This is a genomic window from Streptomyces sp. NPDC013157 (assembly GCF_042899865.1).
Taxonomy (GTDB): domain Bacteria; phylum Actinomycetota; class Actinomycetes; order Streptomycetales; family Streptomycetaceae; genus Streptomyces.
The window spans coordinates 57,672-170,960 of record NZ_JBIBAK010000005.1 but is presented as its reverse complement, the minus strand read 5'-3'; the positions used below and the strand labels follow the sequence as shown (position 1 = coordinate 170,960).

General features: G+C 72.1%; 97 protein-coding genes (2 of these 97 running past the window's edge). 62 read left to right on the top strand and 35 right to left on the bottom strand.

Going from position 1 to position 113,289, the window contains the following annotated elements; all coding sequences use genetic code 11:
* Both ACFY6U_RS17150 and ACFY6U_RS17145 read left to right on the top strand, forming a co-directional pair.
* A protein-coding gene (locus tag ACFY6U_RS17150; protein WP_390038926.1) for a class I SAM-dependent methyltransferase crosses the window boundary here: on the top strand, positions 1-586 show its 3' portion. 134 nt of this gene lie to the left of the window's left edge; only the last 586 of its 720 coding nucleotides appear in the window; the start codon falls outside the window, past its left edge; it ends in the stop codon at positions 584-586.
* 67 nt (positions 587-653) lie between these two features.
* Positions 654-1,490, top strand: a complete 837-nt coding sequence (locus ACFY6U_RS17145) for an alpha/beta fold hydrolase (protein WP_390038924.1) — start codon at positions 654-656, stop codon at positions 1,488-1,490.
* On the opposite strand, the gene ACFY6U_RS17140 is transcribed toward ACFY6U_RS17145, so the two are convergent.
* The gene (locus ACFY6U_RS17140) at positions 1,427-3,199 is read right to left on the bottom strand and encodes a sulfatase (protein WP_390038922.1); all 1,773 of its coding nucleotides are present in this window, start codon (positions 3,197-3,199) and stop codon (positions 1,427-1,429) included. The two genes, ACFY6U_RS17145 and ACFY6U_RS17140, sit on opposite strands and share 64 nt — an antisense overlap.
* Before the next feature lie 111 nt (positions 3,200-3,310).
* A complete protein-coding gene (locus ACFY6U_RS17135; RefSeq protein WP_390038920.1) occupies positions 3,311-4,921 on the bottom strand; it encodes an acyl-CoA synthetase in 1,611 nt (536 codons plus the stop codon).
* Positions 4,922-5,129: 208 nt separating this feature from the next.
* Here ACFY6U_RS17135 and ACFY6U_RS17130 point away from each other — a divergent pair, with 208 nt between their 5' ends.
* From ACFY6U_RS17130 to ACFY6U_RS17095, 8 genes are all read left to right on the top strand, one after another.
* Positions 5,130-5,930, top strand: a complete 801-nt coding sequence (locus ACFY6U_RS17130; RefSeq protein WP_390038918.1) for a crotonase/enoyl-CoA hydratase family protein — start codon at positions 5,130-5,132, stop codon at positions 5,928-5,930.
* A gap of 114 nt (positions 5,931-6,044) precedes the next feature.
* On the top strand, positions 6,045-6,986 hold the full coding sequence (locus ACFY6U_RS17125; RefSeq protein ID WP_390038916.1) for a Zn-ribbon domain-containing OB-fold protein: 942 nt from the start codon (positions 6,045-6,047) through the stop codon (positions 6,984-6,986).
* Positions 6,986-8,032: a thiolase domain-containing protein gene (locus ACFY6U_RS17120; protein WP_390038914.1), complete on the top strand. Its 1,047-nt coding sequence runs from the start codon at positions 6,986-6,988 to the stop codon at positions 8,030-8,032. The genes ACFY6U_RS17125 and ACFY6U_RS17120 overlap by 1 nt, the downstream gene beginning before the upstream one ends.
* A complete protein-coding gene (locus tag ACFY6U_RS17115; RefSeq protein ID WP_351494958.1) occupies positions 8,029-9,195 on the top strand; it encodes a thiolase domain-containing protein in 1,167 nt (388 codons plus the stop codon). The genes ACFY6U_RS17120 and ACFY6U_RS17115 overlap by 4 nt, the downstream gene beginning before the upstream one ends.
* An 83-nt stretch (positions 9,196-9,278) precedes the next feature.
* A complete protein-coding gene (locus ACFY6U_RS17110) occupies positions 9,279-9,521 on the top strand; it encodes a DUF397 domain-containing protein (RefSeq protein ID WP_351494960.1) in 243 nt (80 codons plus the stop codon).
* Between the two features lie 156 nt (positions 9,522-9,677).
* A complete protein-coding gene (locus ACFY6U_RS17105) occupies positions 9,678-10,580 on the top strand; it encodes a universal stress protein (protein WP_390038911.1) in 903 nt (300 codons plus the stop codon).
* Between the two features lie 131 nt (positions 10,581-10,711).
* The gene (locus ACFY6U_RS17100; protein WP_390038909.1) at positions 10,712-13,375 is read left to right on the top strand and encodes an ATP-binding protein; all 2,664 of its coding nucleotides are present in this window, start codon (positions 10,712-10,714) and stop codon (positions 13,373-13,375) included.
* Between the two features lie 328 nt (positions 13,376-13,703).
* Entirely contained in the window at positions 13,704-14,201 is a 498-nt protein-coding gene (locus tag ACFY6U_RS17095) for a hypothetical protein (protein ID WP_093507815.1), read from the top strand.
* Positions 14,202-14,207: 6 nt separating this feature from the next.
* Here ACFY6U_RS17095 and ACFY6U_RS17090 read toward each other — a convergent pair whose 3' ends face one another.
* Together ACFY6U_RS17090 and ACFY6U_RS17085 are read right to left on the bottom strand one after the other, a co-directional pair.
* Entirely contained in the window at positions 14,208-16,232 is a 2,025-nt protein-coding gene (locus ACFY6U_RS17090) for an N-acetylmuramoyl-L-alanine amidase (protein WP_390038907.1), read from the bottom strand.
* Between the two features lie 277 nt (positions 16,233-16,509).
* On the bottom strand, positions 16,510-17,649 hold the full coding sequence (locus tag ACFY6U_RS17085; RefSeq protein ID WP_390038905.1) for an aminoglycoside phosphotransferase family protein: 1,140 nt from the start codon (positions 17,647-17,649) through the stop codon (positions 16,510-16,512).
* A 266-nt stretch (positions 17,650-17,915) separates the two neighbouring features.
* Here ACFY6U_RS17085 and ACFY6U_RS17080 point away from each other — a divergent pair, with 266 nt between their 5' ends.
* Positions 17,916-19,412 carry a hypothetical protein gene (locus tag ACFY6U_RS17080; protein ID WP_351494970.1) on the top strand — a complete coding sequence of 499 codons (1,497 nt, stop codon included), beginning with the start codon at positions 17,916-17,918 and terminating at the stop codon, positions 19,410-19,412.
* A 73-nt stretch (positions 19,413-19,485) separates the two neighbouring features.
* Here the strand turns inward: ACFY6U_RS17080 and ACFY6U_RS17075 are convergent, their stop codons facing one another.
* A complete protein-coding gene (locus tag ACFY6U_RS17075) occupies positions 19,486-20,907 on the bottom strand; it encodes a PP2C family protein-serine/threonine phosphatase (protein WP_390038903.1) in 1,422 nt (473 codons plus the stop codon).
* Positions 20,908-21,255: 348 nt separating this feature from the next.
* On the opposite strand from ACFY6U_RS17075, the gene ACFY6U_RS17070 reads away from it, so the two are divergent.
* Both ACFY6U_RS17070 and ACFY6U_RS17065 read left to right on the top strand, forming a co-directional pair.
* Positions 21,256-21,669, top strand: a complete 414-nt coding sequence (locus tag ACFY6U_RS17070; protein ID WP_351494974.1) for an SsgA family sporulation/cell division regulator — start codon at positions 21,256-21,258, stop codon at positions 21,667-21,669.
* A gap of 140 nt (positions 21,670-21,809) precedes the next feature.
* Positions 21,810-23,843, top strand: coding sequence for a phosphocholine-specific phospholipase C (locus tag ACFY6U_RS17065; RefSeq protein WP_390038901.1), 2,034 nt, complete (start codon positions 21,810-21,812; stop codon positions 23,841-23,843).
* Here ACFY6U_RS17065 and ACFY6U_RS17060 read toward each other — a convergent pair.
* Together ACFY6U_RS17060 and ACFY6U_RS17055 are read right to left on the bottom strand one after the other, a co-directional pair.
* The gene (locus ACFY6U_RS17060) at positions 23,833-24,858 is read right to left on the bottom strand and encodes a Gfo/Idh/MocA family protein (RefSeq protein ID WP_390038899.1); all 1,026 of its coding nucleotides are present in this window, start codon (positions 24,856-24,858) and stop codon (positions 23,833-23,835) included. The genes ACFY6U_RS17065 and ACFY6U_RS17060 overlap by 11 nt on opposite strands.
* 66 nt (positions 24,859-24,924) lie before the next feature.
* The gene (locus tag ACFY6U_RS17055; protein ID WP_390038897.1) at positions 24,925-26,019 is read right to left on the bottom strand and encodes a chemotaxis protein; all 1,095 of its coding nucleotides are present in this window, start codon (positions 26,017-26,019) and stop codon (positions 24,925-24,927) included.
* 169 nt (positions 26,020-26,188) lie between these two features.
* Between ACFY6U_RS17055 and ACFY6U_RS17050 the strand changes: the two genes are divergently transcribed.
* Positions 26,189-26,968, top strand: a complete 780-nt coding sequence (locus ACFY6U_RS17050) for an alpha/beta fold hydrolase (RefSeq protein ID WP_390038895.1) — start codon at positions 26,189-26,191, stop codon at positions 26,966-26,968.
* Between the two features lie 323 nt (positions 26,969-27,291).
* Positions 27,292-29,130 (top strand): asparagine synthase (glutamine-hydrolyzing), encoded by a 1,839-nt coding sequence (asnB, locus tag ACFY6U_RS17045; RefSeq protein WP_390038893.1) that lies wholly within the window; start codon positions 27,292-27,294, stop codon positions 29,128-29,130.
* A 94-nt stretch (positions 29,131-29,224) separates the two neighbouring features.
* Here asnB and ACFY6U_RS17040 read toward each other — a convergent pair whose 3' ends face one another.
* Positions 29,225-30,844: an alpha/beta hydrolase gene (locus tag ACFY6U_RS17040; protein ID WP_390038891.1), complete on the bottom strand. Its 1,620-nt coding sequence runs from the start codon at positions 30,842-30,844 to the stop codon at positions 29,225-29,227.
* A 281-nt stretch (positions 30,845-31,125) separates the two neighbouring features.
* Between ACFY6U_RS17040 and ACFY6U_RS17035 the strand changes: the two genes are divergently transcribed.
* From ACFY6U_RS17035 to ACFY6U_RS17025, 3 genes are all read left to right on the top strand, one after another.
* Entirely contained in the window at positions 31,126-31,791 is a 666-nt protein-coding gene (locus ACFY6U_RS17035) for a chaplin family protein (RefSeq protein ID WP_390038889.1), read from the top strand.
* A gap of 245 nt (positions 31,792-32,036) precedes the next feature.
* Positions 32,037-32,891, top strand: coding sequence for a GNAT family N-acetyltransferase (locus ACFY6U_RS17030; RefSeq protein WP_390038887.1), 855 nt, complete (start codon positions 32,037-32,039; stop codon positions 32,889-32,891).
* Positions 32,892-32,984: 93 nt separating this feature from the next.
* Positions 32,985-33,761, top strand: coding sequence for a GNAT family N-acetyltransferase (locus tag ACFY6U_RS17025; RefSeq protein ID WP_390038885.1), 777 nt, complete (start codon positions 32,985-32,987; stop codon positions 33,759-33,761).
* A 160-nt stretch (positions 33,762-33,921) separates the two neighbouring features.
* On the opposite strand, the gene ACFY6U_RS17020 is transcribed toward ACFY6U_RS17025, so the two are convergent.
* Positions 33,922-34,185: a GlsB/YeaQ/YmgE family stress response membrane protein gene (locus ACFY6U_RS17020; protein ID WP_351502889.1), complete on the bottom strand. Its 264-nt coding sequence runs from the start codon at positions 34,183-34,185 to the stop codon at positions 33,922-33,924.
* Between the two features lie 217 nt (positions 34,186-34,402).
* Here ACFY6U_RS17020 and ACFY6U_RS17015 point away from each other — a divergent pair, with 217 nt between their 5' ends.
* Entirely contained in the window at positions 34,403-35,836 is a 1,434-nt protein-coding gene (locus tag ACFY6U_RS17015; protein ID WP_390038883.1) for a hydrolase, read from the top strand.
* Here ACFY6U_RS17015 and ACFY6U_RS17010 read toward each other — a convergent pair.
* Positions 35,823-38,570: a sugar-binding domain-containing protein gene (locus ACFY6U_RS17010; RefSeq protein WP_390038881.1), complete on the bottom strand. Its 2,748-nt coding sequence runs from the start codon at positions 38,568-38,570 to the stop codon at positions 35,823-35,825. The two genes, ACFY6U_RS17015 and ACFY6U_RS17010, sit on opposite strands and share 14 nt — an antisense overlap.
* A 112-nt stretch (positions 38,571-38,682) precedes the next feature.
* Positions 38,683-39,870, bottom strand: a complete 1,188-nt coding sequence (locus tag ACFY6U_RS17005) for an ROK family protein (RefSeq protein ID WP_390038879.1) — start codon at positions 39,868-39,870, stop codon at positions 38,683-38,685.
* A 139-nt stretch (positions 39,871-40,009) separates the two neighbouring features.
* On the opposite strand from ACFY6U_RS17005, the gene ACFY6U_RS17000 reads away from it, so the two are divergent.
* The 3 genes from ACFY6U_RS17000 to ACFY6U_RS16990 all read left to right on the top strand — a co-directional run bounded on the left by ACFY6U_RS17000 (position 40,010) and on the right by ACFY6U_RS16990 (position 42,903).
* The gene (locus tag ACFY6U_RS17000; protein ID WP_390038877.1) at positions 40,010-41,479 is read left to right on the top strand and encodes an APC family permease; all 1,470 of its coding nucleotides are present in this window, start codon (positions 40,010-40,012) and stop codon (positions 41,477-41,479) included.
* Positions 41,480-41,539: 60 nt separating this feature from the next.
* A complete protein-coding gene (locus ACFY6U_RS16995; protein ID WP_390038875.1) occupies positions 41,540-42,052 on the top strand; it encodes a GNAT family N-acetyltransferase in 513 nt (170 codons plus the stop codon).
* Positions 42,053-42,135: 83 nt separating this feature from the next.
* Positions 42,136-42,903 carry an ArsR/SmtB family transcription factor gene (locus ACFY6U_RS16990; RefSeq protein WP_390038873.1) on the top strand — a complete coding sequence of 256 codons (768 nt, stop codon included), beginning with the start codon at positions 42,136-42,138 and terminating at the stop codon, positions 42,901-42,903.
* 76 nt (positions 42,904-42,979) lie between these two features.
* Here the strand turns inward: ACFY6U_RS16990 and ACFY6U_RS16985 are convergent, their stop codons facing one another.
* Positions 42,980-43,420 (bottom strand): SPW repeat protein, encoded by a 441-nt coding sequence (locus tag ACFY6U_RS16985; protein ID WP_390038871.1) that lies wholly within the window; start codon positions 43,418-43,420, stop codon positions 42,980-42,982.
* A gap of 104 nt (positions 43,421-43,524) precedes the next feature.
* Positions 43,525-44,898: a cryptochrome/photolyase family protein gene (locus ACFY6U_RS16980; protein ID WP_390038869.1), complete on the bottom strand. Its 1,374-nt coding sequence runs from the start codon at positions 44,896-44,898 to the stop codon at positions 43,525-43,527.
* Between the two features lie 171 nt (positions 44,899-45,069).
* On the opposite strand from ACFY6U_RS16980, the gene ACFY6U_RS16975 reads away from it, so the two are divergent.
* Positions 45,070-45,273: a hypothetical protein gene (locus tag ACFY6U_RS16975; RefSeq protein WP_390038867.1), complete on the top strand. Its 204-nt coding sequence runs from the start codon at positions 45,070-45,072 to the stop codon at positions 45,271-45,273.
* Here ACFY6U_RS16975 and ACFY6U_RS16970 read toward each other — a convergent pair.
* The gene (locus ACFY6U_RS16970) at positions 45,259-47,700 is read right to left on the bottom strand and encodes a SpoIIE family protein phosphatase (RefSeq protein ID WP_390038865.1); all 2,442 of its coding nucleotides are present in this window, start codon (positions 47,698-47,700) and stop codon (positions 45,259-45,261) included. The genes ACFY6U_RS16975 and ACFY6U_RS16970 overlap by 15 nt on opposite strands.
* A gap of 245 nt (positions 47,701-47,945) precedes the next feature.
* Between ACFY6U_RS16970 and ACFY6U_RS16965 the strand changes: the two genes are divergently transcribed.
* The 4 genes from ACFY6U_RS16965 to ACFY6U_RS16950 all read left to right on the top strand — a co-directional run bounded on the left by ACFY6U_RS16965 (position 47,946) and on the right by ACFY6U_RS16950 (position 52,003).
* A complete protein-coding gene (locus tag ACFY6U_RS16965) occupies positions 47,946-49,034 on the top strand; it encodes an S-(hydroxymethyl)mycothiol dehydrogenase (RefSeq protein ID WP_390038863.1) in 1,089 nt (362 codons plus the stop codon).
* Positions 49,035-49,294: 260 nt separating this feature from the next.
* Complete coding sequence (locus tag ACFY6U_RS16960) at positions 49,295-49,657, top strand: bifunctional 3-phenylpropionate/cinnamic acid dioxygenase ferredoxin subunit (RefSeq protein WP_390038861.1); 363 nt, start codon at positions 49,295-49,297, stop codon at positions 49,655-49,657.
* Positions 49,654-50,817, top strand: a complete 1,164-nt coding sequence (locus ACFY6U_RS16955) for an NAD(P)/FAD-dependent oxidoreductase (RefSeq protein ID WP_390038859.1) — start codon at positions 49,654-49,656, stop codon at positions 50,815-50,817. The genes ACFY6U_RS16960 and ACFY6U_RS16955 overlap by 4 nt, the downstream gene beginning before the upstream one ends.
* Positions 50,818-50,869: 52 nt before the next feature.
* Complete coding sequence (locus tag ACFY6U_RS16950; protein ID WP_390038857.1) at positions 50,870-52,003, top strand: aromatic ring-hydroxylating dioxygenase subunit alpha; 1,134 nt, start codon at positions 50,870-50,872, stop codon at positions 52,001-52,003.
* A 60-nt stretch (positions 52,004-52,063) separates the two neighbouring features.
* Here the strand turns inward: ACFY6U_RS16950 and ACFY6U_RS16945 are convergent, their stop codons facing one another.
* The gene (locus tag ACFY6U_RS16945; RefSeq protein WP_390038855.1) at positions 52,064-52,861 is read right to left on the bottom strand and encodes an IclR family transcriptional regulator; all 798 of its coding nucleotides are present in this window, start codon (positions 52,859-52,861) and stop codon (positions 52,064-52,066) included.
* 149 nt (positions 52,862-53,010) lie between these two features.
* Here ACFY6U_RS16945 and betA point away from each other — a divergent pair, with 149 nt between their 5' ends.
* The 11 genes from betA to ACFY6U_RS16890 all read left to right on the top strand — a co-directional run bounded on the left by betA (position 53,011) and on the right by ACFY6U_RS16890 (position 70,423).
* Positions 53,011-54,681, top strand: coding sequence for a choline dehydrogenase (gene betA, locus ACFY6U_RS16940; protein ID WP_390038853.1), 1,671 nt, complete (start codon positions 53,011-53,013; stop codon positions 54,679-54,681).
* 6 nt (positions 54,682-54,687) lie between these two features.
* Complete coding sequence (locus ACFY6U_RS16935; RefSeq protein ID WP_390038851.1) at positions 54,688-55,524, top strand: 5,10-methylenetetrahydrofolate reductase; 837 nt, start codon at positions 54,688-54,690, stop codon at positions 55,522-55,524.
* A gap of 142 nt (positions 55,525-55,666) precedes the next feature.
* Entirely contained in the window at positions 55,667-57,136 is a 1,470-nt protein-coding gene (locus tag ACFY6U_RS16930; RefSeq protein ID WP_390038849.1) for an aldehyde dehydrogenase family protein, read from the top strand.
* Between the two features lie 21 nt (positions 57,137-57,157).
* Positions 57,158-58,249, top strand: a complete 1,092-nt coding sequence (locus ACFY6U_RS16925; protein ID WP_390038848.1) for a glycine betaine/L-proline ABC transporter ATP-binding protein — start codon at positions 57,158-57,160, stop codon at positions 58,247-58,249.
* The gene (locus ACFY6U_RS16920) at positions 58,249-60,222 is read left to right on the top strand and encodes an ABC transporter permease (RefSeq protein WP_390038846.1); all 1,974 of its coding nucleotides are present in this window, start codon (positions 58,249-58,251) and stop codon (positions 60,220-60,222) included. Before ACFY6U_RS16925 ends, ACFY6U_RS16920 begins: the two co-directional genes overlap by 1 nt.
* Before the next feature lie 13 nt (positions 60,223-60,235).
* Positions 60,236-61,201, top strand: a complete 966-nt coding sequence (locus ACFY6U_RS16915) for an ABC transporter substrate-binding protein (RefSeq protein WP_390038844.1) — start codon at positions 60,236-60,238, stop codon at positions 61,199-61,201.
* 257 nt (positions 61,202-61,458) lie between these two features.
* A complete protein-coding gene (locus tag ACFY6U_RS16910) occupies positions 61,459-63,897 on the top strand; it encodes an FAD-dependent oxidoreductase (protein ID WP_390038842.1) in 2,439 nt (812 codons plus the stop codon).
* A gap of 140 nt (positions 63,898-64,037) precedes the next feature.
* Entirely contained in the window at positions 64,038-65,321 is a 1,284-nt protein-coding gene (glyA, locus tag ACFY6U_RS16905; RefSeq protein ID WP_390038840.1) for a serine hydroxymethyltransferase, read from the top strand.
* 32 nt (positions 65,322-65,353) lie between these two features.
* Complete coding sequence (locus ACFY6U_RS16900) at positions 65,354-66,583, top strand: sarcosine oxidase subunit beta family protein (protein ID WP_390038838.1); 1,230 nt, start codon at positions 65,354-65,356, stop codon at positions 66,581-66,583.
* Between the two features lie 11 nt (positions 66,584-66,594).
* Entirely contained in the window at positions 66,595-69,822 is a 3,228-nt protein-coding gene (locus ACFY6U_RS16895) for a sarcosine oxidase subunit delta family protein (protein ID WP_390038836.1), read from the top strand.
* Positions 69,815-70,423 (top strand): sarcosine oxidase subunit gamma, encoded by a 609-nt coding sequence (locus ACFY6U_RS16890; RefSeq protein WP_390038834.1) that lies wholly within the window; start codon positions 69,815-69,817, stop codon positions 70,421-70,423. Before ACFY6U_RS16895 ends, ACFY6U_RS16890 begins: the two co-directional genes overlap by 8 nt.
* A 57-nt stretch (positions 70,424-70,480) precedes the next feature.
* Here the strand turns inward: ACFY6U_RS16890 and purU are convergent, their stop codons facing one another.
* A complete protein-coding gene (gene purU, locus ACFY6U_RS16885) occupies positions 70,481-71,353 on the bottom strand; it encodes a formyltetrahydrofolate deformylase (RefSeq protein ID WP_390038832.1) in 873 nt (290 codons plus the stop codon).
* Positions 71,354-71,494: 141 nt separating this feature from the next.
* The gene (locus tag ACFY6U_RS16880) at positions 71,495-72,547 is read right to left on the bottom strand and encodes an acyl-CoA dehydrogenase family protein (RefSeq protein WP_390038830.1); all 1,053 of its coding nucleotides are present in this window, start codon (positions 72,545-72,547) and stop codon (positions 71,495-71,497) included.
* A gap of 99 nt (positions 72,548-72,646) precedes the next feature.
* Between ACFY6U_RS16880 and ACFY6U_RS16875 the strand changes: the two genes are divergently transcribed.
* From ACFY6U_RS16875 to ACFY6U_RS16855, 5 genes are all read left to right on the top strand, one after another.
* Positions 72,647-72,997, top strand: a complete 351-nt coding sequence (locus ACFY6U_RS16875) for a YciI family protein (protein WP_390038828.1) — start codon at positions 72,647-72,649, stop codon at positions 72,995-72,997.
* Complete coding sequence (locus tag ACFY6U_RS16870) at positions 72,997-74,190, top strand: RNA polymerase sigma factor (protein WP_390038826.1); 1,194 nt, start codon at positions 72,997-72,999, stop codon at positions 74,188-74,190. The genes ACFY6U_RS16875 and ACFY6U_RS16870 overlap by 1 nt, the downstream gene beginning before the upstream one ends.
* Before the next feature lie 6 nt (positions 74,191-74,196).
* Positions 74,197-75,651, top strand: coding sequence for an aldehyde dehydrogenase family protein (locus ACFY6U_RS16865; protein ID WP_390038824.1), 1,455 nt, complete (start codon positions 74,197-74,199; stop codon positions 75,649-75,651).
* A gap of 197 nt (positions 75,652-75,848) precedes the next feature.
* Positions 75,849-76,559 (top strand): chitinase, encoded by a 711-nt coding sequence (locus ACFY6U_RS16860; RefSeq protein ID WP_390038822.1) that lies wholly within the window; start codon positions 75,849-75,851, stop codon positions 76,557-76,559.
* Between the two features lie 34 nt (positions 76,560-76,593).
* The gene (locus ACFY6U_RS16855; protein ID WP_390038821.1) at positions 76,594-77,499 is read left to right on the top strand and encodes an oxidoreductase; all 906 of its coding nucleotides are present in this window, start codon (positions 76,594-76,596) and stop codon (positions 77,497-77,499) included.
* Between the two features lie 9 nt (positions 77,500-77,508).
* Here the strand turns inward: ACFY6U_RS16855 and ACFY6U_RS16850 are convergent, their stop codons facing one another.
* A complete protein-coding gene (locus tag ACFY6U_RS16850) occupies positions 77,509-77,967 on the bottom strand; it encodes a pyridoxamine 5'-phosphate oxidase family protein (RefSeq protein WP_390038819.1) in 459 nt (152 codons plus the stop codon).
* Positions 77,968-78,164: 197 nt separating this feature from the next.
* On the opposite strand from ACFY6U_RS16850, the gene ACFY6U_RS16845 reads away from it, so the two are divergent.
* From ACFY6U_RS16845 to ACFY6U_RS16830, 4 genes are all read left to right on the top strand, one after another.
* Positions 78,165-78,548: a BlaI/MecI/CopY family transcriptional regulator gene (locus ACFY6U_RS16845; protein ID WP_351499325.1), complete on the top strand. Its 384-nt coding sequence runs from the start codon at positions 78,165-78,167 to the stop codon at positions 78,546-78,548.
* A complete protein-coding gene (locus ACFY6U_RS16840) occupies positions 78,545-79,471 on the top strand; it encodes a M48 family metalloprotease (protein ID WP_390038817.1) in 927 nt (308 codons plus the stop codon). Before ACFY6U_RS16845 ends, ACFY6U_RS16840 begins: the two co-directional genes overlap by 4 nt.
* A 216-nt stretch (positions 79,472-79,687) precedes the next feature.
* Positions 79,688-80,080 carry a VOC family protein gene (locus ACFY6U_RS16835; protein WP_390038815.1) on the top strand — a complete coding sequence of 131 codons (393 nt, stop codon included), beginning with the start codon at positions 79,688-79,690 and terminating at the stop codon, positions 80,078-80,080.
* 38 nt (positions 80,081-80,118) lie between these two features.
* The gene (locus tag ACFY6U_RS16830; RefSeq protein WP_390038813.1) at positions 80,119-81,189 is read left to right on the top strand and encodes an adenosine deaminase; all 1,071 of its coding nucleotides are present in this window, start codon (positions 80,119-80,121) and stop codon (positions 81,187-81,189) included.
* Here the strand turns inward: ACFY6U_RS16830 and ACFY6U_RS16825 are convergent.
* The 3 genes from ACFY6U_RS16825 to ACFY6U_RS16815 all read right to left on the bottom strand — a co-directional run bounded on the left by ACFY6U_RS16825 (position 81,171) and on the right by ACFY6U_RS16815 (position 84,177).
* Positions 81,171-81,686, bottom strand: a complete 516-nt coding sequence (locus tag ACFY6U_RS16825; RefSeq protein ID WP_390038811.1) for a DinB family protein — start codon at positions 81,684-81,686, stop codon at positions 81,171-81,173. The two genes, ACFY6U_RS16830 and ACFY6U_RS16825, sit on opposite strands and share 19 nt — an antisense overlap.
* A 27-nt stretch (positions 81,687-81,713) precedes the next feature.
* Positions 81,714-83,201 carry a carotenoid oxygenase family protein gene (locus tag ACFY6U_RS16820; protein WP_390038809.1) on the bottom strand — a complete coding sequence of 496 codons (1,488 nt, stop codon included), beginning with the start codon at positions 83,199-83,201 and terminating at the stop codon, positions 81,714-81,716.
* Between the two features lie 61 nt (positions 83,202-83,262).
* On the bottom strand, positions 83,263-84,177 hold the full coding sequence (locus tag ACFY6U_RS16815; RefSeq protein WP_390038807.1) for a LysR substrate-binding domain-containing protein: 915 nt from the start codon (positions 84,175-84,177) through the stop codon (positions 83,263-83,265).
* Positions 84,178-84,288: 111 nt separating this feature from the next.
* Between ACFY6U_RS16815 and mgrA the strand changes: the two genes are divergently transcribed.
* Positions 84,289-85,281 (top strand): L-glyceraldehyde 3-phosphate reductase, encoded by a 993-nt coding sequence (mgrA, locus tag ACFY6U_RS16810; protein WP_390038805.1) that lies wholly within the window; start codon positions 84,289-84,291, stop codon positions 85,279-85,281.
* Here mgrA and ACFY6U_RS16805 read toward each other — a convergent pair.
* Both ACFY6U_RS16805 and ACFY6U_RS16800 read right to left on the bottom strand, forming a co-directional pair.
* Positions 85,271-85,558 carry a DUF1905 domain-containing protein gene (locus tag ACFY6U_RS16805; RefSeq protein ID WP_390038803.1) on the bottom strand — a complete coding sequence of 96 codons (288 nt, stop codon included), beginning with the start codon at positions 85,556-85,558 and terminating at the stop codon, positions 85,271-85,273. The two genes, mgrA and ACFY6U_RS16805, sit on opposite strands and share 11 nt — an antisense overlap.
* A 76-nt stretch (positions 85,559-85,634) precedes the next feature.
* Entirely contained in the window at positions 85,635-86,018 is a 384-nt protein-coding gene (locus ACFY6U_RS16800) for a nuclear transport factor 2 family protein (protein ID WP_390038801.1), read from the bottom strand.
* 310 nt (positions 86,019-86,328) lie between these two features.
* Between ACFY6U_RS16800 and ACFY6U_RS16795 the strand changes: the two genes are divergently transcribed.
* The 3 genes from ACFY6U_RS16795 to ACFY6U_RS16785 all read left to right on the top strand — a co-directional run bounded on the left by ACFY6U_RS16795 (position 86,329) and on the right by ACFY6U_RS16785 (position 89,704).
* Complete coding sequence (locus ACFY6U_RS16795) at positions 86,329-86,739, top strand: hypothetical protein (protein WP_294002591.1); 411 nt, start codon at positions 86,329-86,331, stop codon at positions 86,737-86,739.
* 69 nt (positions 86,740-86,808) lie between these two features.
* Positions 86,809-89,148: an FHA domain-containing protein gene (locus ACFY6U_RS16790; RefSeq protein ID WP_390038799.1), complete on the top strand. Its 2,340-nt coding sequence runs from the start codon at positions 86,809-86,811 to the stop codon at positions 89,146-89,148.
* Positions 89,149-89,155: 7 nt separating this feature from the next.
* On the top strand, positions 89,156-89,704 hold the full coding sequence (locus tag ACFY6U_RS16785) for a hypothetical protein (RefSeq protein WP_390038798.1): 549 nt from the start codon (positions 89,156-89,158) through the stop codon (positions 89,702-89,704).
* 13 nt (positions 89,705-89,717) lie between these two features.
* On the opposite strand, the gene ACFY6U_RS16780 is transcribed toward ACFY6U_RS16785, so the two are convergent.
* Positions 89,718-91,007 (bottom strand): streptophobe family protein, encoded by a 1,290-nt coding sequence (locus ACFY6U_RS16780; protein ID WP_390038796.1) that lies wholly within the window; start codon positions 91,005-91,007, stop codon positions 89,718-89,720.
* A gap of 188 nt (positions 91,008-91,195) precedes the next feature.
* Between ACFY6U_RS16780 and ACFY6U_RS16775 the strand changes: the two genes are divergently transcribed.
* On the top strand, positions 91,196-92,635 hold the full coding sequence (locus ACFY6U_RS16775) for a DUF6777 domain-containing protein (RefSeq protein WP_390038794.1): 1,440 nt from the start codon (positions 91,196-91,198) through the stop codon (positions 92,633-92,635).
* Positions 92,636-92,754: 119 nt separating this feature from the next.
* The gene (locus ACFY6U_RS16770; protein WP_390038792.1) at positions 92,755-93,207 is read left to right on the top strand and encodes an ATP-binding protein; all 453 of its coding nucleotides are present in this window, start codon (positions 92,755-92,757) and stop codon (positions 93,205-93,207) included.
* An 80-nt stretch (positions 93,208-93,287) separates the two neighbouring features.
* Here ACFY6U_RS16770 and ACFY6U_RS16765 read toward each other — a convergent pair whose 3' ends face one another.
* Together ACFY6U_RS16765 and ACFY6U_RS16760 are read right to left on the bottom strand one after the other, a co-directional pair.
* Positions 93,288-94,175 (bottom strand): RNA polymerase sigma factor SigF, encoded by an 888-nt coding sequence (locus ACFY6U_RS16765; RefSeq protein ID WP_390039712.1) that lies wholly within the window; start codon positions 94,173-94,175, stop codon positions 93,288-93,290.
* Between the two features lie 206 nt (positions 94,176-94,381).
* Positions 94,382-95,194: a class I SAM-dependent methyltransferase gene (locus ACFY6U_RS16760; protein ID WP_390038791.1), complete on the bottom strand. Its 813-nt coding sequence runs from the start codon at positions 95,192-95,194 to the stop codon at positions 94,382-94,384.
* A gap of 142 nt (positions 95,195-95,336) precedes the next feature.
* Between ACFY6U_RS16760 and ACFY6U_RS16755 the strand changes: the two genes are divergently transcribed.
* Positions 95,337-95,819 carry a VOC family protein gene (locus tag ACFY6U_RS16755; protein WP_390038789.1) on the top strand — a complete coding sequence of 161 codons (483 nt, stop codon included), beginning with the start codon at positions 95,337-95,339 and terminating at the stop codon, positions 95,817-95,819.
* Positions 95,820-95,882: 63 nt separating this feature from the next.
* Here ACFY6U_RS16755 and ACFY6U_RS16750 read toward each other — a convergent pair whose 3' ends face one another.
* The 4 genes from ACFY6U_RS16750 to ACFY6U_RS16735 form a co-directional block, all read right to left on the bottom strand.
* A complete protein-coding gene (locus tag ACFY6U_RS16750) occupies positions 95,883-96,767 on the bottom strand; it encodes a geranyl diphosphate 2-C-methyltransferase (protein ID WP_351499291.1) in 885 nt (294 codons plus the stop codon).
* Positions 96,768-96,816: 49 nt separating this feature from the next.
* Positions 96,817-97,869, bottom strand: a complete 1,053-nt coding sequence (locus ACFY6U_RS16745) for a family 2 encapsulin nanocompartment cargo protein terpene cyclase (protein ID WP_390038787.1) — start codon at positions 97,867-97,869, stop codon at positions 96,817-96,819.
* A gap of 17 nt (positions 97,870-97,886) precedes the next feature.
* On the bottom strand, positions 97,887-99,329 hold the full coding sequence (locus ACFY6U_RS16740) for a family 2B encapsulin nanocompartment shell protein (RefSeq protein ID WP_390038785.1): 1,443 nt from the start codon (positions 99,327-99,329) through the stop codon (positions 97,887-97,889).
* A 229-nt stretch (positions 99,330-99,558) separates the two neighbouring features.
* On the bottom strand, positions 99,559-100,566 hold the full coding sequence (locus tag ACFY6U_RS16735) for a zinc-binding alcohol dehydrogenase family protein (protein ID WP_390039710.1): 1,008 nt from the start codon (positions 100,564-100,566) through the stop codon (positions 99,559-99,561).
* A gap of 148 nt (positions 100,567-100,714) precedes the next feature.
* On the opposite strand from ACFY6U_RS16735, the gene ACFY6U_RS16730 reads away from it, so the two are divergent.
* Positions 100,715-101,509 (top strand): VOC family protein, encoded by a 795-nt coding sequence (locus ACFY6U_RS16730; protein ID WP_390038783.1) that lies wholly within the window; start codon positions 100,715-100,717, stop codon positions 101,507-101,509.
* A gap of 47 nt (positions 101,510-101,556) precedes the next feature.
* Positions 101,557-102,261, top strand: a complete 705-nt coding sequence (locus tag ACFY6U_RS16725; RefSeq protein WP_390038781.1) for a ribonuclease H — start codon at positions 101,557-101,559, stop codon at positions 102,259-102,261.
* A 24-nt stretch (positions 102,262-102,285) separates the two neighbouring features.
* Here ACFY6U_RS16725 and ACFY6U_RS16720 read toward each other — a convergent pair whose 3' ends face one another.
* Together ACFY6U_RS16720 and ACFY6U_RS16715 are read right to left on the bottom strand one after the other, a co-directional pair.
* Entirely contained in the window at positions 102,286-103,116 is an 831-nt protein-coding gene (locus ACFY6U_RS16720) for a tyrosinase family protein (RefSeq protein ID WP_390038779.1), read from the bottom strand.
* Between the two features lie 36 nt (positions 103,117-103,152).
* The gene (locus ACFY6U_RS16715) at positions 103,153-103,560 is read right to left on the bottom strand and encodes a tyrosinase cofactor (RefSeq protein WP_390038777.1); all 408 of its coding nucleotides are present in this window, start codon (positions 103,558-103,560) and stop codon (positions 103,153-103,155) included.
* A gap of 343 nt (positions 103,561-103,903) precedes the next feature.
* On the opposite strand from ACFY6U_RS16715, the gene ACFY6U_RS16710 reads away from it, so the two are divergent.
* The 3 genes from ACFY6U_RS16710 (at position 103,904) to ACFY6U_RS16700 (ending at position 107,293) form a co-directional block, all read left to right on the top strand.
* Positions 103,904-105,094, top strand: coding sequence for an FAD-dependent monooxygenase (locus ACFY6U_RS16710; protein ID WP_390038775.1), 1,191 nt, complete (start codon positions 103,904-103,906; stop codon positions 105,092-105,094).
* 94 nt (positions 105,095-105,188) lie between these two features.
* Positions 105,189-106,682: an MFS transporter gene (locus ACFY6U_RS16705; RefSeq protein ID WP_390038773.1), complete on the top strand. Its 1,494-nt coding sequence runs from the start codon at positions 105,189-105,191 to the stop codon at positions 106,680-106,682.
* Positions 106,679-107,293, top strand: a complete 615-nt coding sequence (locus ACFY6U_RS16700; RefSeq protein WP_390038771.1) for a TetR family transcriptional regulator — start codon at positions 106,679-106,681, stop codon at positions 107,291-107,293. Before ACFY6U_RS16705 ends, ACFY6U_RS16700 begins: the two co-directional genes overlap by 4 nt.
* Positions 107,294-107,444: 151 nt before the next feature.
* On the opposite strand, the gene ACFY6U_RS16695 is transcribed toward ACFY6U_RS16700, so the two are convergent.
* Positions 107,445-108,341, bottom strand: a complete 897-nt coding sequence (locus tag ACFY6U_RS16695) for a LysR family transcriptional regulator (RefSeq protein ID WP_390038769.1) — start codon at positions 108,339-108,341, stop codon at positions 107,445-107,447.
* Positions 108,342-108,472: 131 nt separating this feature from the next.
* On the opposite strand from ACFY6U_RS16695, the gene ACFY6U_RS16690 reads away from it, so the two are divergent.
* A complete protein-coding gene (locus ACFY6U_RS16690) occupies positions 108,473-109,369 on the top strand; it encodes an SDR family oxidoreductase (protein WP_390038767.1) in 897 nt (298 codons plus the stop codon).
* Positions 109,370-109,414: 45 nt separating this feature from the next.
* Here the strand turns inward: ACFY6U_RS16690 and ACFY6U_RS16685 are convergent, their stop codons facing one another.
* Entirely contained in the window at positions 109,415-111,121 is a 1,707-nt protein-coding gene (locus ACFY6U_RS16685) for a cholesterol oxidase substrate-binding domain-containing protein (RefSeq protein ID WP_390038765.1), read from the bottom strand.
* 139 nt (positions 111,122-111,260) lie between these two features.
* Between ACFY6U_RS16685 and ACFY6U_RS16680 the strand changes: the two genes are divergently transcribed.
* Both ACFY6U_RS16680 and ACFY6U_RS16675 read left to right on the top strand, forming a co-directional pair.
* Complete coding sequence (locus ACFY6U_RS16680; protein WP_390038763.1) at positions 111,261-112,244, top strand: aldo/keto reductase; 984 nt, start codon at positions 111,261-111,263, stop codon at positions 112,242-112,244.
* Positions 112,245-112,325: 81 nt separating this feature from the next.
* Positions 112,326-112,811: a DUF6328 family protein gene (locus ACFY6U_RS16675; protein WP_390038761.1), complete on the top strand. Its 486-nt coding sequence runs from the start codon at positions 112,326-112,328 to the stop codon at positions 112,809-112,811.
* Positions 112,812-112,836: 25 nt separating this feature from the next.
* Here ACFY6U_RS16675 and ACFY6U_RS16670 read toward each other — a convergent pair whose 3' ends face one another.
* On the bottom strand, positions 112,837-113,289 hold the 3' portion of the coding sequence (locus ACFY6U_RS16670; protein ID WP_390038759.1) for a DUF2238 domain-containing protein. Its footprint extends 216 nt past the window's final position; the window shows 453 of its 669 coding nt (coding positions 217-669); its start codon lies beyond the right edge, outside the window; the stop codon is at positions 112,837-112,839.

The window sequence follows — 113,289 nt, the reverse complement described above, 5'->3', positions numbered from 1 at the left end:
ACGGGGCACGTCGGCCGAGCTCTTCCGCAAGCACGACTCCGGCGTCCGCTGGGTGGGAGTCGACATCCGCGATTCCCCGGAGGCCGCCCAGCGCCAGGCCGGGGGCGACAGCGTGGTGTACTTCGACGGCGTCCACCTGCCGTTCCGCTCCGGCGCGGTACCGCTCGTCTACTCCCACCAGGTCTTCGAGCACGTGGCCCGGCCCAGGGAACTGCTCGCGGAGGTGGGCCGGGTGCTGAGCCCGGGCGGGCTGTTCATCGGCAGCACCTCCCAGTTCGAGCCGTACCACTCCTTCAGCCTGTGGAACTACACGCCCTACGGGTTCCGGGTGCTGGTGGAGGAGGCCGGCCTCGCCCTGGAGGAGATCCGGCCCTCGCTCGACGGCGTGACACTGATCATGCGCACCTACCACGGCTCGCGGAAGAAGGAGTACGGCCGCTTCTGGCAGACGGAGTCACCGCTCAACACGGAGATCGACGCCTGGGCCCGCAAGAGCAAGCGGGACACGGCCCTGGTGAACCTCCGCAAGCTCACGTTCTGCGGCCAGTTCGCGTTCCGGGTGAGCAAGCCCGTTGCGCCTGCCTGACATCGGGGGTGGGCCGTTCGCCGAAATCCTTTGCGGCACCGCGCCGTCGTAGCCGAGGATCGGCGTCATGCCCACCTTCACCGCAGCCGACGGGACCCGACTCGCCTACCACGTCAGAGGGGAGGGCGAACCTCTCGTGGTGCTGCCGGGCGGCCCCATGCGGGCCTCCGCCTACCTGGGGGACCTCGGCGGGCTGACCGCCCACCGCCGCCTGGTCCTCCTCGACCTGCGGGGGACCGGCGACTCCGCCCTGCCCGCCGACCCGGCCTCGTACCGCTGCGACCGACTGGTCGACGACGTGGAGATGTTGCGCGCCCACATGGGGCTCGACCACATGGACGTACTGGCGCACTCGGCCGGCGCAAGCCTGGCCGTCCTCTACGCGGCGGCCCAGCCGCAGCGGGTGCGGCGGCTCGCACTGATCACCGGAAACCCCTCGGCCCTGGGCCTGCGCGCCACCCCGGAGGACCGGCTGGCGGCGGCCCGGCTGCGGGCGGGGGAACCCTGGTTCGAGGAGGCTTTCCCCGCGCTGGAGGCGTGGCTGACCGGCTCCGGGGAGTTCGACGAGGTGTTCATGCCGTTCTTCCACGGCCGCTGGGACGACGCCGCCCGGGCTCATGTCGCGGCCACCGAGAAGCAGAGCAACTTCGAGGCGGGCGACCGCTACTTCGCCGAGGGCGCCTTCACCCCGGACGCCACCCGGGCCGCCCTGCGCGCCCTCGCCGCCCCCGTCCTGGTGTACGCCGGCGAACTCGACGGCGGCCCCAGCCCCGCCCTGGCCCGCAGGGCCGCCGAGGCCTTCCCGTATGCCGAGGTCGCCGTGCAGCCCGGCGCCGGTCACTACCCCTGGCTCGACGACCCCCAGTGGTTCGTCCGCCGTACCGCCGCCTTCCTGGAGGCCTGAGCCGCACTCGGGTGCTGTGGCCCGAACGCGGTCAGGAAGCGGTCGCGGAACTTGTCCATCGCCCAGATCGGCGCGTCGGCGGCGGGCTTCAGGCCCGGCGTCCAGCCCCAGCCGGCGACCCGGTCCAGGACCGCGGGGTCGGGGGCGACGATCGTGACGGGGACGTCCCGGCGCGGGCTGCCCGCGACGACCTCCGGGCGGGGCTGGTGGTCGCCGAGGAAGACCAGGACCGTGTTCCGGTGGGCGTGGCGCCGCATGAACCCGAACAGGCTGCGCAGCGAGTACTCGATCGATTCCCGGTACTCGGTGCGCACGCTCTCCGGATCCTTCCAGACCTCCGCCGGGTCCTTGCCCGCCTTCCGCATCGGCCCGTAGACCGAGCCGTCGCCGAGGTCCTGCCAGTCGAGCATGCGGGGGAGGGGCGCCCAGGGCTGGTGGCTGGAGGCGAGGACGATCTCCGCCATCAACGGACGCCGGTTCCGCTTCCCGTACTCCAGGCGTTCGAAGGCCTCCAGCGTGAACTGGTCGGGGACGGGCGTCCAGCTGAAGTACGGGCCGCGGTACCCGAGGCGCGTGGAGTCGTAGGTGCGGTCGAGGCCGAAGAAACGGGCCTCCGGCCAGGCCCTGCGGACGCCCGGGACGACGCCGACCGTGCGCCACGCGCCTGTCCTGCGGAAGTACTTGTTGAGGGTCGTCCGGCCGCCCGAGACGAGATTGGCGTAACGCTGCTGGTTGTCGATCCACAGCCCGGACAGCAGCGTGGCGTGGCACATCCAGCTGCCCGCCCCGAGCACCGGGGACCGCAGCCAGCCGCTGCGCGCCTCGAAACCGGCCGCCCTGAGCGAGGCGGTGCCCTCCTGGAGGACCGTGCCGACCTGCCGCGCCATCGCCGGGTCCTCGATCGCCGTACGGCCGTAGCTCTCGACGAACGTGAACAGCACGTCCTTGCCGCGCAGGCCCGTCAGCAGCCGGTCCGGCGGGGTGTTCTCGAAGGCGTCGACGGCGGCCTCCGCCGCGAAGACCCGGGCGTCCGCAAGACCGGCGCGGACCGCCCGCACACGGCCGTCCACCAGCTGGGCGTCGAGCGTCGAGGCGACGGGAGCGCCGCCGGCCTGGCATCCGAAGGTGGCACAGGTGACCCAGGCGACGGCCAGGACAAGGGTCGTACGCACTGCTTGCGGGCGCCGGCGCGCCATCCGCTCCGTGACCCGCATCAGGGCCAGGACGGTCGCGGCCGGGACGGCCGCCGCGAGGAGCAGGGCCCCGACGATCGCGAGCACCTCGCTGGTCCGGCCGAAGGACTCCCGGACGTAGTCCGCCGCGTCGTCCAGCAGGATCCAGTCGAGCACCAGGTCGAACGGCCGTTGCAGCACCGAGTAGAACCCCATGTCGAGGCACTTGACCAGCGTCAGCAACCCCACCAGCGCGCCCGCCGGTACGGCCGTGACGCGCCGCGCCCGCCCGGGCAGGACCAGCAGCACGGCCGCGAGCACGATCCCCTCGGCCGGGAGGCGCAGAAACGCCGGTGGCGCGAGCAGGTCCAGCCGGTTCGGCAGCAGCAGCTCGGCCAGGAGCAGGAGGGCGGAGACGGCGGTCGTTCCCACCGTGATGCCGCGGGCGGTGCGTGGATGCCTCTGCCGCCGGACCTCGTCCGGGCCGGGATCCGCGGGCGCGGTCTCCGGCGGCCGGGCAGGCGTGGGGTGCGACACCGGAGGTCCTTCCGTGCGGCGGCCGTGACACTGTGCGCGTGATCGGCTTCGGATCGTGCGCACAGCGTACGGCCCGCGGACCGTCCCGCGGCGGTGGCACACCCGCACGGTCTACCGGTCGGCGGCCACCGCCACCTCCCGCGCCCACCGGTAGTCCGCCTTGCCGCTCGGCGACCGCTGGATGGCCTCGGCGATCACCAGCTGACGGGGCACCTTGTACCCGGCCAGCCGGCTGCGGCAGTGGGTCTGGATGTCCGTGAGGGAGGGCGGCTCGGCACCCGCGCGCAACTGCACCACGGCCGCCACATGGTTGCCCCAGGTGGCGTCGGGCACCCCGGCGACGAGCGCGTCGTAGACGTCCGGGTGCGACTTCAGCGCCTGTTCGACCTCCTCCGGGTACACCTTCTCGCCCCCGGTGTTGATGCACTGCGAGCCCCGGCCGAGCACGGTGACGACACCGTCCTCGTCGACCGTCGCCATGTCGCCGAGGAGAACCCACCTGCGGCCGTCCTTCTCGAAGAACGTCTCGGCGGTTTTCACCGGGTCGTTGTAGTAGCCGAGCGGGACGTGCCCGCTCTGTGCGACCCGGCCGATCTCGCCCGCCGCCACCGGCTCGTGGGTCGCCGGATCAACCACCTGCGTACGGGAGTTGACGCGGACGCGGAAGCCGCTGCCGGCCCCGGAGTCGTCGGTCGCGGTGCCGTTGAATCCCGATTCGGAGGACCCGAAGTTGTTCAGCAGCATGGCGTTCGGGACGAGTTCGCCGAACTGCCGGCGCACGGTCTCGGAGAGGATCGCGCCGGAGGAGGAGACGCTGAACAGGGCGGAGCAGTCGGTGCCCTTCATGGGCCCGTTCAGGGCGTCGATCAGCGGGCGCAGCATCGCGTCGCCGACCAGGGACATGCTGGTGACCTTCTCCTTCTCGACGGTGCGCAGCACTTCCTCGGGCACGAACTTGCGGTGGATCACCACCCGCTGTCCGAAGTTGAAGCCGATGAGGGAGGTGAGGGTCGACGTGCCGTGCATCAGCGGGGGAGTGGGGAAGAAGGTGATCCCGGTACCGCCGGCCGCCACCCGCTCGGCCAGTTCCTCCGGCCGCTTCACCGGCTCGCCGGTCGGCGCCCCGCCGCCCAACCCCGCGAAGAACAGATCCTCCTGACGCCACATCACACCCTTGGGCATCCCCGTGGTGCCGCCGGTGTAGATGATGAACTGGTCGTCGCCCGAGCGCGCCGGGAACCCGCGCCCGGGTGACCCGGCGCCCTCGGCCTCCGCGAAGGGCAGGGCCTTGAGCTCCGACGTCGGCTCGCTCACGCGCACCAGGTGCCGCAGCTTCGGCGCCCGGGGCAGCGCCGCCGCCACCCGGTCGTCGAACTCCGCGTCGAAGACCAGCGCGACCAGGTCGGCGTCCCGGTAGAGGTACGCCAACTCTTCCTCGACGTAACGGTAGTTGACGTTGACCGGCACGACCCGCGCCTTCATGCACCCGAACACGGTCTGGAGGTACTCGACCCCGTTGTAGAGGTGCAGGCCGAGATGCTCGCCGGGCCTGATCCCGCTGTCGATCAGATGGTGGCCGATGCGGTTGGCGGCGGCGTCCAGTTCCGCGTAGGTCAGCCGGCGTTCCGCGCCCGTACCGGGGTGGTCGATGTACACGAGAGCCTCGCGGTCGGCAGCCACGTCGACGACCGACTCGAACAGATCGGCAAGGTTGTACTCCACCGCTCCTCCTGACCCCGGCGACCGTGACGAAGAAAGGCGCACCTGTCCGTTCGCCGGTCATCAGAGCAAAGGGCGCGGCAAGTGTGAAGGGTTCGCGCGAAGAAATCTGACTGTCTGTCAGAAAACCCTTGAAGTGCCTCCCCGGCTACTGCAACCTGTTCTCGTTCTTGTGGAGGGGAGACGATCCCTCCCGGAGGGGAGACGGTCCATGGGTGGGACGGAACACCTCACCGTGCGGCGCGAGGGCGCCACACTCGTGCTCACGCTCAACAGGCCCGAGGCGAAGAACGCGCTCTCGATCTCCATGCTCGTCGGCCTCTACGACGGCTGGATCGAGGCCGACGAGGACGACGACGTCCGCTCGATCGTGCTCACCGGGGCCGGGGGCGCCTTCTGTGCCGGGATGGACCTCAAGGCGCTGGCCGGGCGAGAGATGGCGGGCGAGCACCTGCGGGACCGGCTGAAGGCCGACCCCGACCTGCACTGGAAGGCGATGCTCCGCCATCATCGCCCGCGCAAACCGGTGATCGCCGCCGTCGAGGGGTACTGCGTCGCGGGCGGTACGGAGATCCTTCAGGGGACCGACATCAGGGTGGCGGGCGAGTCCGCGACGTTCGGACTCTTCGAGGTCCGGCGGGGGCTGTTTCCGATCGGTGGCTCCACGGTGCGGCTGCAGCGGCAGATCCCGCGCACGCACGCGCTGGAGATGCTGCTCACCGGGCGGCCGTACAGCGCGCGCGAGGCCGCCGGCATCGGGCTGGTCGGACATGTGGTTCCGGACGGCGGCGCGCTCGACAAGGCCCTGGAGATCGCCGAGCAGATCAACGCGTGCGGGCCGCTGGCCGTCGAGGCGGTCAAGGCGTCGGTGTACGAGACGGCGGAGATGACGGAGACGGACGGGCTGGCCGCCGAGCTCGAGCGCGGGTGGCCGATCTTCGATACGGCGGATGCGAAGGAAGGTGCCCGGGCCTTCGCGGAGAAGCGGGTGCCTGATTACAAGCGTGCGTAGCGCTGCGCCGGCCTGGGCCGTCCGGAAGCTGCGGGCCGGTGGGGGCTTGTCGCCCAGTTCACCGCGCCCCTTACGGGGCGCTGCACATCGACCTTCTCAAGGAGGCAAGCCCCTATGCCCGAAGTCCTCAAAGCCCCCCTCGTCGTCGAGTTTCCCTTCACCCGGTCCCTCGGCCCCGTCCAGAGTGCCTTTCTCACCGGACTGCGTGAGCGTGTCGTCCTCGGGGTGAAGAGCGGTGACGGCCGCGTCCTCGTGCCACCCGTCGAGTACGACCCCGTGACCGCCGAGGAGATCCGGGACCTGGTCGAGGTCGCGCCCACCGGCACCGTCACCACCTGGGCCTGGAACCACGAACCGCGCCGCGGCCAGCCACTGGACACCCCCTTCGCCTGGGTCATGGTCCGGCTCGACGGGGCCGACACCGCCCTGCTGCACGCGCTCGACGTCCCCGGCCCCGACACCGTCCGTACCGGGATGCGGGTCCGCGTCCGCTGGGCGGGCGAGCGGTCCGGCGCCATCACCGACATCGCCTGCTTCGAGCCGTACGACGGTGAACCGGCCGACGTGACAGGGCACAGCGGTGAGTTCGAGGAGGCCGTCCACGGCATCGTCGCCCACGCCCGCCTCGACTACACCTACTCGCCCGGCCGCGCCCAGTCCGCCTACATCGACGCCCTGTCGTCCCGCCGGACGTTCGGTGAGCGCTGTCCCTCCTGCCGGAAGGTGTACGTCCCGCCCAGGGGGGCGTGCCCCACATGTGGGGTAGCCACATCGGAACAGGTCGAGGTGGGTCCCGGCGGCACGGTCACCACCTTCTGCATCGTCAACATCAAGGCGAAGAACCTCGACATCGAGGTGCCGTACGTCTACGCGCACATCGCCCTCGACGGTGCCGGCCTCGCCCTGCACGGCCGGATCGGCGGGATCCCCTACGACCAGGTGCGGATGGGGCTCAGGGTCGAACCGGTGTGGACCGAGGGGGCCCGCTATCCCGACCACTACCGGCCCACCGGTGAGCCGGACGCGGACTACGAGACGTACAAGGAGCTGCTGTGATGCGTGACATAGCACTGGTCGCCTTCGCGCAGACCGACCACCGCCGCACCAGCGAGGACCTCTCCGAGGTCGAGATGCTCATGCCCGTGCTGCACGACGTACTCGAACAGACCGGGCTGAAGACCGCCGACATCGGCTTCACCTGCTCCGGCTCCAGCGACTACCTGGCCGGTCGCGCCTTCTCCTTCACCCTCGCCCTCGACGGCGTCGGCGCCTGGCCGCCCATCTCCGAGTCGCACGTCGAGATGGACGGCGCCTGGGCCCTGTACGAGGCCTGGACCAAGCTGCTCACCGGGGACGCCGACACCGCGCTCGTCTACTCCTACGGCAAGTCCTCACCCGGCTCCGTGCGCGACGTGCTGACCCGCCAGCTCGACCCCTACTACGTGGCCCCCCTCTGGCCGGACTCCGTCGCCCTCGCCGCCCTCCAGGCCCAGTCCCTCATCGACGCGGGCGAGACCGACGAGCCCGCGCTGGCCGCCGTCGGCGCCCGGAGCAGGGCGGACGCGCAAGCCAACTCCCATGCACAGCTGAGGGGTCCGGTGCCACAGGGGGACTACGTCGTACGGCCGTTGCGCACCGGCGACTGCCCGCCCATCGGTGACGGCGCCGCCGCCGTGATCCTCGCGGCGGGGGAGCGGGCCCGAGAACTGTGCGCCCGGCCCGCCTGGATCCGGGGCATCGACCACCGCATCGAGGCGCACGGCCTGGGCGTCCGTGACCTGACCGACTCGCCCTCCGCCCGGCTCGCCGCCGAGCGGGCCGGCGCCTTCGAACGGCCCGTGGACACCGCCGAGTTGCACGCGCCGTTCAGCTCGCAGGAGGTCGTGCTGCGCAAGGCGCTGCGGCTCGGCGACGACGTGCGCGTGAACCCGTCCGGCGGCGCCCTCGCGGCCAACCCGATCATGGCCGCCGGGCTGATCCGCATCGGCGAGGCCGCCGCCCGCATCCACCGCGGCGAGTCCGACCGCGCCCTCGCCCACGCCACCTCCGGGCCCTGCCTGCAGCAGAACCTGGTCGCCGTACTCGAAGGGGATCCGCGATGAGCAAGGAACCCGTGGCCGTCGTAGGGATCGGCCAGACCAGGCACGTGGCGGCCCGGCGGGACGTGTCGATCGCCGGGCTCGTCCGCGAGGCCGCGCAACGCGCCCTCGAAGACGCCGAGTTGGGCTGGTCCGACATCGACGCCGTGGTCATCGGCAAGGCGCCCGACTTCTTCGAGGGCGTGATGATGCCCGAGCTGTACCTGGCAGACGCGCTCGGAGCGGTGGGCAAACCCATGCTGCGGGTCCACACCGCGGGGTCGGTGGGCGGCTCGACCGCGCTCGTCGCGGCCAACCTCGTCGCCGCCCGCGTCCACTCCACCGTGCTGACCCTCGCCTTCGAAAAGCAGTCCGAGTCGAACGCCATGTGGGGGCTGTCCCTGCCGATCCCCTTCCAGCAGCCGCTGCTGGCCGGCGCGGGCGGCTTCTTCGCACCTCACGTGCGGGCCTACATGCGGCGCAGCGGCGCCCCGGACACCGTCGGCTCGCTGGTCGCCTACAAGGACCGGCGCAACGCGCTCAAGAACCCCTACGCCCACCTCCACGAGCACGACATCACCCTGGAGAAGGTCCAGGCGTCCCCCATGCTGTGGGACCCCATCCGCTACTCGGAGACCTGCCCCTCCTCCGACGGCGCCTGCGCCATGGTCCTCACCGACCGCGCCGGTGCCGCCCGTTCCGCGAAGCCGCCGGCCTGGATGCTCGGCGGCGCCATGCGCAGCGAGCCCACCCTGTTCGCCGGCAAGGACGCGGTGTCGCCGCAGGCCGGGAAGGACTGCGCCGCCGACGTCTACCGGCAGGCGGGGATCGCCGACCCGCGCCGGGACATCGACGCCGTCGAGATGTACGTGCCGTTCTCCTGGTACGAGCCCATGTGGCTGGAGAACCTCGGCTTCGCCGAGGAGGGCGAGGGCTGGAAACTCACCGAATCGGGGGTCACCGAACTCGACGGTGACCTCCCCGTCAACATGTCGGGCGGTGTCCTGTCCACCAATCCGATCGGCGCCTCCGGGATGATCCGGTTCGCCGAAGCCGCCCTTCAGGTGCGCGGCCAGGCCGGAGAACACCAGGTGGACGGCGCCCGGAAGGTGCTCGGCCACGCCTACGGCGGCGGCTCCCAGTTCTTCTCCATGTGGCTCGTCGGCGCCGCCGCCCCCGACAACTGAAAGGACCCGTTCACGTGGCCTGTTGAGTGCCGGAACCGAAAGCTAGGCTGGCCGCGGACGACGAATTCGGGAGGAGCACGGACGTGGCCGACAGCACCATCCAGCAGCAGCGGGCAGTGGGCTGGGACAAGCCGGAGCTGGACCTCAGCGGGGCCGACTGGCAGTCCAGCAGCCGGGGCCTGGGGGATGTCCAGATCGCCTTTGTCGAGGGATTCATCGCGATGCGCAACAGCGGCAGCCCACAGAGCCCTTCCCTGATCTTCACCCCCGCCGAATGGGGCGCTTTCGTGTCGGGGGCCCGGGAGGGCGAGTTCGACCTCACCTGAGCGCCTGCTCCTGGTGCCGCCGTTGCGGCAGAGAGGTGAACCAGGGGGTGTTCCGCAAGGATTTCCGGACACGTGACCAGCAGCGCCCTTCCGGGGCCGCCGCCTGAGACAGGCTGGCCCCGGACGGGGAAGGTCGTATTCCGGAGGTGAGGAACGATGAGCGCTGCGCCGGTCATCGCCGCGGCGGACGGTTCGGACGACAGCCTGCGCGCCCTGGACTGGGCCGTGCAGGCGGCCCGGCAGCGGGACGCACCGCTGCGGGTGGTCCACGTCCGCCAGTACGCCGCCTGGGGGCAGCCCGACGTCCTGGTCGCCGGGGAACCGGACGAGGGGGGCGACCCCGTGCTCGACGAGGTCCGGGGCCGGCTGTGCACCGGTGCCGTCGGACTGACCGTCGAGTACGTCGCCCTGGAGGGCGCCCCGAGCGCGCTGCTGCCCGAACTGGGCGCCGACGCCCAGCTGTTGGTGCTCGGCTCACGGGGCCGCGGCGGCTTCGCCGGCCTGCTGCTCGGCTCCAACGGCATGGCCGCCGCCCGCGACGCCGGATGCCCGGTGGTCGTCGTACCCCGGCCCGGGCGGCAGGTGCACGAGGAACTGCCCGCCGAGCCAGGGCCCCGGGTCGTCGTCGGCCTGGACGTGGACAGCCCCGACGACGCCACCCTCGCCTTCGCCTTCGCGGAGGCCGACCGGCGCGGCGCCCGGCTCCAGGTGATCGCCGCCTACCCGTGGCCGGTGCAGAGCTGGTTCGCGGCCGGGGAACTCGTCCCGCCGACCGTCGACCGGGACGAGGTCGAGCAGGAGACCCGCACCCTCGCCGAGGGCTTCCTCGCCCCGCACCTCAAGGACCGGCCGAACCTGCGCGCCGACGTCCTCGCGCTGCCCGGCGACGCGGCCGGCCTGCTGGTCGCCGCCTCGAAGGACGCCGCGCTGGTCGTCGTCGGCCGGCACCGCCGGCGCCTGCTCGCCCCGGCCCGCATGATGGGCTCCGTCACCCACGCCGTGCTGCTGCACGCGGCCGCCCCGGTCGCGGTGGTCCCGCCGTCGCCGCCGCAGGAGTGATGTCAAGTGCCTTCGCCCAGTTACCGTCAGTAGGGAGCGGATCACCGCGGTGAAGCGTACGCTGAGCTGCCTGCAAGCCACGGTGCGCGCCCGCCCCCCGCGCTCGCGTACCACCGTGGCGGGGGGTGGTCATGGGACAGCGGGTCCTGCGGAACCGACGGACGCTCTACGAGCGTGACAGCGAACTCGCCGCCGTCGACGAGGCGCTGGCCGAGCTCACCGGCCTGGGCACGGACGGCGCGGCACCGGGCGACCGGCAGCTCGGCGCGCTGCTCGCCTTCGCCGGCCGGGCCGGCATCGGAAAGACCACCCTGCTCGCCGAGGTCCGCCGCCGCGCCGCCGCCCAGGGCTGCACCGTGCTCTCCGCGCGCGGCGGCGACCAGGAACAGCGCGTCGCCTTCCACGTCGCCCGCCAGCTCCTGCAACCCCGCCTCGCCGGCGCCCCCGAGGCCGAACTCCGCGCCTCACTGGGCAGTTGGTACGACATCGTCGGCCCCGCCCTGGGCCTGTGCGCCCCGACCGAAGGCGCCCCGCCCGACCAGCAGGGCCTGCGCGACGGCCTCGACTGGGTGCTCACCCATCTCGCCGTACGCCAGGCCCCGATGGTCCTCGTCCTCGACGACGCCCACTGGGCCGACCCCGAATCCCTGGGCTGGCTCGCCGCGTTCGCACCGCGCGCCGAGCAACTCCCGCTGCTCGTCGTCGTCGCCTACCGGCCCGACGAACTCCCCGAGCACGCCGACGCGTTCCGCGGCCTGCCCGGACGGGCGGGCGGCCGCCCGCACGGCCTCGAACCGCTCAGCGCCGACGCCGTGGCCGGCCTGGTCCGCGAGAGCCTCGGCGACCACGCCGACGACGCCTTCTGCCACGAGTGCTGGACCGTCACCGCAGGCAACCCCTTCGAGGCCGTCGAGCTGACCGCCAAGGTCCACGACCGGGGCCTCGACCCCACCGAGGCCGGCGCACCCCTGCTGCGAGACCTCGCCGCCGCCGTCAAGGGCAGCGGCCTGATCGCCCGCCTCGAACGCCTGGGCCCCTCCGCCGTCCGGTTCTCCTGGGCCTGCGCCGTCCTCGGCACCGAGATCCATCCCGCGCTCGCCGCCGCCGTCGCAGGCCTGGGCCACGAGGAGGCCGCCGACGCCGCCGACGCCCTGCGCGGCGCCCGCGTCCTCACCGGGGCCGAGACCCTGGAGTTCGTCCACCCCCTGATCGCCACCGCCGTCTACCGGGCCATCCCGCCCGCCACCCGGGTCGCCCTGCACGGCCAGGCCGCCTGGTGCGTGACCGACGACGGCCAGGGCGCCACCGCCGCCGCCCGCCACCTCCTGGAGACCCACCCCGAGGGCGACACCTGGGTCGTCCGGCAACTGCGCGCCGCCGCCGGCGAGACGCTCCGGGCCGGCGCCCCCGACACAGCCCGCGCCTACCTCGCCCGCGCCCTGCGCGAACCCCCGCCCGCCAAGGAGCGCGCGGCAGTCCTCCACGAACTGGGCAGCGCCTCCCTCCTGACCGAACCGGCCACCACCGTCAACCACCTGCGCGCGGCCCTTCAGGAACCCATCGCCGAGCCCGCGCTGCGCCACCACATCGTCTACCGCCTCTCCCAGGTCCTCGCCCACAGCGACCGCCTCGCCGAGGCCTCCGAGACCCTCGCCCGCGAGATCCACGTGACCGGCGACGCCCGGGTACGGCTCCGCATGCTCTCCGAACAGTTCATGTGGGACGCCTTCCGCGCCGACGAACCCGATCACCCCTCCCGGTCCCGTCGGCTGACCCGGCTCGCCGACCGGCTTCGGGGCCGCGACCTCACCGAGCGGTACGTCATCGGACTGCGCACCTGGGACGCCGTCCAGCGCGGCGAACCCGCCGACGTCGCCCTCCAGCACGCCGAACGCGCCCTGGCCGGCGGCCTCGGCTGGGCGGAGGCCGACCGCGGGTTCGAGGTCCCCGTCCTCGTCGCCCTCGCCTTCATGTACGCCGACCGGCCCGACCGCACGGAGGAACTCTTCGCCGCCGGGATCGCCGACTTCGAACGCCAGGGCTGGCGTGGCGCCCACCTCTCCTTCGCGTACACCCTCCTCGGCTACGTCCGCTACCGGCGCGGGCGCCTCGCCGAGGCCGAGGAACACGCCCGCTCCGGCCTGCGCCTCGCCGAACGAGTCGGCCCCGGGACCCCGGCCCACTGGTACGCCGTCGGCATCCTGATCCAGACCCTGCTGGCCCGCGGCCGCACCGACGAGGCCGCCCGCCTCGCCGAGGACCACGCCTTCCGGGAGCCCTTCCCGGCGGCCGTGGTCTTCCCCGACGCCCAGACGGTCTACGGCGAGCTGCTCCTCGCCCGCGGTCTCACGAAGGACGCGGCGGCCGAACTCTCCGCGGCCGGGCGCCGCCTCGAACCACGCGGCATCCGCAACCCCTCCTGGTGCCCCTGGCAGCTCCACCTGGCCCGCGCCGAGGCCCACGACGCTCCGGAACGCGCCCTCACCACGGCCCTGGACGCCCTGACCCGCGCCCGCCGCTTCGGCGCCCCGTCCGCGATCGGCCAGGCCCTGCGCACAGCGGCAGAGGTCACGTCGGGCGAGGCCCGCCTGGCATACCTGCGCGAGTCGGTCGCCCACCTGGACCGCTCCCCGGCCGCCTACGAGCTCGCCTGCGCCCTGGTCGCGCTGGGCACCGAACTCCACGACGCCGCCCACCTGCGCCGGGGCCTCGAAACCGCCCGCCAGTGCGGCGCCGACGGCTTGGCGGCCGCGGCACGGTCCGAGTTGGCAGCGACGGAAGCGGCAACTCTGTAGCAGGCACCGACATCGCCCCACCCGGGGCGTGCGGCAGGCGTCGTCTGCGGCATACCCAGGGTGGGACGGCGGGCGTCGACTGCGACATCCCCAGGGGCGCGGGGAACTGCGCGACAAGCCACGATGGCGCCGCGCCCGGCAATGGACCGCCACCCACCACGGCGGTCACCGCCGCCCGGCACGGCACCGCCGAACACCACCGTCGTGGCTGAGCACCGCCGCGGCGGCTCAAGAGTGCCGACGGCTCAAGCGCGCCGCACAGACGTCGGCCGACCCGCACCCCGCACTGATCCCCGCCCCACAACCCGGGCCCCGTACCATGGACCGCATGTCGTTCCTCCGTCGCCGCAGCGCCACTCCCGCCGGCCCCGAATTCGATGTTCTGGCCATGGACCCGGGTGACTGGCCCGGCAACCTCGGTGCCGGGCTGCTGCCCGCCCCCGACGGCACCTGCCAGGGCGTCTTCCTGCGCTACGACCTCTTCGGCGGCCGCGGCCCCGCGATGATCATCGGCAATCTCCCCGAGGGCTCCCCGGCCCGCGAGGTGGAGGAGGGCGAGATCCCCTTCGAGGTCGGCCAGCTCCTCCTCGCGCTGGAGAACGACGAGGACGTCACCGTCGTCGGCACCGAGGACATGCCGGTCCTGCAGGGCGACAACCTGCTGATCGTGCGGCGTCTCAAGCTCTCCGAGAGCCGGATCTCCTGCGTCCAGTTCGACCGCAGCGACGGCGTCCTGGTGACCATCGCGGCCTGGGACCGTCCGATCACCGACGACCTGTACGCCCTGCTGAAGCCGCTCCCGGCGGAGCTTTTCCAGCAGGGCTGAGGCCGGCTACTTTCCGTGGCCGTGGCCGTGGTGCCGCCCGGTCTTCGCGGCCGGCACCACGTCGACGTCGGCCGCACGGACGAACTCGATCCGGTGGCCGTACTGGATCTCGTAGTACAGGTCCTTGCCGACCACGACCTTGTGCGAGTCGGTGCTGAAGGTGACGGCGTAGTAGTACTCGCCCGGCACCTCGTCACCGGCCACGTACCTCTGGCCCGCCGGGATCGTGTACGGCAGCGGGGAGACCGACTGGACCGGTACCCCGGAGGGGTACGCGGACGCCTCCGGATAGGCGCGGCCGTACACCGGGATGCTGGTCAGCCCCGCCTTTGGCGTGATCACCACCCCGGTCGAGCCGACCGCCGCCGGGGCGCTCGCCGGGTTCTCGAACCAGGCCTTCTGCCCGAGGTACCAGATCGCCGTCCAGTCCCCCCAGGTGTCCGCCACCGTGTACTGCTGGCCGGTGGAGGCCCGTGAGGAGAGGTCGTTCACGTCGGTCGTCGGCGTCGTGCCCATGCCGATGTCCTTGATCAGGGCCGAGTTCTCGTCGTGGTCGGAGTACAGCCGTACCTCGCCGGACCCGTGCGCGGCGCAGGGCTGGCCCTTGGTGACGCAGCCGGTGTACGTCGGCTGGTTCGTGGCGTAGTCCGGCAGGATCGTGACCACACCGCCCGCCGCCACCCGGTGCCTCTTGCCCGCCTTGTGCTTGAAGGGGTGGTCCAGCAGCTCGAAGTAGTGCCGCCAGTCCCAGTAGGGGCCGGGGTCGGTGTGCATCCCGGGGATCGAGGACGTGGTCGGGCCCGGCACGGTGTCGTGGCCGAGGATGTGCTGCCGGTCCAGCGGGACGCCGTACTGCTCGGAGAGGTACTTCACCAGCCGGGCCGAGGAGCGGTACATCGCCTCCGTGTACCAGGCGTCCGGCGAGGCGAGGAAGCCTTCGTGCTCGATGCCGATCGACTTCGCGTTGATGTACCAGTTGCCCGCGTGCCAGGCCACGTCCTTCGCCTTGACGTGCTGGGCGATCAGACCGTCGGTGGAGCGGATGGTGTAGTTCCATGACACATAGGTGGGGTCCTGTACCAGCTTGAGGGTGGTGTCCCAGGAGCCCTCGGTGTCGTGGATGACGATGTACTTGATGCTCTGCGAGGCCGGCCGGTCGGCGAGGTCGTGGTTGCCGTAGTCGTCGTCCCCGAACTGCGCGTAGGGCGCGGGGATCCACTCGCACGACACCGTTGTCGGGCACTCCGTCCCGTCGTCCGCCGCCGTGGCGCGCAGCCCGGTCAGCTCCAGCTGCGCGGTGTCGGCCCGCAGCCCCGGCTGGGCGGCGAGGGCGACGAACTGTCCGGCGTCGGTGGTGCGCTCCTCGCCCGTGTGGAGGACGTCGAACACCTCGTTGGCGTACGCCGCCGCGGTCGCCGTGTCGTCGGCCCCGGAGAAGCGGGCGATCGCGCCGTACCAGTGCGCCGGATCGGCGCTGAACGGCTGGTGCAGGTCCCGCTGGGCGGCCGCGAGCAGGGCGGCGCCGCCGGCCACGTTCGCTGCCGCGTCGGTGCGCAGTCGCTCGGCCGGGATCCCGGTGAGCGCGGCGGCCTTCGGCAGGGTCTTGAGGCGGGCCGGGAGCGCGGAGTCCTGCGGGACCTGCACGCTGGGGCGGAGGGCGGGGCGGGCGCTGTCGCCACGGGCGTCCTCGGTGCCGTGGGCGAAGTGCTCGGTGGCCGTCGCCAGCGCGGTGCGCGCGTCGGTGAGGTGCATCGGGCCGTAGCCGCCGGTCACGCTGGGCGCGCCGGCGTGCGTGTCCCAGCGGGACTGGAGGTAGGAGACGGCGAGCAGCACGCTCTGCGGTACGTGGTACTCGGTGGCGGCGGACGCGAACGCCCGCTGGAGCAGCCCGGCGGCGGACTCGCCGGTGTCCGGGGGCGGTGCCGCGCCCAGCAACGGCAGCAGCAGAGCCGCGGCGGCGACGGCCCCGGCCGTCCTGCGCGTACGTCTGCCGCGGTGCGGGGGTGCGGGCTCGGTGACGGATCCTCGCAATGCAGCCTCCTGGGGCGATGGGGCGCGACGGGGCGTGCGGGGCTGAGCGTGGCTCAGTGGTACCGGCTTGCCGACGATCCGTCAATCATGCCCAGAGAGACTGGAATTCCCACGTCATACGATGATCGTGGGAGTTTCGCGGTGGCGGCCCGCAGGCCTGCGGGGCGTCAGTGGCGTACACCAGTGGGGCGTCCCCGACCTCCCGGGAGACACCCCCGGACATGCGAGGATCCGCGGTGCGCAGTTGCCCTGAGCGCACCGCGGATCCTCGTCCCCGTCAGCGAGTGCCGACCGCCGCGCGCACGGCCCGGCGGGCCAGCTGGCAGTCGTCGTGCAGCCGCCGGAGCAGCAGCCGCTGTTCCTCGCCGGTCGGCGCGGCGCCCGGGTGGGCCGTACCCGGTGCCGCCGGGGTCGCGTCGTGCATCGAACGCTGCACGGCGGTCTCGTAGGTCCGGATCTCCCGGGTGAGGACCAGCATCAGGTTCACCAGGAAGGCGTCCCGGGACGCCGGCCCCGCCGACTGGGCGATCTGGCTGATCTGACGACGCGCCACCGGGGCGTCGCCGAGGACCGACCAGAGCGTGGCCAGGTCGTACCCCGGCAGATACCAGCCCGCGTGCTCCCAGTCCACCAGCACTGGACCGGCCGGGGACAGCAGGATGTTCGAGAGCAGGGCGTCGCCGTGGCAGAACTGGCCCATCCCCTGGCGGCCCGCCGCGACCGCGATGCCGTGCAGCAGCTTCTGCAGGTCGCCCATGTCCCGGTCGGTGAGCAGACCCAGCTCGTGGTACCGGGCGATACGGGCAGGGTAGTCGACCGGGGCGTCGAAGGTGCCCGCCGGGGGCCGCCACGCGTTCAGCCGGCAGATCGCGCCCAGCGCGGCCCGGATGTCCGCCCGGGGCGGAGCCTCCACAGGGTGGCGCTGGATCGCCGCCACCCGGCCGGGCATCCGCTCGATCACCAGTGTGCAGTTGTCCGGATCCGCCGCGATCAGCCTCGGCACCCGGATCGGCGGCCGGTGCCGGACGAACGAGCGGTATGCGGCTATTTCGTGGCGGGTCCGCTCCGCCCAGGCGGGGGAGTGGTCCAGTAGACACTTCGCCACGGCCGTGCTGCGCCCCGTCGTCCCGACGAGGATCACGGACCGCCCGGTGCGGCGCAGGACCTGCACCGGAGCGAACTCCGGACAGATCCGGTGCACCGACGCGATCGCGGTGCGGAGCTGCGCCCCCTGGGGGCCGGAGAGGTCGAGTCTCCCGCTGAGGGGCTGGGTGCCGAGACCCGCGGCGCGCCGCTGCCGGCCCACGACCGGTACGGCGGCCCCGGGACGCGCGGGGTCGAGATAGGGTCCGCCGCCCGCCGGGCGGGGGCGCAGCGACCGGGGCGGAGCGGACACGGAGGACGATGCTGCGTACATGGGCGATACAGATCCCTTCGTGTACCTGCGGTGCCTGCCTGAGAAGTCCTGTGAGGGGTTCTCGCGCCGAGCCCGTCCCGGCCGCCCGGGCACACCCTGGGGAGTGTGCCCGTCGAGTGGCGACCGGGTCGGGGTGGCGCGTTCCTACCTGACACCCGTTGCCCAGTGGCACACCATCTGGCGCACCCTGGCGAACCGTGGCGAATAGTCGCCCGGCAACCGGCACCGGGCTACTGTCAACTCAGCCGAGAACCTGGGGGCTTGACGTGACCGGAGAACCCAACACCCGCCTCTCGGACCTGTTCGGCCTGGCCGGCTGGTCCAAGGGCGAACTCGCGAGGCTGGTCAACCGGCAGGCGGCGGCCATGGGCCACCCCCAGCTGGCGACCGACACCTCCCGGGTGCGGCGGTGGATCGACACGGGAGAGATCCCGCGCGATCCGGTGCCGCGGGTGCTGGCGGCCCTGTTCACCGAGCGTCTCGGCCGTGTCGTGACCATCGAGGACCTCGGTCTGGTACGGCACGGGCGTACGGGAAAACGGCCGGACGACGGGAACGTGGAACATCCCGACGGCATGCCGTGGGCGCCCGAACGAACCGCCGCGGTCCTCACCGAATTCACGGGAATGGACCTCATGCTCAACCGACGCGGCTTGGTGGGTGCGGGTGCCGCGCTCACCGCGGGATCCGTACTCAGCAGCGCCATGTACGAGTGGCTGCACACCGACCCCACACTCAAGGCCGACGCCCCCGTCCTCGACGATCCTCTGCACGCCGACCCCGCCGGGTTCGACCGCTACGAGGCCGCCCCCATCGGGTCCGAGGAGATGGAGGAACTGGAGCGCTCCGTCGAGGTGTTCCGCGCCTGGGACGCGGCCCGCGGCGGCGGACTGCAGCGCAAGGCAGTGGTGGGACAGCTCAACGAGGTGGGCGGCATGCTCGCCTACCGCCACCCCGAGCATCTCCAGCGGCGCCTGTGGGGCGTCGCCGCCAACCTCGCCGTCCTCGCGGGCTGGATGTCGCACGACGTCGGCCTGGAGCCCACGGCCCAGAAGTACTTCGTCATCGCCGCCCATGCGGCCCGTGAGGGCGGCGACCGGCCGCGTGCCGGGGAGGCGCTCTCCAGAGCGGCTCGCCAGATGGTGCACCTCGGCCGGCCCGACGACGCACTCGACCTGATGAAGCTCGCCAAGTCCGGCTCGGGCGACGAGGTGCTGCCGCGCACCCGGGCGATGCTGTACACCATCGAGGCCTGGGCACAGGCGTCGATGGGCAAGGGCCAGGCGATGCGCCGCACCCTCGGCCAGGCGGAGGACCTCTTCGTCTCCGACCGGGGCGACGTGCCGCCGCCGAGCTGGATGCAGATGTTCAGGGAAGAGGACCTGTACGGCATGCAGGCCCTCGCCTACCGCACGCTCGCCGAGCACGACCCGGCCGCGGCCGTGCACGCCCAGCACTACGCGGAGAAGGCCCTGGCCCTGCGGATCGACGGCCGCCAGCGGTCGAAGATCTTCGACTTCCTGTCCATGGCCTCCGCCTGCTTCATCGCGGACGACCCCGAGCAGGCGGACCGTTACGCCCGGCTGGCCCTGATGTCGATGGGGTCGAACTCCTCCCACCGCACCTGGGACAGGCTGCGCCAGATGTACCGGCTCACCGCCGAGTACGCCGGCTACCCGAGGATCCAGGAACTGCGGGAGGAGATCAAGCTGGCCCTGCCGAAGGCCAGGAGCAAGGGGAACCACAACAGCGCACAGGCATAGGGAGCAGCCTGCGCGCTCGGCACGAACCGGCTGATGACGTCAGGGCGGCAGCCGCTGCCCGTCGCTGTTCTTCCTATTCACCCACCTTGGCGACGAGCACGCAGGCCTCGTCCTCGCGCTCGCTCTCGCCGAACTCCTCGACCACGGCCCTGACACAGTCCTGGGCGGTGCGCGCCGCCCCGAACCGCGGGCCCAGGCCGAGGAGCGCGCCCAGAGAGTCCGCTCCGCTGTGCCCGGGCACCACCCCGTCGGTGTGCAGCAGGAGCAGATCGCCCGGTTCCAGGGTCACTTCGGCCTGCCCGTAACCGGCTCCCGAGGTGACACCGAGCAGCACGCCGTCCGGCGCGCTGAGCGCACACCCCGTCCCGCCGCGGAACAGCAGCGGGGCGGGGTGTCCTGCCTGTGCCCAGGTCAGGGTGCGGGTGGCGGGCCGGTAGCGGCAGCAGACGGCGCTGCCCAGCGCGGGTTGCACGGTGGCGTCGAGTAACTGGTTCAGCAGGGACATGAGCTGCCCCGGCTGGGTGCCGGCCATCGCCATACCGCGTACGGCGCCCAGCAGCATCGTCATGCCCGAGGCGACGGCGACGCCGTGTCCGGTGAGGTCGCCGACGCTCAGCAGGGTGTCGCCGTCGGACAGCTCCAGCGCGTCGTACCAGTCGCCGCCCAGCAGGGTGCCGGCCCCGGACGGCAGGTGGCGGGCGGCGACGTCGAGCGTGCCCGGCCCCCGGCGCGGCAGCCGCAGGGCACCGCGCCCGGGCGGCAGCACGGCCTCCTGGAGTTCGACGGCGAGCCGCTGTTCGGTCTCGGCCCGCCGGCGGTGCCGCTGCATCGTGTCCCGGCTCTCGCGCACCGTCCGCTGGCTGAGCCGCAGTTCGCTGACGTCCCGCAGCACGGCCCACATCGAGACGGTGCTGCCGTCGCCGTCGAGGACGGGCTCGCCCATCATGTGGACGGTCCGCACGTTCCCGCCGGGCCGCAGGACACGGAACTCGCCGTCGATCGGCTTGGCGTCGACCAGGCAGTCGGTGACCATCGCGGTGAGCCGGGGCCGGTCCTCGTCCAGGACCAGGGACGGCAGTTCGTCGAGGGTGAGCGCGGGCGCGGCCGGGTCACGGCCGAGGATCTGGTAGAGCTCGCCGGACCAACTGGCCTCGTCCGTAAGGAGGTTCCACTCCGCGCTGCCGACCCGGCTGAGCAGCGAGCCCGGGGCGGGCGCGGAGCTGCGGGCGGGTGCCGCCTCCGCACCGGCCGGCAGCGGGGCCGGTCCGTCCCGCAGCTGTGCCAAGTGTTCGTCCAGGTCGTTGAGTTGATGGAGTGCCAGGTCGTACAGGGCCCGCTGCCAGCGCTCCTCGGGGTCCGAACCCGAGCTCCGGGTGTCCCGCCGCACCGCGTCCACGTCACCCTTGAGCCGCCGCGTCTGCGATATCAACGCCTCGACCGAGCCGCGCCCGGGCGGCTGGCCTGCGGGGCGGTCCGCGGAGACATGGGACGGCATGACGCACTCCGATGCGGGGACTGTACGGCCAAGGCGGACGGTGGGACCGGTTACGACTGTTGCACAGCCCGCGACGCCCCGTAAGGGATTTGGCAACACACGATACGGTGGTGCTTCTGGCATATGCCAGAGTCTTCATGGGCTGGTCGACCCCTATGAAAGGTGTACGCGCCCGGTGGCCGAAGTCGTAGTGGGGCTACGCGATTTGACGGGCGCCATGAGGTCTCCGGGTCGCGCTCGGGCGGTTGTTCGACGCCTCTGTGTTCACAGTGTCGCGGTCTCGGCCAACCGCGGCAACTCTGTCTGGATTTCGCGTCATGCGAGGGGCCTTCCCGGAGTCCTACAGGCATGGACATCACTTTCGAGCAACCCGCCCGGGCCCGGCTGATCACCGCCGAGGACGAGGAGGTCCCGGTGCCCGCCACGCTCCGGTACACCTCAGGTGATCCGCTGGCCGTCTTCGTCGACTTCCCGGCCGAGGTCACCCTCGGCGGCGAGGAGGTCACCTGGACCTTCGCCCGCTCGCTGTTGGACCAGGGGCTCAGCGCCCCGGCCGGGCGCGGGGACGTCCACATCTGGCCCTGCGGCCCGGGCCGTACGGCCGTGGAGTTCCACTCGCCGCACGGCCTCGCCCTGCTCCAGTTCGACACCCAGGCCCTCTTCCGGTTCCTGCAGCGCACCCACGAGGTGGTGGCCCCGGGGCAGGAGGACGTCGAGGCCGTCGTGGAGCGGGGGCTGAGCACGCTGTTCGGGGGCGTGTGAGGCGTACGGGGCGCTACCGACCCGTACTTTGACTCTTGTTCACTCCCGCCTCACCGATCGGGCCCGGAGCCTGCCGACCGCCCCGTGCACCCTGGCGCGCGGTGTGCCGCACGGGCGCACCGGTGACGAGGACGGGGCGAATGACACCGATCAGCCGAAGAGGCTTCGTGGGACTGGGCGCTTCCGTGGCGGCGGGCATGACAGCGGGTGCCGCCGGCCCACGGACCGCGGCAGCGGCCGCGGCCCGGAGCACGGCGACCGGCACGATCTCGGACGTCAAGCACGTGGTGATCCTCATGCAGGAGAACCGCAGCTTCGACCACTACTTCGGGCGCCTCAAGGGCGTCCGCGGCTTCGCGGACCGCAGCGGCATCACCCTGAGCGGCGGCTATCCGGTCTTCAACCAGCCGAACGGCACGGGCCGCCAGTACCCGTGGAAGCTCAGCGCCACCCCCGACGCGGGCGGCAAGGACGGCGAGACCCTCGCCCAGTGCAACGGCGACCTCCCCCACTCCTGGTCCTCCCAGCACTCCGCGTGGAACAAGGGCCGCCTCGACAACTGGGTCGCGGGCGTCGGCAACGTGCGTTCCCTCGGCTATCTGGACCGCGCCGACATCCCCTTCCACTACGCGCTCGCCGACACCTACACGATCTGCGACGCCTACTTCTGCTCCACCCTCAGCGCCACCGGTCCCAACCGCACCTACCTGTGGAGCGGCAAGGTCGACTCGTCCAGCTACGACGGCGGCGACGAGTCGGGCCTGACCTGGCAGAACTACGCCGAGGCCCTGCAGAGCGCCGGAGTGACCTGGAAGGTCTACCAGAACGCCCAGGACAACTACGGGGACAACGGCTGCGCGTACTTCAAGAACTTCGCGAACGCCAAAGCGGGCAACCCGCTCCGCGACCGGGGCATGTCCTCCGTCCCCGCGGTGACCGGCTCCACCCCCGACGACATCGCCGCCGCGATCAAGGCCGACGTCGTCGCCGGCACCTTCCCGCAGGTCTCCTGGGTGGTCGCCAACCAGGCGTTCTCCGAGCACCCCTACGCCCCGCCCGGCGACGGCGCCCACTTCGTCAGCCTGGTCTACCAGGCCCTCGCCGCCGACGCGGACGTCTTCGACTCCACCGTGCTGTTCCTCAACTACGACGAGAACGACGGCTACTTCGACCACGTACCGCCCCCGGCCCCGCCCGCCGGCACGGCCGGCGAGTTCCTGAACGGCGTGCCCTACGGCTTCGGCTTCCGGGTCCCGATGATCGTCATCTCGCCCTGGACCCGCGGCGGCTGGGTCTCCTCCGAGGTCTTCGAGCACACCTCGGTGCTGCGCTTCCTGGAGACCTGGACGGCGGCCCTCGGCAAACCCGCGAACTGCCCCAACATCAGCGTCTGGCGGCGCGCCGTGAGCGGCGACCTGACCGGCGTCTTCGACTTCGCCAACCCGGTCTACGGCGCCGTCTCCCTGCCCGCGACCGGCGTCATCGGCTACTCCTCCTGCGGCCCGCTGCCCAACCCGGTGCCCACCACCAACGCCCTGCCCGCCCAGGAGTCCGGCACCCGACCGGCCCGCGCGCTGCCCTACCAGCCGAACGGCTACCTGGACCACCTGGAGTTCGGGACCGCCGGCACCGTCCGCGCCTGGTTCACCATGGCCAACCAGGGCAGCCCGGCGACCCGGGCGGCCCACTTCTCCCTCCACCCGAACGCCTACCGGGACACCACCCCATGGCAGTACACGGTGGACGCCGGTTCCACCGCCTCCGACTACTTCAACATCGGCACCGGGTACGGCGCCGGCAAGTACGACATCACCATGGCCGGCCCCAACCGCTTCCTGCGCCGCTTCCAGGGCGACGCCACCAAGGCCGGCAAGTCGGCGGAGGTGAGCACCCGTTACGCCGTGGAGCCCGGCACCGGCAAGCTCGCCGTCTGGTTCAAGATGGCCAACACCGGCTCCGGGCCGGTGAAGTTCACCATCACCTCGAACAACTACCGCACCGACGGCCCCTGGACGTACACGGTCGCGGCGGGTGCCTCGGCCGAGGACTACTTCAACGCCGTCGCGTACCAGGGCGGCTGGTACGACTTCACGGTCACGGTGGACTCCGACGCGACCTGGTCGCGCCGGTTCACCGGCCATCTGGAGACGGGCGCCGCCTCCGTCAGCGGCTGAGGTCCGCGTACAGGTCCGGGCGCGGGGCGAGCTCGACGGTCGTACGGCCGCCGGTCTCCAGCGCCCGGACCCCGGCCTCGGCGACCACGGAGGAGGCGTAGCCGTCCCAGGCGCCCGGTCCGGTGACCCGGCCCTGCCGGGTGGCGTCCACCCAGGCCTGCACCTCGCGGTCGTAGGCGTCGGCGAACCGCACCAGGTAGTCCTGGGCCACCTCCTCGCGGGCGCCGCCGCCCGCGGTGACCAGCATGGTGTGGTCCTCGCCGATCCGGGCACTGCCCCGCTCGCACACGGCCTCGCAGCGCACCTGGTAACCGAAGCCGCAGTTCACGAAGACCTCGACGTCGACGACGGCACCCCCGTCGGTCTCGAACAGCACCAGCTGCGGGTCGAGCAGCCCCTCGGGGGCGCCCGCGGAGGGCCGAGGCCGCAGCACGGTCACCGCGGTCAGCTCCTGGCCGAGCAGCCAGCGGGCCGCGTCGATCTCGTGCGACACCGAGCTGTTGATGAGCATGGCGCTGGTGAAGCCGGGTGGCGAGGACACGTTGCGGTGGATGCAGTGCAGCATCAGCGGCCGGCCCAGGCTTCCGCCGTCCAGCAGCGACTTCAGGCGCCCGAACTCGGCGTCGTAGCGGCGCATGAACCCGATCTGCGCCAGCCTGCGCCCGAGCCTCGCCTCGGCGTCCACCACCCGCAGCGCACCGGTGGAGTCCGGCACCATGGGCTTCTCGCACAGTACCGGGAGCCCACGCTCGAAGGAGGCGAGCAACGGCTCCTCGTGCGCCGGGCCCGGAGAGGCGATCAGCACGGCGTCGACACCCGGCGCGGCCAGGGCGGCCAGCGGATCGGCGTGCACGGTGACGCCGTCCAGACCGGCCACCGCCTCCTTGGCGCGGTCGAGGTCGGGGTCGGCCACCGCGGCCACCCGCGCGCCGCTGATCACCTGGTCCAGTCGTCGTATGTGGTCGGCCCCCATGTGTCCGGCACCCAGCACCGCGACGCCCAGCAACTCAGCCACGCCCACACACTCCCTCTCGGCCGACGATGACGGCCCAGAGCCTACGTCGGCCGGATGAGGGGCTCGTCAGTAGCGCAGCACGCCGGCGATGCCGTTCTCGTCGCCCAGAGTGCCGTCGGGGACGAAGCGGACGTCGGCGCCGGTCTCCAGGCACTGTTCCACGATCTCGTCCACGATGTCGTCGCGGGCGTCGAGGTCACCGCTCACGGCCGGCACCAGGTGGTCGCCGTCGTCGCGGACCGTGGTGCGGTAGTTCTCCTCGACGGCGAGCAGCCGGACCCGGCCCTCGCGGGCGTTCTGCCAGACCTCGTCGACACCGGCCGCGAACGCCTTGTGGCCGCGCGCGGACTCGAGTTCCCGGGTCACCGACGCGGTGCTCCGGCGGTTCTCCGCCTGGAGCAGCGGGGTGATCGCCTGCCACACGGCCTCCGGGCCGGCGTGCGAGAGACCGCCGTGCCGTACGGGGATGCTGTGCCTGGCGACGTTGCCGAGCTCCTCCCAGAGGGAGAGGGCGGCCTGCTCGCCGGTGACGTACAGGGGCCGCGGCTCGTCGCGCAGCAGCGCGGCCATCGCGGTGTTGGCGTCCCGCAGGAAGTGCTTGGTGTCCTCGTCGCGGAAGGTGCTGGGTGTGTCCCCGATCTGCTCCTGGCGCTCGGCGTCGAAGTTCCGCTGCGGGCGGTCCATCGGGAAACCGCCGGACCGGCTCTCGGTGACGCGGTCGACGCCGCCGTTCCACAGCGTGATGCGGTCGGCCGAGATCGAGAGCACCCAGAACGGGCGCTCGGCGGCGTGTGCCGAGACCAGGTTGCGGGTCAGGAAGGTGTCCGAGAGCACCACGCGCTCGGGCACGCTGCGGGCCAGCGACCACACCTGGTGCTCACCAGGCGCGGCGAAGATCACCAGACCGTCCTCGGTGTACGTCAGATCGACCTCGGCGAGCGCCTGTTCGAGCTGGCTGACCACGTCGGAGCGCCGGTCCCGGGTGACCGCGGGATCCGCCTCCAGCTGCTTCTTCGCCTCGGCCACGACATTGCGCAGCCGGACGGGGTCCTGGGCGTTGTCGGGCTCACGGCGGTGCGTCGGCGTCAGCACCGACACGGCGGGGTAAGGGCGCGGGCGGCGCAGCTCGGCAAGGGTCGAAGGACTGAGTGCGTGCTCCATATCAGCACCATAGGGCCGATTCGCCATTGCGGCATTTGGGGTAATTCCCCGGTGCCGTCGGATCCGGCGCGCGCCGTAACCGTGTTGAGGCCCGGCGGCCGGTGACGGCGGGCCGGACGGCCCGTTACCGTACCCGGGAGTAACCGGATCACGCCCCAGGAGGCCCCCCATGCCGCAGTTCGAAGTCGACGGAGCGGCACTGACGTACGACGACGAGGGCCCCCGCGACGGCGCCGCGGCGCCCCTGGTGTTCATCCACGGCTGGACCGCGAACCGGCACCGCTGGGACCACCAGGTGGCGCACTTCGCCGGAGCGCGCCGGGTGATCCGGCTCGACCTGCGCGGCCACGGCGAGAGCACCGGGGCCGGCGTGGAGACGGTCGCCGAACTGGCCGAGGACGTGGTCGCGCTCCTCGACCACCTGGAGGTGGATCGTTTCGTCCCCGTCGGACACTCCATGGGCGGCATGATCTCCCAGACCCTCGCGCTGGCCCACCCCGAGCGCGTCGAGCGCATGGTCCTGGTCAACTCCATCGGCCGGATGACGTACAGCCGTGGCCGCGGCCTGCTGATGGCTGCCTCGACCCTCGTGCCGTTCAAGCTGTTCGTCGCCGCCAACATCCAGCGCGCCTTCGCCCCCGGCTACCCGCGCGAGCAGATCCGGGAGTACGTCCGCGCGTCCGCCGGCACCCCGCGCGAGGTCGTCATGACGCTGTACGGCGCCATGCGGGCCTTCGACGTCCTCGACCGGGCCGGTGAGATCACCGCGCCCACCCTGATGGTGCACGGCTACCACGACATCCAGCTGCCGGTGGGGCAGATGCTGCGGATGGCCAAGGCGTACCCGGACGCCGAGGTCCGGATCATCGACGCGGGCCACGAACTGCCGGTGGAGCGGCCGGCCGAGCTGACGGCGGTGCTGGACCGGTTCCTGACGCCGGCCGCGTAGCGCGAACCCACGACAGCACCAGGTGACCGGCGCCCGGCGAAAGCCGCGGCGCCGACCCGTTTGGGGAACTTTTTGCGCTTGGCCTGTTCGAGGCGGACGGAGCCCGGTGCGGGGCGGGTTCGCGGGGCTCGCGCGGGCAAAACGCGTCCGAAAGTGGGGGCGGTGTACTCCGTTCGTGTTACGGCCAGGTTGACCGGCCGAGGTCCCGGGCGCACGCTCGTTATATAGGTGCTGAATACAAGTGGTTCGCTCGGGCAATTGCCTGCGCCGCAGAACCGCAGGTGGCGCGCATTACCCGGCTGACCGGCAGCAGGAGGTAACGCATGTGTGGCATCACCGGCTGGGTCTCCTTCGACCGTGACCTCACCACCGAGAAGCGCGCATTGGATGCAATGACGGAGACCATGGCCTGCCGCGGCCCCGACGACCGGGGCACCCGGAGCGAGGGCCCCGCCGCCCTGGGCCACCGCCGGCTCGCGATCATCGACCTGCCCGGCGGCCGCCAGCCGATGACCGTCGGCACCCCGGAGGGCACCGTCGCGATGGTCTACTCCGGCGAGGCCTACAACTTCACCGAGCTGCGCCGTGAACTCGCCGCCCGCGGTCACCGGTTCACCACCGACTCCGACACCGAGGTAGTGCTCCGCGGCTACGTGGAGTGGGGCGACGCCGTCGCCGAGCGGCTCAACGGCATGTACGCCTTCGCCGTCTGGGACGGCCGCCACCACAAGCTCGTGATGATCCGCGACCGCATGGGCATCAAGCCCTTCTACATGTACCCGACCAAGGACGGCGTCCTGTTCGGCTCCGAACCCAAGGCGATCCTGGCCAACCCGCTGGTCCGTCCCCGCGTGGGCCTGGACGGCCTGCGCGAGCTGTTCACCATGGTGAAGACCCCCGGGCACGCCGTGTGGGAGGGCATGCGCGAGGTGGAACCCGGCACCGTGGTCACCGTCGACCGCCACGGCCTGCGCACCCGGGCCTACTGGCGGCTGGAGACCCGCACGCACCCCGACGACCGCGACACCACCGTCGCCACCGTCCGCGAACTCCTCGACGACATCGTGCGCCGCCAGCTGGTCGCCGACGTGCCCCGCTGCACCCTGCTCTCCGGCGGCCTCGACTCCTCCGCCATGACCGCCCTCGCCGCCCGGCAGCTCGCCGTGCAGGGCGAGAAGGTCCGCAGCTTCGCCGTCGACTTCGTCGGCCGCACCGACAACTTCGTCGCCGACGAGCTGCGCACCACCCCCGACACGCCCTACGTGCACGACGTGGCCCGCCTGGCCCGCACCGACCACCAGGACATCGTCCTCGACGTGGCCAGCCTCGCCGACCCCGCGGTCCGCGAGAGGGTGATCCGGGCCCGTGACCTGCCGGCCGGGTTCGGCGACATGGACACCTCGCTCCTGCTGCTCTTCCGGGCCGTCCGCGACCAGTCCACCGTCGCGCTGTCCGGCGAGTCCGCCGACGAGGTGTTCGGCGGCTACCTGCAGTTCTTCGACGAGGGGGCCCGCACCGCAGACACCTTCCCCTGGCTCTTCCAGTTCGCCCGGCACTTCGGCGACGACGCCGGCGTTCTGCGCGCGGACCTCGCCAAGTCCCTCGACCTGGAGAACTACATCGCCGACGCCTACCACTCCGCCGTCGCCGGCATCCAGCGCCTGGACGGCGAGAGCGATTTCGAATACCGGATGCGTCGCATGAGCCACCTGCACCTCACCCGCTTCGTCCGTATCCTGCTCGACCGCAAGGACCGGATGAGCATGGCCGTCGGCCTGGAGGTCCGGGTGCCGTTCTGCGACCACCGGCTCGTCGAGTACGTCTACAACGCGCCCTGGGCCCTCAAGTCCTTCGACGGCCGCGAGAAGACCCTGCTCCGCGAGGCCACCCGGGACGTGCTCCCGCAGTCCGTGTACGACCGGGTCAAGAGCCCCTACCCGTCCACCCAGGACCCGGAGTACGGCCGCGCCCTCCAGGAGCAGGTCAAGGACCTGGTGGCCCGGCCCGACCACCGGGTGTTCGATCTCGTCGACCGGGAGAAGGCCGACCGGGCGGCACACCGGGCCGAGCTGAGCACCCAGGCCGACCGGCGCGGCCTGGAACGCACCCTCGACATGGCCCACTGGATCGACCTCTACGACCCCGAGCTCACCCTCTCCTGAGCCGTGAGCCGTGAGCCGTGAGCCGTGAGCCGTGAGCCGTGAGCCGTGAGCCGTGAGCCGTGAGCCGTGAGCCGTGAGCCCCGGCCCTCGGGTCTCAGTCCGACGCGTCGGTGACGGCGCCGCCGTCACCGTCCGCCGGGCAGGAGCTGCCGTCGGGCGGCAGCGTGCCGTACAGCAGGAAGTCGTCGACCTTGCCGTGCACGCACGTCGACGACGTGTATCCGGTGTGGCCGTCGCCCCTGTTGTCCAGCACCACGGCCGACGGGCCGAGCCGTTTCGCCGTCTCCACCGTCCAGCTGTACGGCGTCGCCGGGTCTCCGCGGGTGCCCACGAGCAGCATCGGGGCGGAGGGCACGTCCTTCACCTCGTCGCGGATGAAGTCCGTGCCGCGCGGCCGGCCGTAGCACAGCAGCACCTGGGCCAGCCGGAACCGGCCGAACACCGGGGACGCCTGCTGGTACTCCTTGTCGAGCCGGGCGAGGTCCCGGGTGAGCCGCAGGGCGCTCGGCCGGTCCGGGTCGTCGGCGCAGTTGATCGCCATCAGCGCGGCCGACAGGTTGTCCACGGGGATGTCCGCGCTGCCCACGAGCCCGCCGCCCGGCCTGTGCTGCCCGTGCGGAAGCGCGTAGCCGCCGGATGCGAGGTTCTGCACGCCCCGGGTGTCCCCGTCGTCGGTCAGTGAGGCCAGCGCCCGCTCCAGCAGCGGCCACAGGTCCTTGCCGTAGAGCCCCTGCCCGATGGCGTCCACCAGCTCCTGGCCCGTGAACGGGCCGCCGAAGTCGGAGGGCACCGGGTCCTCGTCGAGGGAGCGCACCAGCTTCACGACCGCGTCGCCGGCCTTGCGCCGGTCCTGCCCGAACGGACACCCCCGGTCGGTGACGCACCAGTCCAGGAAGTCGTCCAGCGCCGTCTGCTGCCCCCGGGCCCCGGCCACCCCCTGCTCGGCCAGCGACTCGGTCAGCGTGTCCACGCCGTCCAGTGCGATCCGGCCCACGTTGTACGGGAACTGCGCCGCGTACACCGCGCCGAGCCTGGTGCCGTAGGAGAAGCCCAGGTAGTTCAGCTTCCTGTCGCCGAGCGCCTGGCGGATGACGTCCAGGTCCCGGGAGGCGTTCACGGTGCCTATGTGGGACAGCACGGGCCCGGAGTTCCTGGTGCACCGGAGCGTGAGCTGCTTCAGCGCCTTCATCAGGGCCTGCGGACGCGCGACGTCGGGGGGCTCGTCGGCGCTCGCGCCGTCCGAGGGGTCGCCGGTGCCGTCGCCGCAGCTGACGGGGGAGGAGCGACCGACCCCGCGCGGGTCGAAGCCGACCACGTCGTAGCCGTTGGTCAGGCCCATGAACTCCTTGCCGTCCTGCCCGAGCTGGCTGACACCCGAGCCGCCCGGACCGCCGAAGTTCAGCAGCACCGAGCCCCGCGACTTCCCGGTCGCCCGGTAGCGGGACAGTGCCAGATCGAGGGTGCCCGCGGCCGGCCGTGCGTAGTCGAGGGGGACGGTGACCTTGGCGCACTGCATGTCCCTGGGCAGCTCCACGTCCTTGCACGCCGTCCACCTGGCCTTCTGCCGGTAGAACAGGGTCAGGTCCGGCTGTTCTCCGCCCGCGGCCGCCGTGGTCGCGGGCAGCCCGGCGCCCAGCAGGGCCAGCGCGACGGCACCGGCACCGGCGCCGGCGCAGCGCCGCAGGGCGGGCCGGGTACGGGGCACGGCAGGCATCGAGGGCCTCCAGGGACGCTCCGTGACGGACCGGGTACAGGACTTTCGCTCACCATAAGCGGGCTCCGCGGGGCCCGCCTCCCGGCGAGCGGCGCAGGCCGGAGTGCCGTACCCTCCGCGCGATCATCACCTTTCGGTGGCCTTGCATGCTTTTGCCGTCGGTTCGATATGGCTGTCGCTCGATGGGGTGACATGTGGATAAGCCATAACTCACATGGTTCGTCTGCGTTCTAACCGTTGCGGGCGAGCGCCCGCAATCATGTCTGGAAGGCAGGGAACCTATGAAACGGGTTACCCGAAACGGTGTGATCGCCGTCGCCGCCGCGTCCGGTGCGATGGCCGTGGCGGTTCCGGCCTGGGCCGACGCGGGCGCGAACGGTACCGCGACCGGTTCGCCCGGGGTGGTCTCCGGCAACGGCATCCAGTTGCCGGTCGACCTCCCGGTCAACGTGTGCGGGGACACCGTGAACGTGGTGGGACTCCTGAACCCGGCGGCCGGCAACACCTGCGCGAACGAGGGCGGCCGCGCCACCGACAGCGCGGCCGGCGGCTCGGCCACGTCCGGCGGCGCGACCGCGCAGGGCACCGAGGAGGACTCGCCCGGGGTGGTCTCCGGCAACGGCATCCAGTTGCCGGTCGACCTCCCGGTCAACGTCAGCGGCAACAGCGTGGACGTGGTCGGCGTCCTGAATCCGGCCACCGGCAACACCTCGGTGAACACCTCCGGCGACCACCCGAGCCCGCCGAAGACCTCCACCCCGGAGCCGCCGGCCCCGCCGAAGGCCCACCACGAGCCCAAGGCGGACCACTCCGCCGCGCCGCCGGCCCGGGCGACCCTCGCCCACACCGGCACGGACCTCACCGGTGCCACCGTGGCGGGCAGCGCGGCGCTGCTGCTCGCCGGGACCGCCCTGCACCGGCGCTTCCGCCCGGGCCGGACGCGCTGACCGGCCGGCGTGATACCGGAGCGGGCTGACGCACCGCACATCGGCAGGCCCCACCGGACCCGACCGGTGGGGCCTGCGCCGTACCCGCCAGCCGCCCGGCGACCGACCGGCGGACCGGAACGGCACGCGGCACGTCAACGGCTTGATCCCGTCGTGGCGCGGGACCCGGTGATCGGGAAGGATGCTGCGGGCGCGCGGCGCCGGTCGCCGCACGGTCGGACCCCGTCACGGAATGGAGCGCATCGATGACCTCTCCGGCCCCCCAGGACCTCGTCGTCACCCGGGCCACGCCCGACGACTGGCCGGTGATCGTCGGCTGGGCGGCGGACGAGGGCTGGAACCCCGGGCTGTCGGACACCGCCGCCTTCTTCGCCCAGGACCCCGACGGGTTCTTCGTCGGCCGGGTCGACGGCGAACCGGTGTCGGCCATCTCCGTCGTCAACCACGGCGCCGACTACGCCTTCCTCGGCTGGTACCTGGTCCGTCCCGACCTGCGCGGTCAGGGTCACGGCCTCACCACCTGGAAGACCGCACTCGCCCACGCCGGGAACCGCACCGTCGGCCTGGACGGCGTGGTGGCACAGCAGGACAACTACCGCCAGTCCGGCTTCGAACTCGCCTACCGCACCGCCCGGTTCGTGGGCGAGGCCCCCGCCGCGGAGACCCCGGCCGGTGTCCGGCCCGCCCGCGCCGCCGACCTGGCCGCCGTCACGGCGTACGACAGTGCCTGCTGCCCGGCCGACCGGCCGCGCTTCGTGGCCGCGTGGCTGACCGCCGCCGGGCACAAGGCCCTCGTCCGCCACGACGGTGACCGCCTCACCGGTTACGGCGTGATCCGCCCCGGCCGCGACACCCTGCGTATCGGCCCCCTCTTCGCCGACACCGCGGAGGACGCCCGCGCCCTGTTCACCGCCCTCACCGCCGAGGCCGCGGGCAACCAGGTCGCCATCGACGTACCCGAGACCAGCACGGCGGGCGTCGCCCTCGCCGAAGCGGCCGGCTTCGCCCCCTCGTTCGAGACCGCCCGCATGTACACCGGCCCGGTCCGCGACCACGCCCGCGAGCGGGTCTTCGGGGTCACCACGCTCGAACTGGGCTGACCGTCGGTCACTGGGCCGACCGTCGGTCCCGGGCAGCCGGTGGCCGCGGGAAAAGGCGTTGCCGCCGCCGTGCCCGGATGGTGGAGTGCTCGGATGGATCATCACACCGTGCTCGCTCTGTACGACCGCGACATGCGCGAGGGCGCCCGGCCCGACGGGCCCGGCGCCCGGGTCGAGCGGGTGGGCGCGGTGGTGCGTCAGGTCGCGGACGCCGAGGGATGGAACGGCGTCCTCTGGTCGGACCTGGACGCGGCGACCGCGGATCGTGCGATCGCCGGGCAGATCGACTTCTTCGCCGCCCGGGGGCTGGAGTTCGAGTGGAAGGTCTACGGCCACGACCAGCCGCCGGACCTCGGTGACCGGCTGACCGCGGCCGGGTTCCGGCCTGAGCCGCAGGAGACGCTGATGGTCGGCGAGGTGGCCCGGCTGAGCCTCGACACCGGGTTGCCGGACGGCGTACGCGTGGTGCCCGCCACGGACCGGGCCGGGATCGAACTCGTGGTGGACGTCCACGAGAAGGCCTTCGGCACCGACGGTGCGCGGCTGCGGCACCTGCTGCTGGCGCGGCTCACCGAGCAGCCGGACAGCATGGTCGCGCTGGTCGCCCTCGCCGGGGACGAGCCGGTCAGCGCCGCCCGGGTCGAGCTGGTGCCCGGAGCGAGGTTCGCCGGCCTGTGGGGCGGCGGCACGGTCGAGGAGTGGCGCGGACGCGGTGTGTACCGTGCCCTCGTCGCCCATCGGGCCCGGGTCGCCGCCGCTCACGGCTGCCGGTATCTCCAGGTGGACGCGTTGCCCACGAGCCGGCCGATCCTCGAACGGCTGGGCTTCCACGCTCTCAGCACGACCACGCCGTACCTCTCCCCGCAGTAAGCGCAGTAAGCGCAGTAAGCGCAGTAAGCGCAGCAAGCGGCGGGAGACGGCCGGCCGGCGGTATCGCACGGCGCTTGGCCGTTGACCGCCGCCGGGCGCGCCCGGCGGCGGGACCGCACCACTCCGCGATGCGGTCCCGCCGCGCCCGATGCGCGTCAGGTCACCGGCGCGCCCTGCTGCGGTCCAGTGCCGCGATCCCCAGCGCCGCCAGGGCGATCTGGATGAACCACTCGATCCAGTCGGGGCCCTTGGTGTCGGCCACGCCGAAGCCCGCCGCGAGCGCCGAACCCAGCAGTGCCGCCACGATGCCGACGACGATGGTCCACAGGATGCCGATGTGCTGGCGGCCGGGGACGACCAGGCGCCCCAGCACACCGATGACGAGTCCGATGATGATGGCGCTGATGATGCCCGAGATCTCCATTTCCGCCCCTCTTCGTCTGTACCCCGCTGCTGTCCAATCTGCCCGCTGAATCCGGCGGCAGTCCCGTCCGGTTGTTACAGCGGTTTTCTGTTCACCGACCGGACATGCCATGTACCTTTCAATGAGTCGACGCGTGTAGAAATCTCAAGCACGTTCTACGCGCGCAGAGTTGGCGCCCGCACCGCCTCTACCCCACCCCCTCACGGAGGTTCGCCGGATGCTTGGATCCAGCAGATCCCGCCACAGACTCACCACCGCCCTGGCCGGGTTCGCACTGCTCGTCACGGGAGCCGCCCTCCAGGTCGGCACAGGGGCCGCCCCCGCCCACGCGGCCACCACCTACCGCGTCCTGTTCGACGACGGCCACGCCGAGGAGGCCGGCAACGCGGACTGGATCATCTCCACCAGCAAGCCCGACCCGCTGGCCCAGGACTCCTCCCCGTCCTCGGAGACCGACTGGACCGGCGCGCTCTCCTCGTGGGGCGTCGCCCTCCAGAAGACCGGCAGCTACAGCATGAAGACCGCGACCAGCGCGCTCACCTACGGCGGCTCGTCGACGACCGACCTGTCGAACTTCGACGCGCTGGTGCTGCCCGAGCCGAACACGCTGTTCACGACCGCCGAGAAGACGGCGATCATGAACTTCGTGAAGAACGGCGGCGGTCTCTTCATGATCTCCGACCACACCGGCGCCGACCGCAACAACGACGGCGAGGACGCCGTCGAGATCCTCAACGACCTGATGACCAACAACAGCGTCGACTCGACCGACCCGTTCGGGTTCTTGATCGACTCGCTGGACATCGGCTCCGGCTACCCTGCCGCGATCAGCGACAGCAGCGACCCCGTGCTGAACGGCTCCTTCGGCACCGTCACCAAGAGCCTGATCGCCGACGGCACGACGGCCACGCTCAAGCCCTCCGACAACTCCGCCGTCAAGGGCCTGGTGTACCGCAGCGGTTACTCCGGGAACACCGGCGCCTTCTTCGCCACCAGCACCTTCGGCAGCGGCCGGGTCGCGTTCTGGGGCGACAGCTCGCCCATCGACGACGGCACCGGCCAGTCCGGCAACACGCTGTACGACGGCTGGAACGACAGCGGCGCCACCAACGCCGCCCTCGCCCTCAACGCCACCGCCTGGCTCACCGGCGCCTCCAGCGGCAGCAGTGGCGGCGGCGGAGGGGGCGGCGGTGGCACCTGCACCTCCGCCCAGCTCCTCGGCAACCCCGGCTTCGAGTCCGGCAACACCACCTGGACCGCCAGCAGCGGGGTCATCACCAACTCCAGCAGCGAGGCGGCCCGCACCGGCTCCTACAAGGCCTGGCTCGACGGCTACGGGTCCGCCCACACCGACACGCTGTCCCAGTCGGTGACCGTTCCGTCCGGCTGCTCCGCGACGCTCAGCTTCTATCTGCACGTGGACACCGCGGAGACCACCACCAGCACCGCCTACGACAAGCTGACGGTCACCGCCGGATCCACCACCCTGGCCACGTACTCCAACCTCAACGCGGCCTCCGGATACGTCCTCAAGAGCTTCGACGTCTCCTCCCTGGCCGGAACCACGGCCACCATCAAGTTCACCGGTGTCGAGGGTTCGACCCTCCAGACGTCCTTCGTCGTCGACGACACCGCGCTCAACGTGAGCTGAGCGGGACGGACGGTTCCGGCAGGCCCGCCGGAACCGTCCGCTCCACCGCGTTCCAGCCGGACACCCGCACCTGGGGCGTGGAGCCGTGCAGGTCGGCGGTCCGGTAGGTGGCCGTCAGGGTCGCCGACTCGCCCGGCCACAGGCTGACCTCGTTGTCCGACCACTGGACGGGCAGCACCGGCTTGCCGTTCGCGTCGACCAGATGGACGTCCGTCAGCAGGGCCGGGGTCTTCCCCGTGCCCGTGTTGCGGACGGTGACCGTGGTGGTCGACGTGCCGTCGGCGTCCGTCGTCGACGCCGTCGCCGTGACCGGGACCTGGGTCATCGAGGACAGCCCGGTCAGGTCGGCGTAGCTCGTCGTCGGGGTGTGCCACCAGTCGGTCTTCGCCCAGTCGAGGGTGTCGGACCTGGTGGAGAGCCAGTAGACGTTGCGGCTCACCTCCTTGCCGTCGGCGTCGGCGAGCACCAGCCGCGCCAGGTAGGTGGAGGACAGCCCGGACACCGACGCCGGCAGCGAGAGCGCGGTGCTGTGCGCGCCGTCGCCCTGCACCGAGACACCGGTGACGGTCTTGTCGTACTTCTGGGTGCCGTCGGGGTTGAAGAGGGTGGCCCGCGCGGTGAGCCCGGAGACCGGCGTGTGCCGGTTGTTCACCACGGCCACCGAGCGGTCGTCGTAGGAGTACTGGACGTGCAGCGGCTCGTTGGCCTTCTTGGCGCCGAAGTAGGCGCCGCCCTGATCGAGATAACGGTCCATCAGCTGCCAGTGCAGGGACGTCCAGCCGCTGTTGAACATCCAGTAGACGACGCCGGTCGAGGGCTTCGAGGCGTCGGTCTGGTTGCGCTCGTACGCCTCGTACTGCGCGCGGACGTTCTCGTACTGCGCGAGCTGGGCCTTGCGGACGTAGTCGGTGAGGCTCTTCGGTGCGCCGTAGCGGCCGGTGAGGGCGGCGTCGTAGACCTTCAGGGTGCCGAAGGTCGCGGACGGCGAGCGGTGGTACTGCTTGGCGTCCGGGTTCTTCCAGAGGGTGTCGAGTTCGGCCGGGGTCATCATCCGGCGCAGGGTGTCGAGGGTCGGGATGTCCGGGCCCGCGCTGGTCTCGGAGTTGAAGCCGGTGGCGCCGCCCTCCCGCTTGGCGTACCAGTAGGACGGCGGGACCCAGTCGTAGGGGCCGGTCATCTTCATGCCCGAACTGCCCAGCTGGGGAGCGGACTTGTCGGAGGCGGCGGGCACCACGGGGACGGTCCAGTCGGCGGCGTCCAGGGCGTCCAGATAGTTCTTCTCGATCTTCGCGTCGGGCGCGGCGTCGCTGCCGATCAGGAAGGAGACCACGCTCGGGTGGTCGCGCAGCCGGGCGGCCTCGGCGGCCATCGAGGCCTGGGCGACCGGGTAGTCGGCGGCGGTCCATTTCTCGCCGCTCTCGCCGGGGTTGGTCTGCCCCTCCCACTTGTCGCAGCACTCCCAGCCGGGCAGGGTGAGGACGCCGAGGCGGTCGGCGAGGTCGAAGAACTCGTCGGGCTCGATGTGGCCTTCCAGCCGGATGGCGTTCAGGCCCAGGTCGAGGGCGTACTTCAGGCGGTCCTCGGCGTAGGCGCGGTCCCAGCGCAGGAACTCGTCCGGTGACCAGCCGCCGCCCTTGATCAGCAGTCGGCGGCCGTTGATCGAGTACTGGCGGGCGCCGTCGGAGTTCAAGGGGGCCCGGACGTCCCGGATGCCGAAGCTCTCGTGGGCGGTGTCCGAGGCGGTGCCGGCGACGGACGCGGTGAGGTCGAGGTCGTACAGCGGCTGGCCGCCCATGCCCGCGGGCCACCACACCTTGGGGGAGGTGAGGTGCAGACCGGGGGTGTCGGCGGGAGTGAAGGTGAGGGTCCTGGTCTGGTGGGCCGCCAGCTCGACCGACCTGGTGAGGGTCACCCCGGCGACGGTGCCGGAGACCTCGGCGGTGACCGGCGAGTCCGAGTCGTTGCGGGCCTGCGCCTTCACCGTCAGGTCGGCCGTCGCGAGGGACGGCACCGCGAGATTCGTCACCACGTGCGCGTCGCGCAGCGCGACCGGGCCGCCGCGCCGGACCAGGACGTCCCGGACGATGCCCATGTTCTGGTCGGGCGGCGGCTGGAGCCAGTCGAGCCAGCCCATGGTGAGGTTCTTGTTGGGGTTGTTGGGCCGGATGCGGAAGGCGACCGTGTTCGTGCCGGCCCGCACCAGCGAGGTGACGTCCAGTTCGTGGCGGGTGTAGGCGCCGGTGACGTCGGCGGCGGTCGCGACCTGACGGCCGTTCACATACACGTCGGCCGCCGAGATCACTCCGCTGAATTCCAGGTAGGTGCGCTGTGCCGGGTCGGCCACCGAGAAGTCGCTGCGGTACCACCAGGGCACCTGGAAGGGCGCCTTGGGGATCTTCTCCTGGTTGGTGGAGACGAACGGGTCGGGGTAGACGCCGTCCGCGAGCAGTGCGGCCAGGACCGTGGAGCGGGGGCCGGCCGGATACCAGTCCTGTGTCGGGTAGCCGGAGGAGGAGACCGCCGCCGCGGAGTCGCCCACGTCGGCCGTCGACCGGATCGCGTACCCCGACAGCGGGGTCCCGGACCCGGCGGCGGACGGCACACGGGTGATCCGGGCGGGCCCGTGGGCCGGGTCGCGGGCCCCGGCCCAGGCGCTGGTGTTGAGTGAGCAGAGCAGTCCCAGGGCCACGGCGGCCGTGGCGAGGCGGTGTCCGGGGGCACGGCGAGGGAACACGATGGTCTCCAGGCTCGTAAAGTTAGGAAACTTTACTAACCCGGCTCAAGCTAGGGTGCCACGGAGGCCGTGTCAATCACCGTGGCGCCCGCGCGAGTTGGCGCCGCCGCTGTCAGGACGTGCCCGACCTGCGCTCGAACACCAGGTCACGGGCGGTCCCCAGGGCCGTGGCCACCGCGCCGAGCAGCACCGCGTCCTCGCCGAGCCTGCTGGGCGCCAGCTTCGGGCGCAGCGGTGTGAGCGTGCGCAGATGCTCCCGTACGGGGCGCAGCAGCAGGTCGACGCTGTGGCCGACGCCGCCGCCGAGCACCACCAGATCGGGGTCGAGGACGGCGGCGGCGGCCGCCACCGTGTGCGCGATCCGCTCGCCCTCGAGGCGTACCGCCTCCACCGCGGCCGGATCGCCCAGGCGTGCCGCATCGAACACGGACTTGGCGGTGAGCTGCCCCGTCATCCCCAGTCGTCGCGCGGTCTCGACCACGGCCACCCCCGACACCGCGTCCTCCAGCCGCTCCGGCCCCCGCTGCTGTCCCGGCCAGGGCAGGAAGCCGATCTCCCCGGCCAGCCCGTGTGCCCCGGTGAACAGCCGCCCCTCGCTGACCACGCCCATCCCGAGGCCGGTGCCGATCATGATGTACGCGAACAGCCGGCTGCCCGCCCCGACGCCGTACGTGTACTCGCCGAGGGCCGCCAGATTGGCGTCGTTGTGCACCTCCAGCGGGACGCCCAGCTCCTCGCGCATCCGGTCGAACAGGCCCGCGCGCCCCCAGCCCGGCAGATGCATCGCGTACCGCACCCGGCGCTGCCGCTCGTCGTACACGCCCGGCGTGCCCACCACCCCGTGCACCACCTCGGCCGGATCCACCCCGGAGTTGGCGACCACCTGCCGGGCGGTCGCCACCAGCAGGTCGGCCATCGCGCCCGAACCCCGGGCCCGGTTGCGCACGTCGGAGCGGGCGACCAGGGTGCCGTCGAGATCGGCGACCGCCACCCGCAGCCAGCTGCGGCCCACGTCGATGCCGAGCGCGAACCCGGCCGCCGGGTCGGGCGCGTACAGGACGGCCGTGCGGCCCCGCTCCGGCACGTGGGTGCCGACCTCGTGGACCAGGCCCGCCGACTCCAGCGCGGCGAGCGCGCTGGACACCGTCGGCTTCGACAGACCGGTCTCGCGGGCCAGTTGGGCGCGGGAGGCGGAACCGAGCAGGCGCAGCCGGTCCAGCAGCAGCCGCTCGTTGGCGCTGCGCAGGCGTTGCCGGCTCCAGGGCTGCTCCTGCTCCTCTACGACGTCGCTGGCGGCCATCGCACCATTCTCACCGATTCCCGTCGCATACTTGACGCATCTAGTAAGGCTCCTTAACTTTATCGGCCATCCCGCCGAGTCGGCCCCCGCCCGTCGTACGCGCCTCGCCCACCTCCCCGTGTCTCGCTCAGGAGCCCTCATGTCTGCAGGTCCCGGTAGTCCCGTCGTCTCGGGCGGTGCGCCACCGACCGGCGGTTTCGTCCGCCGCGTCGGCCTGTTCCAGGCCACCGCCATCAACATGAGCCAGATGTGCGGCATCGGTCCGTTCGTGACCATCCCGCTCATGGTCGCCGCGTTCGGCGGCCCGCAGGCCGTCATCGGGTTCGTCGCGGGCGCGGTGCTCGCGCTCTGCGACGGCCTGGTCTGGGCCGAACTCGGCGCCGCGATGCCCGGCTCCGGCGGCAGTTACGTCTACCTGCGCCAGGCCTTCCAGTACCGCACCGGACGCCTGATGCCGTTCCTGTTCGTCTGGACGGCGATGCTCTTCATCCCGCTGATCATGTCCACGGGCGTGGTCGGCTTCGTCCAGTACCTGGGCTACCTCGCCCCCGGCCTCGGCCAGACCTCCGGCGACCTGATCGGGCTCGGTGTCATCGCCCTGGTGGTGCTCCTGCTCTGGCGCGGCATCGAGCACATCGCCAGGATCACCGCCGTCATGTGGACGGTGATGATCGCCTCGGTGCTCCTGGTGATCGTCGCCGCGGCCACCGACTTCAGCCCGCACCTGGCCTTCACCTACCCGGCCCACGCCTTCGACCTGACGAGCGACCACTTCTGGCTCGGCTTCGCCGCGGGCCTGACCATCGGCATCTACGACTACCTCGGCTACAACACGACCGCCTACATGGGCGCCGAGATCAAGGAACCCGGCCGCGTCCTGCCGCGCTCCATCCTCTTCTCGATCCTCGGCATCATGGCGATCTACCTGCTGCTCCAGATCGGCACGCTCGGCGTCATCGACTGGCACCGCATGACGAACCCGGACGACATCGCGTCGACTTCCGTGGCCTCGGCGGTTCTTGAGAAGACCTGGGGCAAGGGCGCCGCCGACACGGTGACCGTGCTCATCCTGATCACCGCCTTCGCCTCGGTCTTCACCGGCCTGCTCGGCGGCTCCCGGGTGCCCTACGACGCCGCCCGCGACCGCGTCTTCTTCCGCCCCTACGAGAAGCTGCACCCGAAGCACCGCTTCCCGATGCTCGGGCTCGCCACCATGGGCGTGATCACCGCGATCGGCTTCCTGATCGGCCGCCACACCGACCTGGCGACCCTGATCCAGCTGCTCACCACCGTGATGGTGATCGTCCAGGCGCTGGCACAGATCGTGGCGCTCACGGTGCTGCGCCGCCGGCAGCCGTCCCTGAAGCGGCCGTACCGCATGTGGCTCTACCCGCTGCCGAGCATCGTCGCCTTCGCCGGCTGGTGCGTGATCTACGGCTACGCCGACCGGAACTCCCCGGGCCGTCACCCCATCGAGTGGTCCCTGGCCTGGCTCGCCCTCGGCTGCGTGGCGTTCCTGGTCTGGGCCCGGCTGGAGAAGGTGTGGCCGTTCGGGGCGAAGGAGATCAGCGAGGAGTACCTGACGCCGGAGGAGCCGGCCGTGGTGTAGTGTTCCGACCACACGTCAGCCTCACCCGGCGGTCAACTGCCGCCGGGTGAGGCTTTTTTCATGACCGAACCCACTGCAGCGGACGTCGTCGTCCGCCCCGCCGTCCCCGCGGACCGCCCCGTCGTCGATCGTCTGTGGCTGATGTTCCGCCACGACCTGTCCGAGTTCCGTGGACTCCTGCCGAGGCCCGACGGCTCGTTCCGCGACGAGCGCGTCGAGGACGCGTTCTCCGCACCCGACTGGGCGGCCTACCTCTTCGTCCTGGGCGAGCACCCGGTCGGCTTCGCCTTCGTCCGCGCGCTGGACGTGCCCGTGCGGGTGCTCAACAGCTTCTTCGTGGCCCGCGGCGCGCGGCGGACCGGCATCGGGCTGGCCGCCGTCCGTGAGGTCCTCACCCGTCATCCGGGCCGCTGGGAGATCGCGTTCCAGTACGAGAACCCGGGCGCCGTCGCCTTCTGGCGGCGGGTCGCGGCCGAGGCCGCGGGCGACGCCTGGACGGAGGAGCCCCGGCCGGTGCCGGGCATGCCGGAGCTGCCGCCGGACGTGTGGATCTCGTTCGACACGGCTTCCTGAACCGCGTCGAACAGGAGGGCGACGTTGACATGCAAGCAATTGCCTGCATGACTTCGAGTGTGCGATCAGAGGGCGACAGTGGCATGGACCGCGCCTTCAAGGCGCTGGCCGACGACACCCGCAGGCGGCTGCTGGACCGGCTGCACGAGCAGAACGGCCAGACGCTGGGCGAGCTGTGCGAGCGCATCGCGATGACCCGGCAGTCGGTGACCCAGCACCTGGCCGTCCTGGAGGCCGCCAGCCTGATCAGCACCGTGCGGCGGGGGCGGGAGAAGCTGCACTACCTCAACCCGGTGCCGCTCCACGAGATCCAGGAGCGGTGGATCGACAAGTTCGAGCGTCCGCGCCTGCGCGCGCTCGGCGACCTGAAGCGACGAGCCGAGGAAGCCATGAGCGACCAGCCCAGCTATGTCTACGTCACCTACATCGCCAGCACCCCCGAGAAGGTCTGGGACGCCCTCACGGACGCCGACCTGACCGCCGTCCACTGGGGGCACTCCAACGTCTCCGACTGGCGGCCCGGCTCCCGCTGGGAGCACGTCCGCACCGACGGCTCCGGCATCGCCGACGTGGTCGGCACCGTCGTCGAGAGCGACCGCCCGACCCGGCTGGTCACCACCTGGGCCGCGCCCGCGGACGAGGGCGACCGGGGCCGGCACTCCCGCGTCACCTTCGACATCCGCCCGCACGCCGACATCGTCAAGCTCACCGTCACCCACGAGGACCTCAACGACGAGGGCGAACTCCAGGCCGTCTCGTCCGGCTGGCCGGCCGTGCTCTCCAACCTGAAGTCCCTCATCGAGACCGGCAGCCCGCTCCCGCAGGAGCCCTGGCTGGTGCCCGGCCGCTGAGCGGGCGCGCGGCGGGGCCGGTCCGCCGTCATCGGACCGGCCCCGCGTCCTCCCTTCCGGGGGATGCTCGGTGTGCCTAGGTCATGGGCGTCCGCCTGGCCGCCGAAACGGCGCACACCAGCCCGAGGCAGAGGGCCAGCGCGCCGATGATGACGTTGTTGATGATGACGCCCTTGTCCGGGCCGGTGCCGACCACCCAGGGGGCGATGATCATCCAGATGCCCAGCGCGCACATGGCCCAGCTGAGGCCGTACATGCGCTCCGGTGCCCTGGTGAAGCCCAGTGCCAGCAGACCTATCGCTACGCCCATGATCAGGTTGTGGGTCACGAGCGCGGGCTGGCTCGCCGTGTAGTGGAGGATCCACGGGGACGCCGCGCAGTACAGACCGAGCAGGAACACCGGGCCGTCCACGAGCGCCACGTCACGGCCGCCGAGCATGCGGGCGTAGCGCTCCCGCATCTCGGAGACATCGGGGTGGCTGGATATGTCACTTCTGCCGTGCGAGACGTTGGCCATGACTCGTCTCCTTTGACTTGCAGGCCTGACCGCGTCTGGGGCGTGCGGTAAACGCCGCTAGATAGCATTCTGCTCTTATTTCTTCTTTATGTGTAGTTCTGGGTTCAGCCGCGCTCCCGGGCCCGCCGGAACCGCGCGAGCCCCTCCGCCAGGTCGACGATCGGCTCCGGATAGCCGAGCGCCGCCCGGTCCGGGCCGCCCAGCTTCCACGGCACGTGCGCCTTCGCCCCCGCCAGCCCCGCCAACTCCGGCACCCAGCGTCGTACGTACGCGCCCTCGGGGTCGTAACGCTTCGCCTGGGTCACCGGATTGAGGACCCGGTTGGGGCGGGTGTCGGTGCCGGTGCCCGCCACCCACTGCCAGTTGAGCTGGTTGTTCGCCACATCCCCGTCGACCAGCAGTTCCAGGAAGTGCCGGGCGCCCACCCGCCAGTCGACGTACAGCGTCTTGGCCAGGAAGCTCGCCGCCAGCAGCCGCCCCCGGTTGTGCATCCAGCCCTCGTGGCGCAGCTGGCGCATCGCCGCGTCGACGACCGGGTAGCCGGTGCGCCCCGCCCGCCACGCCTCGGCGTCCTCGTCCGCGGCCCGCCCGGTGCGCCAACGGTCCTGTTTCGTCCGGTAGTCGGCCGTGGCCGCCGCCGGCCGCGCGGCCAGCACCTGCCGGTGGAAGTCCCGCCAGGCGAGCTGCCGTACGAACGCCTCGGCGCCCGGGCCGCCCGCCTTGCGGGCCCGGTGGACCAGCTCGACGGGGGAGAGCGTGCCGAAGTGGAGGTGCGGTGAGAGCCGCGAGGTCGCGTCGCCCGCCAGGTCGTCGTGGCGGTCCTCGTACGACCCGATGCCCGCGCGCAGCCAGGAGGTGAGCCGTCTGCGGGCCTCCGCCTCGCCCCCGGCGGCCAGCCCCTCCGACACGCCGGACAGCCGGTCGCGGCGCGGCAGCGGCTCGGACCCGACCCCGTCCGGGACCGGGACCCGGCGCGGCGCGGCCACGGCCGTCCGCAGCGGCTGCCTCGACCACTGCCGGAAGTAGGGCGTGAACACCGCGTAATGGTCCGAGTCGGCCGGGGTCACCGCCCCGGCCGGGACCGCCCCGGTCACCGCGTCGTGGACGTGCAGCCGCCGTCCGTCCGCCTCCAGAGCGCGGCGCAGCCGCTCCTCCCGGTGCTGCGCATGCCCGCTGACGTCGCCGGCCAGGTGCACCGCGCCGGCGTCCGCCTCGGCCGCCGCCTTGCACACCTCCTCGACGAGGTCACCCGAGCGCACCACCAGCCGGCCGCCACGCTCACGCAGCCCCGCGTCCAGATCGCGCAGGCAGTCGGCGAGGAAGGCCAGCCGGTTGGGCACGGCGAAGCCGGCCCGGTCCACCGCGCGGTCCCGCACGAACAGCGGCACGACCTCGTCCGAGCCGTCCAGGGCCGCCCGCAGCGGCGGATGGTCGTACAGGCGCAGGTCGGCGGTGAACAGGACGACCGAGACGTTCATGGGGCGGCTCCGGTGCGGTGCGGCGGCAGGCGAAGGTCCCACGCTCCCACTTCCCCGGGCCCGCGCGACGGACCGGCGGCCGGCGCCCCTCCGGCGTTTCCGGCATGTCCGCGTCGATCGGGGGCAGCCGCAGGGAAAGGCGAAGACCGACTCGGGAGGTGCGGGACCACTATGGGCGCGAGGGTGCTGGAGCGATTTCCCGCCGGGGCTCCCCGGGGTTCGTGGCCGGCCGAGGAGTACGCGGCGCGGTGCCGGGCCGAGGGCGGCCGGGCGACCGTGGTGATGGACCTCGGCTCGGACGCCTTCCTGGTCGTCGTACCCGGGCCGGACGACGACCGGGCCCCCTCCGCGGAGCGCGCGTCAGCCGGGAAGTGACTGCTCGGCCCAGATGGTCTTGCCCCGCGGGTTGTACCGCGCCCCCCAGTTCTGCGCGAGCTGGGTGATGAGGTAGAGACCGCGCCCGCCCTCGTCCGTGTCCCGGGCGCGCCGCACATGGGGCGAGGTGCTGCTGCCGTCCGAGACCTCGCAGATCAGGCTCCGGTCCCGGATCAGGCGCAGCGTGATCGGCGCACCGCCGTACCGCAGCGCGTTCGTCACCAGCTCGCTCACGATCAGCTCGGTGGTGAACGCCTCCTCCGCCAGCCCCCACCGCGCGAGCTGCCGCGCCGCCAGCTCCCGCGCCCGGCCGACCATCCGCTCCTGCGCCTCGATCTCCCAGGTGACATGGGCGTCCGGGGCCAGACCGCTCATCCGGGCCACCAGGACGGCCACGTCGTCCTGGTGGCCCGGCGGCAGCAGTTCGGTGATCAGCGTGTCGCACACCTCCTGCGGAGCGGCCGACGCGGGGGTGCGCGAGAGCGTGGCGCGCATCCGGCGCAGCCCGGTGTCGAAGTCCTGCGCACGCGACTCCAGCAGCCCGTCCGTGTAGAGGACCAGGAGGTCCCCGTCGGCCAGGGCGACCTCCCGTTCCTCGAACACGACACCGCCGAGGCCGAGGGTCGGGCCGCCGGGCAGGTCCACGAAGTCGACGGCGCCGTCCGCCGAGACGACCGCCGGCGGCGGATGACCGGCACGCGCCAGCTGGCACAGCCGGGACACCGGGTCGTACACCGCGTACAGGCAGGTCGCCCCCGTCACCAGGGACACCTCGTCGCCGCGCTCGTCGAGGAACCGGTTCATCTGGTCGTCCAGGTGGGCGAGGAGTTCCGCGGGGGACAGGTCGAGATCCGCGAGGGTGCGCACGGCACCGCGCAGCCGGCCCATGGTCACCGCCGACTGCAGACCGTGCCCGACCACGTCGCCCACCACGAGCGCCACCCGGGCCCCGGACAGCGGGATCACGTCGAACCAGTCGCCACCCAGCCCGGTGTGCTCGCTGGCCGGCAGATAGCGGGACGCCGTCCGCACCGCCGACGGCGACGGCAGCCGCTGGGGGAGCAGGCTGCGCCGCAGGGTCCGGGCCGTCGTCCGCTCCCGGTGGTAGCGGCTGGCGTTGTCGACGCACACCGCGGTACGGGTCACGATCTGCTCGGCGAGCAGCACGTCCTCGGGCTCGAACCGGCGGGGGCTGCGCGAGCGCATGAAGACGGCGGTACCGAGGGCGACACCCCGGGCGAGCATCGGGACCAGCAGCCAGGAGTGGACGTCCGGGCCGGCGCCCGGTGCCCGGCGGGGGTCGGTGGCGGCGGGGCGCAGTTGCTCGTCCGCGAGGAGCACGGACCTGCCCTTCGTGAGGGCGTCGAGGAAAGGCGAGCCGGGTGCCGTCGCCGCCGTGTCGAGGTCGCCCACCCGCACCGCGCGCGCCCCGCCGGTGGTCGTGCCCCCGGTGGTCACCCCGTCGGACGCGGCCCGCCGCAGCAGCGGGTGGCGCGGCCGTGCGTCGTCGGCCGGCTCCCTGTCGTCCGCGTCGTCCCCGTCGGAGAAGACGGAGTCCAGCAGGTCGACGTGGCAGGCGTCGGCGAACCACGGCACCGCGACCTCGGCCAGTTCCCGGGCCGTCTGCCACAGGTCCAGGGTGGTGCCGATCCGGGTGCCGGCCTCGTTGGCCAGCACCAGCCGCTCGCGCGAGCGGACCCGGTGGGTCACGTCGGAGACCACATGGGCCAGCGCGATCACCGTCCCGGACGGGTCCCTGAGCGGCAGGATGGACTCCGACCACACGTAGTCCTGCGGTGAACCGGGTACCGGGTGGCCGACCACCTCGGTGTCGAGCAGCGCCTTGCCGGTCTCCAGCACCCGCCGTTGCCGCTCCTCCAGCGCGTCGATGTCCAGCAGGCCGGGCGGGGCCATCTCGCGCATCGTGTGCCCGGAGTACTCGGCATCCCGGAACACCCCCGCGCGGCGCTGCGCGAGGTTCTGGGCGATGAACCGCTGCCGGGTGTCGAAGAGGTCGATGTGGAAGGGGATGTCGGTGAACAGCCCCTGCAGCAGGGCGCGGCCGAATTCGTACGTGCGGTACGCCTCCGCGCCGGCCGCCTGTACGAGCCACCGCTGCTCGCCGTCCGCGGCGGTGAGGGCGCGCACCCAGACCTGGACCTCGACCGGTTCCCCGCCGCGCCGCCGCAGCACCAGCGGCCCCTGGCGGATCCCCTCCTCCCACCGCCGGACCACGTGCGCCGCCTCGGCGGGGTCGTGCAGCAGGCCGTCCGCGGGCCGGCCGAGCACCTCCCGTGCCGGGTGACCGAGCAGCGCCTCGGCGCCCGGGCCCCAGGCCGCCACCCGGCCCCGCGCGTCCAGCAGTGCCTCCGCCTCGCCCCCGGGCTCAGGGAGCTCGCCGCGGCCGTCGAAGGTGATGTCGCGCATCCTCACCTCGGGCACATCCGTGCCGGACTCGGGATGTCGGTGTTTGTGGTGTTTGCCCAATAAATGATACCTGCGGGTGCGATGTCGGCCCCAGCGCATGCGGGGCGGCCTCGGCCGTGCCGGGTGCGCTGGCCGCAGACGGATCCTTGACCCCCGGTTCGGCCTCCGCGATGCTGTGTTGCGAAACACGAGATGCGTGCCGTATTGGGCAACGTCTCGCCGCCTCTGTCAGTCGAGGAGTGGCCATGTCTCAGCAGGTCCGTGCCGTCGTCGCGCGGAGCAAGGGCGCCCCTGTCAGCCTGGAGACCATCGTCGTGCCCGACCCCGGTCCGGGCGAGGCGCTGGTCAGGATCGAGGCCTGCGGGGTCTGCCACACCGATCTGCACTACCGCGAGGGCGGGATCAGCGACGAGTTCCCCTTCCTGCTGGGGCACGAGGCGGCGGGGGTCGTCGAGGCGGTCGGCGACGGCGTCACCGACGTGGCGCCCGGTGACTTCGTGATCCTCAACTGGCGTGCCGTGTGCGGCCAGTGCCGGGCCTGTCTGCGCGGGCGGCCCTGGTACTGCTTCAACACCCACAACGCGAAGCAGAGGATGACCCTCGCCTCGACCGGCCAGGAACTCTCGCCCGCCCTGGGGATCGGCGCCTTCGCCGAGAAGACGCTGGTGGCGGCCGGACAGTGCACCAAGGTCGACCGGCGCGCGTCGGCGGCGGCCGCCGGGCTGCTGGGCTGCGGCGTGATGGCGGGCATCGGCGCCGCCCTCAACACCGGCCACGTCGGACGCGGCGACAGCGTCGCCGTGATCGGCTGCGGCGGGGTCGGCGCCGCGGCCGTCCTCGGCTCGAACCTGGCCGGCGCGGCGCGCGTCATCGCCGTGGACATCGACGACCGCAAGCTGGACACCGCACGCAGGCTCGGCGCCACCCACACGGTCAACTCGAAGGAGACCGACGCCGTCGAGGCGGTGCGCGAACTGACCGGCGGCTTCGGCGCCGACGTCGTCATCGAGGCGGTCGGCCGCCCGGAGACCTACCGGCAGGCCTTCTACGCCCGCGACCTCGCGGGCACCGTCGTCCTGGTCGGCGTACCCACCCCCGAGATGAAGCTGGAACTGCCGCTCCTCGACGTCTTCGGCCGCGGCGGCGCCCTCAAGTCGTCCTGGTACGGCGACTGCCTGCCCTCCCGGGACTTCCCGATGCTGATCGACCTGTACCTGCAGGGCCGCCTCGACCTCGACGCCTTCGTCACCGAGACCATCGCCCTGGACGAGGTCGAGAAGGCGTTCGAGCGCATGCACCACGGTGACGTGCTGCGTTCGGTGGTGCTCCTGTGACGGACGGTCGCGGTCTCTGACCGCCCGCAGACGCAGCGGCCCTGTCCCGGTGACGGCACCGGGGCAGGGCCGTACCCGCACCGCACAGGGGCCTGTTCGCCCTGCTCACGCCTGCTTTCGAGGGCGCTTCGGCGTGCCCGCGGGACCGCTGTCGGGGCCCGGGTAAACCGGCGCGTGAACTCCTTGACAACGCTTCGCGGCGGCCTCCAGACTGGCGTTGCGCTCATCGCAATCCGTTTCGCTATACGCACCGAGGTGTCATGATGATTCCCGCGTGCCGTCTCGCGGATCTGCCGCGAGGCGAGGCCCACCGGCTCGACATCGAACCGCCCGTCTCGGTGTTCCACACCGACGACGGCGAGCTCTTCGCCATCGACGACACCTGCACCCACCAGGACGCCTCGCTCGCCGACGGCTGGCTGGAGGGCTGCGAGGTGGAATGTCCCCTGCACGCCTCCAAGTTCGACCTGCGCACCGGCGCCGTGGACGCACCCCCGGCCAAGCTCCCGGTCCGCACCCACGAGGTCGTCGTGGAGGACGGAACGGTCTACGTCCGGCTCTCCGCCGACGCACCCAACCTGCCGCCGTGCGTCGCCGCCCGCCTCGCCGGAGGCGCGGCGTGAGGACCGTCGCCGTGGTGGGCGCCTCGCTGGCCGGTCTGTCGGCCGCGCGCTCGCTGCGGCAGCGGGGATACGACGGCCGGCTGGTCGTCGTCGGCGACGAACCCCACCGACCTTACGACAGGCCGCCGTTGTCCAAGGAGTTCCTGGCCGGCACCCTCGGCGAGGCGGACCTGGCACTGGAGCGCGACGACGAGGACCTCGGAGCGGAGTGGCTGCTCGGTTCCCGGGCCGTCGGCCTGGACCGCACCCGGCAGGCGATCCGTCTCGCCGGCGGCGGGGAGGTCCGCGCCGACGGCGTGGTCCTCGCCACCGGCGCCGCCGCCCGCACCCTGCCCGGCACCGAGGGTCTCGCCGGCGTCCACACGCTGCGCACCCTCGACGACGCCCGGGCGCTGCGGGACGACCTGGCCCGGGGCGGCCGCCTGGTGGTGATCGGCGGCGGGTTCGTCGGCGCCGAGGTCGCCTCCACCGCCTACGCCCTCGGCCTCGACGTCACCGTGATCGAGGCGGCCCCGACCCCGCTGGCCGGACCGCTCGGCGAGGACATGGGCGCCGTCGTCTCCGCGCTCCACGCCGACCACGGAGTACGGCTGCTGTGCGGAGTGGGGGTCAAGGGGCTGAGCGGCGAGCGCCGGGTGGAGGGCGTGCTGCTCGAGGACGGCCGCAGCGTGCCCGCCGACACCGTCGTCGTCGGGGTCGGGGCGCGCCCCTCGGTCGACTGGCTGGCGGGCTCCGGCATCGCGCTCGACAACGGCGTGAAGTGCGGCGCCGACGGCCGCACCAGCGTGGCCGGGGTGGTCGCCGTCGGCGACTGCGCCAACTGGTACGACCCGCACACCGGCGCCCACCGCAGGATCGAGCACTGGACCGGTGCGCTGGAACGGCCGGACACCGCCGTCGCCACGCTGCTCGCCCACGGCGCCCGGGAACCGGTGGCGCCCAGGCCGCCGTACTTCTGGTCCGACCAGTACGGCGTGAAGATCCAGTTCGTCGGTCACGCCGCCGGGGCCGACAGTGTGACGGTCGAGGCGGGCTCGACCGACGACCGCAGCTTCCTCGCCGTGTACCGGCGGGCGGGCCGGCAGGTCGCCGTGCTCGGGATGAACCAGCCGCGGCTGTTCACCCGGGCCCGCAAGCAGTTCGGCACCGCCGCGTCCTGACCCGGCGCCCGCGCCACCCCACCGATCCACGACGTCCTCCGAGGAGTGCACCGTGACCTCGACCAGCCTGCCGGACAGCCTGATCGCCACCCTCCCCGGCTCCGCCTACACCGATCCCGGGATCTTCGCCCAGGAGCAGGAGCGCATCTTCGAGACGATGTGGTTCTGCGTCGCCCGCGCCGCCGACCTGCCGAAACCCGGCGCGTTCCGCACGGTCGACGTGGGCCGCGAGTCCATCCTCGTCACCCGGGCCCGGGACCACTCGATCCGCGCCTACTTCAACGTCTGCCGGCACCGCGGCGCCAAGCTCTGCACGGAGGAGACGGGCGAGGTCAGGCGGGCGTTCCAGTGCCCGTACCACGCCTGGACCTACGACCTGGACGGCAGGCTGGTGGCGGCCCCCAACCTCACCAAGATGCCCGACGTCGGCCGCACCGAGTACGGCCTGGTGGGCGTCGCCGTCCGGGAGTGGCTCGGCTATGTGTGGGTCTGCCTCGCGGAGAACCCGCCGTCCTTCGAGGAGGACGTGATCGGGGCGGCCGTCGAGCGGCTGGGCGACGTCGAGTCGATCGAGCGCTACGGCATCGAGGAGCTCTCCGTCGGCAGACGGATCGTCTACGACGTCAGGGCCAACTGGAAGCTCATCATCGAGAACTTCATGGAGTGCTACCACTGCGCCACCATCCACCCCGAACTCACCGAGGTGCTGCCGGAGTTCGCCGACGGCTACGCGGCCCAGTACTACGTCGGCCACGGCGCCGAGTTCGGCGCGGACGTCCAGGGCTTCACCGTCGACGGATCCGAGGGGCTCGACCGCATTCCGGGGGTCTCGGCGGACCAGGACCGGCGGTACTACGCGATCACCGTCAAACCGCAGGTGTTCATCAACCTGGTCCCGGACCATGTGATATTCCACCGGATGTACCCGGTGGCCGTCGACCGCACGATCGTCGAGTGCGACTGGCTCTACCTCCCGCACGTCGTCGAGAGCGGCAAGGACGTCAGCCGGTCCGTGGAGCTCTTCGACCGGGTCAACCGCCAGGACTTCGAGGCCTGCGAGCGCACGCAGCCCGGCATGAGCTCACGGCTGTACGCCAAGGGCGGGGTGCTGGTGCCCAGCGAGCACCACATCGGCGCCTTCCACGACTGGGTCCACGAACGGCTCGGCACCCGGCAGCCGGAGTGACGCCCGTGGCCCGCGCGGACGGGGTGGACGCGGGTCGCACGGCGGTCGTTCTGCGGGCGCTCAGCCCAGGTACCCCATGCGGTGGCTGATCTCCTCCGCGCCCTTGACCAGCACCGGGGCCAGCTCGTGCATGCGCTCCTCGGTGAACCGGTAGGACGGCCCGGACGCGCTGATCGACGCGATGACCACCCCTTCCCGGTCGCGGATCGGCGCGGCCATCGCGTGCAGCCCGATCTCCAGCTCCTCCAGCGTCCAGGCGTAACCGCGCTCCCGGGCCTCGGCGAGGTTCTTCTCCAGCTTCGCCTTCGAGGAGATGGTGTGCGGGGTCAGCTTCTTCAGACCCCCGTCCGCGATCAGCGCGGCGCGCTCCGCGGCGGGCCGGTGGGCGAGCATGATCTTGCCGCTGGAGGTGGCGTGCAGCGGGGTCAGCTGGCCGACCCAGTTGTGCGCGGTGACGGCGGCCGTGCCGCGCACCTGGTAGAGGTTGATCGCGTAGTGCTCCTGCATCACCGCGATGTTGACCGTCTCGCCGATCTCGTCGGCCAGCCGCTCGCACACCGCCCGGCCCTGCTGGGTGACGTCGATGCGTCCCGTCACGGCACCTGCCAGGCGTACGATGCCGAAGCCGAGCGAGTACTTGCCCCGCTCGCCCGACTGCTCCACGAGACCGCGCGCCTCCAGGGCGCCGAGCAGACGGAACGCGGTCGACTTGTGAACATCGATCTCGGCGGCCACCTCGCTCACTCCCGCCTCGCCGCGCTGGGCCAGGATCTCCAGGACGCTGATGGCGCGGTCGACGGACTGCACGCCACCGGAAGATGAGCCGTTCGTTTCGGTATCCGGACTGAAGTTGCTCATAGCGAAACTATACGCGCAGTAAACAACGCACTCCAAGTAACGCGATGTGAACAAAGATCTTACAAGTTGCGTTGTTCGCAACCTGGTGCGTATAGCGATACCCGTACTAGCATGCCGCGCAATCGACGGCGCGAGTGAGACGAGGCACCATGGCTCCCTTGCAGTACGACTTCGTCATCGTCGGCGGCGGCTCGGCCGGCAGCGCACTGGCGAACCGGCTCTCCGCCGACCCGGGCAACCGGGTGCTGGTGCTGGAGGCAGGCCGCCCCGACTACCCGTGGGACGTCTTCATCCACATGCCGGCGGCGCTGACGTACCCCATCGGCAGCCGGTTCTACGACTGGAAGTACGAGTCCGAGCCCGAGCCCCACATGGGCGGCCGCCGCATCTACCACGCCCGCGGCAAGGTGCTCGGCGGCTCCAGCAGCATCAACGGCATGATCTTCCAGCGCGGCAACCCCATGGACTACGAGCGCTGGGCCGCCGACCCCGGCATGGCCACCTGGGACTACGCGCACTGCCTGCCGTACTTCCGCCGGATGGAGAACTGCCTCGCCGCCGACCCGGACGACGAGTTCCGCGGCCACGACGGCCCCCTGGTCCTGGAACGCGGCCCCGCCACCAACCCCCTGTTCTCCGCCTTCCTCCAGGCCACCGAGGAGGCCGGGTACGCGCCGACCGATGATGTCAACGGCTACCGGCAGGAGGGCTTCGCCAAGTTCGACCGCAACGTCCACCGCGGCCGCCGCCTGTCCGCGTCGAAGGCGTACCTCAAACCCGCCCGGAAGCGCCCCAACCTCACCGTGAAGACCCGCGCCCTGGTCACCCGCGTCCTCTTCGAGGGCAAGAAGGCCGTCGGCGTCGAGTTCCAGCGCGGCAAAAGCGCCCTCCAGCAGGTCCGGGCCAAGGAGGTCATCCTCTGCGGCGGCGCGATCAACTCCCCTCAGCTGCTCCAGCTCTCCGGCATCGGAAACGCGGAGGAACTCGCCGCCCTCGGCATCGACGTCGTCCACGACCTGCCCGGCGTCGGCGAGAACCTCCAGGACCACCTTGAGGTGTACATCCAGTACGCCTGCAAGCAGCCCGTCTCCGTCCAGCCGTACCTCGCCAAGTGGCGGGCCCCCTTCATCGGCCTCCAGTGGCTCTTCCGCAAGGGGCCGGCCGCGACGAACCACTTCGAGGCCGGCGGCTTCTGCCGCAGCAACGACGACGTGGACTACCCCAACCTGATGTTCCACTTCCTGCCCATCGCGGTCCGCTACGACGGCTCGGTGCCGGCCGGCGGTCACGGCTACCAGGTCCACGTCGGCCCCATGTACTCCGACGCCCTCGGCTCGGTGAAGATCAGGAGCAGGGACCCGCGCGAACACCCGGCCCTGCGCTTCAACTACCTCTCCACCGAGCAGGACCGCCGCGAGTGGGTCGAGGCGGTCAGGGTCGCCCGCAACCTCCTCGACCAGCCCGCCCTCGCCCCCTACAACGACGGGGAGATCTCACCCGGCCCGTCCGTGGCGACCGACGAGGAGATCCTCGACTGGGTCGCCAAGGACGGTGAGACCGCCCTGCACCCGTCCTGCACCTGCAAGATGGGCACCGACGAGATGTCGGTCGTCGACCCGGCGAGCATGCGGGTGCACGGCGTGGAGGGCCTGCGGGTGGTGGACGCCTCGGTGATGCCGTACGTCACCAACGGCAACATCTACGCCCCGGTGATGATGATCGCCGAGAAGGCGGCCGACCTCATCCTCGGCAAGGAGCCCCTGCCGCCCTCCAAGGCCGTGTACTACCGGCTCCGCGACGCCCAGAAGCAGGCCGGGTAGCCCGCCATGGGCGCCGAGGCGCTGCGGGCGCTGCTCGCCCGCGTCCGCTACGAGGTGCTGCCCGCCCGGGCGGCCGAGGACAAGGTCCTCGCCCATGTGCCCCGCGACGTCGTGGTCGCGGTCACGGCGTCGCCGGTCAAGGGCCTGGAACCGACCCTCGACCTCACCGAGCGGCTCACGGCGCACGGCTACCGGGTCGTCCCCCACGTCCCGGCACGGCTGCTGCGCGACGACACCCACCTGAAGGACGTCACCGAGCGGCTGCGCGCGGCGGGCGTCGACGACCTCTTCGTCCCGGCGGGCGACGCCGATCCGCCCGCCGGGACCTACGAGGGAGCGCTGCCGGTGCTGCGCCGTCTGACCGAACTGGGCAGACCCTTCAGGGAAACCGGGATCACCGGCTACCCGGAGAGCCATCCCCTCATCCATGACGACCTCACCATCCAGGCGATGTGGGACAAGCGGGCGCACGCCACCTACATCGTCAGCAACCTCTGCTTCGACGCGCGCGTGCTCGCCGACTGGCTCACCCGGATCCGGCGACGGGACGTCACCCTGCCCGTGTACCTCGGCGTCGCCGGGCCCGTCCAGCGGGCCAAGCTGCTGTCCATGGCGACGAAGATCGGGGTGGGGGAGTCGACCCGGTTCCTCACCGGACACGCCTCCTGGTTCCTGCGTTTCGCCACACCCGGCGGATATCACCCGGAGCGGTTGCTCACCCGCGGCGGGGCGGCGTTCACCGCGCCGTCGGCGGGCGTGGCGGGCCTCCATCTGTTCACCTTCAACCAGGTCGCCGAGACGGAGCGGTGGCGCCGCGCGCTGCTGGACCGGCTGGGCGGCTGACCCACCCCCGGGGGTCGCGTTTTCGCGGCCGAATCGGGATACGCGGAGCCCTTGACGGGTGTCAGTACATTCGGTCAGGGTGTTCCACCAAAAGCAATCCAATGCACAATGCGCAACGAATTCGGGCTCGAAGGGCGCGGCCGTGGCAGATCTGTATGTGGATGGGAAATGGCGCGCGGCGATGGCCGGCGGCCACCGCGAGATTCGCTGTCCGGCGGACGGCGCCCTCGTCGCGACGGTCGCCGAGGCGACCCGCCCCGACACGGAGGCCGCGATCGCCGCCGCCCGCCGCGCGTTCGACGAGGGGCCCTGGCCGCACACCCCCGAGCGCGAGCGCGGCGCCCTGCTCCTGCGCACCGCCGACATCATCGAGCGCGACGCCAAGGAGTTCGCCCGCGCCGAGTCCCTGGACACCGGCAAGCGCCTGGTGGAGAGCGAGTACGACATCGCCGACGTCGTCTCCTGCCTCCGCTACTACGGCGGCATCGCCGGCACCAGCGCAGGACGGGTGATCGACACCGGCCGCGACGACGCGCTCAGCCGGGTCAGCTACGAACCCGTCGGCGTCTGCGGACTGATCACCCCCTGGAACTACCCGCTGCTGCAGGCCAGTTGGAAGGTCGCGCCCGCCCTGGTCGCGGGCAACACGTTCGTCCTGAAGCCCAGCGAGCTGACCCCCTCCACCGCGATCCTGCTGCTGAAGGCGCTGGAGGAGGCGGGACTCCCGCCCGGTGTCGGCAACCTCGTGCTCGGCGCGGGGCCCGAGGCCGGCGCCGCGCTCGCCGAGGACTCCGCCGTCGACATGGTGTCCTTCACCGGCGGCCTGGAGACCGGCAAGCGGATCATGGCCACCGCTGCGGCGACCGTGAAGAAGGTCGCCCTCGAACTCGGCGGCAAGAACCCCAACGTGGTCTTCGCGGACGCCGACTTCGACACGGCCGTCGACTTCGCGCTCACCGCCGTCTTCCTGCACTCGGGGCAGGTCTGCTCGGCCGGGGCGCGGCTGATCGTCGAGGACTCGATCCACGACGCCTTCGTCGACGAGGTCGTCCGCCGGGCCCGCCTCATCCGGCTCGGCGGCCCCTTCGACCCCGAGGCCGAGACCGGCGCGCTGATCTCCGCGCGGCACCGCGAGAAGGTCGAGGCGTACGTCGCCGCGGGCCTCGCCGAGGGCGCCGTACTGCGCTGCGGCGGCACGCGCCCCGACGACCCCGCGCTCGCGAACGGCTTCTACTACCCGCCCACCGTCCTCGACGAGTGCCGCCAGGACATGCGCGTGGTGCACGAGGAGTCCTTCGGCCCCGTGCTCACCGTGGAGCGCTTCCACGACGAGGACGACGCCGTCCGCATCGCCAACGACACGGAGTACGGCCTCGCCGGAGCCGTCTGGACGCAGGACGCGGGCAAGGCCCAGCGGGTCGCCCGCAGGCTGCGCCACGGCACCGTGTGGATCAACGACTACCACCCCTATGTGCCGCAGGCGGAATGGGGTGGCTTCGGGCACTCGGGCGTGGGCCGCGAGCTGGGACCGACCGGCCTGGACGAGTACCGAGAGCCCAAGCACGTCTGGCAGAACATCCAACCCCGGCCGCAGCACTGGTTCCGCGGCTGACGCCGAAGAGAGGTCCCCACCATGCCCCCAGCCCAGACCGAGGCGTCGCAGCGGCGCGACACGTCCGAGGAACCCCGGGACCGCACCCCGGTCATCTCCGTGCGCCGGCTGTGGAAGGTGTTCGGGCCCAGGGCCGACGAGGTGCCGGGCTCCGAGGAGCTCTGCGGGCTCACCCGCCGCGAGCTGATGGACCGCACCGGCTGCACCGCCGCCGTGCGGGACGTCGACTTCGAGGTGTCGCCCGGCGAGGTCTTCGTCGTCATGGGCCTGTCCGGTTCCGGCAAGTCCACCCTGGTGCGATGTCTGACCCGGCTGATCGAACCCACCGCCGGCGAGATCGTCTTCGAGGGCGAGGACATCCGGGACGCCGACCCCCGGCGGCTGCGGGAGCTGCGGCGCAGCAAGTTCTCCATGGTCTTCCAGCACTTCGGGCTGCTGCCGCACCGCAAGGTCGTGGACAACGTGGCGTTCGGCCTGGAGATCCGGGGCATGGGCAAGGCCGACCGCATGAAACGCGCGATGGAGACCGTCGAGCTGGTCGGCCTCGCCGGCTACGAGAACTCCTACCCCGACCAGCTCTCCGGCGGTATGCAGCAGCGCGTGGGCCTGGCCAGGGCGCTGGCCGGCGACCCCGACGTCCTCTTCTTCGACGAACCGTTCTCCGCGCTCGACCCGCTGATCCGGCGCGACATGCAGAGCGAGGTCATCCGGCTGCACCACGAGGTCGGCAAGACCATGGTGTTCATCACCCACGACCTCTCCGAGGCGCTCAAGCTCGGCGACCGCATCCTGATCATGCGGGACGGCAAGATGGTCCAGTGCGGCACCGGCGACGAACTCGTCGGGGCCCCGGCGGACGACTACGTACGGGACTTCGTCAAGGACGTGCCGCGCGGCGACGTCCTCACCCTGCGCTGGATCATGCGGCCCGCCGAGCCCGACGACGCCCTGGACGGACCCGAGCTGGGCCCGGACGTCGTCGTACGCGAGGCGACCCGGGCGGTGCTCGCCGCCGACAAGCCGGTCAAGGTCGTCGAGAACGGCAAGCTGCTCGGCATCGTCGGCGACGAGGAGATCCTCGCGGTCGTCGCCGGGCAGGAGGGCGGCGCCTGATGGCCGCCGTCGCCGACGCGACCGCGCCGGTCGCGACGATGCGCAAGAAGGTCAGCCGCCCGATGGTGGTGGCGGCGATCATGGTCGTCTGGCTGGTGCTCTTCGCCGCGTTCCGGGGCCGGCAGACGCTGACCCTGGCCGCCGCCGACCTCACCGGGCTGCACCGCTGGCTGAACGACGTCAACGACAGCATCGGCGCCAACCGGAACTCCAACCCGGTCTTCCTGTACTTCTTCAACGAGATCCGGCTGGTCATCGACAACCTGGTCACCTTCGTCCAGTCGCTGATCTCCCAGCCCACCGACGGCCGCCCGGTCCCGCAGATCGGCTGGCTCGGCGTCGTCGGACTCGTCGGGTACGTCTCCTGGGCGGTGGGCAACTGGCGGGTCGCCCTGCTGGCCGTCGCCGGGTTCACCTTCTTCGGGCTCCAGGGCCTGTGGCAGGAGAGCATGGACACCCTGGCGCTGACCCTGTCGGCGGTCCTGGTGGCGCTGCTCATCGGCATCCCGCTCGGGGTCTGGGCGGGGCTCTCCGACCGGTTCAACCGGATCATGACGCCCTTCCTGGACTTCATGCAGACGATGCCGACCTTCGTCTACCTCGCCCCGCTGACCCTGATCTTCCTCATCGGCGGCGCCTCCGCCGTCATCACCACCGTGATCTACGCGGCCCCGCCCGCCATCCGCATCACCGCGCACGCCATCCGCTCCGTCCCCGAGACCACGGTGGAGGCCGCCGACTCGCTCGGCACCACCCGCACCCAGCAACTGGTGAAGGTGCTGCTCCCGATGTCGAAGCGCACCGTCGTCATGGGCGTCAACCAGACCATCATGGCCGCCCTGGCCATGGTCACCATCGCCGCCCTGATCGACGCGCCCGGCCTCGGCAAGACCGTCGTCCAGGCCCTCCAGTCCCTCGACGTCGGCACCGCCTTCAACGCCGGCCTCGCCATCGTCGTCATGGCCATCGTGCTCGACCGGGTCACCACCGCGGCCGCCGCCCGCACCGAGACCCGCCGCACGGACGGGCGGTTCCTCAAGTGGCGCCGTCCGCTGCTCGGAGCGGGCGGGGTCGCCGCCGTCGTCCTGGCCTACCTCTCCCACACCTACGTCTGGGCGGCCGAGTTCCCCGGCGACGGCACCGTGGGCAGCCACATCGCGAGCGCGGCCGACACCGCGACCACCTGGATGCAGGACCACCTCTCGGGCCTCACCAACGCCCTGCGGGACGCCCTCACCAACGGCCTGCTCAACCCCTTCCAGACCCTGCTCACCGACTCTCCGTGGTGGCTGGTCGGCGCCGTCCTGGTCGGGCTCGGCGCGGTCCTCGGCGGCTGGCGGGCCGGGGTGACGGCGGCCGTGTGCGTCGGGCTGCTGGTCGGCACGGGCCTGTGGTCGGACAGCATGACCACCCTCGCCTCCACCGCCGTGGCCACCGTCCTGGTGATGCTGGTCGGCGTGGTCTTCGGCGTGTGGATGGGCCGCAGCATGCTGGTGGACCGGCTGATCCGGCCCACCCTGGACGCGGCACAGGTCATGCCGCCGTTCGTCTATCTCGTACCGTTCCTGGCGCTCTTCGGCGCCACCCGCTTCACGGCGATCGTCGCGGCCGTCGTCTACGCGGCACCCGTCGCCGTCAAGATCATCGCGGACGGGGTGCGGAACGTGTCCGCGCCCACCGTGGAAGCGGCCACCTCGGCCGGGTGCAACACCTGGCAGATCATCACCAAGGTCCAGCTGCCGATGGCACGCAGCGCCCTGACCCTCGCGACCAACCAGGGCCTGATCTACGTGCTGTCGATGGTTGTGGTGGGCGGCCTGGTAGGGGCCGGCGCCCTCGGCTACGACGTCGTGGCCGGTTTCTCGCAGGGCGAGCTGTACGGCAAGGGGCTGGCGGCGGGGCTCGCCATCGTACTGCTCGGAGTCATGTTCGACCGGATCACTCAGGCTGCGGCACGACGCACCAGGGCATAAGGAGCTCGACACCATGGCACAACACTGGCGAGCCGGCGCGGCCGGCCTGGCCGTCCTCGGCCTCACCCTCACCGCCTGCGGCGGCGCGAAGGTCGGCGACAGCAGTTCCGCCGGCTCGACGTCCTCGGGCGGCAAGTGCGGCACCTTCAACCTGGCCGTCAACCCCTGGGTGGGCTACGAGGCGGACGCAGCGGTCGTCGCGTACGTCGCGCAGCACGACCTCGGCTGTACGGTCAACAAGAAGGACCTGAAGGAGGAGATCGCCTGGCAGGGCTTCGGGACCGGCGAGGTCGACGCCGTCCTGGAGAACTGGGGCCACGACGATCTGAAGAAGAAGTACATCACCGGGCAGAAGACGGCCGTCGAGGCCGGCTCCACCGGCAACAAGGGCATCATCGGCTGGTTCGTGCCGCCGTGGCTGGCCAAGGCGCATCCCGACATCCTCGACTGGAAGAGCCTCAACAAGTACGCGTCCAACTTCAAGACGTCCGAGTCGGGCGGCAAGGGCCAGCTGCTCGACGGCGACCCGTCGTACGTCACCAACGACGCCGCACTGGTGAAGAACCTGAAGCTGGACTTCAAGGTGGTGTACGCGGGCAGCGAGACCGCGCTCATCCAGGCCTTCAGAACGGCCGAGAAGAACAAGCAGTGGCTGATCGGCTACTTCTACGAACCGCAGTGGTTCCTCTCCGAGGTGCCGCTGGCCAAGGTGGACCTGCCCAAGTACACGACGGGCTGCGACGCCGACGCGGCGAAGGTGGCCTGCGACTATCCCGTCTACGACCTGGACAAGATCGTCAGCGCGAGCTTCGCCAAGTCGGGCAGCCCGGCGTACGACCTGGTGAAGAAGTTCAACTGGACCAACGACGACCAGAACACCGTGGCCAAGTACATCGCGGTGGACAAGATGTCGGACGACGCGGCGGCGAAGAAGTGGGTCGACGCCAACCCCGACAAGGTGAAGGCCTGGCTGAAGTAGCGAGGGCCGTCAAAAGGGTCGCTCCGGGACGCCCGGCGGGCGGTGCGCAGCTGTGCGCGCCGCCCGCCGGGCGTTGCCGTTTTCCGGCCGTCGTGAGGGCCGCCGCCGGGGCCGCTCTCGGTGCTGTTCCGCGGGCTGTTCCGCAGGGTCGCCACCCCCTTGACACCCCTCCTCGAAGGCGGGCACATTGAGTTGCGCAGCCTGAATCACGTTGCGCACAAAGCAACTGCACCGGTCTCAAGTTCGGAGGTTGGGCGATGGCGGGACCCCGAGTGGTCATCATCGGAGCGGGTGTCGTGGGGGCGGCCCTCGCGGACGAGATCTCCCAACGCGGCTGGACCGAGGTGACCGTGGTCGACCAGGGCCCCCTCCCGGCCACCGGCGGCTCCTCCTCACACGCTCCCGGCCTGGTCTTCCAGACGAACCCCTCGAAGACCATGACGGAGCTGGCCCGCTACACCGTCGAGAAGTTCTGCTCCCTCGACGTCGACGGCAAGCCCTGCTTCCTCCAGGTCGGCGGCCTCGAAGTGGCCACCACCCCCGAGCGCCTCACCGAACTCCACCGCCGGCACGGCTGGATCACGTCCTGGGGCATCGAGGCGCGGATCCTCACCCCCGAGGAGTGCGTCGAGCAGCACCCGCTGGTCAACCCCGACCGGGTCCTCGGCGGCCTGCTCGTCCCCACCGACGGCCTCGCCAAGGCCGTCCTCGCCGTCGAGGCCCAGATCCGCCGGGCGACCGAACGCGGCGTCCGCTTCCTCGCCCGCCACGAGGTCCTCGACGTCCGCCAGAGCGAAGGCGCCGTCACCGCGGTGGTGACCGACCAGGGCGAGATCCCCGCCGACATCGTCGTCTGCTGCGCCGGCATCTGGGGCCCGAAGATCGCCCGCATGGTCGGCATGAACCTGCCCCTCACGCCGCTCGCCCACCAGCTCGCCTGGACCGGCCCCGTCCCCGCCCTGGCCGGCCAGACCGAGGAGGCCGTCCGCCCGATCCTGCGCCACCAGGACGCCGACCTCTACTACCGGGACCGCTTCGACACCATCGGCATCGGCTACTACGGCCACCGCCCGATGCCGGTCTCCGCCGACGACATCCTCTCCGTCGACGAGGCCGGCCAGATGCCGTCGGTCCTGAAGTTCACCGAGGAAGACTTCGAGGACGCCTGGACCGAGACCCGGTCCCTCCTCCCCGCAACCCGCGAGGCCAAGGTCGAGGAGGGCATCAACGGCCTGTTCTCCTTCACCACCGACGGCTACCCGCTGCTCGGCGAGTCCCCGGACGTCAAGGGCTTCTGGGTCGCCGAGGCCGTCTGGGTCACCCACTCCGCCGGCGTCGGCCGCGCGGTCGCCGAATGGCTGGTCGACGGTCACTGCTCGTCCTTCGACCTCCACGAGTGCGACGTCAACCGCTTCGAGCCCCACCAGCTCGCCCCGGAGTACGTCCTGGCCCGCGACTGCCAGAACTTCGTCGAGGTCTACGACATCCTCCACCCCCTCCAGCCGTCCGGGAAACCGCGCCCGATCCGCACCAGCCCCTTCCACGCCCGCCAGCGGGAACACGGCGCGTTCTTCCTGGAGGCGAACGGCTGGGAGCGCCCCCAGTGGTACGAGGCCAACGCGGGCCTTCTCGAAGACCGTTCGATCCCCACCCCCAACGACTGGGCCGCCCGCTACTGGTCGCCGATCGTCGGCGCCGAGGCCCAGGTCACCCGCGAGACCGTCGCGATGTACGACATGACCGCGCTCAAGCGCCTGGAGGTGAGTGGCCCCGGCGCCGCCGACTTCCTGGAGGGCCTGGTCACCGGCAAGGTCGCCAAGTCCGTCGGCTCGGTGACGTACACGCTGCTCCTCGACCACGACGGCGGCATCCGCAGCGACATCACGGTCGCCCGCCTCGCCCGCGACCTCTTCCAGGTCGGCGCCAACGGCAACCTCGACCTCGACTGGTTCACCCGCCACCTCCCTGCCGACGGCAGGGTCCAGGTCCGCGACATCACCCCCGGCACCTGCTGCATCGGCCTGTGGGGCCCCCTCGCCCGCGAGGTCCTCCAGCCGCTCACCGACGAGGACTTCTCCAACGAGGGCCTCAAGTACTTCCGCGCCAAGCGCGCCTACATCGGTTCGGTGCCGGTCACGGCGATGCGGCTGTCGTACGTCGGCGAACTCGGCTGGGAGCTGTACACCACCGCCGACCAGGGGCAGAAGCTCTGGGACACCCTCTGGCAGGCGGCCGAGCCCGTCGGCGGGATCATCGCCGGCCGCGGCGCCTTCAACAGCCTCCGGCTGGAGAAGGGCTACCGCTCCTTCGGCACCGACATGACCTACGAGCACGACCCGTACGAGGCCGGCGTCGGCTTCGCGGTCAGGCTCGACAAGGGCGACTTCGTCGGAAAGACCGCGCTGGAGCGGCGCAAGGCGGATGTGCGGCGCCGGCTGAGCTGCCTCACCGTCGACGACCCGCGGGCGGTCGTGATGGGCAAGGAGCCGGTGTACGACGGTGAGCGTGCGGTGGGTTACGTGACCAGCGCGGCGTACGGCTACACGATCGGCAAGGGGATCGCTTACGCGTGGTTGCCGGTGGAGCTGGCGGTGCCCGGGACCGGCGTGCAGATCGGGTACTTCGACCAGCGCGTGGACGCGGTGGTGGCCGAGGAGCCGTTGTTCGACCCGGGGATGAGTCGTCTCCGTGGGTGACGGATCCGGGTGGCGTCGTTGTTCGACTGCGGGCTCGTCGTGGCTGGTCGCGCCCACGCGGCGGTAGCCGCATATCAGTACAGCCCCGCGCCCCTTACGGGGTGCCTCGACAAGGTCGTTGAAAGGATCGCGGAACCCGTATGAACGCGCTCAACATGCCCCTGGCCGAGCTGGACCCCGAGGTCCATGCCGCGCTCCGTGCCGAGCTGGAGCGGCAGCAGTCCACCCTGGAGATGATCGCCTCCGAGAACTTCGCGCCCGTCGCCGTGATGGAGGCGCAGGGTTCGGTCGCGACGAACAAGTACGCCGAGGGCTATCCCGGCCGCCGCTACTACGGGGGCTGCGAACACGTGGACGTCACCGAGCGGTTGGCGATCGAACGGGTCAAGTCGCTCTTCGGGGCGGGGTTCGCCAACGTGCAGCCGCACTCGGGAGCCCAGGCCAACACCGCCGTCTTCTTCGCGCTGCTCCAGCCCGGCGACACGATCCTCGGCCTCGACCTCGCGCACGGCGGCCACCTCACCCACGGCATGCGCCTCAACTACAGCGGCAAGATGCTCAACGTCGTGCCCTACCACGTCTCCGAGACCGACAACCTCGTGGACCTGGACGAGGTGGAGCGACTCGCCAAGGAACACCGCCCGAAGATGATCATCGCGGGCTGGTCGGCGTACCCGAGGCAGCTCGACTTCGCGGCCTTCCGGCGGATCGCCGACGAGGTGGGCGCCCTGCTCATGGTCGACATGGCGCACTTCGCGGGCCTGGTGGCGGCGGGGCTGCACCCGAGCCCCGTCCCGCACGCCCACGTGGTCACCACGACCACGCACAAGACCCTCGGCGGCCCCCGCGGCGGAGTCGTCCTCACCAACGACGCCGACCTCGCCAAGAAGATCAACTCGGCGGTGTTCCCGGGGATGCAGGGCGGCCCGCTGGAGCACGTCATCGCGGCGAAGGCCGTCTCCTTCAAGGTCGCCGCGTCACCCGAGTTCGCCGAACGTCAGGCTCGCACCCTGGCCGGGGCCCGCATCCTCGCCGAGCGCCTGACCCGCCCCGACGCGGCCGCGGCCGATGTGCAGGTGCTGACCGGCGGCACGGACGTCCACCTCGTCCTGGTCGATCTGCGGGAGTCCCCGCTCGACGGCCGCCAGGCGGAGGACCTCCTCCACGAGATCGGCATCACCGTCAACCGAAACGCCGTCCCTTTCGACCCGCGCCCGCCGATGGTCACCTCCGGCCTGCGCATCGGCACCCCCGCACTGGCCACCCGGGGCTTCGGGGCGGAGGACTTCGCCGAGGTGGCCGACGTCATCGCGCTCGCCCTCCAGCCCGAGCCGGACATCGCCGCCCTGCGCGCCCGCACCGAGGCGCTCGCTGCCGAACACCCGCTCTACCCGCACCTCTCGCACGACGGAGCCGTCCGATGAGCCCCCGCACCCGCCCCCTACGCCCTGCGGGCGTGGGGGGACCCCCAGGCGCCGACCTCCCCGACCACCCGGAGTTCCTCTGGCGCACACCCGAACCCAGGCGGTCGTACGACGTCGTCATCGTCGGCGGCGGCGGGCACGGCCTCGCCACCGCCCACTACCTGGCCAAGAACCACGGCATCACCAACGTGGCAGTCCTGGAGAAGGGCTGGCTCGCGGGCGGGAACATGGCCCGCAACACCACGATCATCCGCTCCAACTACCTGTGGGACGAGAGCGCCGGCATCTACGAACACGCGCTGAAACTCTGGGAGGGACTGGAGGAGGAACTCGACTACCCGATCCTCTTCTCCCAGCGCGGCGTCCTGAACCTCGCCCACAGCCTCCAGGACGTTCGCGACAGCGTCCGCCGGGTCGAGGCCAACCGCCTCAACGGCGTCGACGCCGAGTGGCTCGACGCCGATGGGGTCAAAGAGGTCTGCCCGATCGTCAACACCTCACCCGACGTGCGCTACCCGGTCCTCGGCGGCACCTACCAGCCCCGCGCCGGCATCGCCAAGCACGACTACGTCGCCTGGGGCTTCGCCCGCTCCGCGGACGCGGCCGGCATCGACATCATCCAGAACTGCGAGGTCACCGGGCTGGACGTGGTGGGCGGCCGGGTCGTCGGCGTGCAGACGACCCTCGGCCCGATCGCGGCAGGCAAGGTGGCCCTCTGCTCGGCCGGCCACACCTCGGTCCTGGCCGCCATGGCGGGCATCCAACTCCCCCTCCAGAGCCACCCGCTCCAGGCCCTGGTCTCCGAACTCCTGGAGCCCGTCCACCCCACCGTCGTCATGTCCAACGCGGTGCACGTGTACGTCAGCCAGGCGCACAAGGGCGAGCTGGTGATGGGCGCGGGCATCGACGCGTACAACTCCTACACGCAGCGCGGCGCGTTCCACATCATCGAGGAGCAGATGGCGGCGGCCCTCGAACTCTTCCCGGTCTTCGCGCGCGCCCACGTGCTGCGCACCTGGGGCGGCATCGTCGACGTCAGCCCCGACGCGTCGCCCATCGTCGGCCTCACCCCGGTGGACAACCTGTACCTCAACTGCGGCTGGGGAACCGGCGGTTTCAAGGCCACGCCAGGCGTCGGCTGGGTCTACGCCCACACCATCGCCCACGACAGCCCTCACCACCTCAACGCCCCCTTCTCGCTCGACCGTTTCACCACCGGCGCGCTCGTCGACGAGCACGGCGCGGCCGCGGTGGCCCACTAGGGAGCCCAACCATGCTGCTCATCCCCTGCCCGTGGTGCGGGCCCCGCGACGAGACCGAGTTCCACTACGGCGGCCAGGCCCACGTCCCCTACCCCGAGGACCCGGCCTCCCTCACCGACGAGCAGTGGGCCCGCTACCTCTTCTTCCGCACCAACCCGAAGGGCCCGTTCGCGGAGCGCTGGAGCCACGCGGCAGGCTGCCGGCGTTGGTTCAACGCGGTCCGCGACACGTCGACGAACGAGATCCTGACGGTGTACAGGACGGGCGAGCCGCGCCCGGTGACTTCGCAGCCGACTCCGCCCCTCCCAGCCCGTCCGGCGTTTGAGGACGAGGCCGTTCAGGCCGAAGGGGGGCCTGGGGGCGCAGCCCCCAGCGGGGTCGAAGGGGCGGCGCCCCTTCAGGACGGGACGGGCAGGGGCGGCGGGGGCGACCACCCCTACCGCACCCCCACCGGCGGCCGAATCGACCGCACCACCCCCCTCACCTTCACCTTCGACGGCACCCGGTACCAGGGCTACCGAGGCGACACCCTCGCCTCCGCCCTCCTCGCCAACGGCATCATCCAAGCCGCCACCAGCATCAAGCTCGGCCGCCCCCGCGGCATCTTCTCCGCAGGCGTCGAAGAACCCAACGCGGTCGTCCAGATCGAGGCCCCGTTCCCCGAGCCGATGCTCCCCGCCACCACCGTCGAACTCCACGACGGCCTGGTCGCGACCAGCCTCCCCGGTCAGGGCCGCCTCGCCACCACCCCCGACCCGGCCCGCTACGACGCCGTACACGCCCGCTGCGACCTGCTGATCGTCGGCGCCGGCCCGGCCGGCCTCGCCGCTGCGGCGGCCGCGGCCACCACCGGCGCCCGCGTCATCCTCGCCGACGACCAGCCCGAGCCCGGCGGCAGCCTGCTCGGCACCGGCGAGCACCTCGACTGGGTCGCGGCCACCCGAGCCCGCCTCGAAGCCGCCCCCGAGGTGCGCGTCCTGCCCCGCACCACCGTCTTCGGCCACTACGACGACAACCATCTCCTCGCCGTGGAGCGCCGCACCGCCCACCTCGGCGCCGACGCCCCGCCGCACGTCTCCCGTGAACGCGTCTGGCGGATCCGCGCCCGGCACGTCGTCCTCGCCACCGGCGCCCACGAACGCTCCCTCGCCTTCGGCGACAACGACCGCCCCGGCGTGATGCTGGCGACCTCGGCCCGTACCTACCTGAACCGGTACGCCGTGCTCCCCGGCCGGCAGGCCGTCGTCCTCACCACCAACGACAGCGCCTACGCGGCCGCCCTCGACCTCGCGGCGGCCGGAGTCGGCATCGCCGCGATCGTCGACACCCGGCCCGAACCGGGCCAGTGGGCCGAGCGGGCCCGGTCCGCCGGGATCGAGGTGCTGCCCGGCCACGCGGTCACCGGCACGGCGGGCAGCGAGCGTCTCACCGCCGTGACCGTCGCGCCGTACGAAGGCACCGGCGCCCAGCGGGAGTTCGCCGCCGACCTCCTCCTCGTCTCGGGCGGCTGGAACCCCGTTGCCCACCTGTTCAGCCAGGCGGGCGGCAGGCTCCGCCACGACGAGGCACTCGGCACGTTCGTGCCCGACAGCTGCCGTCAGGCGGTGGAGGCCGTGGGCGCCGCGAACGGGGCGTTCGACCTCGCCACGGCCCTCGTACAGGGCACCGCGGCCGGCACCCGCGCGGTGGAGGCGGAGGGCTACACCGCCGAGACCCCCGCCCTCCCCGCCGTGGCCCCACAGCCGTACACCCCGCCCATGGCGGTCTTCACCGTCCCCGGCGAGGCCCCCCGCTTCGTGGACCTCCAGCGCGACGTCACCGTGGCCGACCTGACCCGCGCGACCGGCGCGGGCCTGCGCTCGGTGGAGCACACCAAGCGCTACACCACGGCCGGCACCGCCAACGACCAGGGCAAGACCGGTGGCCTCCTGGCGAGCGGAGTCGTCGCCGAACTCCTCGGCGTCGACGTCTCGGCGCTCGGCCTGCCCACCTTCCGGCCGCCGTACACCCCCGTCTCCTTCGCCGCCCTCGCCGGGCGCGACCGGGGCGCGCTGCACGACCCGGTCCGCACCACCGCCCTGCACCGCTGGCACGTCGAGCACGGCGCGCTCTTCGAGAACGTCGGTCAGTGGAAGCGGCCCTGGTACTTCCCGCAGGACGGCGAGGACATGGAGACCGCCGTGCTCCGCGAGTGCCGTGCCGCCCGTGAGGGCGTGGCCTTCATGGACGCCTCCACGCTCGGCAAGATCGACGTCCAGGGCCCGGACGCCGGGCGCTTCCTGGACCTGCTCTACACGAACATGATGAGCACCCTGAAGGTCGGCATGATCCGCTACGGCGTGATGTGCCGCCCGGACGGCATGGTGTTCGACGACGGCACGGTCATCCGGCTCGCCCCCGACCGGTTCCTGGTCACCACCACGACCGGCAACGCGGCGGCCGTCCTGGACTGGATGGAGGAGTGGCTGCAGACCGAGTGGCCCGACCTGCGCGTGCACTGCACCTCGGTCACCGAGCACTGGGCGACCGTCGCCCTGGTCGGCCCCCGGTCCCGCGCCGTCCTCGGCTCGCTCGCGCCCGGACTGGCCGTGTCCAACGACGACTTCCCGTTCATGGCCTGGCGGGAGACCACCGTCGCCGGCATCGACGCCCGCGTGTGCCGGATCAGCTTCTCCGGCGAACTCGCCTACGAGATCAACGTGTCGCCGTGGCACGCGGTCGCGCTCTGGGAGGCGCTGTACGAGGCGGGCGCCCCCTACGGCATCACCCCGTACGGCACCGAGACCATGCACGTGCTGCGGGCCGAGAAGGGCTACCCGATCGTCGGCCAGGACACCGACGGCACCGTCACCCCGCAGGATCTCGGCATGGGCTGGGCGGTCTCGAAGAAGAAACCCGACTTCATCGGCAAGCGCTCCTACGCGCGTGCCGACACCGTCCGGCCCGACCGCAAGCAGCTCGTCGCCCTGCTCACCGACGACCCTGCCGCTTTCCTCCCGGAGGGCACGCACCTGGTCGCCGAGAGCGAACTGCCCGCCCCGCCGGTGCCGATGCTCGGCCACGTCACCTCCAGTTACCGCAGTGCCGCACTCGGCCGGACCTTCGCCCTCGCCCTGGTCAAGGGCGGCCGGGAGCGCATCGGTGAACGCCTCTACGCCCCCGTCGGCGGACAGCTCCTGCCGGTGACCGTCGCAAGCCCCGTCCTCTACGACCCCGAGGGAGCCCGCCGCGATGGCTGACACCGCCCCGACCGCATCCCGGCGCAGCCCCCTGGCCGACGCCGCACCCCGGCTGGCCGCCGTGACCCGCTCCTCCAAGGGCGCGGTCCGCCTCGCCGAACTCCCGTTCCTGGCCCAGGTGAACGTCCGCCTCGACGCCAAGAGCCCGGTGGCGGACGCCGTCGGACTGGCCCTGGGACTGCAGCTGCCTCTGGAACCCGACACCGTGGTGCACGCGGGGGAGGCGACCGCGGTCTGGCTCGGCCCCGACGAATGGCTGGTGGTGGGTCTGCCCGGCACCGAGCGGGACCTGGAGAGCCGGATCCGTACGGCAGCCGGGGACGAACCGGGCGCCGTGACCGTCACGGACGTCTCCGCCCAGCGCACCGCCCTCCTCGTCGGTGGCCCGCGCGCCCGCGACCTGCTCGCCCACGGCTGCGCCCTGGACCTGCACCCCCGGGCCTTCGGCCCCGGCCGCTGCGCCCAGACCACGCTGGCCCGCACCCAGGTCGTCCTGGTCGCACGGGACGAGACCAGGGCCGGCTTCTGGGTACTGGTGCGTTCCTCCTTCGCCGGCTACCTGGTGGACTGGCTGCTGGACGCGGCCGTGGAATACGTGTGAGGCACCGCGAAGGGCGGGCCGGCACCCCACCGGGGTGCCGGCCCGCCCTTCGCGGTGTCAGCGGAAGACGACCGTGCAGCGGCCGTTGACCAGCACGCGGCTCTCACTGTGCCAGCGCACGGCGCGGGCGAGCACCTGGGCCTCCACGTCGCGGCCCAGCGCGACCAGCTCGTCCGGGGCGTGCGCGTGGCTCACCCGGACGACGTCCTGCTCGATGATCGGGCCCTCGTCCAGGTCGGGCGTCACGTAGTGCGCCGTGGCGCCCACCAGCTTGACGCCGCGCCGGTGCGCCTGGACGTAGGGCCGGGCCCCCTTGAAGCTCGGCAGGAAGGAGTGGTGGATGTTGATGGCCCGGCCGTCGAGCTGCTTGCACAGATCGTCGGAGAGGATCTGCATGTAGCGGGCGAGCACCACCAGGTCGACGTCCAGCTCGCCGACGAGCCGCAGCAGCCGGGCCTCCGCCTCCGCCTTGGTGTCGGGTGTCACCGGGATGTGGTGGAAGGGGATGCCGTAGGTCCGGGCCAGCGGCTCGAAGTCGCGGTGGTTGGAGACGATCGCCGGGATCTCGATGTTGAGGGCGCCCGTGGACCGGCGGAACAGCAGGTCGTTCAGGCAGTGGCCGAACTTCGACACCATGATGAGGGTGCGGGTCGGGGTCGACGCGTCGGTCAGCCGCCAGGTGATGCGGTGCTCCTCGGCGACCGGGGCGAAACCGGTGCGCAGATCCTCCAGGGAGACGGCCTTGTCCGGGACGTCGAAGTGCACCCGCATGAAGAAGCGGTCCTGGAGCCGGTCGTCGAACTGCTGGCTCTCCAGGATGTTGCCGCCGTGGCCGACCAGAAAGCCGGTGACGGCGTGGACCAGACCGGCCCGGTCGGGACAGGACAGGGTGAGGACGAACTCGCGGCCGGGCTTCGGTCGAGGAGACATGACATCCTCCTGATGCGCATTGCGCAACGACATGAGTGATACGCAACATGGTCCAGCCAAGGGGGTCTACGGGTCAAGAGGCTGCGTTCTACTTGGCGCACCACTCTGTACGATGCGCAACTCGCGTGCGAGTCGGTCCCGTCAACGGCCGCCGGGGCGGGACCGCTCCGCGAGTCCCTTCAGGTGCGCCGTGCGCGACTCGCCCGTCTGCCCCTGGACCAGCAGGAACAGCCCCTCCCTGGCCAGCCGTTGGGCGCGGTGGTCCAGGGACATCGCCCGGCCGCCGCCCGTCACCACCGCCGCGGTCGTGGCCGTACGCATCAGCGTGAACGCCTCCGCCCGCAGCGCCAGCCGCTCCTCCGCGTGCTCGTCCGGCACCGGATGGTCGGCCAGCGCGTAGGCCCGGCGGCGGATCTCCGCCAGGCGGCCGCGCAGGCCGGCCGTGAACTCCTCGTCCACCAGCGCCAGCGCCGTCTCCGCGATGCCGAAGACCGCCGGGTTGGTGTTGCGGGTCTTCGGGCGGTCCGCCGCCGCCCACCGCGCGAACGGCGTCCGGAGCGCGACCGCCTCCTCCGGGACCAGCAGGCCGTCCAGGTCCAGCGACACCGTCCGGGACGCGGTGAGCGCCGCCAGGCGCATCGGCTCCGACGGCCGCAGGCCCGGCTGCTCCCGTGCCTCCACGAAGGCGAACAGGGCCTCGTCGTCCTCGGTCACCCCGGCCAGCAGCAGCACGTCGTTCAGGCCCCAGCCGGTGTACCAGGGCACGGTGCCGGAGAAGAGCCATGCGCCCGCCTCCCGACGGACCCGCACGGGAACCCGCGGGTAGGACCGCAGATGCGCGTACGCCACCCCCGACAGCAGCTCGCCGCGGGCCAGCGGGCCCAGCAGGCGCTCCCGCACCGGCAGGGCGGTCCCCGCCAGGGTCAGCACGGGCGTGTGGTGCTGCGTCTGCACGAACCAGGTCGAGCAGCACGCCCCGGCCAGGATCTCCGCCGTCTCCCGCACCACGGCCGCGGGCGCCGCCGAGCCGCCGTACGCCACCGGGGCGTTCACCCCCAGCAGGCCCGAGCGCTTGACCGCCTCGATGTGGCTCGCGGGGACGCCCTCCTGGTCGACGTGCTCGGCGGCGGGGGAGAGGAGGCCGTCGGCGAGTTCCCGGGCGCGGGCGACGAGCGGATGCGTGGCGATGGTCATAGCAAAGATTCTTTCGGTTACCCGGAGTGCGGTGTCGATCCGGGGGCCCGCCGTTCGTGTAGAAGGCGAGAACACCCCACGACGACCGAGGAGTACGTCATGAAGCACTACCTGCTGAGCGTGGTCCAGCCCGCCGACGCCACCCCGCCCCCGCCCGACGCGCTCGCCACGATCATGCGCGACGTCGAGGCGTTCAACGACGAGCTGCGCGCCGCCGGTGCCTGGGTCTTCGCGGGCGGACTGCACGGTCCGGAGACGGCCACGATGCTGCGGCCCAAGGACGGCGACGTACTGATCACGGACGGGCCCTACGCCGAGGGCAAGGAGTACCTGGGCGGCCTCTGCCTGATCCGCGCCGAGGACCTCGACGCCGCCCTGGAGTGGGGCCGCAGGGCCGCTCTCGCCACCACCCTCCCCATCGAGGTACGGCCCTTCGTGGACCAGCACTGATGGTGGAGTCCGCCGACGTCGAGGCCGTGTTCCGTACCGAGTACGGGCGCGCGGTCTCGGTTCTGGTCCGCTTCCTCGGCGACATCGACCTCGCCGAGGAAGCGGTCCAGGACGCCTTCACCACCGCGCTGGACAGCTGGCCGCGCACCGGGACGCCGCCGAGCCCGGCCGGCTGGATCATCACCACCGCCCGCAACCGCGCGATCGACCGGCTGCGCCGGGAGTCCTCCCGGGACGCCCGGCACACCGAGGCCGCCCGGCTGCACGCGTCCGACGCACCGGCCGAGGAGGGCCCCGTGCGCGACGAACGGCTCCGGCTGATCTTCACCTGCTGCCATCCCGCCCTCGCCCTCCAGTCCCGGGTGGCCCTGACCCTGCGCCTGCTCGGCGGGCTCAGCACGGCCCGGATCGCCCGCGCCCTCCTGGTCCCCGAGCCCACCCTCGCCCAGCGCCTGGTGCGCGCCAAGGCGAAGATCCGCGACGCGGGGATCCCGTACCGGATCCCGAAGGACGCCGACCTCCCCGACCGGCTGAACGGGGTCCTGGCCGTCGTCTACCTCGTCTTCAACGAGGGCTACGGCGGCGATCCCGCGCTGTGCGCCGAAGCCCTGCGCCTGGGCCGGCTGCTGTACGAGCTGATGCCGGACGAGCCCGAGGCCGCAGGGCTGCTCGCGCTGATGCTGCTCGTCGAGGCCCGGCGGCCCGCCCGGCAGCCGACGGCCGGTGAACTGGTCCCGCTGCCCGAGCAGGACCGCGGCCTCTGGGACCGGGAGCTGATCGAGGAGGGGCAGGAACTCGTCCGGCGGTGCCTGCGGCGCAACCGCCCCGGGCCGTACCAGATCCAGGCCGCGATCAACGCCGTGCACAGCGACGCGCGGAGCGCCGGGGCCACCGACTGGGGTCAGATCCTGGCGCTGTACGACCAGCTCATGGCCGTCGCCCCCACTCCGGTCGTGGCGCTGAACCGGGCGGTCGCGGTGGCCGAGGTCCAGGGCCCGGCCGCGGCTCTGGAGCTGGTCGACGCCATCGAGCTGAGCGGGTATCACGTGCTGCACGCCGTCCGCGCCGACCTGCTGCGCCGGCTGGACCGGGACAGCGAGGCGGTGGCGGAGTACGACGCGGCCATCGCGCTCACCGGCAGCCTGCCCGAACGAGTACACCTCGCACGGCGACGGGGCGAACTCACCGACTGAGCAGGTGTGACCTTCGTCAAACGCAGTGGTTTCGGGCTGCCGGAATTTACTTCGGTCCATGAAAGGTTGCAATATGCATCTGATCGTCGAGACCCCGTTCGGGCCGTGCGGCCCGAACGCACCACCAGCGAGGCATCCGTGAACCAGCCCACCCCCGAGCAGCCCGCCGACATCGTGGCCCGGCTGCGCGCCACCTTCCGCACCGGCCGCACCAAGCCCGTCGAGTGGCGCATCGGCCGGCTCCGCCGGCTGCGCGCCATGCTCACGGAGCGCGGCGACGAGATCGCCGCGGCCCTCAACGCGGACCTGGGCAAGAGCACCCGCGAGGCCTACGGCTCGGAGATCGACTTCACCATCCGGGAGATCGACCACACCCTCGACCACCTGGAGGAGTGGCTGCGCCCCGAGTCCGCGCCGGTCCCGAAGCACCTGGGCGACGACGCGACCGCCTGGACGCAGTACGACCCCCTCGGCGTCGTCCTCGTCATCGCCCCCTGGAACTACCCGGCCCAGCTGCTGCTCGCCCCCGTGGCCGGCGCCCTGGCCGCCGGCAACGCCGTCGTCGCCAAGCCCAGCGAGCTCGCTCCCGCGACCTCGGCCGTCCTGGCCCGGCTGCTCCCGGCCTACCTCGACACCGAGGCGGTCGCCGTCGTCGAGGGCGGCATCCCGGAGACCACGGCCCTGCTCGCCGAGCGCTTCGACCACATCTTCTACACCGGCAACGGCGTGGTCGGCCGTATCGTCATGCGGGCCGCCGCCGAGCACCTCACCCCGGTCGCCCTCGAACTCGGCGGCAAGTCCCCGGCGTTCGTCGACCGCGACACCGACCTCACCGTGGTCGCGCAGCGGCTCGCGCGCGGCAAGTTCCTCAACGCCGGGCAGACCTGCGTGGCCCCCGACTACGTCCTGACCGACCCGGAGACCGCCGCGGCCCTGGAGCCCGCCCTGGCCAGGGCCGTCCAGGGGCTGTTCGGCAGCGAGCCCAAGGAGTCCGGCGAGTACGGCCGGATCGTCAACGAGCGGCACTTCGACCGGCTCAGCGCACTGCTCGGCTCGGGCCGGGTGGCCGTCGGCGGCGAGACCGACCGCGCCGCCAAGTACATCGCGCCCACCGTGCTCGCCGACGTCGACCCGAAGTCCCCCGTGATGCAGGAGGAGATCTTCGGCCCTCTCCTGCCCATCGTCACCGTCCCGGACCTCGACAGCGCGATCGGCTTCGTCAACGACCGCGACAAGCCCCTCGCGCTCTACGTGTTCAGCGAGTCCGACGACACCCGGGAGCGTTTCGCCGCCGAGACGTCCTCCGGCGCCCTCGGCCACGGCCTGCCGCTCGCCCATCTCACCGTCTCCGACCTGCCGTTCGGCGGGGTGGGGGAGAGCGGTATGGGCAGCTACCACGGTCGCTACTCCATCGAGACGTTCAGCCACCGCAAGGCGATCCTGGCCAAGCCGCTGAGCTGATCCCCCGCCACGTTCCGGGCCCGGCCGCACCTGCGCGGCCGGGCCCGACCGCTGCCGTGGCCCGGGGTTCGGCGGCCGGTTGACTGGTCTACACCCTTGACTGGTACAGACCAAAGCAGTTGAGTGTGCCTCACACCCCCCACCGCGGCCGCACCCCCTTCGAGGGGCGCGGCCGTGCTCCGCAAAGGAGTTGATCCGTGTTGAGGCGCCGTATCGCCGCACCCCTGACCTCGCCGGCCATAGGCGGCTCCGTCCTGGTGCTCCACGCGGCCCCCTCGGCCTCCGCCGCCGGCTTCGTCGTCAGCGAGGCGCAGTTCAACCAGATGTTCCCGAACCGGAATGCGTTCTACAGCTACAGCGGCCTCACCGCCGCCCTCAGCGCCTACCCGGCCTTCGCCAACACCGGCAGCGACGCCGTCAGGAAGCAGGAGGCGGCCGCCTTCCTCGCCAACGTCAGCCACGAGACCGGCGGACTGGTCTACATCGTCGAGCAGAACACCGCCGACTACTCGCACTACTGCGACTGGAGCCAGTCCTACGGCTGCCCCGCGGGTCAGTCCGCCTACTACGGGCGCGGCCCCATCCAGCTCAGCTGGAACTTCAACTACAAGGCCGCGGGCGACGCGCTCGGCATCGACCTGCTCGACAATCCCTGGCAGGTCCAGAACAACTCCGCCGTGGCCTGGAAGACCGGCCTCTGGTACTGGAACACCCAGAAGGGTCCCGGCACCACGACCGGGCACAACGCCATGGTCGACCAGGCCGGCTTCGGCCAGACCATCCGCTCCGTCAACGGCTCCCTGGAGTGCGACGGCAAGAACCCGGCGCAGGTGCAGAGCCGGGTCAGCGCCTACCGGAAGTTCACCCAGATCCTGGGCGTCCCGACCGGCGGCAACCTCTATTGCTGACCTTTCCGTCAGGACCGTGTGCCAGACTCCGTCGATGACCTCCGAAACGATCACCGCGGACGCCTCCGGCACCTGGAAACTCGGCGACCTGCCCGTCCACCGCCTCGGCTTCGGCGCGATGCGGCTGACGGGCAGCGCCGCCTTCCACCACGGCACCCCGAGCGACCGCGACCGCTCGATCGCCGTCCTGCGCAAGGCCGTCGAACTCGGCGTGAACCACATCGACACGGCGGCCTTCTACTTCTCCGCCCTGCGCTCCGCCAACGAACTCATCAACACCGCACTGTCCCCGTACCCCGACGGCCTGGTCGTCGTCACCAAGGTCGGCCCCCACCGGGACTACTCCGGTGAGTGGGGCACCTCCGCCCGCCCCGACCAGCTGCGCGGGCACGTCGAGGAGAACCTGCGCCAGCTCGGCCGCGACCACCTCGACGTCGTCAACCTCCGCCGGATGCGCCAGGACTCGATAGCCGAGCACTTCGGCGCCCTCGCCGAACTGCGCGAGGCGGGGCTGATCCGGCACCTCGGCGTCTCCGACGTCGAACCACGCCATCTCGACGAGGCACAGGCCATCGCCCCCGTGGTGTGCGTACAGAACCGCTGGGGACTCGACGCGGCGGACCCGGCCACCGACGAGGTCGTGCGCATCTGCGGCGAGCGGGGCATCGCCTTCGTGCCGTTCTTCGCCGTCGCGGGCGACGCCGGGGCGCTCGGCGCCACCGCGAGCCACGACGACGAGGTCCTCGCCGTCGCCCGCGCCCACGGCGCCACCCCCGCCCAGATCCGCCTCGCCTGGACCCTGCACCAGGGCCCGCACGTCCTCGCCATCCCCGGCACCGGCAACCCGGACCACCTGGCCCAGAACGTGGCGGCCGGCGCCGTCCGGCTCACCGAGGACGAGCTGACCCGGCTCAACGCCCTCCACACCAGGGCCGGTTGACGGTACGGCTCAGACCGCCCACACCCCGCCCCGCATCAGGTGCCGGCCACGCAGCTCGTGCGTCCCGTGCCAGGCCTGCACCGCGTACGGCCGGATCCGGAAGAACGCGTACGACGGGCTGTCCCCGCGCGGGTCCCAGCCCGTCTTCGCCCGCAGCGCCCCGGCAGCCGCCGCCGGCACGTCGGCCGGGGAGCAGGCGGTCACCTCGCCGTCGAGCAGCACGACGTCCTGGGTGTCCCCGAGCGCGAGCCGGGCCCGGCCGCCGTCCCGCAGATTGCGGCCGGTCGGGTTGGTGATCCGGGTGGACAGCCACACCGCGTCGCCGTGCCAGACGAACCAGAGCGGGACGAGACACGGCAGCCCGCAGTCGTCCGCCGTGGCCACCCACACGTCCCTCTCCCGCTCCAGACGGTCGAGTACGTCGCGCTTGCGCTGCTCGGGGGAACGGGCCGGGTTGGTGATCTTCATGGCCGCGAAAGTACCGGCCGTGCCCGCCCCGCGCCTCGGGCCCGCGTCCTAGGTCTCCGGTACCGCGCACCGGGGCGGTTCCCCGGCGCGCGCCGGGCTCCCCATGACGGGTTCACCGGTGCCGGCCGCCGCCGGGCTGACTACACTGCCGTAGACGGTCTGCCGACCGAGGACGAAGAAGGGGTGAGGAACCTTCCATGGCCGACGGGAAGGACGAACGCCGGCCCGCCGGCGAACTGGAGGCGAGCGTCATGGCCGCTCTCTGGGCCGCGGGCGCGCCCCAGACCCCCGGACAGGTGCAGCGGAGCCTCGGCACCGACCTGGCCCGCACGACCGTGACGACGATCCTGACCCGGCTGCACGACAAGGGCGTGGTCGAACGGCACCGTCAGGGGCGCGGCTACGCCTACGTCCCCGCCCAGGACGCACAGGGCCTCACCGCGAAGCGGATGCACACCGAACTCGACCGGGACAGCGACCGGGAGACCGTGCTCGCCCGCTTCGTCGCCCAGCTCAGCCCCCACGACGAGCGGGTTCTGCGGACCCTGCTCGAACCCGGCGAGCAACCCGGTCCGTCATGACCGCGCTGCTGCTCCTGCCCCTGCTGGTGCCGTTCGCGCTGCCGGCGCTGTCCCGGCGGGCCCTCGACCGGCTGGCGCCCGGCACCGCGCTCTGGGTGATCACCGCCTCGGCCGTCGCCCTCGCGGGCTGCTGCCTGGCCGCGCTCGGTGCGTTCTTCCTCACCGGGCTTCTCGAGCTGCCGTTCTTCGCGGCGCTCGGCCAGCTGGTCCGGCCCCTGCGCACCGCCTCCGACCAGTTCGTCCTGCCACTCGCGGCCATCTCGGTCGGCGGCCTCGCCGTGTGCCTCGGGACCCTCGCGCGGTCGGTGCTCCGGCAGACCCGCGCCTTCCGCGCGGCCCGCACGGAGGCGGGGCGCCGGCCTGCCGCGGGCGACCTGTGCGTCGTCGACTCACCGTGCCCGGACGCGTACGCGCTGCCCGGCCGTCCGCACCGGATCGTCGTCACCACCGGAATGCTGCGCAGCCTCGACGGAGCCGAGCGGGAGGCGCTGTTCGCCCACGAGCGGGCGCACAACACGGGCGGCCACCACTTCTTCCTCGCCGCGGCGGAGCTCGCCGCGCACTGCCACCCGGCGTTGCGGAGGGTCCGGGACGTCGTCCGGCTCGCCGTGGAGCGGGCCGCGGACGAGGCCGCGGCGAGCGCGGTGGGGGACCGGCGCCTGACGGCCCGCGCGATCGCCCGGGCCGCGCTGGCGGGGCAGGGTGCCGCCGCCGAACGGCCGGCGTTCGTGTCGGGCGCCGCGTCCGGGCCGGTGCCGCAGCGGGTCGAGGCGCTGCTGGCGCCGCGCGGGCGGCGGCGGGCCGGGGCGTGGGTCGTCGTGCTGCTGGTGGCCTGCGCCGGGTTGTCGTGTGTCGCCTCCGCGACCGGGATGGTCGACTTTCACCATCGGGTGGAGGTCGCTCAGGGGGAAGCGGAGCGGTAGGGGACGGCAGGGGGGGCGGCCGTTCGTCGGGTGCGGGTGCGTTGTGGCTGGTCGCCCAGTTCCTCCCCCAGCCTTCGGCCGGGGGTACCCCCAGCGCCCCTGTGGGGGCGCTCCGGTCGGCGCACCCCGAAAGAGCTGCCCGGGGGAAAGGCGGCTGGCGTCCTGGGCGTTTTACGTATAACCTCTCCCGCTAACCAGCCCCACCGAAAGGCCCCCATGCGACGCGTCGCCCTGGTCACCCTCGTCGTCGGCGACTATGACGAGGCGATCCGCTTCTACACCGAGGCCCTCGGGTTCCGGCTCGTCGAGGACGAGCCCCGCCCGGACGGCTCCCGCTGGGTCGTCGTGGAGCCCGGCGGGCAGGGGCACGGCACCGGACTGCTGCTCGCCCGCGCCAAGGACGAGGACCAGCGCGCCCGCGTCGGCGACCAGACGGGCGGCCGTGTCGGCTTCTTCCTGCACACCGACGACTTCGCCCGCGACCACGCCCGGATGACCGCCGCCGGCGTGACCTTTCTGGAGGAGCCGCGGCACGAGCCGTACGGCAGCGTCGCCGTCTTCCAGGACCTCTACGGAAACCGCTGGGACCTGCTCCAGCCCGCCGCCTGACCGACCACTCCGAACCACTTGCCGAGGACAGCTCCACCATGACTGCTACGCGCGTAGACGCAGCCGCGATCCGTCGCCTTCCCAAGGTCGTCCTGCACGACCACCTCGACGGCGGCCTGCGCCCCGCCACCCTCGTCGAGCTCGCGGCCGAGGTCGGTCACACCCTGCCCACCACCGACCCCGACGAGCTGGCCGCCTGGTACTTCGAGGCCGCCAACTCCGGCGACCTGGTCCGCTACATAGCCACCTTCGAGCACACCCTCGCCGTCATGCAGACCAAGGAGGGGCTGCGGCGGGTCGCCGAGGAGTACGTCCTCGACCTGGCCGCCGACGGTGTCGTCTACGGCGAGGTGCGCTACGCGCCGGAGCTGAACGTCAAGGGCGGGCTCACGCTGAACGAGGTCGTCGAGAGCGTGCAGGAGGGGCTCGCCACCGGTATGGCGAAGGCCGCCGCCGCGGGCACGCCCGTCCGCGTCGGCACCCTCCTGTGCGGCATGCGGATGTTCGACCGGGTCGGCGAGGCCGCCGGGCTGGCCGTCGCCTACCGGGACGCCGGTGTCGTCGGCTTCGACATCGCCGGCGCCGAGGACGGCTTCCCGGCCGCCGACCACCTCGCCGCCTTCGAGTACCTGCGCCGCGAGAACGTGCCGTTCACCATTCACGCCGGTGAGGCGTTCGGCCTGCCCAGCATCCACCAGGCGATCCAGGTGTGCGGCGCCCAGCGCATCGGGCACGGTGTCCGCATCACCGAGGACATCGTGGACGGCAAGCTCGGCCGCCTGGCGAGCTGGGTGCGCGACCGCCGGATCGCCCTGGAGATGTGCCCCACCTCCAACCTCCAGACCGGCTGCGCCGCCTCCATCGCCGAGCACCCGATCACCGTGCTGAAGGAGCTCGGCTTCCGGGTCACCCTCAACACCGACAACCGGCTGGTCTCGGGGACGACGATGACCCGGGAGATGTCCCTGCTGGTCGAGGAGGCGAACTGGACGGTGGAGGACCTGCGCACGGTCACGGTGAACTCCCTGAAGAGCGCGTTCATCCCGTTCGACGAGCGCAGGGCCCTCATCGAGGACGTCGTGCTGCCGGGTTACGCCGCCGTGCTCTGAAGCAGCCCCCGCAGATAGGCGGCCTGTCCGACGTGCTGAAGGTCGTCGGACAGGACGCTCACCAGCCGTACGCCCAGCGTGACCGGCGGATCGAAACGGGTGTCGACGACCCGTTCGAGGTCCTTGGCGGGGAGCTCGCGCAGCACCCCCAGGGTCTGCTCGTGCACCGCGTCGTAGTAGCCGGTCAGCAGGTCGCCGGAGTCCACCGTGACCTTCGCGACGTCGGCGGGCGTATGGCCGTACCCGTGGTCACGGGGCGGCAGGTCGAGGCCGAAACGCTTCTCCCAGCCCTGGGCCAGCCACACCTGGTCGAGGTCGAAGGCGTCGGCGACGTGGTCGTCCTGGATCCGGGTGAGGTGCCAGACCAGCCAGGTGACGGAGTTGGCGTCGGTGGCAGGGCGCTTGTTGAGCAGGTCGGGGCCGGCGCCGTCGAGGGCGGCATGGACTTCTTCCTGGATGCGGCCGAAGCCGTCGATGAGAATGTCCCTTGCATGCATACGACCACGATCGCGCATCGCCGGTCGTCATGCGTCAGGAATCCAGCTTCCGTGGAAGCCCAGCGGCACCCGGCCCGGCAGGTGCACCCGGGCCAGCGGCTCGCCGGTGAAGTCCTGCGCGGCGAGGATCAGCAGGTCGGCGGCGCCCCGGTCGGGATTGTGGACGTAGGCGATCGCGTACCCGTCGTCCTCCCGCCGCCCGTGTTCGCCCGGCACGAACACCGCCTCACCCGCCGCCGCGTCCCTCGGCAGCCGGTGCACCTCGGCCGTGCCGCGCGCAAGGTCGTGCTTGAAGAGGGCGTTGGAGAAGGCGCGGTCCGGTGGGTTGCCGTCGCCGGCCAGATAGGCGACGGACATCTCGGCGGCCGCCGCCGAGTAGCCGTAGCGGTGCCGGCGGGACACCAACTCCTCGTTGACCCGCGGGAATTCCTGCGGCCGGTCGTCGAGCGTGCGCCTGCGGACCTGCCCACGCCGCAGGGCGACCGTCCAGCGCTCCAGCTTCGCGGTTCCCACCGCGTGCGGTCCGTCGGTGGTGGCGCTCGCGACGTCGAACGGTGCCGGATACGTCGTCAGGTCGATCACCACGGACCCGCCCTCGTCGTACGCGTTGAGGGTGTGCGAGTAGAAGACCGGGTCGACGCCGAACCACCGGACGGCGCCCCCGGAGCGTGGCATCACGCCCACCCGCGCCGGGTGTTCACGGTTCCAGACGTACGGCACCGGTGCGCCCGCCCCCGCGGCCGCCGCGTCGAAGGTGACCGGGATGTCGAAGACGACCACGTGCCTCTCGGTGAGCGCGAAGTCGTGCATCATCGGCGCGTCCCGGACCGGGATCCGGGTGGTGCGGGCGAGCCGGCCGCTCGGGTCCACGACCAGGTGACGGACATGGTCCCAGGTCGGGTAGTAGGCGATCGCGTGCAACTCGTCCGCGTGCGCGTCGTACTTGGTGTGCGCGGTGAACGCGCCCTCCAGGGTGCCCCGGAAGTCGTAGGTGCCCACGGTGTTGAGTTCCCCGTCGAGTTCGTACGGCAGCGGGCCGCTCTCCTGGAGCGCGAGGATCCGTCCCCGGTAGGGGACGACATGGGTGTTGCAGGCGAAGTCGTCCGGCGGGACCGGACCGGGGTAGGTCTCGCCGAGCTCCGCCGTCACCTGTGAGGACCGCACCCAGCGGTTGCGGTACCACTCGGCGCGGCCGCCGCGCAGCCGCACCCCGTGCACCATGCCCTCGCCCAGCATCCAGTGGTGGGCGCGCGGATCCTCCAGACCGAGCACGTTCGGGCCGTTGCGCAGGTAACGGCCGTTCAGGTCGCCAGGGATACGGCCGGTGACCGGCAGGTCGAAGGCCGTGAGTTCCTCCGTGACCGGGGCGAACGCGCCCTCCAGGAAGGGAAAGCGACGCTCCGCTGCATTCGCGTCCGCTGCCGCTGCCGGACGGACCGCCGTTCCCGTCAGCGCGCCCGCCACCGCGATGCCCGCCGCCCCGCGCAGCACCGTACGCCGTGTGTGTTCCGCCATCTCCGTACTCCCCGTCGTCGTCGTGGACAGCCACGAGTCTGCGGCGACGGGGGAGTCCGGGTCAGGAGGGGCAGGCCCCGTCCGGGGGTGTTGCCAGACCCCCTGTTTCGAGGAGGGTGACCAGCGCCCTGGCCGCCGGGCTGGTGGCCGTCTCGGGCGGCAGCAGGGCGACCGTCTCGTACGCCGCCTCGTCCGTGTCCTTGAGCGCGAGCGCGGCCAGCGCGGGGCGCTTGTGGCGGAAGTGGCGGGGCACGACGGCGATGCCGAGGTTCTCGTCGACCAGGTCGAGGAGGCTGTGCACATCGTTGACCTCAAGGGCGACCGTGCGCCGTACGCCCGCCGAGGCGAAGGCCGCGTCGGTGGTGCGGCGCGGGCCCCAGTCCGGGTGGAAGTCGACGAACACCTCTCCGCCGAGGTCCTCCGGGGTCACGGCAGCACCGGCCGTCGCCAGCCGGTGGCTGGGATGGCACAGCACGGTCATCGGCTCGCCGGTCAGGGACACCGAGCGCAGCTGGTCGGTGTCGTCCTGGGTGCGGTAGGCGAAGGCCAGGTCGAGCCGGCCCGCCGCCACCTCCTCGGCGAGGGCGCCCGAACCGGCCTGCCGCAGCCGGATCTCCACGTCCGGGTGGCGGCGCCGGAACGCGGCGAGCAGCCCGGCCACGTGCACCCCCGCGATGCACTGCTCGGTGCCCAGCGCCAGCGTCCCGCGCAGCACGCCCTGCACCGCGGCCACCGCCTCGTGCGCCGAGCGCACCTGGGCGAGGATCCGCTCCGCCTCGCCGAGCAGCGCCCGGCCCGCCTCGGTCAGCGTCACCCGGCGGGTGGTCCGCACGAACAGCGGCGCCCGCAGCTCCCGCTCCAGGGCCCGGATCGACGCCGACAGACCCGACTGGGACACCATCAGCCGCTCGGCGGCCCGGGTGAAGTGCTGGTCCTCGGCGACGGCGACGAAATGCTGGAGGTGGCGCAGTTCCATGATTGAGAAGACTAGCCGCACAATTCCATCGGATTCTCCTGTTGGACCACTGCCCGCGGCTCGGGAAAGAGTGGCACCGGTAGATCCTGTGGCAACCCCTCTGGAGTCGCGTTGTACACCGCACACCCCGACCGCTACGCCGACATGCCGTACCGCCGCAGCGGCCGCAGCGGCCTGAAGCTTCCCGCGCTGTCGCTCGGCCTGTGGCACAACTTCGGGCCCGACCGGCCCGTGACGACCCAGCGTGCCATCCTGCGCCGCGCCTTCGACCTCGGTGTCACCCACTTCGACCTCGCCAACAACTACGGCCCGCCGCCCGGCGCCGCCGAGTCCGCGTTCGGCGAGGCCCTGAGGGCGGACTTCGCGGCCTACCGCGACGAGCTGGTCATCTCCACCAAGGCCGGCTACCTGATGTGGCCCGGCCCGTACGGCGAGTGGGGTTCGCGCAAGTACCTGCTGTCCTCGCTGGACCAGTCCCTGACCCGGATGGGCCTGGACCACGTCGACATCTTCTACTCGCACCGCCCGGACCCGGAGACTCCCCTGGAGGAGACCATGGGTGCCCTGCACTCGGCGGTCCAGCAGGGCAAGGCGCTCTACGTCGGCATCTCCAACTACTCGGCGGAGCAGACCCGCGAGGCCGCCCGGATCCTCGGCGAGCTCGGCACCCCGCTCCTCATCCACCAGCCGCGCTACTCGATGCTCGACCGCCGCCCGGAGACCGAGGGCGTCCTGGACGCCCTGGACGAGCTCCAGGTCGGCTCCATCGTCTTCTCCCCGCTGGAGCAGGGCCTGCTCACCGGCCGCTACCTCGACGGCATCCCCGAGGGGTCGCGGGCCGCGAGCGACAGCCCGTTCCTGAACTCGGACGCGGTCACCGCGGACCTCGTCGCCCAGCTGCGCGACCTCGACGAGGTCGCCAAGGGCCGCGGCCAGACCCTGGCCCAGCTCGCCCTGTCCTGGGTGCTGCGCGGCGGCCGGGTCACCTCGGCGCTGATCGGCGCGAGCAGCCCCCAGCAGGTCGAGGACTGCGTCGGGGCCATCGGGAACCTCGACTTCGACGCGGAGGAACTGGCCCGGATCGACGCGATCATCAACCGGTGATCCGTTCGGTGAGGCGGACGCACACCGCGTCCCCCTCACCCTTTCCGATCGCCCTGCGGACGTCGGCCCGCACGGGGAGCTTGTGCGTGCCGTCGCCCAGGGCCATGAAGGAACTCCGGAACGGGTGCCCGTCGACCGTGCCGCGGATCCTGACGAGCCCCCGGGTGCCGAAGAACACGGCGGACTCCGGCCAGACCACGTAGGTCCAGCCGCCTCTGGCGGGGCTGCGGCGCAGCACGGCGGTGAATTCCACGTCCAGGTGTGCGGTCGTACTCATGACGATCCTCCGCTCGCGGTGGTCTCTCTCGTCGGGGAGACCGCCGCGAGGGCGGGAACTCATCGCGGGCGCGGGCTCACGCCCCGGCCGGAACCCGGTCCAGGAAGCCCAGCACCCGGAGGATCCGGCCGTCCTCACTGAGCGTGACCACGTCAAAACCGGCCACCGGAGCCGATCGGTCCGCCTCGTTCACCAGCTCCCAGCCGAAGCGGGCCGTGTCGTGGTGGCCGTCGACGACCCCGAGCGGGCGGAAGGCGAAACCGGGGAACTGCTCGTGCGCCGCCGCGATCACGGCCGTGATCTGCGCATGTCCGGCGACATCCGCGAGCGGGTCGGTGTAGCTGCCTTCGGGGGCCCAGGCCTCGGCGACCGCCTTGCCCAGCGCCTCCGGCTCGGTGGCGTTCCAGGCCTCGAAGTAGCGGGCGGCGGCGGTCTGGTAACGGTCGGTGTTCACGGACATGGCGAATCAGCCTCCATCGAGGTCGTCACTGCTGGTCAGGGGGTGGATCGCGGTGTGCGGCGATCCGTGGGCACCACTCTGCCCCGGTTCGCGTGACGGGTCGATTACCCCGCGGGTAATGAAGGCCGGCCGGTGCACCTCGCGCATTTCGGCCAATTCGCAGGGCGAATATGCCAAGAGACTGGCCGGAAAGGTGTGGTGACAGTGTTTCGAAAGTGAACATACTCGAATGTCAGGGGCACTTCACCGCACAGGAGCCGCACGGAAACCCGGCCGCGACGGCACACCGGCGAGCTACGGGGGAGTGATCGTGCACGACGAATTCCTGTGCCATGTCACGGCATACGGCATGTGCGGCGGGCAACGCATCGGCGTTCCGCTCGGCACCTACCGTGCGCCGACCCTGGCGCTGGCGCTGTGGTGGTTACGGGACCGGGCCTCCTGGATCGCGGAACGCCTCGACCCCTTACCCGAGAACCCCAGATTCCCGCAGGGTTCACTCGTCCCGGTCGCGGAGACCGTCTCCGACGTGCCCGGCCTGCTGCGCGCCTGGTGCGCCGACGCGGCCCGGCAGGAACTGGTCGCCGACGAGCTGGCCGACGGGCGGCTGGTACGGATCGCGCTCCAGGACGACACCACGGAGTACGAACTGCTCGCCGAGTCCATCGACGCCCTCCGGATGCAGCGCACCATCCCGGCCCTCGTCGTCCCCGTCGCCTGACCCGTGACAGCCGCCGCCGAGGCGGTCGTGACCAGGCACAGAAGAGGTCGGATCGGTAGAATTCTGCCCATGGCGGAGTGGCCGGTCGCCTCGACGGCGCCCGAACTCGTCCTGGAGACCGACACGGGATCCACGGTGATGACCCCGGGCCGCGACTACCACGTCGGGCGGGACCCGTTGAGCGACATCGTCATCGACGATGCCCGGGTCTCGTGGCACCACGCGGTGCTGCGCCCCGACGACGGCCACTGGACGCTGGAGGACGAGCAGAGCACCAACGGCACCTACGCCGACGGCCGCCGCATCCGCGAGTGGGAGGTCGGACCGGGCACGGTGATCCGCTTCGGCAGCCCCGGCGACGGGCCGTCCGCCGTTCTGAGCGGCCGCCCGGCGCCCGCCACGGACCGTCCCTCCGCCGTCTCCATGCCCGCCCGGACCGGCACTTTCCGGCAGCCCTCCTCGGTACGTCGGCTCCCGGCCCGCACGGTCCGCATCGGCCGCGCCGCCGACAACGACATCGTCGTCGACGACCTGATCGTCTCCCGCCACCACGCCGAACTGCGCACCCAACCCGACGGCAGCCACGAGATCGTCGACCTCGACAGCCACAACGGCACCTACCTCAACGGCCGCGCCGTCACCCGCGCCCTGCTCGGCCCCCGGGACGTCGTCGGCATCGGCCACTCCGCGTTCTGCCTGGTCGACGGGGAACTGCAGGAGTACGTCGACACCGGCGAGGTCTCCCTCGACGTCCAGGAACTGACCGTCGCCGTCGACCACGGCCGCAGGATCCTGCTGGACCACGTCTCCTTCCCGGTGGGGGAGAAGTCCCTGCTCGCCGTGGTCGGACCGAGCGGCGCCGGCAAGTCCACCCTCCTCAACGCCCTCACCGGCCAGCGCCCCGCCGAGCACGGCACCGTCCTCTACGACGGCCGCGACCTCTACCGCGACTACGCCGAGCTGCGCCAGCGCATCGGCCTGGTCCCGCAGGACGACATCCTGCACGTCCAGCTGACCGTGCGCAGCGCCCTCACCTACGCCGCCGAACTGCGCTTCCCCGAGGACACCGCGAAGGCCGAGCGCCGGCAGCGGGTGGACGAGGTCATCCGGGAACTGGGCCTCGAACAGCGCGCCGAGCAGCCCGTGCACAGCCTCTCCGGAGGGCAGCGCAAACGGGTCAGCGTCGCCCTGGAGCTGCTGACCAAACCGTCCCTGCTCTTCCTGGACGAGCCGACCTCCGGACTCGACCCCGGGATGGACCGCTCGGTGATGAACATGCTGCGCGGCCTCGCCGACGACGGCCGTACCGTCATCGTCGTCACCCACAGCGTCCTCAGCCTCGACGTCTGCGACCGCCTCCTGGTCCTCGCACCGGGCGGCCGGACCGCCTACTTCGGCCCGCCCGGCGACGCCCTCGGCTTCTTCGGGTTCGACGAGTGGCCCGAGGCCTTCGAGGCGTTCGAGCGGGACACCGGCCGGGACTGGGCGGGGGAGTACCGCGCCTCGTCGTACCACCGCAAGTACATCGTGAACTCCAGCGCGCAGCCGGTGGTGGCGCGCTCCGGGGCGGTGGCCGCGGCCCCGCCGCCGCGGCCGCGCAGCTGGGGCGCCCAGTTCTCGACCCTGGTGCGCCGCTACACGGCCGCGCTCGCCGCCGACCGGACCTTCCTCGCCATCATGATCGCGCTGCCTTTCGTCATGGGCGCGATGGTCCGGGCCGTCGCCGGCCACAAGCTCACCGTCGACACCGCGACCGACGTGCTGCTCCTCCTGTGCGTGGGGGGAGTGCTGGCCGGCTCGGCCAACGCGGTGCGCGAACTGGTCAAGGAACGCGTCATCTACCAGCGCGAGAGAGCCGTCGGGCTGTCCAGATCGGCGTACGTCATGTCGAAGGTCGTCGTCCTCGGCACCGTCACCGTCCTCCAGGCGATCGTGCTCACCCAGGTGGGCCTGGCCGGCGTCGACCTCAACGCGCCCGGCGGCGAGGGGGTGCTGATGCCGCCCCTGCTGGAGATCACCGTCGCCGTGGCCGTGCTCTCCTTCACCGCGATGATGCTCGGGCTGCTGATCTCCGCACTGGTCCGCAAGGAGGAGGTGACGATGCCGCTGCTGGTGCTGCTCACCGTCGTCCAGGTCGTCTTCTGCGGGACCCTGCTGAAGCTGAACGGCGTGCCCGGTCTCGAACAGGTCGCCTGGCTGGTGCCTGCGCGGTGGGCGCTCGGCGCCATGGCCGGCACCGTGGAACTGCACCGGATCGTGCCCGGCTCCCTCACCGCCGACCCCTTGTTCCGGCACTCGGCGGGCGTCTGGCTGCGGAACATGGTCATGCTGGTGGTGCTGTCGGTCGTCTTCGGCTGGGTGCTGTCCCGGCTGCTGCGCCGCCACGAACCGGCCGTGATGCGGAAGTAGGCGACCCATGACGACGACGCCAGGATTCCGGCCCACCCATGTCGTCCCCGGCGACGGCATGCCCGCCTGGGAGGCCCCCGACCCGGCCCGGCCCACCGTGCCCCTCGACCCGCTGCTGCCGGTCCGGCTCGTCGAACGGCGCGGCGACTGGGCGCACGTCGGCTGTTCCAACGGCTGGTCCGCCTGGGTCGACGGCCGTTACCTCGTCGCCGTACCCCAGGACCCGCCCGTCACCGGCGGACCGCCCGCCGAGGCCACCGACCCGCGCCCGCTGCTTGCCCGCGCCGCCGAGGCGCTCAACGGCTACCGGGCCGCCGTCGAGGAACTGGCCGTCGGCGGCCTCGACGGGGAGTCCTTCCGCGGCCGTACGCACGGGCTGCGCATCGGCGTGGTGGTCGACGGGGAGTCCATGTGGCTGTACGACCCGGCCGAGGGACGCTGGCTGTACGGCGACGGGCGGCGGCTGTCCACGTACGTCACCGACCGCGCCCGGCCCGGGCGCGCCGGTCCCGGCCGCGAGCCGACCCGGGTGGTCGCCCCCGACGGTGACCGCTGACGGCGGGCTGCGCTCAGGCCGCCACCTCGCCCCGCCGGTGCACCGGGCGGGCCAGCAGCGCGCCCAGGAACCCGGCGAGCAGACCCCACAACGCGCCCAGGCCCACCGCCGGCCAGAGCACGGGCTCCAGCAGCAGTTCGCCGGACAGGTTGCCGCCGAGGTCGCCGATGCCGAGCAGGGAGAGGCCGTAGTGGGCGGAGATCCGGCCGATCAGGCACAGCGTCAGCATCGTCAGCGCGAGGGCGACGGCCAGGTGCAGGGCGTGCTGCCAGGCGCGGATCCGGGCCGGGGAGCGGGCCGCCGTCAGGAAGGCGGCCGCCGGCAGCAGCACCACGGCCACCCAGGCCAGCCACCACCAGCGGCCGTCGTGGGCGGCGACGGTGCGCAGGTTCAGCGTCGAGACGTCCGGTGTGCGCAGCACCTCGGCGAGCACCTTCGGCACCGGCAGCCCGAACGGGCCGTCGACCCTGCCCTGCCAGGTGGCGCCCAGACCGAGCGTGAGGGCGAGCCAGGCCAGGTTGGGCAGCCCGAGCAGGATCACCGCGAGGGTCTCCTTGGCGTGCCCGCGGGTCACCACCGAGGCCAGGGCGATCACCAGGGCCAGCACGACGTACGCCAGCACGAGCACGACCATCGCGTACCCCGCCGGGCGCACCGAGGCCTGGAAGCGCAGCAGACGACCCGGCAGCGGCGCCCCGCGCGACACCAGCAGCGCCAGCAGCAGGATCCCCGCCAGCCACAGCAGCCCGAACCCGGCCGTCTGCGGCACGTCCGCCGTGAAGCCCGCCTTCGGCGCCGCGTCGAGCGCGTCGGTGAGATCGTCGAGGGTGCCGCTGTCCACGTCCACCGCGAAGGTGTGCCGGGCACCGGACGCGAGCCCGACCAGAGTGAGCAGCCACAGCACCGCGATCCGCGCCGCCCACCCGGCCAGCTCTCCGGCCCCGGCCACCGCCCGGTGCCGCAGCGGCCGCAGGAAGCCCCCGGCGGCGGCCAGCGCCCCGACCAGCGTCACCGACAGCGGTACGACCGTGAGCCCGGCGTTCGTGCGGGCCAGTTCGCCCGCGTTCCCCGACAGCTCGACGGCGCCGCCCACCGCCGTCACCACGGTCGCGAGAACCACCGGCAGGAACGCCCCCTTCGGCAGGTCCGCCGCGCCCGCCGCCCACAGCCCCACCGCGGCCACCACGAGCATCGCGACCGACGTGGCCAGCACCACGGCGAGGGCCTGCGGCCAGCCGTGCCGGGCCACTGACCGGCCGGCCGGCGCGGCCACCGGCCGCTCGGAGGCGATGCGGAGGCGCACGCTGTCACGCTAGGCAACGCCCGGACCCGCCGCCCGCCGGGTGGTCCGTCCGCGTCGGCTCCGCGTCGGCTCCGCGTCGGTTCCGAGTCCGCTTGCGGACGGTACCGGACCGGCGCACATTGGGCTCAACATGCCCCAAATGAGGCATTTTTCATCAATGCCGTTTACCGCACTGGGGAGATGAGCGCGTGAGCGTCGAACCGCCGTCGTCCGGCCGCCCCACAGGACCTCCCTCCGGCCCCCTGTCCGGGCCGTCCGGGCCACCCCCGGGACCCCCCTCGCAGCCGACCGGAGGCGGCGACGGCCAGGGCGGCGAGCCGCGCCGGCCGTGGTGGAGGTCGGCGCCCCGGGTCGCGACGCTCACCACCGCCGTGGTGGTCGCCGCCGCCCTGGCCGTGGTCCTCACCCGTTCGGGCGACAGCTCCGGCAGACGCGGCGAGGTCTTCCTGCAGGCCGCCAACAGCTCCGGCCAGGACCCGTTCACCGAGTCCACCGCCAAGAAGAGCTCCGCGGCGCCGCTGTCCGCGGCCCCGGCCGCGTCGGCGGCGCAGGCGAACGAGGTGCGCGGGGTGGACGGCGGGGCGCCCGGCCTCTACAGCGGCACGAAGAACAGCGCCAGCTGCGACGTCGAACAGCAGGTCACGTACTTCCAGGCGTCGCCGTCCCGCAACAGGGCCTTCGCCTCGCAGGTCGGCGTCCAGCCCTCCGGCGTCCCCGCCTACCTGCGCTCCCTCACCCCCGTGCAGCTGCGCGCGGACACCCGCGTCACCGCCCACGGCTACCGTGACGGCAGGGCGACGACCTACCAGTCCGTCCTCCAGGCGGGCACCGCCGTCCTGGTCGACGGGCACGGCGTGCCCCGGCTGCGGTGCGCCTGCGGCAACCCGCTGGCCCCGCCGGTCGCGCAGCAGACCACCCCGAGGACCATCGGCACCGCCTGGGCCGCCTACCGGCCCGCGAACGTGGTCGTCGTCGCACCCGCCGTGCAGATCATCAAGGTGTTCGTCGTCTTCGACCACGACCACGACGACTGGTTCGGCCGCCACCGGGGCGACCACACCGGGCACGACGACCGCCCGGCCAGGCCGCCGGCCGATCCGGACCCGCTGAACCCGCCGCCCCACCACGGCTGCCCGCCCGCGTCCGGCAGGCCCGGGTCACCCGGCACCACCCCGTGCCCGCCGGCCTCGTCCGGCCCGTCGACGCCGACGAGCCCGGGGAACGGCTCCAGGTCCCCGTCGTCGAACCCGCCGTCCTCGAACTCCCCGTCCTCGCAGTTGCCGGCGTCGAAGCAGCCCTCGTCCGCGCCGCCCTCCTCGAAGCCGCCGTCCTCCGAACCGCCCTCGTCGGAGCCTCCGAAGAGCGAGTCGCCGAAGACCGAGTCCCCGCAGACCCAGAACCAGTCCCCCCGCACCGAGTCCCCGCAGACCGAGTCCCCGGCGTCGCAGCCGCCGAAGTCGCAGGGACCGGCCTCCGAGCCGCCGTCCTCCGCGCAGCCGCTCGCCCCGCAGTCCGCGGCGCCGCCGGGATCGCCCGGCCGGCAGTCCGCGGTGTCCTCCGCCGCTCCGGCGTCCTCGGCCCCGCAGGCGGCGCCCGGCTCGGCCGCTCCCGGTTCGCCGGCGCCGTGACCAGCGTGACGAGCGGAGTGCGCGGTCGGCGAACGCCTCCGGGGACTGCCGGGGCGCACTCGGGGTACGAGCATGGATGCAACAGCGACGGGCCGGGACGGCCTCCTGGAGAGACACGCATGATCGAAAATCTGGGCGGGGCAGTGATACCGACTGGCTTCGACGTACCCGTGGAGCCGCTGCGGCGCGCGGCGCACTACACCGGCGAGCCCGGCTGCATCGCCGAGGCACGGGACTTCGCGGCCGGCTTCCTGGAGCAGCTCAGGACCGAGTGGTGTGCCGCGATCGATCCCCGGGCCGACGGTGAGCTGCTTCTCGTGGTGAGTGAGCTGGTGACCAACGCGGACCGGCACAGCAACGGCCCGTACATCCTCGAACTGGAGGGCACGGACAGCGCGGTCCTGGTCTCCGTGTACGACAGCAGCGCCGCGCTGCCCCGTCGCTTCCCCAGGAACCCCGAGCGGGTCGGCCGGCACGGGATGGAGATCGTCCATGCCCTGGCGGCGGAGGTGACCGCCGAGCGGGTTCCGGTCGGCAAGCGGGTACGCGCGCTGGTGCGCTTCCCCCAGTGAGCCCGAACCCCGCCCCGGTGAGCCGAGGCCACGGGCGCTGCCCCACGCGCCGGTGCGGGGCAGCGCCCGGGATCCCGCCGTCAGGCGCAGCCGAGCTCGCCGAGCATCCCCTGACGCAGCCGTGTGATGATCCGCTTGATCAGGCGGGAGACGTGCATCTGGGAGCAGCCGAGCCGCTCACCGATCTCCGCCTGGGTGGCCTCCTCCACGAACCGCAGATGGATGATCTCCCGGTCCCGTTCGCTCAGCTCGGCCATGAGCGGGGCCAGCGACTGGAAGTCCTCCACGAGCCGCAGGCCTTCCTCCTCGACCCCGATGAAGTCCGCCAGAACCGCCTCGCCGTCCTCCGGGCCGTCCCCGGTCAGCGCGGCGTCCAGGGAGGAGGAGTTGTAGCCGTTGGCGGCCAGCTGGCCCTCGACCACCTCGTCCTCGGACAGGTTCATGAGCGTGGCCAGTTCGGCGACCGTCGGCTCCCGGTCCAGGCGGCTGGAGAGCTCCTCGCGCGCCTTCGCCAGCTCCACGCGCAGTTCCTGGAGGCGGCGCGGCACGTGCACCGCCCAGGTGGTGTCACGGAAGAACCGCTTGATCTCGCCCACGATGTACGGCAGCGCGAAGGAGGTGAACTCGACCTCGCGCGACAGCTCGAACCGGTCGATCGCCTTGATCAGGCCGATCATCCCGGTCTGGACGATGTCCTCCATGTCGTCGCCGCGGTTGCGGAACCGTCCGGCCGCGAACCGGACCAGCGACATGTTCATCTCGATGAGCGTGTTGCGGGCGTACTGGTATTCGTGTGTGCCCTCCTCCAGCTCCCCGAGCCGCTGGAAGAACTGGCGGGACAGCTCGCGTGCGTCGCGCGGGGCGACGGTGCTCGGGTCCTCGATTCCTGGCAGTGCCCCCTCCGGCGTCCGCGCCTCGACGGGGTGAGCGGTGTTCACTGCTTCCGACCGGATCCCGGCGGTGTTCATGTCCTCTCCCAGGTCACTCATGTTTCGGCGGCTGCCTCTTCGGCCGGTGTCGTCCCGGCCCTGTCCAGGTGTCGCTCGGCCCCGGATACCCGGAACCGGACGTCTCATGCGTGCCTCGTCCGTTCGGGTACCCGGGGTGACGCGACGCATGCGTCCTGTTTCCCGCCCTGGCGGGAAACCGCCGGTGGCGGTCTGTGGAGAGGTGGCTACGGCCCGACGCGTACGGCTGTGACCAGCTCGTGCCAGTACCGTTTGGTGACGACACCGTAGTACCGGGAGTCGATCAGCTCGCGGATGCTCGTGAGCAGCCCGTTCCGGGCCGGCTCCGGGAGTGCGCGGTGGTTCGAGTAGGTCAGCAGCAAGTCCAGGTACTGGCCGGTGCTGTACGTGATCTCCTGGGCGTGGCCGTGCACGGCCACGTCGGTGAAGTACGGGGAGCCGGTGAATTCGGTCGCGTCGGTCGCGAGATCCGACTCACGGGTCTGGCGCAGGCCCGGCGGGGTGGCCGGATCCCAGCGTTCGTAGCACTCCTGGACCTCGGCGAAGAAGTCCTCGGTGCCGCCCGCCACGTGGTGGGTGGTGACGACACCGAGCAGCCCGGCGGGGCGCAGCGCCCGGGCCGCCTTCGGCACCCGGACCGCCGGGTCGAGCCAGTGGAAGGCGGTCGCGCAGACCACCGCGTCGAACGGCTCCGGCGGCAGCTCCCACTGTTCGAAGGCCGCGACCACCACGTCCACCCCGGCAACCGCCGACAGCTGTCGGCGGGCCACGGCGGCCATGCCCGGTCCGATCTCCACGCCGGTGACCGAGCAGCCGGACGCGGCCAGGTCGACGGTGAGCTTGCCGGTGCCCGGGGCGATCTCCAGCACCCGGACGCCCGGCCCGGCCCCCGTGACCCGGACCAGCTCCTCGACCAGCGCGGCGGGGTAGCGGGGCCGGGCCCGTTCGTACAGCTCGGCGTCCTCGTCGAAGATGTCCCGCAGCTTCGGGTCCTTCACCCTGAATTCCAGTGCGTCCACGCAGGGCAGGATGCCGGTGCCCGCGCCTCGGGGCCAGTGCTTTTCGTCGGCGCCTCGCCCTCGCGCAGCTGGCGGCCGATGAGTTTCCTGGCGGGCACCGGTCGGTACACATGACCGCGTTCCCCGCTCCCAGGAGGTGTCCATGAGCACCGACGGATTCACCACGTGTCTCTGGTTCGACGGGCAGGCCGAGGAGGCCGCCCACTACTACGTGTCGATCTTCAAGAACTCCAGCATCGGGAAGGTCGGCCGGTACAACGAGGCCGGGCCCGGGGAGGCGGGCTCCGTGCTGGCCGTCGACTTCACGGCCAACGGGCAGAAGTTCGTCGCGATCAACGGCGGCCCGCAGTTCAGGTTCACCGAGGCGATCTCCTTCCAGATCTACTGCGACGGCCAGGAGGAGGTCGACCACTACTGGGCCAAGCTCACCGAGAACGGCGGCGAGCCGGGTCCCTGCGGCTGGCTCAAGGACAGGTTCGGCGTGTCCTGGCAGGTGATCCCGGACGGGCTGATCGAGATGATCGGTGACGCCGACCCGGAGAAGGCCGCGCGTACCACGCGTGCCATGTACGCGATGGGCAAGCTCGACATCGCCGCGTTGAAGAAGGCCTACGCGGGGGAGTGAGCGGTACGGGGAGGGGGGGCGGTGTCCGCGGACACCGCCCCCCCTCGTGCACACGCCGCCGGGTCAGACCCGGTCGGCCACGATCAGCAGGTACTGGAAGCTGCCGTTCTTGTACGCGGTGAGGAACGCGTCCTCGATCCCCGTCACCAGGTGGTCGGCCTGCTTGCGCAGTTCCCAGTACGGGATCGTCGCCGCGGTGAGGTCCTCGACATGGACCGGCACCAGCCGGTTGGCGGCCATCGCCCGGAAGTACTCCGACCTCGGGTGGATGTCGCAGATGTAGTGCGCGTTGATCAGGGACACCTCGCGGGACGCCTGCCCGTAGGCGTTGTTGTAACAGCCGGTGATCGTCACGTAGCGGCCACCGCGGCGCAGCAGCCGGGCGTGCTCGGCGAACAGCAGCTGCAGCTCGACGTACATCGTGGACTCGTTGTTCCACGAGGCCGCGTAGGCGCCCGTCTCGAAGCCGGTGTCCAGCATGTTCCGGTGGTGGTAGCGGACCTTGTCGCCGACCTCCCGTTTGCGGGCCATCTCGTTGGCGAAGTCGGCCTGCTTGGCGGAGATGGTCACCCCGTCGGAGTGGCAGCCGTAGCGCAGGTTCGCCACGATGCTGCCGCCGCCGCGGCCGCAGCCCGCGTCGAAGACCCGGTCGGCCGGCGTGAGGGCGCCGAGATGGGAGGCGAGCAGTTCGGCCTGGGCGTGCTCCAGGCGGTGCAGCTCGGCGGTGACGCGTTCCTTGCGCAGCGCGGGGTCGGTCTCGTCGAGCACCGACCAGTCGGCCTCACCGATGCCGTAGTGGTGGTGGTACAGGTCGTCGATCTTTCCGAGTTCGAGGTTGACCGGGTTCTCCTCGGCGTTCCAGTACTCCGCGACGCTGTTCTGGTACCTGGACTGGGTCGGCACCGGGGCTGACGTGGTGGTCTTCCGAGTGACAGGGGCGGTCGTCAACAGTTGCTCCTCGAAGTGTTTCTGACGGCGTTTCGGATTGGCTCGGTGGCTACCAGTAGTCGGGCAGGTGGTAGCGGTTGGTGTTGGTGGCGTGCCACTCGTGGTTGCCGGCGACCCAGGCGGCGAGCCCCTCGGCGTAGCGTGCGACCAGCGGCGAGCCGGCGGACAGGGCGGCCGACTCCTCCTCGAAGGCGTCCATGACCCGGTTGTGGATGTCGACGGACTTCAGATAGGCCGCCTTCAGCCCGCGCCGGTCGTTGGCGGCCACCACCTGGGGCAGGTTCAGGTGGTCCGGGTCGCTCGCCAGCTCCTTGGTGAAGGAGTACAGGTCGTTGACGATGGTGGTGGCGTTGCAGGCCAGGGCCGTGATCCGCTGGATCTCCGGGCGGGCGTAGAGCTGTTCGGGCAGTTCGTAGCCGTCCACCGCGTCGACGATCGACAGGCACGGCCGGAAGTTGTTGAACTGCCGCATCACCAGGTACTCCCAGACCCGCGGTACATACCCGGTCTCCATCCACGCGGCCTCGCCCAGATAACCGAGGTGCAGCCGGGCGATGTCGTGCACGAACCGGTCGGTCTGGCTCGGCGTGGCGAAGGCCGCGAAGTCCGCGAGGGCGAAGTGGTACGACCGCAGGGGTCCGGTGGCCCGGATCCCCTCGCGCCACTCCTCCTCCAGCTCCGGGATGCCGTGATAGGGGTCGAGCGCCGACTGGGCGATGATCAGCGGCCCGCCGAGGCCCCGCCGGGATCCGCCGCGCCCCTCGTCCTCCTCGCAGTAGCAGGAGTCCACGATGTTCTCGGCGAGCAGCAGCTTGCCCGCGGCGGTGAGCCGGTCGAGGTCGAGGCCGCCCGGGTGCTGGAGGACGACGGCCCGGCCGAACTGGAAGCCGGAGAAGTCCCCCTTCCAGGCGGCGGGGAACAGGTCCAGCTCGCGGGCCCAGGCCTCGAGCCGGCGGTCGAGTTCGGCGGCCTTCTCCGGGGCGGCGGGCACGGCCGGCCGGTAGTGCAGTCCGGGGACCGCCCCGCTGCGCCTGGCCGGGCGCAGTCGCTCCGCGATGTTCGGCGGTCCCGGCAGGGCGTAGGAGGTGGTGGTTGTGCTCATGGATGTGCTCCAGGCCGTCAGTCGGCGGTGCGGCCGAGCTGGACGTTCTCCAGGATCCCGGCCGCGTCGGGGACCAGGACGGCGAGCGAGTAGTAGGCGGTGACCAGGTAGTTGACGACGGCCTGCTCGTTGATCCCCATGAAGCGGACGTTCAGGCCGGGCTGGAACTCCTCGGGGATACCGGTCTGGTAGAGGCCGATGACCCCCTGGTCGGCCTCGCCGGTGCGCAGCGCGATGATGCTGGTGGTGTGGTCGTCGCTGATCGGGATCTTGCTGCACGGGTAGATCGGGACCCCGCGCCAGGCCGGGATCTCGTGCCCGTCGACGGTGGTGGACGGGGGGACGAGGCCGCGCCGGTTGCACTGCCGGAAGAAGGCCGCGATCGCCTTCGGGTGCGCCAGGATGACCTTGGTCTTGCGGCGCATGGAGATCAGCTCGTCCATGTCGTCCGGGGTCGGCGGACCGGTGAAGGAGCTGATCCGCTGCCCGTAGTCGATGTTGTGCAGGAGCCCGAACTCCCGGTTGTTGACCAGCTCCCACTCCTGGCGCTCGCGGATCTCCTCGACCGTGAGGCGCAGCTGCTGCTGGGTCTGGTCCATCGGGTGGTTGTAGAGGTCGGCGACCCGCGAGTGCACCCGCAAAACGGTCTGGGTGAGCGACAACTCGTACTCGCGTGGCGCGAGTTCGTAGTCCACGAAGCCGCCCTGGAGGGTCGGCTCGCCGGTGTGGCCGGCCTGCACCGGCACCTCGGCCTCGCCCTTGCGGTTCATCGGCAGCCGCTGCCGGTCGACATAGGCCTGCAGATGGGCGCCGAGCGACGGCACCCGGTCCATGATCTCCTCGGCGACCGCCCAGGGCAGCGCCAGGACCACGCCCGCCGTCTCGGCCCGCACCGAGGTGAGCCACAGCGGGTCGGTCTGGCCGACCGCCTCGTCGCCCATCTGGTCGCCGTCGGTGACGACCCCGACGACCTCCTCCTCGCCGTACTTGCCGGCCGCGTACCGGGTGAACCGGCCGTGCACCACCAGGTAGGTCTCGGTGACCGGCTGCCCGGCCTCGAACAGCACCTGCCCGGCGCGGACCTCGCGGGGCTGGAACCGGTCCGCGAGCTGGTTCAGGGCCTCCTGGTCGTCGTAACCGCGCAGGATCGGCAGCTCGGTGAGGGTCCCCGGGATGACCCGGATGTCGTCCCCGCCGTTGTGCTCGAAGCTCACCCGGCCCCGCCCGGTGCGCAGTTGGAGGCGCCGGTTGACCCGGTAGGTGCCGCCCTTGACGTCCACCCACGGCAGTGTCTTCAGCAGCCACCGGGAGGTGATGGCCTGCATCTGCGGTTCGGACTTGGTGGTCGTGGCGAGCTGGCGTGCCGCCCGGGTGCTCAGGCTGGTGAGCTGCCCGTCGGCGGTCGGATCCGGCTCGGGCTCGTCGACGGCGGAGCCGATGACGCTGTCCGGTGTGGACACATTCCCTCCAGCAGAGAGGTGAACAACGGTGACCCGGAGGGTCGGTGGTGTGCGAGGTGGTGGTGCGCACGGACAAGCCAAACAGCCTTGGTGATCTACGGGTACGGCGCGAAAGGGGCGGTTGCATCCCTTAGGTGCGCAAACCTGGTGTTCGGGGTGGAAAGGGTGGTGTTCGGTGATCGCGCGCCGGTCACCCGCACCGGTGCCCGGGTCGCCCGGGAGGTTCAGCTCAGGAAAGGTCGTTCACCAGCACCGCGGCCCCGTCGAAGCGCCCGGCCTTCAGGTCCCGCAGGGCCCGCGGGGCCTCCGAGAGCGGGTAGGGGTGGGTGGTCGCGTGCACGCCGTGCCGCTCGGCGAGGGCGAGGAACTCCCGGCCGTCGGCACGGGTGTTGGAGGTGACGCTGCGCAACTCCCGCTCGTAGAACAGCTCGCGCTCGTAGTTCAGCGACGGCACGTCGCTGAGGTGGATGCCCGCGACCGCCAGCACCCCGCCCCGGTCCAGGGCGCGCAGCGCGACCGGCACCAGGTCGCCGACCGGCGCGAACAGGATCGCGCTGTCCAGCGGCTCGGGCGGCGGCTCGTACGCGTCCCGCGCCGAGGCCGCGCCCAGCTCCACGGCCAGCCGCCGCGCCTCGGCGCCCCGGGTGAGCACATGCACCCGCGCGCCCTCGGCGAGCGCCACCTGCGCGCACAGGTGGGCGCTGCCCCCGAAGCCGTACAGACCCAGCCGGCCGCCCGCCGGCAGCGACGCCCGGCGCAGCGCGCGGTAGCCGATGATCCCGGCGCACAGCAGCGGCGCGAGCGAGACGTCGTCGAGGGCGCCGGGCAGCCGGTAGGCGAAAGCGGCCGGCACGGTCGTGTACTCCGCGTAACCGCCGTCGGCGTCCCAGCCGGTGTACTCCGAGCGCGGGCACAGGTTCTCGGCGCCCCGCAGGCAGTACGCGCACTCCCCGTCCGTGCGCCGCAGCCAGGCCGCCCCGACCCGGTCGCCGACCGCGAAGTCCGCCACCCCCGCACCCGCGCCCGCGACCACGCCGACCACCTCGTGCCCCGGAGTCACCCCGGTCCGGCGCACCGGCAGATCCCCCTCGGTGACATGCAGATCGGTGCGGCACACCCCGCAGGCCCGCACCCGCACCAGCAGCTCGTCCGCCCCGGGCACCGGCACCGGCCGCTCGACCAGCCGCAGCGGATCCGCCTCGACCGGCCCGGGCCGCTCCACCGACCACGCCCGCATCACGTCCGCCATACCGCGCCCCGTCCGCCGAAGGCCGCCGAATCCCTTCCCAGTCTCCGCCGGAGTCCGGCATTCGGCGCGCGGGCGGACCGCCCCGTGGCTAGCGTGAGGAACCGGGAGAACCCGCTCGATCGGAAGGGCCGCGGCGATGGCGGTACAACCTGAAGGAACCCCCTGTTGGGCCGACGCGATGTTCGCCGACCTGGAGGGGGCCAAGCGCTTCTACGGCGAGGTCCTCGGCTGGACCTTCGGCGAGTCGTCCTCGGAGTACGGCAACTACACCCAGGCCTCCGTGGACGGCAAGGCCGTCGCCGCCGTCGTACCGCCCATGTCAGGTCAGGAGGGGCACTCGCAGTGGTGCCTGTACCTCGCCTCGCCGGACGCGGCGGCCACCGCCGCGCGGATCCGGGCGAACGGCGGCGAGGTGCTGATGGAGCCGATGCAGGTGGGCGAGTTCGGCACCATGTGCCTGGCCCGCGAGCCCAGCGGCGCGGTGTTCGGGATCTGGCAGGGCGGCGTCCACGAGGGCTTCGAGGCCACGGCGGTGCCCGGCGCCTACTGCTGGGCGGAGTTCTTCACCCGCGAGCCCGAGAAGACCGACCCCTTCCTCGCGGCCCTCTTCCCCTACACGGTCCAGCAGATCGAGGACGGCAACGTCGACTTCCGTACGTTCCACCTCCGTGAGCAGCCCGTCCTCGGCCGGATGCGGATGACCGACGACTTCCCGCCCGAGGTGCCCTCGTACGTGAACGTGTACTTCACCGTCGCCGACTGCGACGAGGCCGTCGCCAGGGCGACGAAGCTCGGCGCCGCGCTCCGGTTCGGGCCGATGACCAGCCCATTCGGCCGGATGGCGGCGCTCACCGACCCGCAGGGCGCGAACTTCTCGGTGATCGACGTCACGACCACCGAAGGCGAGATGCCGTCCAGCACGGAGGTCTGACCAGGGCGGATCCCGGGCCACGGCCGGGCACCCCGCCCGGCCGTGGCATGATCGGGCCCATGCGTGAACGAGTGGTGGCCGCGTGCGACGGGGCTTCTAAGGGAAACCCGGGACCGGCGGGCTGGGCCTGGGTGGTGTCCGACGACGCGGCGACTCCGGCCCGCTGGGAGGCCGGGCCGCTCGGCAAGGCCACCAACAACGTGGCCGAACTGACCGCCCTGGAGCAGCTGCTGGCGGCCACCGACCCGGACGTGCCGCTGGAAGTGCGGATGGACTCGCAGTACGCGATGAAGGCCGTCACCACCTGGCTGCCCGGCTGGAAGCGCAACGGCTGGAAGACCTCCGCGGGCAAGCCGGTCGCCAACCAGGACCTCGTCGTCCGGATCGACGAACTCCTCGACGGGCGCACGGTCGACTTCCGGTACGTCCCCGCCCACCAGGTCGACGGCGACCCGCTGAACGACTTCGCCGACCGCGCGGCCAGCCAGGCGGCCACGGTCCAGGAAGCCGCGGGCAGCGCCCTCGGCTCCCCGGCACCGCCGCCGTCACAGGCGCCCGCCGCCTCCACCGCGGCCCCGCGCCGCAAGGCGGCACCCCGCAAGAGCGCGGCGGGCGGCTCGGCGTCCCGCACCATCAAGGCGAAGTTCCCCGGCCGCTGCCTGTGCGGCCGTTCCTACGCGGCCGGCGAGCCGATCGCCAAGAACGCGCAGGGCTGGGGCCACCCGGAGTGCCGCGCGGCGGCCGAGGCCTGACGCAGGCGTGACCCAGCGGCCCGGTCAGGCCTCCAGGGTGTCGAACGTGTAGAACCTCGTGTGGTCGAGCAGGTCCGCCGGCCGCACGTCGTTCCACGGCTTCATCGTCTCGTCCAGGTCCACCACGTCCGGCGTGCCACCGCCCGGCACATAGGCCGCCTCCGGGTGCCGGCGCTGCCACCGGGCCCACAGCTTGTCGACGAAGGCGTGGTGCAGCCAGAACACCGGGTCGTTGGGGGACACCCCGGTGGCCATCTGGCCGCCGACCCAGACGTGGACCCTGTTGTGCAGGTTGACCCCGCGCCAGCCCTCCAGATGGTTCCGGAACCCGTCCGAGGCACTGTTCCAGGGCGCCATGTCGTACGTCGCCATGGACAGGACCGAGTCGACCTCGGCCCCGGTCGGCAGCTCGCGCACGCCCGTCCCGAGCGACCTGCGCAGATAAGTACGGGCGTCCACGCGGACGTTGACCGGCCAGTTGCCGCCGGTGGCGGCGAACGGCCCGTCCGTCACCCGCCCGTCCGAACTGCGCCCGGTACCGCCGAGGAAGTCCGGTGCCCACAGCGAGGCGCGGACGGTCCGGTCGGTACTCCAGTCCCAGTAGGGGAGCGCGACGGAGGAGTCCACCGACTGCAGCGCCTGCTCGAAGTCGAGCAGGAATCTGCGGTGCCAGGGCAGGAACGACGGCGAACGGTGGCCGGTGCGCTCCGAGTCGTCGGTGTCGGACATGATGAAGGCGTTGTGCGTGCGCACGAAGTCGTCGTAACGCCCGCTGCGCTTCAGCTCGACGACGGCGGCGACGAACCGCCGCTTCTCGTCGGCGGTCAGACTGGCCTGGTTCTTGCGTACGGTCATGTGCGGGAAGCTCCTCGAACGGGGCGGTCGCGGCGGTCAGTTGGCGGGGAACGGCAGCAGCGCGGCGCCCTGCAGCTCGTCGACCGCGGCCCTGGCGGCGGCGCGCGGGGTGGCGACCGGATCGTAGTGGCTGACCACGCTGATCCAGCTGCCGTCGGCGTTCCGCATCACATGCAGTGCGACCCCGTCCACGAACACCGCGTATCCGGCGCCGTGTCCGTGGTGGTGACCGCCGCCCATTCCCTTCGTCCCGCCCATGTCGTCCATGCCGGCCGGGCGGCCCTGTATTCGGCGGCCCTTGTAGACCTCGTCGAAGGGTTCGAGCGATCCCTCGTGCGAGTGGCCGGCGGCCGATGCGCCGGGCGCGAGGAGGGTCTGGGTGCCGGCCGCGGCGGCGAGGGCGGCCGCCGCGGTGAGGGCGCGACGGCGGGTGAGTTCGGGCATGCGGATGCTCCTGTGACGGATGTGGGTGCTGACCCCGTATGCCTATCCGGCGGTCTCGGAGCGGGAGAAATCGCCCGGATCGGGTTGGCTACGATCAGGACAATCAGTCACATGTCATACAAGATTGAACGAAGATGATCTTGCTGTGGCGATGGCTGCGACGGACCCGGAACGGGTAATTCCTTGCGCGGGCGCGCGGCTTGCCGCTGATCCTTCTCCGTGGTCCGCCGTCCGGGTGGTGTGGCTCACGGCGTCAAACTGGCGCGATTCGAAAACCCGGCCGGGTGTCCTCGCACTGCTACCCTCCGATGCCAATTGAACACGTTCGGTGAAACCTAGGGGTGTGTGCGTGAAGGTCGTCTGCGTCGGAGGCGGGCCCGCCGGCCTGTATCTCGCGATCCTGCTCAAGCGGCAGAACCCGTCCCACGACATCGCCGTCCACGAACGCAACCCCGAGGGCTCCACCTACGGCTGGGGCGTCACCTACTGGCGCGCCCTGCTCGACCGGCTGCACACCTGCGATCCCGAGTCGGCCCGGGCCATCGAGGGCAGCTCGGTGCGCTGGACCCAGGGTGTCGCCCACGTCCGGGACCGGACGGCCCGGCAGCCCGGCGACGTGGGCCACGGCATCGGTCGCCACCGCCTCCTGGAGATCCTCGCCGACCGCGCCCGCGGCCTCGGGGTCCGGCTGGAGTTCGAGGACGAGATCACCCCCGAGGACCTCCCCGAGGCAGACCTGGTCGTCGCCGCCGACGGCATCCACAGCGCCCTGCGCACCCGGCACGCCGGCCACTTCGGCACCGAGGCCACCGAGGGCCGCAACCACTACGTGTGGCTCGGCACCACCCGGGTCTTCGACTCCTTCACCTTCGCCTTCGTCGAGACCGGGCACGGCTGGGTCTGGTGCTACGGCTACCCGTACGACGACGGGCACAGCACCTGCGTCATCGAGTGCGCCCCGGACACCCTCGCCGGTCTCGGCCTCGACGCGATGGACGAGGCCGGCCAACTGGCCCTGCTGGAGAAGCTGTTCGCCGGCATCCTCGACGGCCACCCGCTGACCGGCGGTTCCTCGGCGGCCTGGCCGGCCTTCCGTACCCTCACCAACCGCACCTGGCACCACGGCAACCTCGTCCTGCTCGGCGACGCCGCCCACACCACCCACTACTCCATCGGCGCCGGCACCACCCTCGCCCTGGAGGACGCGATGTGCCTGGCCGGCGCCCTGCGTGAGCACACCGTCCTGCCGGAGGCCCTCGCCGCCTACGAACGGCGCCGCAGGGCCGAACTGGTCTCCGCCCAGAGCGCCGCCCGCCTCAGCGCCCAGTGGTACGAGAACCTGCCGCGCTACATCGGCCTGCCCCCGCACCGCATGTTCGCGCTGCTCGGGCAGCGGCACTCGCCGCTGCTGCCGTACGTCCCGCCGCAGCTCTACTACGGCCTCGACAAGGCCGCCGGTCGGCTGGAAGTGCTGCGCAGGTTCAAGCGGTGGATCGGGCCCCGGGCGGCGCGCGCCCTGCACGCCCGGTCATAGGCGCCGTACGCGGAATGGTTTGGGTGAAAGACCATTCACCCGATAGGGTGAATGGTCTTTCACCTGTTTATCCGCGACGCCCGCAGGAGTGCCGATGGACCAGCCCGCCCCGACAGCCGGTCACCCGGGATCGCCCGCCGCCCCGCCCCCGCTGCGCGAACGGCTGACCATCCCGGTGCTGGCCTTCGGCGGGATCCTCATGGCCGTCATGCAGACGGTCGTCGTCCCCCTCCTGCCGGACCTGCCCCGGCTCACCCACTCCTCGGCCGGCGCCGTCTCCTGGACGGTCACCGCGACCCTGCTCGCCGGGGCCGTCCTCACCCCGGTGCTCGGCCGGGCAGGTGACATGTACGGCAAACGCCGCGTGCTCACCGGCGCCCTCGCGCTGATGACCGTGGGCTCGGTGATGTGCGCCCTGTCGTCGGACATCGGCGTGCTCATCGTGGCCCGCGCCCTGCAGGGCGCCGCCGCTTCCGTCGTACCGCTCTCGATCAGCATCCTGCGCGACGAACTCCCGCCCGAGCGCCGGGGATCGGCGGTGGCGCTGATGAGCTCGACCGTCGGCATCGGCGCCGCACTGGGCCTGCCGCTGGCCGCGCTGGTCGTGCAGTACTACGACTGGCACACCATGTTCTGGCTGACCAGCCTCCTCGGGGCGCTGGGCGTCGCGGCCGTCTGGTGGGCGGTGCGGGAGTCGCCGGTGCGTGAGAGCGGCAGGTTCGACTTCCTCGGCGCGCTCGGGCTGGCCGTGGGGCTGACCTGTCTGCTGCTCGGCGTCTCGCAGGGCGGTCAGTGGGGCTGGGGCAGCCCCCGCGTCCTCGGACTCTTCGGCGCCGCCGTCCTCGTGCTGGCCCTGTGGTGGTGGCAGCAGCTGCGGACCGAGCAGCCCCTGGTCGACCTGCACCTCGTGACCCGGCCGCGGGTCGGTCTCTCGCACGTCGCCGCCCTGCTCACCGGGTTCGCCTTCTACGCCAACTCCCTCGTCACCGCCCAGCTGGTCCAGGCGCCGAAGGCCACCGGATACGGGCTCGGCCTGTCGATCGTGGCCACCGGCCTGTGCCTGCTCCCCGGCGGCGTGACCATGCTGCTGCTCTCGCCGGTCTCCGCCCGGATCTCCGCATCCCGCGGACCGCGCATCACCCTGGCCCTCGGCGCCGCGGTCATCGCCTGCGGATACGTGGTCCGCATCGCCGACAGCCGCGACCTGTGGATGATCATCCTGGGCGCCACCGTCGTCGCCACCGGCACCACCCTCGCCTACTCCGCGCTGCCCACGCTGATCCTGCGGGCCGTACCGGCGAGCCAGACCGCCTCCGCCAACGGCGTCAACGTCCTCATGCGCACCATCGGCCAGGCCACCTCCAGCGCCGCGGTGGCAGCCGTCCTCACCCACCACACCAGCCTCGTCGGCGGCGCCCCGATCGCCACGCTCCACGGCTACCTGCTGGCCTTCGCGATGGCCGGGGTCGTCGCCCTCGCGGCCGGTGCCGCCGCCCTCTCCATCCCCGGCGACAGGGCGCCCGACGACGCCCCGCGGGCCCGGAGCCGTGCCGAGGGCGCCAGGGACGACGCGCTGGAGGGAGCATGAGTGCCGTGAACACCCGCCCCGGCACCCCCGCCGCGCCCGCACCCGCCCCGGCTCCCGCCCGCCGGGACGCCGAGGCCACCAAGGCGGCCATCCTCAGGGCCGCCCGGTACCTCCTCGCCCGGCACGCGCACGCCGACATCACCCTCAAGGACGTAGCCGAACGCGCCGGCGTGAGCGCGCCCCTGATCCTCAAGTACTTCGGCAACAAGGACAGCCTGTTCGCCCGCGTCATGTCCTTCGACACCGACGCGGCCGCCCTGCTGGACGCGCCCCTGGAGGACCTCGGCCGGCACATGGTCCGGCACGTCCTGGAGAGCCAGCGCGACCGCGGCGCCGACCCGCTGCTCCGCATCGCCTTCGCACCCCTGCACGGCGACCACGGAGACGTGCTGCGCGCCAACTTCCGCGCCCACGTGATCGACGCCCTCGCCGCCCGGCTCACCGGCCCCGACCCCGGCCTGCGCGCCGAACTCGCCGTCGCCCAGCTCATCGGCCTGGGCGTGATGTACGGCATCGCCCGCGGCCCGCGGCTGCGCGAGCGCGCGGCCACCGACGTGGGCGACATCGCCGACCGCTACGGCCCGGCCGTACAGGCCCAGTTGACGCCCTGAGCGCTCAGCCGGAAGTGCCGCGACGCGTCGTCGTTCGGCCGCGGCGCCGTCGTGGCTGGTCGCGCAGTTCCTCCCCCAGCCTTCGGCCGGGGGTACCCCCAGCGCTCCGAAGGGGCGCTGCCGGACACCGGCGGACTTCCCCCCGGCCTGCTCAGTCAGGCTCCGGGCCCGTCAGCAGTGCCTCGGCCGACCTGCGGAAGGCGGCCGTCAGCCGGTGGTTGTCCCCGGCGCGGGTCGCCAGCACCACATGGCTCGGTTCGAGGCCGTGCAGCGGGACCGTGGTGAGGTCCGGGCGGATGGCCGCGCCCGGCACCCAGGGCACGATCGCCACGGCCTGCCCGGCGGCGACATGCTCGAACTTGTCCTCCACCGCGCCGATCAACGGCCCGTCGGGCGCGGGGCTGCCGTCCGGCCGGGGATCGACGCGCCAGAACGCGTTCCACAGCGGATCCCGCCCGCGGGGCAGCGGCTCCTCGGCGATGTCGTCGAGGGTGACCGACTCCTTCCCGGCCAGCCGGTGGTCCAGCGGGACGACCAGGACGCGCGGCTCGTCGTAGAGCACCGTCACCCGCAGCCCGTCGGTGCTCAGCGGCAGCCGGGTCACGACCGCGTCCACCCGCCCCGCCAGCAGGGCCTCGCGCGGCTCGCCCCAGTCGAGGTGCAGGGTCCGCACGTCGGCGTCCGGGAAACGGCGGCGCAGGTCGCGCACGGCGGGGGTGACGAAGATCCCGTTGATGTACCCGACGGTGATCCGGCTCGGCTCGGCGGCGGCCCGGGTGACGGCCGCGGCCTCGCCCGCGGCCCGCAGCAACCCCTTGGCCCGCGGCAGGAACACCTCGCCGGCCTCGGTGAGCCGGGCCCCCTGCGGGTTGCGGTCGAAGAGCCGCGCCCCCAGCACCTGCTCCAGCCGCTGGATCTGCCGGCTCAGCGCCGGCTGCGTGATGTGCAGGGCGCCCGCGGCCCGGCCGAAGTGCCGCTGCTCGGCGACGACGGTGAAGTACCGGACGAGCCGCAGATCGAGGTCGGGGACGGACGCGGGATCAGCCATGTCTCCAGATTACGACCGGCGACCTGCGCTCATGCCTGAAATGCATTGCGCATTGCGAAAGAGGCTTTGGACGCCCGGCGTCCGCCGGCCGAACGATGGGAGCACAACCCCTCCTTGGAAGGACGCCCTCCATGCGCGTATTCGTCACCGGCGGCAGCGGCTTCATCGGCTCCGCCGTCATCCCCGAACTCCTCGGCGCGGGCCACCGGGTCCTCGCCCTCGCCCGCTCGGACCGGTCGGCCGGGACGCTGCGGGCGGCGGGCGCCGACGTGCACCGTGGGAGCCTCGACGACCCCGGGGACCTGGCCCGCGCGGCGGCCGGTACCGACGGCGTGATCCACCTGGCCTTCAACCATGACCACTTCCCGGACCTCACCCGCGCGGCGGAGGGCGACCTGCGCGTGATCGAGGCGATCGGCGCCGCGCTGGCGGGCTCCGACCGGCCCTTCGTGATCACCTCGGGAACCCTGATGCTCGCCTCGGTCGACGGGGTGGCGACGGAGGAGGACACCCCGGTGCCGGGCACCTACCGCGCCGACCCCGACCTCGCCGCGCTCGCCCTGGCCGAGCGCGGCGTACGCAGCGCGGTGGTCCGCCTGCCCCCCTCGGTGCACGGCCACGGCGACCAGGGCTTCCTGCCCCGGCTGATCGACGTCGCCCGTGAGAAGGGCGTCTCCGCGTACGTCGGCGACGGCACCAACCGCTGGCCGGCCGTGCACCGCCTGGACGCGGCCCGACTGTTCCGCCTGGCCCTGGAGTCGGCCCCGGCGGGCACCGGCCTGCACGGCGCGGCCGACGAGGGGATCCCCTTCAAGGACATCGCGGCGGCGATAGGCAGCGGCCTCGGTGTCCCGCTCAAGGGCATCCCGGCGGAAGAGGCCCAGGCCCACTTCGGCTGGCTGGGCATGGCGGCGGCCGTCGACAACGCGACGTCGAGCGAACGGACCAGGAACATCCTGGGCTGGAAGCCGGAACAGCCGGGTCTGATCGCGGACTTGGAAGTGGGCCACTACTTCGGCGCCCCGTAAGGGGCGTGGGGAACTGCGCGACCAGCCCCCACCCACCCGCAGCGTTCAACGGCGCACAAGCACCGCGTCCAAGAACCCGTTGCTGACAACCCGGTGTGGGTCAAGGCGGTCCAATACCTCCACCGCCGCTTCCCACACCGCGCCCCCGAACGACTCCGGAATCCTCGCCCCGATCACCTCCTCATCACTCCACACATCCGACTCCGTATAAGCCCACCCCTTGGACCACTCCACCCGGGTCCCTTCGAACCTCTCGAACAGAAACCTCTCCAGCTCCCGCAGGAACGCCTCTGCATGAGGCGTCCCCGGCAGCGTCAGCACATCCAGCCACACAGCGGTGTCGGCCCCCTCCCGGGGCCGCACCGCCGACAGCAACGGCACCTGCGCTCCGGCCACCCCGGCGTCGGACGCCTCGTCCAGCCCCGTCACCCGGATCTCCACAGACCCGTTGACCGGGAACCGCCCCGCCGCGGCGTACGCGGCCAGCCGTTCCCGGTAGAACGAGGTGAACTCGTGCACCACCCGCTGCACGTCGGCCCGCCGCGTCAGCACCGCGTACCCGTTCGCGCCGACCCGCAGCGTGGTCGGCCTGATGTACAGCAGCGTGTTCTTCGACGCCCCCCAGATGTCCGAGGACAGCGTCGCCGTCAACCCCAGGACCGCCACGTCCAGTTGCGCGTTCCCGAGCACCGGCGCCAGGTACCAGGCCGCGTCGGACGCCATCCGCCCCACCAGGTCGGCGACCACGGTCGGCACGTTGTCGGAGAAGGGGTAGTTGTACGGCGCGGTGACGTGCCGCGAGGTGAGCGGCCTGTCCGGTGCCACGCTCCACTCCTTCAGCCACGGGTACTCGGTGAAGGCGAACCAGATCGCCTCGACGCGCCCGGACCGGCGCAGGAAGCCGTCCAGGGTCCGGCCACCGGAACCGGGCGCGGCGAACAGCTCGCCGGCCGGGATGTCGGTCCGGCTGACGCACCGCAGCATGCTGTTCGCCCCCACCCGGAGCACGACCTCGGTGACCAGCGCGCGGCCCAGATGCGTCAGCAGCGCCGCGCAGTCGGCCTCGTCGCGCCGGAACGTCCGCAGGACGTACGCTGCGGCGCTCTCGTCCCACACCACCGCCGTCAGCGACAGCACGAGGTTGCTCAGCGAGCCGTAGGTGTGCCCGGGCACCGGCTCCTCGCCGTCGGCCGGTACGGCGGTGCCGTGCGCGTCGATCGCCAGCGCGCCGCCGAGCGTCAGATCGCCCGGCGCGGGTGCGGCGGTGAGCCCGAGGCCGTGGTCCTCCAGGAAGGTGAGCAGCGCCTCCAGGGTGACCCCGGTGCCGGCCCGGACCGCGGAGCCGGAGTCCAGGGAGAGCCCGGTGAGATGGCTCGTGGTGTCGACGAGCAGAACCTGTTCGCCCGCTGCCGCCCCCTCGGTGATCGTCAGGGGCGACCAGCCGTGCGAGGAGCCACGCGCGCGTACCCGCCACCCGTTGCGCCAGGCCCAGTCGACGACCGTGAGCACCTGACCGGCGTCGGCCGGGGCGCAGGCCCACAGTCCGTCGGCGGTGATCTCGCCGACCCAGTTGCGGTAGGCGGAACGATACAGCGCGACATTCGCCGGAAAGCCGGGCAGTTCGGCGGCGGCCACGGCCGGATCGGCGGCGAGCAGCACCGGAACGGCGGCGAGCGCGGCGGCGGACCGCAGGAAGCCACGGCGGCTCCAGCCGTCCACGGCAGGGAAGTTGTCCGATGAACGATCAGTCACGCCGACACGCTAGGGGCCCGGTGGACACACCTCCGATTTCCGTCCCTCACAATCACCCGTGTGAGTGAAGGATTCACAGGCGGGTGCCGGTGCACCGGCCCGTGACACCGTTGTCGGTGGCGGATGACAGACTGGCGCCATGGACGAACGCGTAATCGGCAGGTCGGGACAGCGGGCATCGGTCGTCGGCCTCGGCACATGGCAGCTCGGCGCCGACTGGGGCGAGGTGGACGACAAGGAGGCGCTCGCCGTTCTGGAGACGGCGGCGGAGTCGGGGGTGACCTTCTTCGACACCGCCGACGTGTACGGGGACGGGCGCAGCGAGCAGACCATCGCCACGTTCCTGCGCGGCAGGCCGGACCTGCACGTGCTGGTGGCCACCAAGATGGGCCGCCGGGTCGACCAGATCCCGGAGAACTACGTCCTGGACAACTTCCGCGCGTGGAACGACAGGTCCCGCCGCAACCTCGGCGTGGACCGCCTGGACCTGGTGCAGCTGCACTGCCCGCCGACCCCGGTCTACTCCTCCGACGCGGTGTACGACGCCCTCGACACCCTGGTCGAGGAGGAGCGCATCGCCGCCTACGGGGTGAGCGTCGAGACCAGCGCGGAGGCTCTCACCGCGATCGCCCGCCCGGGCGTGGCCAGCGTGCAGATCATCCTCAACCCGTTCCGCATGAAGCCGCTGTACGAGGTGCTCCCGGCCGCCCGCGAGGCCGGCGTCGGCATCATCGCGCGCGTGCCGCTCGCCTCCGGGCTGCTGTCCGGCAAGTACACCAAGGACACCGTCTTCGCGGCCGACGACCACCGCACGTACAACCGGCACGGCGAGGCCTTCGACCAGGGCGAGACCTTCTCCGGCGTGGACTACGCGACGGGCGTCGAGGCCGCCGCCGAGTTCGCCGCCCTCGCCCCCGAGGGGTACACCCCGGCCCAGCTCGCCCTGCGCTGGATCATCGACCGGCCGGGCGTGACCACGGTGATCCCGGGCGCCCGCAACCCGGAGCAGGCCCGCGCCAACGCGGCCGCCGCGCGGCTCCCGGAGCTGTCCGGGGAGACGGTCGCCGCGATCCGCGAGCTGTACGACCGCCGGATCAAGGACCAGGTGGAAGCCCGCTGGTAGCACCGCACGGACCGGGGGCGGCACCCTGCCGCCCCCGGTCCGTGCCGTTTGGGGGACCGGCCCGGGGGTTACCCGTACTCCATGACCGACCAGGAGCGGCGGACCGGGCGCGACGAGACGGAGGAGGAGCGCGCCGACCGGATGTGGGGCGAGCTCATCCAGGAGGTGCGCGTCGCCCAGACCGGAGTGCAGATCCTGTTCGGCTTCCTGCTCACCGTGGTCTTCCAGCAGAAGTACGCCCAGCTGTCCGACGTGGACAAGACGATCTACATCGTGACCGTCATCCTGGGCGCGTCCGCCACGGGCGCCCTCATCGGCCCGGTGTCGCTGCACCGGCTGGTCGCCGGCCGCAAGGTGAAGCCGCAGGCGGTGCGGACGGCGTCCCGGCTCACCTCGATCGGCCTCTTCCTGCTGCTGGCCACCATGACCGCCTCCCTGGTGCTGATCCTCCGGGTGGCCACCGGCGGCAGCCAGGTGACCTGGGCGGTGGCGGCCGTCGTCGTCTGGTACCTGGTGTGCTGGTACGGCCTGCCGCTGTGGTCCCGGCACCGCCGCACGACCCGCTGAGCCGCGTCACACCGGCCGAGCCGCGTCACACGCCCCGCCGAGCCGCCTCCAGCGCCCGCAGCTGCCGGTCGTGCACCCTGCTCAGCACCAGGACGGACACCGTCGCGCCGATGAGCGCGCAGAACATGTCCCACTGGGTGTCCCACACATCGCCCTGGGTGGCCAGGAAGGCGTCCGCCCCGTGCCCGCCGATCTCGGCCGCCAGCCACTCCAGCAGCTCGAAGAAGGCGCTGAACGCGAGGCACGCGCACACCGTCAGCGGGGCCAGCCAGCGGCTGCCGCGCAACGGCGAGGTACGGACGAGCAGTTCCCGGACCAGGACCGCCGGCACGAACCCCTGCATGAGGTGGCCGAAGCGGTCGTACGGATTGCGGGACAGGTGGAAGGTGTCGCGCACCCAGTCGCCCACCGGCACCTCGGCGTAGGTGTAGTGGCCGCCGACGGCGAGCACCAGGGCGTGCGCCGCGAGGAGCCCGGC

What these genes read in the sequence shown, in the direction of transcription:
- ACFY6U_RS17145 (WP_390038924.1), top strand. Translation starts at nt 654, where the DNA reads ATGCCCACCTTCACCGCAGCCGACGGGACCCGACTCGCCTACCACGTC.
- ACFY6U_RS17130 (WP_390038918.1), top strand. Translation starts at nt 5,130, where the DNA reads ATGGGTGGGACGGAACACCTCACCGTGCGGCGCGAGGGCGCCACACTC.
- ACFY6U_RS17125 (WP_390038916.1), top strand. Translation starts at nt 6,045, where the DNA reads ATGCCCGAAGTCCTCAAAGCCCCCCTCGTCGTCGAGTTTCCCTTCACC.
- ACFY6U_RS17120 (WP_390038914.1), top strand. Translation starts at nt 6,986, where the DNA reads ATGCGTGACATAGCACTGGTCGCCTTCGCGCAGACCGACCACCGCCGC.
- ACFY6U_RS17115 (WP_351494958.1), top strand. Translation starts at nt 8,029, where the DNA reads ATGAGCAAGGAACCCGTGGCCGTCGTAGGGATCGGCCAGACCAGGCAC.
- ACFY6U_RS17105 (WP_390038911.1), top strand. Translation starts at nt 9,678, where the DNA reads ATGAGCGCTGCGCCGGTCATCGCCGCGGCGGACGGTTCGGACGACAGC.
- ACFY6U_RS17100 (WP_390038909.1), top strand. Translation starts at nt 10,712, where the DNA reads ATGGGACAGCGGGTCCTGCGGAACCGACGGACGCTCTACGAGCGTGAC.
- ACFY6U_RS17095 (WP_093507815.1), top strand. Translation starts at nt 13,704, where the DNA reads ATGTCGTTCCTCCGTCGCCGCAGCGCCACTCCCGCCGGCCCCGAATTC.
- ACFY6U_RS17085 (WP_390038905.1), bottom strand. Translation starts at nt 17,649, where the DNA reads ATGTACGCAGCATCGTCCTCCGTGTCCGCTCCGCCCCGGTCGCTGCGC.
- ACFY6U_RS17075 (WP_390038903.1), bottom strand. Translation starts at nt 20,907, where the DNA reads ATGCCGTCCCATGTCTCCGCGGACCGCCCCGCAGGCCAGCCGCCCGGG.
- ACFY6U_RS17070 (WP_351494974.1), top strand. Translation starts at nt 21,256, where the DNA reads ATGGACATCACTTTCGAGCAACCCGCCCGGGCCCGGCTGATCACCGCC.
- ACFY6U_RS17065 (WP_390038901.1), top strand. Translation starts at nt 21,810, where the DNA reads ATGACACCGATCAGCCGAAGAGGCTTCGTGGGACTGGGCGCTTCCGTG.
- ACFY6U_RS17055 (WP_390038897.1), bottom strand. Translation starts at nt 26,019, where the DNA reads ATGGAGCACGCACTCAGTCCTTCGACCCTTGCCGAGCTGCGCCGCCCG.
- ACFY6U_RS17050 (WP_390038895.1), top strand. Translation starts at nt 26,189, where the DNA reads ATGCCGCAGTTCGAAGTCGACGGAGCGGCACTGACGTACGACGACGAG.
- asnB (WP_390038893.1), top strand. Translation starts at nt 27,292, where the DNA reads ATGTGTGGCATCACCGGCTGGGTCTCCTTCGACCGTGACCTCACCACC.
- ACFY6U_RS17040 (WP_390038891.1), bottom strand. Translation starts at nt 30,844, where the DNA reads ATGCCTGCCGTGCCCCGTACCCGGCCCGCCCTGCGGCGCTGCGCCGGC.
- ACFY6U_RS17035 (WP_390038889.1), top strand. Translation starts at nt 31,126, where the DNA reads ATGAAACGGGTTACCCGAAACGGTGTGATCGCCGTCGCCGCCGCGTCC.
- ACFY6U_RS17030 (WP_390038887.1), top strand. Translation starts at nt 32,037, where the DNA reads ATGACCTCTCCGGCCCCCCAGGACCTCGTCGTCACCCGGGCCACGCCC.
- ACFY6U_RS17025 (WP_390038885.1), top strand. Translation starts at nt 32,985, where the DNA reads ATGGATCATCACACCGTGCTCGCTCTGTACGACCGCGACATGCGCGAG.
- ACFY6U_RS17020 (WP_351502889.1), bottom strand. Translation starts at nt 34,185, where the DNA reads ATGGAGATCTCGGGCATCATCAGCGCCATCATCATCGGACTCGTCATC.
- ACFY6U_RS17015 (WP_390038883.1), top strand. Translation starts at nt 34,403, where the DNA reads ATGCTTGGATCCAGCAGATCCCGCCACAGACTCACCACCGCCCTGGCC.
- ACFY6U_RS17005 (WP_390038879.1), bottom strand. Translation starts at nt 39,870, where the DNA reads ATGGCCGCCAGCGACGTCGTAGAGGAGCAGGAGCAGCCCTGGAGCCGG.
- ACFY6U_RS17000 (WP_390038877.1), top strand. Translation starts at nt 40,010, where the DNA reads ATGTCTGCAGGTCCCGGTAGTCCCGTCGTCTCGGGCGGTGCGCCACCG.
- ACFY6U_RS16995 (WP_390038875.1), top strand. Translation starts at nt 41,540, where the DNA reads ATGACCGAACCCACTGCAGCGGACGTCGTCGTCCGCCCCGCCGTCCCC.
- ACFY6U_RS16990 (WP_390038873.1), top strand. Translation starts at nt 42,136, where the DNA reads ATGGACCGCGCCTTCAAGGCGCTGGCCGACGACACCCGCAGGCGGCTG.
- ACFY6U_RS16985 (WP_390038871.1), bottom strand. Translation starts at nt 43,420, where the DNA reads ATGGCCAACGTCTCGCACGGCAGAAGTGACATATCCAGCCACCCCGAT.
- ACFY6U_RS16980 (WP_390038869.1), bottom strand. Translation starts at nt 44,898, where the DNA reads ATGAACGTCTCGGTCGTCCTGTTCACCGCCGACCTGCGCCTGTACGAC.
- ACFY6U_RS16975 (WP_390038867.1), top strand. Translation starts at nt 45,070, where the DNA reads ATGGGCGCGAGGGTGCTGGAGCGATTTCCCGCCGGGGCTCCCCGGGGT.
- ACFY6U_RS16970 (WP_390038865.1), bottom strand. Translation starts at nt 47,700, where the DNA reads ATGCGCGACATCACCTTCGACGGCCGCGGCGAGCTCCCTGAGCCCGGG.
- ACFY6U_RS16965 (WP_390038863.1), top strand. Translation starts at nt 47,946, where the DNA reads ATGTCTCAGCAGGTCCGTGCCGTCGTCGCGCGGAGCAAGGGCGCCCCT.
- ACFY6U_RS16960 (WP_390038861.1), top strand. Translation starts at nt 49,295, where the DNA reads ATGATGATTCCCGCGTGCCGTCTCGCGGATCTGCCGCGAGGCGAGGCC.
- ACFY6U_RS16945 (WP_390038855.1), bottom strand. Translation starts at nt 52,861, where the DNA reads ATGAGCAACTTCAGTCCGGATACCGAAACGAACGGCTCATCTTCCGGT.
- betA (WP_390038853.1), top strand. Translation starts at nt 53,011, where the DNA reads ATGGCTCCCTTGCAGTACGACTTCGTCATCGTCGGCGGCGGCTCGGCC.
- ACFY6U_RS16935 (WP_390038851.1), top strand. Translation starts at nt 54,688, where the DNA reads ATGGGCGCCGAGGCGCTGCGGGCGCTGCTCGCCCGCGTCCGCTACGAG.
- ACFY6U_RS16925 (WP_390038848.1), top strand. Translation starts at nt 57,158, where the DNA reads ATGCCCCCAGCCCAGACCGAGGCGTCGCAGCGGCGCGACACGTCCGAG.
- ACFY6U_RS16920 (WP_390038846.1), top strand. Translation starts at nt 58,249, where the DNA reads ATGGCCGCCGTCGCCGACGCGACCGCGCCGGTCGCGACGATGCGCAAG.
- ACFY6U_RS16915 (WP_390038844.1), top strand. Translation starts at nt 60,236, where the DNA reads ATGGCACAACACTGGCGAGCCGGCGCGGCCGGCCTGGCCGTCCTCGGC.
- ACFY6U_RS16910 (WP_390038842.1), top strand. Translation starts at nt 61,459, where the DNA reads ATGGCGGGACCCCGAGTGGTCATCATCGGAGCGGGTGTCGTGGGGGCG.
- glyA (WP_390038840.1), top strand. Translation starts at nt 64,038, where the DNA reads ATGAACGCGCTCAACATGCCCCTGGCCGAGCTGGACCCCGAGGTCCAT.
- ACFY6U_RS16895 (WP_390038836.1), top strand. Translation starts at nt 66,595, where the DNA reads ATGCTGCTCATCCCCTGCCCGTGGTGCGGGCCCCGCGACGAGACCGAG.
- ACFY6U_RS16890 (WP_390038834.1), top strand. Translation starts at nt 69,815, where the DNA reads ATGGCTGACACCGCCCCGACCGCATCCCGGCGCAGCCCCCTGGCCGAC.
- purU (WP_390038832.1), bottom strand. Translation starts at nt 71,353, where the DNA reads ATGTCTCCTCGACCGAAGCCCGGCCGCGAGTTCGTCCTCACCCTGTCC.
- ACFY6U_RS16880 (WP_390038830.1), bottom strand. Translation starts at nt 72,547, where the DNA reads ATGACCATCGCCACGCATCCGCTCGTCGCCCGCGCCCGGGAACTCGCC.
- ACFY6U_RS16875 (WP_390038828.1), top strand. Translation starts at nt 72,647, where the DNA reads ATGAAGCACTACCTGCTGAGCGTGGTCCAGCCCGCCGACGCCACCCCG.
- ACFY6U_RS16870 (WP_390038826.1), top strand. Translation starts at nt 72,997, where the DNA reads ATGGTGGAGTCCGCCGACGTCGAGGCCGTGTTCCGTACCGAGTACGGG.
- ACFY6U_RS16855 (WP_390038821.1), top strand. Translation starts at nt 76,594, where the DNA reads ATGACCTCCGAAACGATCACCGCGGACGCCTCCGGCACCTGGAAACTC.
- ACFY6U_RS16850 (WP_390038819.1), bottom strand. Translation starts at nt 77,967, where the DNA reads ATGAAGATCACCAACCCGGCCCGTTCCCCCGAGCAGCGCAAGCGCGAC.
- ACFY6U_RS16845 (WP_351499325.1), top strand. Translation starts at nt 78,165, where the DNA reads ATGGCCGACGGGAAGGACGAACGCCGGCCCGCCGGCGAACTGGAGGCG.
- ACFY6U_RS16840 (WP_390038817.1), top strand. Translation starts at nt 78,545, where the DNA reads ATGACCGCGCTGCTGCTCCTGCCCCTGCTGGTGCCGTTCGCGCTGCCG.
- ACFY6U_RS16835 (WP_390038815.1), top strand. Translation starts at nt 79,688, where the DNA reads ATGCGACGCGTCGCCCTGGTCACCCTCGTCGTCGGCGACTATGACGAG.
- ACFY6U_RS16830 (WP_390038813.1), top strand. Translation starts at nt 80,119, where the DNA reads ATGACTGCTACGCGCGTAGACGCAGCCGCGATCCGTCGCCTTCCCAAG.
- ACFY6U_RS16825 (WP_390038811.1), bottom strand. Translation starts at nt 81,686, where the DNA reads ATGCATGCAAGGGACATTCTCATCGACGGCTTCGGCCGCATCCAGGAA.
- ACFY6U_RS16820 (WP_390038809.1), bottom strand. Translation starts at nt 83,201, where the DNA reads ATGGCGGAACACACACGGCGTACGGTGCTGCGCGGGGCGGCGGGCATC.
- ACFY6U_RS16815 (WP_390038807.1), bottom strand. Translation starts at nt 84,177, where the DNA reads ATGGAACTGCGCCACCTCCAGCATTTCGTCGCCGTCGCCGAGGACCAG.
- ACFY6U_RS16805 (WP_390038803.1), bottom strand. Translation starts at nt 85,558, where the DNA reads ATGAGTACGACCGCACACCTGGACGTGGAATTCACCGCCGTGCTGCGC.
- ACFY6U_RS16800 (WP_390038801.1), bottom strand. Translation starts at nt 86,018, where the DNA reads ATGTCCGTGAACACCGACCGTTACCAGACCGCCGCCGCCCGCTACTTC.
- ACFY6U_RS16790 (WP_390038799.1), top strand. Translation starts at nt 86,809, where the DNA reads ATGGCGGAGTGGCCGGTCGCCTCGACGGCGCCCGAACTCGTCCTGGAG.
- ACFY6U_RS16785 (WP_390038798.1), top strand. Translation starts at nt 89,156, where the DNA reads ATGACGACGACGCCAGGATTCCGGCCCACCCATGTCGTCCCCGGCGAC.
- ACFY6U_RS16770 (WP_390038792.1), top strand. Translation starts at nt 92,755, where the DNA reads ATGATCGAAAATCTGGGCGGGGCAGTGATACCGACTGGCTTCGACGTA.
- ACFY6U_RS16765 (WP_390039712.1), bottom strand. Translation starts at nt 94,175, where the DNA reads ATGAACACCGCCGGGATCCGGTCGGAAGCAGTGAACACCGCTCACCCC.
- ACFY6U_RS16755 (WP_390038789.1), top strand. Translation starts at nt 95,337, where the DNA reads ATGAGCACCGACGGATTCACCACGTGTCTCTGGTTCGACGGGCAGGCC.
- ACFY6U_RS16745 (WP_390038787.1), bottom strand. Translation starts at nt 97,869, where the DNA reads ATGAGCACAACCACCACCTCCTACGCCCTGCCGGGACCGCCGAACATC.
- ACFY6U_RS16735 (WP_390039710.1), bottom strand. Translation starts at nt 100,566, where the DNA reads ATGCGGGCGTGGTCGGTGGAGCGGCCCGGGCCGGTCGAGGCGGATCCG.
- ACFY6U_RS16730 (WP_390038783.1), top strand. Translation starts at nt 100,715, where the DNA reads ATGGCGGTACAACCTGAAGGAACCCCCTGTTGGGCCGACGCGATGTTC.
- ACFY6U_RS16725 (WP_390038781.1), top strand. Translation starts at nt 101,557, where the DNA reads ATGATCGGGCCCATGCGTGAACGAGTGGTGGCCGCGTGCGACGGGGCT.
- ACFY6U_RS16720 (WP_390038779.1), bottom strand. Translation starts at nt 103,116, where the DNA reads ATGACCGTACGCAAGAACCAGGCCAGTCTGACCGCCGACGAGAAGCGG.
- ACFY6U_RS16715 (WP_390038777.1), bottom strand. Translation starts at nt 103,560, where the DNA reads ATGCCCGAACTCACCCGCCGTCGCGCCCTCACCGCGGCGGCCGCCCTC.
- ACFY6U_RS16705 (WP_390038773.1), top strand. Translation starts at nt 105,189, where the DNA reads ATGGACCAGCCCGCCCCGACAGCCGGTCACCCGGGATCGCCCGCCGCC.
- ACFY6U_RS16700 (WP_390038771.1), top strand. Translation starts at nt 106,679, where the DNA reads ATGAGTGCCGTGAACACCCGCCCCGGCACCCCCGCCGCGCCCGCACCC.
- ACFY6U_RS16695 (WP_390038769.1), bottom strand. Translation starts at nt 108,341, where the DNA reads ATGGCTGATCCCGCGTCCGTCCCCGACCTCGATCTGCGGCTCGTCCGG.
- ACFY6U_RS16690 (WP_390038767.1), top strand. Translation starts at nt 108,473, where the DNA reads ATGCGCGTATTCGTCACCGGCGGCAGCGGCTTCATCGGCTCCGCCGTC.
- ACFY6U_RS16680 (WP_390038763.1), top strand. Translation starts at nt 111,261, where the DNA reads ATGGACGAACGCGTAATCGGCAGGTCGGGACAGCGGGCATCGGTCGTC.
- ACFY6U_RS16675 (WP_390038761.1), top strand. Translation starts at nt 112,326, where the DNA reads ATGACCGACCAGGAGCGGCGGACCGGGCGCGACGAGACGGAGGAGGAG.